The sequence below is a fragment of the Streptomyces sp. SUK 48 genome (assembly GCF_009650765.1).
GTDB lineage: Bacteria > Actinomycetota > Actinomycetes > Streptomycetales > Streptomycetaceae > Streptomyces.
The window spans coordinates 1-115,343 of record NZ_CP045740.1 but is presented as its reverse complement, the minus strand read 5'-3'; the positions used below and the strand labels follow the sequence as shown (position 1 = coordinate 115,343).

The 115,343-nt window shown below is 71.1% G+C and carries 87 protein-coding genes and 12 pseudogenes (1 of these 99 running past the window's edge); 46 read left to right on the top strand and 53 right to left on the bottom strand.

What is annotated here, in order from left to right; all coding sequences use genetic code 11:
* A protein-coding gene (locus GHR20_RS00470) for a collagenase (protein WP_153811771.1) crosses the window boundary here: on the top strand, positions 1–1,621 show its 3' portion. The gene continues 683 nt to the left of window position 1, outside the view; only the last 1,621 of its 2,304 coding nucleotides appear in the window; its start codon lies beyond the left edge, outside the window; its stop codon occupies positions 1,619–1,621.
* Positions 1,622–1,760: 139 nt separating this feature from the next.
* Here GHR20_RS00470 and GHR20_RS00465 read toward each other — a convergent pair whose 3' ends face one another.
* Together GHR20_RS00465 and GHR20_RS00460 are read right to left on the bottom strand one after the other, a co-directional pair.
* The gene (locus tag GHR20_RS00465) at positions 1,761–2,120 is read right to left on the bottom strand and encodes a hypothetical protein (protein ID WP_153815750.1); all 360 of its coding nucleotides are present in this window, start codon (positions 2,118–2,120) and stop codon (positions 1,761–1,763) included.
* A gap of 36 nt (positions 2,121–2,156) precedes the next feature.
* Positions 2,157–2,937, bottom strand: a pseudogene (locus GHR20_RS00460) (IS5 family transposase); the annotation flags it as partial.
* 87 nt (positions 2,938–3,024) lie between these two features.
* Here GHR20_RS00460 and GHR20_RS00455 point away from each other — a divergent pair.
* The 4 genes from GHR20_RS00455 to GHR20_RS00440 all read left to right on the top strand — a co-directional run bounded on the left by GHR20_RS00455 (position 3,025) and on the right by GHR20_RS00440 (position 14,999).
* Positions 3,025–3,303: a hypothetical protein gene (locus GHR20_RS00455; RefSeq protein WP_153811770.1), complete on the top strand. Its 279-nt coding sequence runs from the start codon at positions 3,025–3,027 to the stop codon at positions 3,301–3,303.
* Positions 3,304–3,545: 242 nt separating this feature from the next.
* Positions 3,546–7,826 carry a LamG-like jellyroll fold domain-containing protein gene (locus tag GHR20_RS00450; RefSeq protein WP_153811769.1) on the top strand — a complete coding sequence of 1,427 codons (4,281 nt, stop codon included), beginning with the start codon at positions 3,546–3,548 and terminating at the stop codon, positions 7,824–7,826.
* Between the two features lie 210 nt (positions 7,827–8,036).
* Positions 8,037–14,456: an RHS repeat-associated core domain-containing protein gene (locus GHR20_RS00445; protein ID WP_153811768.1), complete on the top strand. Its 6,420-nt coding sequence runs from the start codon at positions 8,037–8,039 to the stop codon at positions 14,454–14,456.
* Positions 14,457–14,540: 84 nt separating this feature from the next.
* Positions 14,541–14,999, top strand: a complete 459-nt coding sequence (locus GHR20_RS00440; protein WP_153811767.1) for a hypothetical protein — start codon at positions 14,541–14,543, stop codon at positions 14,997–14,999.
* Positions 15,000–15,334: 335 nt separating this feature from the next.
* On the opposite strand, the gene GHR20_RS00435 is transcribed toward GHR20_RS00440, so the two are convergent.
* Positions 15,335–15,694, bottom strand: a complete 360-nt coding sequence (locus GHR20_RS00435; RefSeq protein WP_153811766.1) for a hypothetical protein — start codon at positions 15,692–15,694, stop codon at positions 15,335–15,337.
* 63 nt (positions 15,695–15,757) lie between these two features.
* On the opposite strand from GHR20_RS00435, the pseudogene GHR20_RS00430 reads away from it, so the two are divergent.
* A pseudogene (locus GHR20_RS00430) lies at positions 15,758–16,519 on the top strand (IS5 family transposase).
* 53 nt (positions 16,520–16,572) lie between these two features.
* Here the strand turns inward: GHR20_RS00430 and GHR20_RS00425 are convergent.
* Both GHR20_RS00425 and GHR20_RS00420 read right to left on the bottom strand, forming a co-directional pair.
* Positions 16,573–17,535, bottom strand: a complete 963-nt coding sequence (locus GHR20_RS00425) for a LysR family transcriptional regulator (protein ID WP_153811765.1) — start codon at positions 17,533–17,535, stop codon at positions 16,573–16,575.
* Positions 17,536–18,128: 593 nt separating this feature from the next.
* A complete protein-coding gene (locus GHR20_RS00420; RefSeq protein ID WP_153811764.1) occupies positions 18,129–19,712 on the bottom strand; it encodes an aldehyde dehydrogenase (NADP(+)) in 1,584 nt (527 codons plus the stop codon).
* 114 nt (positions 19,713–19,826) lie between these two features.
* Between GHR20_RS00420 and GHR20_RS00415 the strand changes: the two genes are divergently transcribed.
* The 5 genes from GHR20_RS00415 to GHR20_RS00395 are packed head-to-tail and all read left to right on the top strand — an operon-like array spanning position 19,827 to position 24,612.
* Positions 19,827–20,993, top strand: coding sequence for an FAD-dependent oxidoreductase (locus tag GHR20_RS00415; protein WP_153811763.1), 1,167 nt, complete (start codon positions 19,827–19,829; stop codon positions 20,991–20,993).
* A complete protein-coding gene (locus tag GHR20_RS00410; protein ID WP_153811762.1) occupies positions 20,990–21,244 on the top strand; it encodes a (2Fe-2S)-binding protein in 255 nt (84 codons plus the stop codon). The genes GHR20_RS00415 and GHR20_RS00410 overlap by 4 nt, the downstream gene beginning before the upstream one ends.
* Entirely contained in the window at positions 21,237–22,655 is a 1,419-nt protein-coding gene (locus GHR20_RS00405; protein ID WP_153811761.1) for an FAD-dependent oxidoreductase, read from the top strand. Before GHR20_RS00410 ends, GHR20_RS00405 begins: the two co-directional genes overlap by 8 nt.
* A 56-nt stretch (positions 22,656–22,711) precedes the next feature.
* Complete coding sequence (locus GHR20_RS00400) at positions 22,712–23,608, top strand: dihydrodipicolinate synthase family protein (RefSeq protein ID WP_153811760.1); 897 nt, start codon at positions 22,712–22,714, stop codon at positions 23,606–23,608.
* A 2-nt stretch (positions 23,609–23,610) separates the two neighbouring features.
* Entirely contained in the window at positions 23,611–24,612 is a 1,002-nt protein-coding gene (locus GHR20_RS00395; protein ID WP_153811759.1) for a 4-hydroxyproline epimerase, read from the top strand.
* A gap of 11 nt (positions 24,613–24,623) precedes the next feature.
* Here GHR20_RS00395 and GHR20_RS37170 read toward each other — a convergent pair.
* A pseudogene (locus tag GHR20_RS37170) lies at positions 24,624–24,846 on the bottom strand (hypothetical protein); the annotation flags it as partial.
* 857 nt (positions 24,847–25,703) lie between these two features.
* Here GHR20_RS37170 and GHR20_RS36625 point away from each other — a divergent pair.
* Positions 25,704–26,876 carry a hypothetical protein gene (locus GHR20_RS36625; protein ID WP_194858757.1) on the top strand — a complete coding sequence of 391 codons (1,173 nt, stop codon included), beginning with the start codon at positions 25,704–25,706 and terminating at the stop codon, positions 26,874–26,876.
* Between the two features lie 242 nt (positions 26,877–27,118).
* Here the strand turns inward: GHR20_RS36625 and cas2e are convergent, their stop codons facing one another.
* The 3 genes and pseudogenes from cas2e to GHR20_RS00375 all read right to left on the bottom strand — a co-directional run.
* On the bottom strand, positions 27,119–27,436 hold the full coding sequence (gene cas2e / locus GHR20_RS00385; protein ID WP_153811758.1) for a type I-E CRISPR-associated endoribonuclease Cas2e: 318 nt from the start codon (positions 27,434–27,436) through the stop codon (positions 27,119–27,121).
* Positions 27,436–28,386 carry a type I-E CRISPR-associated endonuclease Cas1e gene (gene cas1e / locus GHR20_RS00380; RefSeq protein WP_153811757.1) on the bottom strand — a complete coding sequence of 317 codons (951 nt, stop codon included), beginning with the start codon at positions 28,384–28,386 and terminating at the stop codon, positions 27,436–27,438. Before cas1e ends, cas2e begins: the two co-directional genes overlap by 1 nt.
* A 46-nt stretch (positions 28,387–28,432) precedes the next feature.
* Positions 28,433–28,519, bottom strand: a pseudogene (locus GHR20_RS00375) (transposase); the annotation flags it as partial.
* A 146-nt stretch (positions 28,520–28,665) separates the two neighbouring features.
* Here GHR20_RS00375 and GHR20_RS00370 point away from each other — a divergent pair.
* The 6 genes and pseudogenes from GHR20_RS00370 to GHR20_RS38245 all read left to right on the top strand — a co-directional run.
* Positions 28,666–29,214: a hypothetical protein gene (locus GHR20_RS00370; protein WP_111581434.1), complete on the top strand. Its 549-nt coding sequence runs from the start codon at positions 28,666–28,668 to the stop codon at positions 29,212–29,214.
* Positions 29,211–30,425, top strand: a complete 1,215-nt coding sequence (locus GHR20_RS00365) for a histidine kinase (RefSeq protein WP_153811756.1) — start codon at positions 29,211–29,213, stop codon at positions 30,423–30,425. The genes GHR20_RS00370 and GHR20_RS00365 overlap by 4 nt, the downstream gene beginning before the upstream one ends.
* Positions 30,422–31,120, top strand: a complete 699-nt coding sequence (locus tag GHR20_RS00360; RefSeq protein WP_153811755.1) for a response regulator transcription factor — start codon at positions 30,422–30,424, stop codon at positions 31,118–31,120. Before GHR20_RS00365 ends, GHR20_RS00360 begins: the two co-directional genes overlap by 4 nt.
* A gap of 286 nt (positions 31,121–31,406) precedes the next feature.
* A complete protein-coding gene (locus GHR20_RS00355; RefSeq protein WP_153811754.1) occupies positions 31,407–32,255 on the top strand; it encodes an oxidoreductase in 849 nt (282 codons plus the stop codon).
* Positions 32,255–32,869: a TetR/AcrR family transcriptional regulator gene (locus tag GHR20_RS00350; RefSeq protein WP_153811753.1), complete on the top strand. Its 615-nt coding sequence runs from the start codon at positions 32,255–32,257 to the stop codon at positions 32,867–32,869. The genes GHR20_RS00355 and GHR20_RS00350 overlap by 1 nt, the downstream gene beginning before the upstream one ends.
* A gap of 160 nt (positions 32,870–33,029) precedes the next feature.
* A pseudogene (locus GHR20_RS38245) lies at positions 33,030–33,347 on the top strand (DUF4158 domain-containing protein); the annotation flags it as partial.
* Between the two features lie 9 nt (positions 33,348–33,356).
* Here GHR20_RS38245 and GHR20_RS00345 read toward each other — a convergent pair.
* Positions 33,357–33,854: a hypothetical protein gene (locus GHR20_RS00345; RefSeq protein WP_111581430.1), complete on the bottom strand. Its 498-nt coding sequence runs from the start codon at positions 33,852–33,854 to the stop codon at positions 33,357–33,359.
* Between the two features lie 197 nt (positions 33,855–34,051).
* Between GHR20_RS00345 and GHR20_RS00340 the strand changes: the two genes are divergently transcribed.
* Entirely contained in the window at positions 34,052–36,640 is a 2,589-nt protein-coding gene (locus GHR20_RS00340; RefSeq protein ID WP_153811752.1) for a tetratricopeptide repeat protein, read from the top strand.
* A 114-nt stretch (positions 36,641–36,754) separates the two neighbouring features.
* Here the strand turns inward: GHR20_RS00340 and GHR20_RS00335 are convergent.
* The 9 genes and pseudogenes from GHR20_RS00335 to GHR20_RS00290 all read right to left on the bottom strand — a co-directional run.
* Positions 36,755–37,807 (bottom strand): annotated as a pseudogene (locus GHR20_RS00335) (IS701 family transposase); the annotation flags it as partial.
* Positions 37,808–37,976: 169 nt separating this feature from the next.
* Positions 37,977–38,777: pseudogene (locus GHR20_RS00330) on the bottom strand (LLM class flavin-dependent oxidoreductase); the annotation flags it as partial.
* 82 nt (positions 38,778–38,859) lie between these two features.
* Positions 38,860–40,164, bottom strand: a complete 1,305-nt coding sequence (locus tag GHR20_RS00325) for an MFS transporter (RefSeq protein ID WP_111581420.1) — start codon at positions 40,162–40,164, stop codon at positions 38,860–38,862.
* Complete coding sequence (locus GHR20_RS00320) at positions 40,161–43,190, bottom strand: condensation domain-containing protein (protein ID WP_153811751.1); 3,030 nt, start codon at positions 43,188–43,190, stop codon at positions 40,161–40,163. Before GHR20_RS00320 ends, GHR20_RS00325 begins: the two co-directional genes overlap by 4 nt.
* A gap of 2 nt (positions 43,191–43,192) precedes the next feature.
* Positions 43,193–44,341: a MupA/Atu3671 family FMN-dependent luciferase-like monooxygenase gene (locus GHR20_RS00315; RefSeq protein ID WP_153811750.1), complete on the bottom strand. Its 1,149-nt coding sequence runs from the start codon at positions 44,339–44,341 to the stop codon at positions 43,193–43,195.
* Positions 44,338–47,343 carry a type I polyketide synthase gene (locus tag GHR20_RS00310; RefSeq protein ID WP_153811749.1) on the bottom strand — a complete coding sequence of 1,002 codons (3,006 nt, stop codon included), beginning with the start codon at positions 47,341–47,343 and terminating at the stop codon, positions 44,338–44,340. Before GHR20_RS00310 ends, GHR20_RS00315 begins: the two co-directional genes overlap by 4 nt.
* Before the next feature lie 25 nt (positions 47,344–47,368).
* On the bottom strand, positions 47,369–50,518 hold the full coding sequence (locus tag GHR20_RS00305) for a non-ribosomal peptide synthetase (RefSeq protein WP_153811748.1): 3,150 nt from the start codon (positions 50,516–50,518) through the stop codon (positions 47,369–47,371).
* A gap of 82 nt (positions 50,519–50,600) precedes the next feature.
* Positions 50,601–53,699 (bottom strand): amino acid adenylation domain-containing protein, encoded by a 3,099-nt coding sequence (locus GHR20_RS00295; RefSeq protein ID WP_153811746.1) that lies wholly within the window; start codon positions 53,697–53,699, stop codon positions 50,601–50,603.
* A 132-nt stretch (positions 53,700–53,831) separates the two neighbouring features.
* The gene (locus GHR20_RS00290) at positions 53,832–55,076 is read right to left on the bottom strand and encodes an ATP-grasp domain-containing protein (RefSeq protein ID WP_153811745.1); all 1,245 of its coding nucleotides are present in this window, start codon (positions 55,074–55,076) and stop codon (positions 53,832–53,834) included.
* A gap of 261 nt (positions 55,077–55,337) precedes the next feature.
* On the opposite strand from GHR20_RS00290, the gene GHR20_RS00285 reads away from it, so the two are divergent.
* The 9 genes and pseudogenes from GHR20_RS00285 to GHR20_RS00245 all read left to right on the top strand — a co-directional run.
* On the top strand, positions 55,338–55,586 hold the full coding sequence (locus tag GHR20_RS00285; protein WP_153811744.1) for an acyl carrier protein: 249 nt from the start codon (positions 55,338–55,340) through the stop codon (positions 55,584–55,586).
* Positions 55,587–55,656: 70 nt separating this feature from the next.
* Positions 55,657–56,394 carry an alpha/beta fold hydrolase gene (locus tag GHR20_RS00280; RefSeq protein WP_194858756.1) on the top strand — a complete coding sequence of 246 codons (738 nt, stop codon included), beginning with the start codon at positions 55,657–55,659 and terminating at the stop codon, positions 56,392–56,394.
* A gap of 32 nt (positions 56,395–56,426) precedes the next feature.
* Positions 56,427–58,034, top strand: coding sequence for an amino acid adenylation domain-containing protein (locus GHR20_RS00275; protein ID WP_153811742.1), 1,608 nt, complete (start codon positions 56,427–56,429; stop codon positions 58,032–58,034).
* Between the two features lie 58 nt (positions 58,035–58,092).
* Positions 58,093–59,241: a hypothetical protein gene (locus tag GHR20_RS00270; RefSeq protein WP_153811741.1), complete on the top strand. Its 1,149-nt coding sequence runs from the start codon at positions 58,093–58,095 to the stop codon at positions 59,239–59,241.
* Positions 59,238–59,882 (top strand): HAD-IA family hydrolase, encoded by a 645-nt coding sequence (locus tag GHR20_RS00265; protein ID WP_153811740.1) that lies wholly within the window; start codon positions 59,238–59,240, stop codon positions 59,880–59,882. Before GHR20_RS00270 ends, GHR20_RS00265 begins: the two co-directional genes overlap by 4 nt.
* Before the next feature lie 254 nt (positions 59,883–60,136).
* Positions 60,137–60,301, top strand: coding sequence for a hypothetical protein (locus tag GHR20_RS00260; RefSeq protein ID WP_153811739.1), 165 nt, complete (start codon positions 60,137–60,139; stop codon positions 60,299–60,301).
* A 178-nt stretch (positions 60,302–60,479) separates the two neighbouring features.
* On the top strand, positions 60,480–60,779 hold the full coding sequence (locus tag GHR20_RS00255; RefSeq protein WP_208446823.1) for a transposase: 300 nt from the start codon (positions 60,480–60,482) through the stop codon (positions 60,777–60,779).
* Positions 60,776–60,973 (top strand): hypothetical protein, encoded by a 198-nt coding sequence (locus GHR20_RS00250; RefSeq protein ID WP_153811737.1) that lies wholly within the window; start codon positions 60,776–60,778, stop codon positions 60,971–60,973. The genes GHR20_RS00255 and GHR20_RS00250 overlap by 4 nt, the downstream gene beginning before the upstream one ends.
* Before the next feature lie 52 nt (positions 60,974–61,025).
* Positions 61,026–61,366: pseudogene (locus GHR20_RS00245) on the top strand (ATP-binding protein); the annotation flags it as partial.
* 134 nt (positions 61,367–61,500) lie between these two features.
* Here the strand turns inward: GHR20_RS00245 and GHR20_RS00240 are convergent.
* The 7 genes and pseudogenes from GHR20_RS00240 to GHR20_RS00205 all read right to left on the bottom strand — a co-directional run bounded on the left by GHR20_RS00240 (position 61,501) and on the right by GHR20_RS00205 (position 70,986).
* Positions 61,501–62,024: pseudogene (locus GHR20_RS00240) on the bottom strand (GNAT family N-acetyltransferase).
* 113 nt (positions 62,025–62,137) lie between these two features.
* Positions 62,138–62,863 carry a GntR family transcriptional regulator gene (locus GHR20_RS00235; RefSeq protein ID WP_194858755.1) on the bottom strand — a complete coding sequence of 242 codons (726 nt, stop codon included), beginning with the start codon at positions 62,861–62,863 and terminating at the stop codon, positions 62,138–62,140.
* 108 nt (positions 62,864–62,971) lie between these two features.
* On the bottom strand, positions 62,972–64,411 hold the full coding sequence (locus GHR20_RS00230; RefSeq protein ID WP_153811735.1) for an aminopeptidase P family protein: 1,440 nt from the start codon (positions 64,409–64,411) through the stop codon (positions 62,972–62,974).
* A 124-nt stretch (positions 64,412–64,535) separates the two neighbouring features.
* Positions 64,536–65,978 carry an aminopeptidase P family protein gene (locus tag GHR20_RS00225; RefSeq protein WP_153811734.1) on the bottom strand — a complete coding sequence of 481 codons (1,443 nt, stop codon included), beginning with the start codon at positions 65,976–65,978 and terminating at the stop codon, positions 64,536–64,538.
* A 1,419-nt stretch (positions 65,979–67,397) separates the two neighbouring features.
* Positions 67,398–67,635 (bottom strand): annotated as a pseudogene (locus tag GHR20_RS00215) (ornithine decarboxylase); the annotation flags it as partial.
* A gap of 34 nt (positions 67,636–67,669) precedes the next feature.
* Positions 67,670–69,043, bottom strand: coding sequence for an NAD-dependent succinate-semialdehyde dehydrogenase (locus GHR20_RS00210; protein WP_153811732.1), 1,374 nt, complete (start codon positions 69,041–69,043; stop codon positions 67,670–67,672).
* A 371-nt stretch (positions 69,044–69,414) separates the two neighbouring features.
* Positions 69,415–70,986, bottom strand: coding sequence for a sensor histidine kinase (locus tag GHR20_RS00205; RefSeq protein ID WP_243877813.1), 1,572 nt, complete (start codon positions 70,984–70,986; stop codon positions 69,415–69,417).
* Between the two features lie 111 nt (positions 70,987–71,097).
* Here GHR20_RS00205 and GHR20_RS00200 point away from each other — a divergent pair, with 111 nt between their 5' ends.
* The 3 genes and pseudogenes from GHR20_RS00200 (at position 71,098) to GHR20_RS00190 (ending at position 73,509) form a co-directional block, all read left to right on the top strand.
* Complete coding sequence (locus GHR20_RS00200) at positions 71,098–71,883, top strand: response regulator (protein ID WP_181515992.1); 786 nt, start codon at positions 71,098–71,100, stop codon at positions 71,881–71,883.
* A 178-nt stretch (positions 71,884–72,061) separates the two neighbouring features.
* Complete coding sequence (locus tag GHR20_RS00195) at positions 72,062–72,358, top strand: STAS domain-containing protein (protein ID WP_243877811.1); 297 nt, start codon at positions 72,062–72,064, stop codon at positions 72,356–72,358.
* Positions 72,359–72,679: 321 nt separating this feature from the next.
* Positions 72,680–73,509 (top strand): annotated as a pseudogene (locus tag GHR20_RS00190) (IS5 family transposase).
* A gap of 189 nt (positions 73,510–73,698) precedes the next feature.
* Here the strand turns inward: GHR20_RS00190 and GHR20_RS00185 are convergent.
* From GHR20_RS00185 to GHR20_RS36615, 6 genes are all read right to left on the bottom strand, one after another.
* Complete coding sequence (locus GHR20_RS00185) at positions 73,699–74,589, bottom strand: NAD(P)-dependent oxidoreductase (protein WP_153811730.1); 891 nt, start codon at positions 74,587–74,589, stop codon at positions 73,699–73,701.
* Positions 74,590–74,874: 285 nt separating this feature from the next.
* Entirely contained in the window at positions 74,875–75,285 is a 411-nt protein-coding gene (locus tag GHR20_RS37035; protein ID WP_208446822.1) for a hypothetical protein, read from the bottom strand.
* A gap of 306 nt (positions 75,286–75,591) precedes the next feature.
* Complete coding sequence (locus tag GHR20_RS00175) at positions 75,592–76,422, bottom strand: ABC transporter ATP-binding protein (protein WP_153811729.1); 831 nt, start codon at positions 76,420–76,422, stop codon at positions 75,592–75,594.
* Positions 76,419–77,333: an ABC transporter ATP-binding protein gene (locus GHR20_RS00170; protein ID WP_153811728.1), complete on the bottom strand. Its 915-nt coding sequence runs from the start codon at positions 77,331–77,333 to the stop codon at positions 76,419–76,421. The genes GHR20_RS00175 and GHR20_RS00170 overlap by 4 nt, the downstream gene beginning before the upstream one ends.
* Complete coding sequence (locus tag GHR20_RS36620; protein ID WP_194858754.1) at positions 77,330–78,106, bottom strand: energy-coupling factor transporter transmembrane component T; 777 nt, start codon at positions 78,104–78,106, stop codon at positions 77,330–77,332. Before GHR20_RS36620 ends, GHR20_RS00170 begins: the two co-directional genes overlap by 4 nt.
* A gap of 5 nt (positions 78,107–78,111) precedes the next feature.
* Positions 78,112–78,852: a hypothetical protein gene (locus GHR20_RS36615; protein WP_194858753.1), complete on the bottom strand. Its 741-nt coding sequence runs from the start codon at positions 78,850–78,852 to the stop codon at positions 78,112–78,114.
* A gap of 361 nt (positions 78,853–79,213) precedes the next feature.
* Here GHR20_RS36615 and GHR20_RS00160 point away from each other — a divergent pair, with 361 nt between their 5' ends.
* The 8 genes from GHR20_RS00160 to GHR20_RS00130 are packed head-to-tail and all read left to right on the top strand — an operon-like array spanning position 79,214 to position 86,558.
* Positions 79,214–80,206, top strand: coding sequence for a thymidylate synthase (locus tag GHR20_RS00160; protein ID WP_111587183.1), 993 nt, complete (start codon positions 79,214–79,216; stop codon positions 80,204–80,206).
* Between the two features lie 23 nt (positions 80,207–80,229).
* Positions 80,230–81,252: a hypothetical protein gene (locus GHR20_RS00155; RefSeq protein WP_153811727.1), complete on the top strand. Its 1,023-nt coding sequence runs from the start codon at positions 80,230–80,232 to the stop codon at positions 81,250–81,252.
* Positions 81,228–82,094, top strand: coding sequence for a radical SAM protein (locus GHR20_RS00150; RefSeq protein ID WP_153811726.1), 867 nt, complete (start codon positions 81,228–81,230; stop codon positions 82,092–82,094). The genes GHR20_RS00155 and GHR20_RS00150 overlap by 25 nt, the downstream gene beginning before the upstream one ends.
* A gap of 23 nt (positions 82,095–82,117) precedes the next feature.
* Positions 82,118–82,813, top strand: a complete 696-nt coding sequence (locus GHR20_RS00145) for a hypothetical protein (RefSeq protein WP_153811725.1) — start codon at positions 82,118–82,120, stop codon at positions 82,811–82,813.
* Positions 82,810–83,622, top strand: a complete 813-nt coding sequence (locus GHR20_RS00140; protein WP_194858752.1) for an HAD hydrolase family protein — start codon at positions 82,810–82,812, stop codon at positions 83,620–83,622. Before GHR20_RS00145 ends, GHR20_RS00140 begins: the two co-directional genes overlap by 4 nt.
* Positions 83,619–84,170, top strand: a complete 552-nt coding sequence (locus tag GHR20_RS36610; RefSeq protein ID WP_111587186.1) for a hypothetical protein — start codon at positions 83,619–83,621, stop codon at positions 84,168–84,170. The genes GHR20_RS00140 and GHR20_RS36610 overlap by 4 nt, the downstream gene beginning before the upstream one ends.
* 50 nt (positions 84,171–84,220) lie before the next feature.
* Complete coding sequence (locus GHR20_RS00135) at positions 84,221–85,390, top strand: GNAT family N-acetyltransferase (RefSeq protein ID WP_194858751.1); 1,170 nt, start codon at positions 84,221–84,223, stop codon at positions 85,388–85,390.
* 49 nt (positions 85,391–85,439) lie between these two features.
* A complete protein-coding gene (locus GHR20_RS00130) occupies positions 85,440–86,558 on the top strand; it encodes a hypothetical protein (protein WP_153811722.1) in 1,119 nt (372 codons plus the stop codon).
* Between the two features lie 101 nt (positions 86,559–86,659).
* On the opposite strand, the gene GHR20_RS00125 is transcribed toward GHR20_RS00130, so the two are convergent.
* Positions 86,660–87,604, bottom strand: a complete 945-nt coding sequence (locus GHR20_RS00125) for a phytanoyl-CoA dioxygenase family protein (protein WP_243877802.1) — start codon at positions 87,602–87,604, stop codon at positions 86,660–86,662.
* A gap of 67 nt (positions 87,605–87,671) precedes the next feature.
* Here GHR20_RS00125 and GHR20_RS00120 point away from each other — a divergent pair, with 67 nt between their 5' ends.
* Positions 87,672–88,988, top strand: a complete 1,317-nt coding sequence (locus tag GHR20_RS00120; protein ID WP_194858750.1) for an MFS transporter — start codon at positions 87,672–87,674, stop codon at positions 88,986–88,988.
* A gap of 64 nt (positions 88,989–89,052) precedes the next feature.
* Positions 89,053–90,273 (top strand): ATP-grasp domain-containing protein, encoded by a 1,221-nt coding sequence (locus tag GHR20_RS00115; RefSeq protein WP_153811720.1) that lies wholly within the window; start codon positions 89,053–89,055, stop codon positions 90,271–90,273.
* 21 nt (positions 90,274–90,294) lie between these two features.
* Here GHR20_RS00115 and GHR20_RS00110 read toward each other — a convergent pair whose 3' ends face one another.
* From GHR20_RS00110 to GHR20_RS00100, 3 genes are all read right to left on the bottom strand, one after another.
* Positions 90,295–90,876, bottom strand: coding sequence for a GNAT family N-acetyltransferase (locus tag GHR20_RS00110; protein ID WP_243877801.1), 582 nt, complete (start codon positions 90,874–90,876; stop codon positions 90,295–90,297).
* Positions 90,877–90,950: 74 nt separating this feature from the next.
* Positions 90,951–91,115: a hypothetical protein gene (locus tag GHR20_RS00105; protein WP_153811719.1), complete on the bottom strand. Its 165-nt coding sequence runs from the start codon at positions 91,113–91,115 to the stop codon at positions 90,951–90,953.
* A 390-nt stretch (positions 91,116–91,505) separates the two neighbouring features.
* On the bottom strand, positions 91,506–92,108 hold the full coding sequence (locus tag GHR20_RS00100; RefSeq protein WP_153811718.1) for an XRE family transcriptional regulator: 603 nt from the start codon (positions 92,106–92,108) through the stop codon (positions 91,506–91,508).
* Positions 92,109–92,251: 143 nt separating this feature from the next.
* Between GHR20_RS00100 and GHR20_RS00095 the strand changes: the two genes are divergently transcribed.
* Together GHR20_RS00095 and GHR20_RS00090 are read left to right on the top strand one after the other, a co-directional pair.
* The gene (locus GHR20_RS00095) at positions 92,252–93,241 is read left to right on the top strand and encodes an alpha/beta hydrolase (protein ID WP_153811717.1); all 990 of its coding nucleotides are present in this window, start codon (positions 92,252–92,254) and stop codon (positions 93,239–93,241) included.
* A 169-nt stretch (positions 93,242–93,410) separates the two neighbouring features.
* Positions 93,411–93,747, top strand: a pseudogene (locus GHR20_RS00090) (allophanate hydrolase subunit 2 family protein); the annotation flags it as partial.
* 227 nt (positions 93,748–93,974) lie between these two features.
* Here GHR20_RS00090 and GHR20_RS00085 read toward each other — a convergent pair.
* Positions 93,975–95,621: an amidohydrolase gene (locus GHR20_RS00085; RefSeq protein ID WP_153811716.1), complete on the bottom strand. Its 1,647-nt coding sequence runs from the start codon at positions 95,619–95,621 to the stop codon at positions 93,975–93,977.
* Positions 95,622–95,700: 79 nt separating this feature from the next.
* On the bottom strand, positions 95,701–97,188 hold the full coding sequence (locus GHR20_RS00080; protein ID WP_153811715.1) for an APC family permease: 1,488 nt from the start codon (positions 97,186–97,188) through the stop codon (positions 95,701–95,703).
* Positions 97,189–97,381: 193 nt separating this feature from the next.
* Here GHR20_RS00080 and GHR20_RS00075 point away from each other — a divergent pair, with 193 nt between their 5' ends.
* Positions 97,382–98,029, top strand: a complete 648-nt coding sequence (locus tag GHR20_RS00075) for a TetR/AcrR family transcriptional regulator C-terminal domain-containing protein (RefSeq protein WP_153811714.1) — start codon at positions 97,382–97,384, stop codon at positions 98,027–98,029.
* Between the two features lie 453 nt (positions 98,030–98,482).
* Positions 98,483–99,094, top strand: a complete 612-nt coding sequence (locus GHR20_RS00070; protein ID WP_153811713.1) for a dihydrofolate reductase family protein — start codon at positions 98,483–98,485, stop codon at positions 99,092–99,094.
* Here the strand turns inward: GHR20_RS00070 and GHR20_RS37165 are convergent.
* The 14 genes from GHR20_RS37165 to GHR20_RS38055 form a co-directional block, all read right to left on the bottom strand.
* Positions 99,042–99,368, bottom strand: coding sequence for a rubredoxin (locus GHR20_RS37165; protein WP_243878272.1), 327 nt, complete (start codon positions 99,366–99,368; stop codon positions 99,042–99,044). The genes GHR20_RS00070 and GHR20_RS37165 overlap by 53 nt on opposite strands.
* A gap of 26 nt (positions 99,369–99,394) precedes the next feature.
* Complete coding sequence (locus GHR20_RS00060; protein ID WP_153811711.1) at positions 99,395–100,363, bottom strand: alpha/beta fold hydrolase; 969 nt, start codon at positions 100,361–100,363, stop codon at positions 99,395–99,397.
* Positions 100,360–101,463, bottom strand: a complete 1,104-nt coding sequence (locus GHR20_RS00055; protein WP_153811710.1) for a fatty acid desaturase — start codon at positions 101,461–101,463, stop codon at positions 100,360–100,362. The genes GHR20_RS00060 and GHR20_RS00055 overlap by 4 nt, the downstream gene beginning before the upstream one ends.
* Positions 101,464–101,497: 34 nt before the next feature.
* Positions 101,498–101,779, bottom strand: coding sequence for an acyl carrier protein (locus tag GHR20_RS00050; RefSeq protein WP_111587062.1), 282 nt, complete (start codon positions 101,777–101,779; stop codon positions 101,498–101,500).
* A gap of 721 nt (positions 101,780–102,500) precedes the next feature.
* Positions 102,501–103,442, bottom strand: a complete 942-nt coding sequence (locus GHR20_RS00045) for an acyl-CoA desaturase (RefSeq protein WP_153811709.1) — start codon at positions 103,440–103,442, stop codon at positions 102,501–102,503.
* Positions 103,443–103,445: 3 nt separating this feature from the next.
* Positions 103,446–104,435, bottom strand: a complete 990-nt coding sequence (locus GHR20_RS00040) for an acyl-CoA desaturase (protein ID WP_153811708.1) — start codon at positions 104,433–104,435, stop codon at positions 103,446–103,448.
* Positions 104,432–106,300, bottom strand: coding sequence for a fatty acyl-AMP ligase (locus GHR20_RS00035; protein ID WP_243877800.1), 1,869 nt, complete (start codon positions 106,298–106,300; stop codon positions 104,432–104,434). The genes GHR20_RS00040 and GHR20_RS00035 overlap by 4 nt, the downstream gene beginning before the upstream one ends.
* A gap of 107 nt (positions 106,301–106,407) precedes the next feature.
* Positions 106,408–107,202: a thioesterase family protein gene (locus tag GHR20_RS00030; protein ID WP_237520366.1), complete on the bottom strand. Its 795-nt coding sequence runs from the start codon at positions 107,200–107,202 to the stop codon at positions 106,408–106,410.
* Between the two features lie 349 nt (positions 107,203–107,551).
* Complete coding sequence (locus tag GHR20_RS00025) at positions 107,552–108,442, bottom strand: alpha/beta hydrolase (RefSeq protein WP_153811707.1); 891 nt, start codon at positions 108,440–108,442, stop codon at positions 107,552–107,554.
* A 133-nt stretch (positions 108,443–108,575) separates the two neighbouring features.
* Complete coding sequence (locus GHR20_RS00020; RefSeq protein ID WP_243877798.1) at positions 108,576–109,685, bottom strand: cytochrome P450; 1,110 nt, start codon at positions 109,683–109,685, stop codon at positions 108,576–108,578.
* 972 nt (positions 109,686–110,657) lie between these two features.
* Positions 110,658–111,008, bottom strand: a complete 351-nt coding sequence (locus GHR20_RS37160; RefSeq protein WP_243877797.1) for a hypothetical protein — start codon at positions 111,006–111,008, stop codon at positions 110,658–110,660.
* The gene (locus tag GHR20_RS37155; protein WP_243877795.1) at positions 110,978–111,337 is read right to left on the bottom strand and encodes a hypothetical protein; all 360 of its coding nucleotides are present in this window, start codon (positions 111,335–111,337) and stop codon (positions 110,978–110,980) included. The genes GHR20_RS37160 and GHR20_RS37155 overlap by 31 nt, the downstream gene beginning before the upstream one ends.
* A gap of 141 nt (positions 111,338–111,478) precedes the next feature.
* Positions 111,479–111,772: an MFS transporter gene (locus tag GHR20_RS38060; RefSeq protein ID WP_275549578.1), complete on the bottom strand. Its 294-nt coding sequence runs from the start codon at positions 111,770–111,772 to the stop codon at positions 111,479–111,481.
* Positions 111,742–112,128 carry an MFS transporter gene (locus GHR20_RS38055; protein ID WP_275549577.1) on the bottom strand — a complete coding sequence of 129 codons (387 nt, stop codon included), beginning with the start codon at positions 112,126–112,128 and terminating at the stop codon, positions 111,742–111,744. The genes GHR20_RS38060 and GHR20_RS38055 overlap by 31 nt, the downstream gene beginning before the upstream one ends.
* A 961-nt stretch (positions 112,129–113,089) precedes the next feature.
* Between GHR20_RS38055 and GHR20_RS38050 the strand changes: the two genes are divergently transcribed.
* On the top strand, positions 113,090–114,928 hold the full coding sequence (locus GHR20_RS38050; protein WP_275549576.1) for an NAD(P)/FAD-dependent oxidoreductase: 1,839 nt from the start codon (positions 113,090–113,092) through the stop codon (positions 114,926–114,928).
* A gap of 121 nt (positions 114,929–115,049) precedes the next feature.
* On the opposite strand, the gene GHR20_RS00005 is transcribed toward GHR20_RS38050, so the two are convergent.
* A partial coding sequence (locus tag GHR20_RS00005) for an SDR family oxidoreductase (RefSeq protein ID WP_153811706.1) occupies positions 115,050–115,343 on the bottom strand: 294 nt, incomplete at its 5' end.

Genomic DNA, 115,343 nt, shown 5'->3' with positions numbered 1-115,343 from the left:
CGACGTCAGCGCGGGCAACGGAGGCGTGCTGGAGCAGGCGTTCGTCCTCACCGACAGCGCGCAGGTGCAGGCCGACTACCTGGACGTCTACTCCCGGTATCTCAACGCCTACGACAGCGGCGCCTGGGACGCCGTCCCGGAAATGGACCGGGCGCTGAACGCGATCTACACGCCGCTGTGGCGCGGCCCGGGGCTCCCGGACTTCGTCACCGCGATCACCGCCGCCCCCGGCATCGCCGACACCCTCTACGACTTCACCCTCGACCACCGCGACCTGCTCGGCGGGGACAACGACGTCCTCGACTCCAACGCGGGGAACGACCTCGCCAACTTCATCCAGATCCCGGCCCTGCACAGCAAGATCCGCCCGCTCATCAAGGGTCTGCTGGACGGCTCGTCCATCACCGGTGCCACGGACAACCTGTGGGTGCACGTCGCGTACAGGGCCGGCATCGGAGATCCTGGCCAGTGCTCCTACTACGGGGTCTGTGACCTGACGAAGCAGCTCACCGCGGCCGCGCTGCCGATCAGTTACCCCTGTGGCAACTTCACCATCATGGCTCAGGCGCTCACAGCGACGGAGCAGACCGACGTCTGCACGAGCCTCACGCACGAGACGACGTTCTACCAGAACCAGGTCAAGACCGCCGTGCCGATCCCCGGTGAGTACTTCGACCTGAAGATGGTCATCTTCGGGAGCAAAACCGACTACGCGACGTACTCGTGGGCGATCTTCGGCAACGACACCGACAACGGCGGCGAGACGCTCACCGGCACACCCACCGACCCCGACAACATCGCCTACTCCATCCTTTACCAGTGGCCGGTCGACAACGGCTTCACGGCCAACGCGTGGAACCTCAACCACGAGTTCGCCCACATCCTTCAGTCCGTCTACGACATGAAGGGCGACTTCGGCACCCAGGTCACGGTGCCGGACGTCTGGTGGATAGAGGGCCAGGCAGAGTACGTCTCCTACACTTACCGCAACGTCACCGACGACGGCGCGATCACCGAGGCGGCCAAGCACACGTACAAGCTGAGCCAGCTGTTCCAGAACACCTACGCGATCGACGACGAGACGCGCACCTACCCGTGGGGCTACCTAGCCGTCCGATACATGACAGAGAAGCACCCGGACCGGATCCAGGCGATGCTGGCCAAGATGCGGACCGGGGACTACCAGGGCGCCTACGCCGTCTACAACAGCATCGGCACCGGCTACGACGCCGACTTCGACGCGTGGCTCGACACCCTGACCGGCGGGAGCGGCAACGGCGGCGGCTCGGTCACGGCATGCGCCGACTCCAACACCCAGGCCATGGACCGTAACTGCTACCGCTCCGGCCAGTCCAGGGTGGCGGGTGACACCGACTACTTCTGGATCTACCTGCCGGTCGGCACCACCACCCTGAAGGTCACCACCAGCGGCGGCAGCGGCAACGTCGACCTCTACTACGACCCGACGACATGGGCCGGCCCGTCCGCCTACACGAAGAAGTCCACCGGCTCCGGCACTACCGAGAACATCACCGTCACCAACACCGAGGCGGGATACCGGTACATCAGCCTCTACGCGGTGACCGACTTCAACGGCGTCACGCTCACCACCTCGTACTGAGCCTCCGTTCACCGACTGACCCGGGGCCGCGGCACGTCGACTCCGGTCGACGTGCCGCGGCCCCGGCGGTGCACCGGCCGCTCATCCCGTCGCTGCCTAACTGACCATTTCAGAATGAAAGGGGCAAGCCGAAAGGCTGTCAGTCCTCAAGGCGCTGAAGGATCTGTGTGAACTCGCCGTTCTCGATCAGCCCGGTGAGAACATGGGTCATGTTGCTGATGCCGGCGTCACGGACGATGAGCCTGTCCGAGCACCAGAAGTACCGGCTTGCGAAGGCTTCGCCGCCGGCGGTCCAGCGCTTCATGAGGATCTCGACCTGGGCGACGGTGATGATCGTCGCGCTCCACCGGGAACCGTCGTTGAGGTCCACGAAGACGTCGACGCTGTCCACGGACTCCAAGTCCTCGCCGGCATCCGGCAGGAACGCGGCCTCGAACTGCTCTGTGTGGACGCGGTACCAGGGTCCGTCCCAGTTGCCCAACGGTGTGCTGTGGCTCATCGGGCGAGTGTGCCGGGGCCGATTCGGCCTCCTCGTGGCCAGGCCGCGCCACTGCTTGAAGCGGTTGATGCACCGCTCGACGGTGTTGCGCTGCTTGTAGGCGTCCGCGTCGAAGCCGGGCGGGCGTCCGCCGTGGCGCCCGCGACGCAGACGGTGGCCGATCTGATCCGACGGCTGTGGGATGACCGCGCGGATCTGTCGACGGCGCAGGTGGCCGCGGATCGCGCGGGATGAGTAGGCACGGTCGGCCAGGACCATGACGGGGCGGGTGCGAGGCCGGCCAGGGCCTGTTCTCGGCACCCGGATGCGAGCCATGACCGTCTCGAAGGCGGGCGCATCACCGGCCTGGCCCGCTGTGACAACCAGAACCAGGGGCCGCGCTTGGCCGTCTGCGGCCAGATGGATCTTGGTGCTCAGCCCGCCGCGGGAGCGTCCAAGCGCGTGGTCGGCCAGCTCACTTCGGCCTTCAGCCCCCTTTTGAGTTCTCCGGCGGCGTGCTGGTGGGCTCGGACGACAGTGGAGTCGACCGACACGCTCCAGCCGATGTCATCGACGGCGTCCGCTGCCGCGAGCACGGCGGCAGAATCTTCTCCCACGTTCCGTCGACGGCCCATCTGATCAGCCGTTTGTGGGCGGTCTGGAACGAGCCGAGTTCGTCGGGCAGGTCCCGCCAGGGCGAGTTGGTGCGGTACTTCCACGCGATGGCCTCGAGCGTGCGGCGGTGGTCGGCCCACCGCCGTCCGCGAACCGGATCGGCCGGCATCAGCGGCTCGATCCGGTCCCACATCGCATCAGTGATCACTAATCGGACAGACACATCCGATCAACGAAGGCTGCGCGCACGACGCGGCGGAAGCGCTGGCGCTGGCCGCGCGCGCCAGACGACGGGGAAGGAGCGCAGCTGTTGGCGGGCAAGCGTGAGGAGAACCCTGCGGGGTCGTCGAACAACCTGCGCGGTGACGTGCTGCGCGTGCTCGGAGTGCTGAAGGTCGCGACGGTCGAACAGGTCCAGCAGATCTCAGCCCCGCACCTGAGTTACCGGCGCAGCGGCAAGCTGACCCCGTCGAAGCGGAAGCAGGCCTGCACCGCCTCGCACATGGGCGCGCTGTCCGATCTGCGCAAGTACGGCCTGGCGGAGAAGGCTCCCGGCGCGCCGGTCGGGGCCGAGCCAAACCCGGGGTGACTGTGCAGCGGCCACAGGGCTGACCGACCCGGCCCACACATCACGATGGTGCGTCACATCTACTGTCACACACGGCATATCGGGCTGCGGGATGCGGTAGTCCGGATAGAGCTCATTGACACGTTTGACCAGCCGACCAGATAGTGCTCTTCACATTATGAAAATTTCATGAGAGGTCTGGCGTGGCTGAAAGATATCGGGGGAGAATCGCCGTCGGTGCGATCTCCCTACTGGTCGGGGCCTTGCTCACGGGGCAGCTACCAGGGTCGTCCCTACCCGCCGCGTTCGCGCAGACCTCGGATCCGGCGACAACGCAGTCCCCCATCGCCGACGATCCCGCACCGGACACGCTTTCCCCCGGCGTCCGCGAGGCACAGGAACAGGCCCGGCGGGACGGGAAGCAAGTCGAAGTCGTCTCCGAACGCGGCGCGAACCGCGAGGTGTTCGCCAACCCGAGCGGCGCCCTCACCGAGATCACGCACATGGAACCGGTGCGCACCCGCCGGGCGGGCAAGTGGGTCGACATCGACACCAGCCTGCGGCGTCTGGACGGTGCGGGGATCGCGCCCATCGCCTCCGCCCTCGACGTGGTTTTCTCGGCGGGCGGCAACCGGGAGCCGCTGGTCAGGATGAACAAGGCGGGCCGGGAGCTGTCGCTGTCCTGGCCCGGGGCGCTGCCGTCGCCGGTGCTCGCCGGACCGTCGGTGACCTATCCGGACGTCTTCCCGGACGTGGACCTGCGGATGACCGCCGAGCCCGACGGCTTCTCCCAGGTCCTGGTCGTCAAGAGCGCCAAGGCCGCGGCCAACCCGACGCTCGCGGAGCTGAAACTGCCCATGACGGGCACAGGGCTGACCGTCCGATCCACGGACTCCGGGGGGATCGAGGCGGTCGACACCCAGGCGGGGGGCGTGGCCTTCGAGGCGGCGCAGCCCGTGATGTGGGACTCCCGTGAACCCGGTGACGGTAGGGCCGCGAGCACGACCGAAGCGAACGGGCCGACGACGGCCGCCGCCAAGTCCGCCCGGTCCATGAGTACCGCCGCGTCCGCGGTGCCGGCCGGGGACTCCGGCCCGGGCAACGCACCGTCCTCCGAGCTGTACGACGGCCCCGGCGACGGTTCGGCACGAGCCGATGTGCGTGTCTCCGTGACCGGCGACTCCCTGCACCTCACCCCGGACGCGGAGTTGCTCTCCGGTGAGGACACTCACTACCCCGTCTTCATCGACCCGTCGTGGTCCTCGCCGCGTGCGTCCTCCTACGCGATGGTCTCCCGGGCCTACCCCGACTCCGACTTCTACAAGTTCGACGGTGCCGACGACGCGGGACTGGGCTTCTGCCCGCCGAACTTCACCGGCCTCAAGTGCGCGACCAACGACGCCAAACGTCTCTTCTACAAGCTGCCCGTCACGAGCTTCGCGGGGAAGAGCATCACCAGCGCCGAGTTCGTCGTCCGCGAGACGTTCGCCTACAACTGCGTGAAGCAGCCGGTGGAGTTCTGGCGGACCAAGCCGCTCACCTCCACGACCACCTGGAACGACCAGAAGGCCACGGGCTACTGGATCGACCAGATGCCGACCGTGCTCGCGGCCAAGGGCGCGACGGCCTCCTGCCCTGACGGCGACCTCGAGTTCAACGCCAAGGACGCGGTGGTGTGGGCCGTCGCGAACAAGCAGACTTCTCTCACCTTCGGGCTGAAGGCAACGAACGAGAGCGCCGAGAGCCAATGGAAGCGGTTCTCGGGCAACGGCTTTCTGCGGGTCGAGTTCAACAACCCGCCGAGCCAGCCCAAGCAGTCGCAGCTGACCATGAGCCCCGGCGGCACCTGCACGCTGGCGCCCAAGGCGGTCAACGTCATCCCCAAGGCGACGGCCGTCCTGTCGGACCCCGACAAGGACCAGGTCTACGCGGAGTTCAAGGTCGAGTGGAACGCGGGCGACGGCTGGAAGGAACACTGGAACTCGGGCCGCATCGGTCCCAAGGCATCCGGACAGGCGTACACGATCACCCTCCCGTCGAACATCCCGCAGAACGTCACGGCAGCGTGGAGCGTACGTGCCTCGGACGGCAAGCTGTGGGGTCCCTGGAGCTACGCCGGTGACACCCAGACGGCTTGCTACCTGGCCTACGACTCCAAGCATCCGGCGGCGCCGTCCGTGATCTCCTCGCAGTACCCCGCGTCCCGTACCGACGACCCTCTCGACCCGTGGCTGGACGGGGTCGGCCGGTACGGCCGCTTCACCCTCGACTCGACCGCCTCGGACGTGACCAAGTACTGGTTCGGCCTGAACGCGGACCCGACCGCGGCCAACGAGCGCAAACCCGCGACCCCGGGCGGGCCCGTCACCATCGATGTGATGCCCACCCGTCCGGGACTCAACAACCTCTACGTGCAGGCATGGGACGCCAACAACAACGACAGCACGATCGCGAGCTACCAGTTCCGTGTGGCGACCGGCCAGCCCGAACGCGCCGCGTGGACTCTGGACGCCTCGGCCGGTTCGACGCAGGACACGGGCAGTGGCGGCTCCCGGCCTGTCCTCCTCGACGGGACCGCGGCACTCGGTGAACCGGGTGTCCACGGCACCGCCCTCACCCTGAACGGCGGCGCTGCCACGGACGGTTCCGCGGTCGCCGGCCCGCATCAGCTGGACACCGACGGCGACTTCACCGTCTCCACCTGGGTACGTCTGGACTCGGACTCCGCCACTGCCACCGCGGTCAGCGTAGACGGCACCACCCAGGCGGGCTTCTACCTCGGTTACCTCAAGGGCAGCGGAAGCTGGGCCCTGCGCGTACCCACCAAGGACGCGACGGGTGCGGACTTCAACGTCCAGCAAGTCCAGTCGTCCACCCCTGCGCAGGTCGGCACCTGGACACATCTCACAGCCGTCCGTGACGCGCGGGCCGGCAAGTACACCCTGTACGTCGACGGCGCTCTGGCCGGCTCGGCCCCCGTCACCAACACCTGGCACGCCGCCGCCAACCTCCAGTTCGGCCGCGCCAAGTACAACGGCGCCTACGGCGAGGCGTGGCAGGGCGCGATCGACGAGACCGCCGTCTACGACCGTCCGCTGAACGCGCAGGACGTCGGCCGGCTGGCCCAGCAGCAGCCCCTGACCACCGGCCGGCCGGCCAAGGCCGCCTGGGACTTCGACGACCCGGCCACCTCCCTGGTGGCCAAGGGTGCCAGCCAGGTGGACCCGCTGGTCCTCAAGGGCGAAGGCGGTGAGTTCGGCGCCGGCGGGAATGTCGGCGGCGCGCTGGACCTCAGCTCTCCCGCCAACGGCTACGCGAGCACCGCCAGGCCACACCTCGACACCCTGCGCAGTTTCTCGGTGTCGGCCTGGGCCAGACTGCCCAGGACGGAGCCGACCGGAGCGCAGATCATCGCGACCCAGGCCGGCAAGGAGCAGAGCGGCTTCGAGCTCTACTACTCCGCCTCATACCGCCGCTGGGTGTTCAACCGCTACAACTCCGACACTGCGGGCGTCGATCCGACCCGGGCCATGGCGAACCTCGGCAAGCCCGCCGCCGACCAGGTGTACCCCGGCGACAGCTGGCACCACCTCCTCGGCGTCTACGACGGCACGCTGAAGGAATTGCGTTTGTTCGTGGACGGCGGGCTCGTCTCCACGGTGCCGTTCGCACCAGCGCCCTGGGACGCCACCGGCCCGGTACAGGTCGGTGCCGGATCGTACGGCGGCAAGCCCGACGCGTTCTTCACGGGGCAGATCGACGACGTGCACCTGTACGACCGGGTGGTCTCCAAGGACGAGGCCGGCGACCTGTTCAAGCAGCACCCGCAGGTCAAGGGGCGATGGAAGTTCGACGCCACGACGGCCGGCACGCCGGCGACCAGCCCCGACGACAGCACCGGCAAGCGGCCCGCGCTCCTGGGCGCCCAGGCGAGCGTGCGACCGGGCGCCGGCTGGGTCGGCGCCGGCGGTCTGGTCCTGGACGGTGTGGACGACTACGCCGCCGCCGCGACGGTTCCCGTGAACACCAAGGAGAGCTTCACCGTGACCGCCTGGGTGAGCACGGCGGCACGCCCGCAGAAGAAGGTCACCGTCCTGTCGGCGGAAGGAGCCGTCAACAGCGCCTTCACCGTGCGGTACGCCCCCGACCCCGCAGACCCGCAGAACCAGGGCGGCTACGAGCTCGAACTCCCCACCACGGACACCTCGGCAGCGTCCCGGCCCGTGGTACGGCACTCGAGTTTCCAGTCGGACTTCGAGTGGGACCATCTGGCGGTCGTGTACGACTCCTTCGCCGACGAGGCGCGCCTGTACGTCAACGGACACCTGGAACAGGTGCTGGACGCCATGTCGTGGCGGTCCAACGTCCAGCCGTTCCAGGCGACCAAGCAGCTCCAGTTCGGCCGCAACAAGGAGAACGGCACAGCCGGCGAGTACTGGCCGGGCGTGATCGACGACGTGTGGCTGTTCTCCGGCGTGGCGAGTGAATCCCAGATCGCCAAACTCGGCAACGGCGAGTCCCTGGACACGGTCCCGGGCCCGTAGCCACCCGTCCGGAAGCGGCCGGCAGCACGTCCCCGTCGGCCCGTGGGCCCGTCAACGACCGAGCCCACGGGTCCTGGCCCTGCGATCAAACGGCGCCAGGCCACGCCCACCGTCATCCACACCTGCTGGCATCCACTCCCGGCAGCGTCCAGACCCATCGACCTCCTCGCGCACCGACATCCTCATCCACCGACGTAAGGAACCATCGGGTTGTCCAGACCCATACGGCCGCTGCGTGCGGCCCGTCTCCCTCGCTACACCGCCTTGGCGCTGGCCGCACTCATGGCCGGCTCGCTGTTCCAGGCCGATCCGGCGCTGGCCGCGTCGAAGCCCGGCGGCACCAGGCACACGGCACCCGTTGAGGCCGACCACCCGGTCCCCGGCACAGCGCTCAAGACCGAGCCGCGCAAGCGTGACGGACTGGCCTCCGGGCACCGCCGGGCGCCCCGCGCCGCCTGGCCGGCAGCCCGCACCGCGCAGGTCACCCTGCCGCCCACCACCTCCCGTACCGAGTCCGGCAAGAAGGTCCCGGGCACACCGTCCAAGGGTGCCGCCGCCACGCCCCTGCGTGTTCCGGGCATGCCCGTCCGGCTGCTGCCCGCACCAGCGGCGACCGCCCCGGCCAAGGCCGAGGTGCGGCTTCTGCCGCAGGACCGTGCACGCGGTCTCGGTCTCGACGGAGTCCTGCTTTCCGTCAGCGCCTCGGACCCGGCGCGTACGGACTCCGCCGCCCCCCGCGTCGGCGTCAGCCTGGACTACTCCGCATTCGGAGAGGCGTACGGCGGCGGCTACGGCGCCCGGCTGCATCTCGTCACCCTGCCCTCCTGCGCGCTGACCACGCCGAAGCTGCCCCGCTGCCGCAAGACCACTCCGGTGGCCGGCCGCAACGACGGTGAGAAGCGCACGGTCTCCGCCGACTCCGTCGCGCTGCGCCCCGCCGCGTCCCCCGTCGTGCTGGCCGCCGTCGCCGACGCCGGTAGCGGCTCCGCAGGCTCCGGCGACTACACGGCGACACCGCTGTCGTCGTCCGCCATGTGGCAGACCAGCCTTCAGACGGGCGACTTCTCCTGGTCCTACCCGCTGACCGCGCCGACCGTACCCGGGGGGCTGCTGCCCAAGCTGTCCCTCGGCTACTCTTCGGGCGCCGTGGACGGCCAGACCACCACCAGCAACAACCAGTCCTCCTGGGTCGGTTCCGGCTTCGACATGAACACCGGCTTCATCGAGCGGCGCTACAAGCCGTGCAGCGAGGACGGCAGCTGGAGCAAGGACGACGCCCCGGGCGACCAGTGCTGGGGGTACGACAACGCCACCATCAGCTTCAACGGCCGCGCGGGCGAACTGATCCCGGCGGGCAAGGACACCTGGTGGATCCGCAACGACGACGGCACCCGCGTGGAGAAGCTCACCGGCGCGGACCGGGCCAACGGCGACGACGACGGCGAGTACTGGAAGGTGACCACCACCGACGGCCTCCAGTACTTCTTCGGTTACAACCGCCTCCCCGGCTGGAGCGCGGGCAAGCCCGAGACCAAGTCCGCTTGGACGGTCCCCGTCTTCGGCAACGACACCGGCGAACCCTGCCACCAGGCCACCTTCGCCAAGTCCTGGTGCCAGCAGGCGTGGCGCTGGAACCTCGACTACGTCGTCGACCTCAACGGCAACGCCATGTCGTACTGGTACAGCCCGGAGACCAACTCCTACGGCCGCAACCGTGTTGCCGCCGACGACACGCTGTACGAGCGCGGCGGTGTCATCGACCACATCGAGTACGGCCAGCGCAGCGACACGCTGTTCACCGCCAAGGCCGTCGGCAAGGTCCGCTTCACCAACACCGAGCGGTGCATCGAGGCCACGGCCGCCGACTGCGCCGCCGCGGAGATCGAGAAGAACCCCGACCGCTGGGAGGACACTCCGTACTACCTGAACTGCAAGGCCGGCACCGACTGCGACAAGGGCCGGTTCGCCCCGTCCTTCTGGTCCCGCAAGCTGCTTTCCAAGGTCACCACCCAGATCCTGCAGCCCTCGGGCGGCTACGCCGACGCGGACGCCTGGACGTTCAGCCAGAAGTGGGGTGCCGCGGACATCGACCGCGCCCTGCTCCTGGACTCCGTCCAGCACACCGGTCTGTCCGCGAGCCCCTCGATCACCCTGCCCAAGGTGACCTTCGGTTACAAGCAGGCGCCCAACCGCCTGGACCGGCTCGGCGACGGTGTCGCGCCCTTCATCAAGTACCGGCTGTCCAACGTCTCCGACGAGTCGGGAGGGTCGATCGACGTCGCCTACTCGGCTCCCGAGTGCGACTTCGACGCGCTGCCCGCCCCGGAGACGAACACCACCCGCTGCTTCCCGCAGTACTGGCAGCCCGCCGGTGCGGCGGACCCGGTCCAGGAGTGGTTCAACAAGTACGTCGTCACCCAGGTCACCGCGACCGACCGCACCGGCGGCGGCGACGACATGGTCACCAAGTACTCCTATCTCGACGGCGCCGCCTGGCACTACGCCGATGACGACGGCCTGACCAAGGAGAAGTACCGGACTTGGTCGCAGTGGCACGGTTACGGCCGGGTCAAAGTACAGACCGGCGGCTGGGCCGGCATGCGTTCGCTGACCGAGCACTGGTTCCTGCGCGGCATGGACGGCGACCGCAAGAACGCCGCGGGCGGCAGCAAGTCCGTCACCGTCACCGACGGCGAGGGCGGCGACGTCGTCGACCACGAAGCCTTCCAGGGGGACGAACTCAAGACGGTCGAGTACACCGCGCCGGACGGCACGGTGGAGAGCAAGACCCTGAACACCCCGTGGCGCAAGGAGACCGCCAAACGTGTACGGGATTGGGGCACCGTCACTGCGAACCTGACCGGCACGTCGGCGACCCGCTCCTGGGCCCGCAAGCACGACGGCACTTGGCAGCAGACCTCCACCGCGACGACCTACGACGACGAGGGCCGGGTCATCACGGAGAGCGACCTCGGCGAGGCCGCGCCCGGTGACGAGCAGTGCACGACCACCACGTACGCCGACAACGCCACCAACTGGCTGCGCGCCCTGCCACAGCAGGTCGAGGTCCTCGACGTGGCATGCGGCACGGCCGTCACCTACCCCGCGCACCTCCTCTCCCGCAAGCGCAACACCTACGACTCCCTCGCCTTCGGGGCCGCGCCGACGCGGGGCCTGCTCACCAAGTCGGAGGAGCTGGTCGGTTACACCGGAACCACACCCCGGTACCGGTGGAAGAGCACCGGCTACGACGAGTTCGGACGGGCCCGGTCCACTTCCGACTCGTCCGGCGCGACCAGTACGACCGTCTTCACCGCGGCCACCACCACCAAGCCCGGCACGCTGAGCGTGACCGGCACCGAACTCGTCGCCGGCACCCCGTCCAGCGCTCAGTCCGTCGTGACGGAGTTCGACGGCGTCCGTTCGCTGCCCACCGCCACGATCGACGCCAACGGTAAGCGCAGCGACGCGGAGTTCGACGCGCTGGGTCGGCTCACCAAGGCATGGCTCGCCAACCGTCCCAAGGCTTCAAGCCCGACGCCCAGCCTGGAGTACGGCTACCAGATCAAGGAAGGTTCCATCGCCGCGGTCGTCGCCAAGAAGCTGCTGAACGACGGTAACCAGCAAGCGTCGTACATCCTCTACGACGGCTGGCTTCGGCCCCGGCAGTCGCAGTCCGCCGGACCCGACGGCGGACGCCTAATCGACGACACGTTCTACGACGAACGCGGTCTGGTGAAGCGGAAGTACGCGCCCTACTACGCCACCGGCGCACCCGCGGGCACGCTCTTCGGAGTGACCGAACAAGGTGCCGTGGACTCCCAGACGGTCAACGAGTACGACGGCCTGGGCCGCCAGACCGTCAGCAAGGCCCTCCGGGGCAACGGCGTGGGTATGGAGCTGTCCCGCACCACGACCACCCACAGCGCCGACCTGGTCACCGTCGACCCGCCGGTCGGCGCCACCCCGACCGCGACGGTGCTCGACGCGGCCGGCCAGATCACGGAGCTGCGCGAATTCCACGGCGCGTCGCCGACCGGCGCATTCGACAGCACGCTCTACGAGCACGACGCCAACGGGCACCTGACGAAGGTCACCAGCCCGGACAAGGCGACCCGTTCCTACACCTACGACCTGCTCGGACGTCAGCTCACCTCCACCGACCCCGACTCGGGCACCACCAGGACGACGTACGACGACGCCGACCGCGTCACCACGACCACGGACGTCGGCCGCGAGAAGACGCTCGCCTTCGTCTACGACCGGCTCGGCAGGCACACCGAGACCCGGGAGGACTCGGCCACGGGGCCGCTGCTGGCCTCCTGGACCTTCGACACCGTGCGCACGGGGTACCTGGGCAGCTCCACCCGTTACGTGGGCGGCGCCGGGGGTGCGAAGTACACGCAGACGATCAACGCGTACGACAACCTGTACCGGCCGCTGCGCACCACCGTGTCGATCCCGGCATCGGAATCCGGCCTCGGCAGCTCGGCAGGGGTGAGCTACCAGACCAACACCACCTACAACCTGGACGGGACGGTCAAGTCCGCCAGCTACCCGGCGGCGGGGAACCTGCCCGCCGAGGTCGTCGCGCCGACCTACGACGGTCTGCAGCGCGTGGTGAAGGCCGAAGGTCTCGGCACCTACGTCGGCAACGCCCGCTACAGCCTCACCGGGAAGCTGGAGGAGCTGGAGCTGGGCAGCGCGGGCAAGCGGGTCTGGATCAACAACACCTACGAGCCGGGCACCCAGCTGCTGTCCACCAGCCGGACCGAACGCGAGGGCGTTCCCGGGGTCGACCGTGCGGTCACCTACGCCTACGACGACGCGGGCAACGTCACCTCGGCCACCGACGCCTCGCGCCAGGGCACAGACCGGCAGTGCTTCCACTACGACTACCTCCAGCGGCTGACCGAGGCGTGGACCCCGGCCGGTGACTGCGCGAGCGACCCCGGCAAGGCCGCCCTCGGCGGACCCGCGCCGTACTGGCAGTCGTACACCTACACGACGGCCGGGAACCGTGACACCGACACCCGCCACGATCCCGCCGGGAAGACCGACGGGGACATCACCCGCACCTACCGCTACGACGAGAACGACAAGAACCAGCCGAACACCCTGACGTCGGTCTCCTCCAGCGGCGCCGTAACCGGAAAGGACACCTACACTTACGAGCCGGGCGGCGGCACCGAGTCCCTCACCCCGAGCGGTGGAACGAAGCAGTCGTTCGTCTGGGACTCCGAGGGCAACCTCGCCTCGGTCACCAAGGGCACCTCGGTCACCGAGTACCTGTACGACGCGGACGGCAAGCGGCTGATCAGCCGCGTCCCCGGTGTCAGTTCGACACTGTACCTGGGCGCGACCGAGATCACTTGGACCAAGTCGACCGGCAAGACGACCGCACGCCGGTACTACGACCTCGGCGGGGCGAGTGCCGTGCGCCAGGACGACGGCACGTTGTCGTTCGTGATCGGCGATCACCACGGCACCGGCGAACTCGCCGTCGACGCGGCGACCCAGGCCATGGTGCAGCGCCGCAACCTGCCCTTCGGCGGGACACGCGGCACGACGCCGCCGGCCGGGAACTGGCCGGGGAGGAAGGGCTTCATCGGCGGCACGCAGGACGCGACCGGCTTCACCCATCTCGGGTCCCGGGAGTACGACCCGGACACGGGCCGCTTCCTCAGCGCCGACGCGGTGGTCGACCCCTCGGACCCGCAGCAGCTGAACGGCTACGCCTACGGCCACAACAACCCGCTGCGCCGCAGCGACCCGACGGGCAATTACGACCCGGACATGATGGAGTACTGCCGGACCGCCCCGCCCGGGACCTGCGTGGGCGGAAGGGTCGTCCCCAAGCCATCGAAGCCGAAGAAGAACCCGAACCCGGGCATGCACAAGAAGCGTGCCTACATGCCTCCGGTGGAGAATCAGCGCCTCAAGGACATCATCGAGGAGCTGTACATCCGGCCGATGGTAGCCGATTCGGACGTGGTGGGCGACGGTAAGACGGCCACGGCGCTGATCGAGGAGATGAACGAGGGCAAGGGCTTCGGCGGCGACGGAACGAAATGGCACATCGAGAAGGCCGTCGCCAAGCTGGGCGGTCTGCGCGACCTGCTGGAGGACGACCGCAAGGCCAAGGAGGGCACTGGGAAAGGCATCCTCTCGGACGCCGACCGGAAGGTCGCGCTCAACGAGTCGAAGGAACTCTGGACCGCCCTCAACGCAGACGACGTCGCCGGGGCGGTGACGAAGAGGGTGCAGGCCAAGCCCGAGTTCGCGAAGACGGTGTCCAAACTCATCAAGACCGTCATCTCGGCGGAATCGATGAGCGAGGTCACCGGGCAGAAGTTCGCCGTGCCGGAGAACCTCCACCCCAAGGCACCGCAGCGGGCCGTGCCCTCCGGCGAAAGGATCAAGGGACGGGGCTTCGCCAAGGCGTTCGGGGTGGTGGGCGGAGCCCTCAGTGCAGCCCAGTACCCGGCGGACATCTACAACTACGGCGTCAAGGAAGCGACCAAGCAGCTCTCGGAGTCCCTGACGGACCCGCTGGACGTCGTGCCCGACGGCCAGGGCGCAGGCTGCGTCTTCTTCGGTGACTGCTACATAGTGACCCCGATGGCCTGACCCTCTGCCGAGGACGCCGCCGGTCGGGAAACCCACCCGGCCGGCGGCGCGGTATTTTGCTGCTCGCAACGAAGGAGTACGAACATGCAGGGAATCCCCTCCGGGGAACTGGTGGAGCGGCTGGTGCGGCTCCTGCCCGAAGTCGTCCCCCACGTCGACGAGGCAGCCCGGCGGCACGGCATGCGCGCGTCGCAGGTGACCCACTGGGACCAGGTCAACACCCACCCCGGGACCTTCCTGTCCGAGGTACTCGTCTACCCGCTGTTCAAGCCTCTGATGACGTCCGCCGACCCGAGCCCCGAACAGGAGGACTTCCTGGCGCGCTGTTTCGAGTTCATCGAGGGTCTGGAGGAGAGTCCCGGGGGCGAGCTGGTGGACACGGCCCACTTCACCTTCCTGGAGAACCTGCTGGAGAGCAGAGCGGTACTCGACCGTGCCTTCCGGTTCGCCCTGCCGAGGACCCGGATGGAGATGCTCTCCATGCTGAGGGGCTGGAACATCCCCGTGGACCCGGCGTGGGAGGACCCTGCGGACACTCCGTGACACCTGAGCACGACGGGAGCGGGACACCGCGGCCTGATGCCGCTCCGGGCCGGCGGCGAAGGGCGACGCGCCGTCCTGCGGTGACGAGACGCCTGTCGAAGGTACCCGGAGGCGTAGAAGCTGCTGTTTGCGCCGGCCGGAGCCTTGAGACGGGCGTTCCAGAACAAGGCGTTCCGAAAGAACTTCGCATATGGGCACAGAGCCTCTACGCGGCGGCCGGAGCGGAAGAACTCTTCCCGTGGTTCGTCGTCATGTTCGGCATCCCGATCCGTGGCCCTCGTGGTCATGCTGCTTAACTGATCATTTCAGTATGAGAGGGGCAAGCCGAGGGGCTGTCAGTCCTCAAGGCGCTGAAGGATCTGTGTGAACTCGCCGTTCTCGATCAGCCCGGTGAGAACTTGGGTCATGTTGCTGATGCCGGCGTCACGGACGATGAGCCCGTCCGAGCACCAGAAGTACCGGCTTGCGTAGGCTTCGCCGCCGGCGGTCCATCGCTTCATGAGGATCTCGACCTGGGCGACGGTGATGATCGTCGCGCTCCACCGGGAACCGTCGTTGAGGTCCACGAAGACGTCGACGCTGTCCACGGACTCCAAGTCCTCGCCGGCATCCGGCAGGAACGCGGCCTCGAACTGCTCTGTGTGGACGCGGTACCAGGGTCCGTCCCAGCTGCCCGATGGTGTGCTGTGGCTCATCGGGCGAGTGTGCCGGGGCCGATTCGGCCTCCTCAACCGCTTTGTTTCTGAGACGCTTCCGGCGTGAACAGCGATCTTGTGCCCGATGACCTGTGGGAGCGGACAGCCCCGCTGATTCCGGCCCGGCCGCCGCGGCGGCACCGGTTTCCCGGACGAAAGCCGGTCGACGACCGTACTGCGCTGGCTGGGATCGTGTACGTCCTGCGCAAGGGAGTGTCCTGGGCAGACGTCCCGTCCGAACGGATCGGCTGCTCCGGCGTCACCTGCCGGCGGCGGCTGCGGGACTGGACCGAGGCCGGGATATGGCACCGCTTGCATGAAGCCCTGCTCGTCGAGCTGCGACGTGTCGGCCTGCTGGACATGGACGACTGCGCGATCGACGGCTCGCACGTCAGGGCGCTCAAAGGGGGGTGCAAACCGGGCCATCCCCAGTCGACCGCAGCCGCCCCGGCAGCAAGCACCATGTGATCGTTGACCGGCACGGCACTCCACTCGCCGTCTCGCTGACCGGCGGCAACCGGCATGACGTCACGCAGCTCATCCCGCTGCTGGACGCAATTCCTCGCATCCGCGGCCGCCGTGGCCGTCCCCGCCACAAGCCGAAGCGTCTGTACGCCGACCGCGGCTACGACTTCCGCAAGCACCGCCGACTGCTGTTGGCCCGGGGCATCGTCCCGAAGATCGCCTGAAGTGGCGCTCCGCACGGCTCCGGCCTGGGCAAGACCCGCCGGGTCGTAGAGCCCACGTTCGCGTGGCTGCACCAGTTCCAACGTCTGCGCATCCGCTACGAGATACACGCAGACCTTCACCAAGGGTTCCCTCTAACTCGCCTGCGCCATCATCTGCTTGAGGCGGCTACGCACCGCATTCTGAAACGATCAGTAAGTACGCGGGGTGCGGTAGTGACGGGCGGCCCACCTCTGGAAGTGCGGTGCCCGGGCGATGAGTTCCTCGTAGGCGGCCAGGGCGGCGCCGAAGAGTGTCTCGACCACCTCGTCGGACACGCGCTCGCGATGCCACACCAGCACGTAGCGGCACCACAGGGGTGTGCCGGCCAGCGCTCTGACGACCACGCCCGGGATCGGCTTGCACGTCGCCTGGACGACGGAGATTCCCAGCCCGTCCGCGATCATCCGCTGCAACTGGTCTCTGTCGCCGAGGAACTCGTGCACCGTGGCGGGGGTGAAGCCGGCCGCCCGGAAGGCGTCGTAACAGACCCCGGGCCAGCCCGCACCGTCGTCGGGTGTCAGGAACCAGGCGTCGTCCGCCAGGTCGAGCAGCGACACGTCCAACCGTGCGCTCGCCGGGTGATCGGCGGGCAGGGCGACGAAGCTGGGCTCGGTGACGATGCCGCGCCGCACCACGGCCTCCGAGTGCCCCAACTCGCTTCCCGGGTAGTCGACCGCGACGCCGACGTCCAGCGTGCCGTCCTCGAGCAGCCCGACGATCTCGGCCGAGGAATACACACTGCTCACCTGCGTGGCCAGCGCCGGCAGGACGGTGCGCGTCCGTTGCAGAAGGCCCGGCAGAATGGGCGTGTTCGTCGCGGCGAGCCGCAGCACCCGGTCGGTCCCGGGCCGTTCTGCGGTGGACCGCCGCCCGATCGCGCCGGCCAGCGCCACTATCTCGCGCGCTTGCACCACCACTTCGACCCCGAAGCGTGTCGGTGTCACCCCCGAACTGCCCCGGACGAACAGGTCTGCGCCCATCAGCCGCTCGATGCGCTTCAGCTGGCTGCTGACCGCCGGCTGCGAGCACCCCAGGACCGTGGCCGTCCTGCCAAGGCTCATCGTGTCGGCGATCGTGCACAGAATCCGCAGGTGTCGGAGCTCGAGTTCCATCAGCACCCGTTCCAGATCTCTGAGGAGTACACCGATTTTACCGCCGGCCAGGGCTTTGAGAGCGTCCGCCGCAGGCGTTCAGGGTCTCCCCGCGGTCAACCTCCGAAGACGGTGAAAGCCCCGGTCCGCGTGGGCCGCTCGTGCGGTGCCCGGTTCGCAAGGTGGCCCGGTGGGCGATCGCATGGGGCTTGCGCCGCGAGTGCCCGACCGCACCCGGAACTCCCCGCTCTCGCCGGCCGGTGTCCAGGCCGCCGTCCCTGACCACGCGGAGTCCACGCCCCGCACACGGCCTGGTCCGGACCGTGTTCGGCCGCTGAGGCCATGCGGCCCGAGGCCGTGCCCCGGCGGCCGCGCGGACCAGCGGACGAAGGGACCCGGCCGCTCGGGGAGCTGCCCGCATCCTGACCGCGGGGGCGGCGGGGCGGCGCGGCTGTTATCCGTACAACTGCGGCTTTCCCGGCTGGTCGGTGACGTCCCGGCCCGGCTTCGGATGCCCGGCGGAGGGCCGGCCCCGAAAGGCGCCGGGAAAGGCAGCCTCGGTCGGCTGCACAGCACCCCGCGGTCCGCGACGTGGAACGCGAGTCCGGTGGGCCTCACCTCGGTCGCGGCTCGAGCACGCCGTCCACGAGCCGGGTGACTCCCATGGGGTTGTCCGTGCGCAGTTCCGCGGGCAGGAGGGCGTCGGGGAAGGACTGGTAGCAGACGGGACGGAGCCAGCGCTCGACCGCGAGGCTCCCGACACTGGTCGTACCGGGTGAGGAAGTGGCGGGCCAGGGGCCGCCGTGCACCATGGCGTGGCAGACCTCGACTCCGGTCGGCCAGCCGCCCCACAGGACGCGCCCGGCCCGCTCCTCCAGGACCGGCAGGATGCGCCGGGCGGTCATCAGGTCGGCGTCGGTCCCGTGCAGGGTGGCCGTCAGCTGTCCCTCGACGCGCTCGAGCACGGTGAGGAGTTCGTCGGTCCCCGACCATCGTACGACGAGCCCCGCGGCGCCGAAGACCTCGCCGGAGAGGTGCTCATGGGCCAGGTAGGTGGCCGCGTCGCACTCGAGGACCACGGGGCCCGGCGCGCAGGAGCCCTCGCCGGGCACCCCCTGTGCCACGACGAAGACGCCCTCGGTGGCCGCCCACCGCGCCGATCCCTTGACGCATGCCTCCGCGATGCCCGGGGTGAGCATGGTCCGTCCCGGGATGCCGGTCACGGCCCCGGCCACCGCCGCACGGAAGGCATCGCCCGCGGCGCCCTCCGGCAGCAGCAGGAGGCCCGGGTTCGTGCAGAACTGCCCCGCCCCGTCGGTCAGTGACCCGACGTACGCGGTGGCGAGCGGGACGGGGTCGGCCAGGGCGCCGTCGAGGACGATCACGGGATTGACCGCCGACATCTCCGCGTGGACGGGAATGGGCACGGGTCGGCTGTTCGACGCCTCGACCAGTGCCAGTCCGCCGGCCCGGGAGCCGGTGAACCCGACGGCCGCGATTCGCGGGTCCCGCACCAGGGTCTGGCCGACCGCGGTGCCGCGGCCGACGAGCAGCGAGAAGACACCAGCGGGCGTACCGGTGCGCGCGGCGGCAGCCGTGACGGCACGGGCGACCAGTTCGCACGTGCCCGGGTGAGCCGGATGTGCCTTGACGATGACCGGGCAGCCGGCGGCGAGAGCTGACGCGGTGTCACCACCGGCGGCGGAGAAGGCCAGCGGGAAGTTGCTCGCGCCGAAGACGGCGACGGGCCCGACGGGGATCTTGCGCAGGCGCAGGTCGGCCCGGGGGAGCGGCCGGCGCTCGGGCATCGCGGGGTCGATACGGACACCGAGCGCGTCCCCGCTGCGGACGAGAGCGGCGAACATACGCAACTGCCCGCAGGTGCGCGCGCGTTCGCCCGTCAAGCGGTCGAGCGGCAGCCCGGACTCGCTCGCGGCGAGACGCGGGAGTTCATCGCCCAGTGCCTCGATCTCCTTTGCGCAGGCGTCGAGGAACGCGGCCCGGCGGTGTGCGGGCAGGGCCCGGTAGTCGCGCGCGGCCGCGGCGGCCAGTTCCGCCGCCTGTGCCACATCCGCGGGAGAGGCGTCCCGCAACCGCGGGCCTCGGGACTCGCCCGTCGTCGCCACTACGCCGTACCACGCCTCGCCGGTGCCGGGAATGTCACGGCCGGCCACGATCGAGTTTCCGGTCAGGTTCACTGCTCACCCTCACCCACGTCTCAACAAGGTCTCGCCGTGAATCCGGCGTTGTCTTCGTCTCGAGCAGGTGTATAGCCTACGTAATGTCATGTGACATTGCACAGAGGGGAGTTGGTGACCCTGAAAGTCGTCGTCGTGGGCGCGGGCGTCGTCGGCGCCGCGTGCGCCTTCCACACCGCCTCGGCGGGCATGGACGTCACGGTCGTCGACCGCAGCCCCGTCGGCGCCGGGACGACAAGCCGCGGTGAGGGCAACGTGCTTCTCTCCGACAAGGCACCCGGCCCCGAACTGGACCTGGCGCGGGCGAGCCGCAGGCTGTGGGACGAGGCGGGTGAGGAGCTCGGGCCGGAGTCGTTCGAGCTCGAACCCAAGGGCGGCCTGGTCGTCGCGAGCACCACCGAAGGGCTCGCGGCGCTCCGGGAGTTCGCCGCGCGGCAGGAAGCGGCCGGCGTCCGCATCGAACCGGTCGATCATGTGCGGGACATCGAACCTCACCTGGCACCCGGGATTCCCGGCGGCGTCCGCTACCCGCAGGACGCCCAGGTGCAGCCGGTCCTGGCGGCTGCCGCGCTGCTGCGGGGCGCCGTGCGGTACGGCGCACGTTTCCACACGGGTGCGGTCGTCGGCGCGGTGACCGGCAGGGACGGCCGGCTCGACGGCGTCCGGACGGCGGCCGGCGATGTCGTGCCCGCCGACGCGGTCGTCAACGCCGCCGGGACCTGGGGAGGTGAGATCGGCCGCCGGCTCGGCGCGCCCGTAGAGGTGCTGCCACGCCGTGGCTTCGTCCTGGTGACCGAGCCGCTGCCGCCGATGGTCCGGCACAAGGTCTACTCGGCCGACTACGTCGCCAACGTCGCCTCGTCCGACGCGGGACTGGAGACCTCGTGCGTCGTGGAGGGCACGCCCAGCGGCACGATCCTCATCGGTGCCAGCCGGGAACGCGTCGGCTTCGACGCGACGATGAACACCGCAGTGGTCGCCAGGCTCGCGGCACAGGCATGCCGGCTCTTTCCGTTCCTGAGCGAAATCCACCTGATCCGCGCCTACCGCGGCTTCAGACCCTACTGTCCGGACCACCTGCCGGTCATCGGCCCCGATCCGCGCGTGCCGGGGGTCGTCCACGCGTGCGGTCATGAGGGGGCGGGTGTCGGTCTCGCGCCCGCGACCGGCGCGCTCGTGACCGCCCACCTGCTCGGCCGTCCCTGGCGCGGCGTCGACCCGGCCGCGCACACCGGCCTGCTGCCCGACCGCTTGTTCGCCTCCGGAGGTCTACCAGAGTGAGCGAGATCATCGTCGACGGAGTGCCCCTGCCGTTCGTCGAGGGACAGACCGTCGCCGCGGCCCTCGTGGCCGCGGGCCGGGTCGCCTGGCGCACCACCCGCGTCCGGCACCGCCCGCGCGGCGTCTTCTGCGGCATCGGCGTCTGCTTCGACTGCCTGGTGAGCATCGAGGGAGCCGGCGGTCAGCGCGCCTGCCTGGTGCTGGCGGTCGCGGGTATGACCGTCACCACCGGGGAGCATGGCGATGAGTGAGCCGGCAGACCTCGTCGTCGTGGGCGCGGGACCGGCCGGCATGGCCGCGGCCGTCACGGCTGTGGCCGGCGGGCTGTGCGTCGTGCTGGTGGACTCCGGCCCCGCCGTCGGCGGCCAGTTCTGGCGCCACCCGCCCGAGCACGCGCGAGCGGCGATCCCGACCGGGGATCTGCACCATGGGCTGCGCGAGTACCGGGCCCTGTGCGAGGAGTTGGCGGCGGGCCGGGCGGCCGGCCGGCTCGACCTGCGTCTGGTGCATCACGTGTGGTCGGCCGTCCGCGACGAGAAGGATTTCGCGGTCCACGCGGTCGACCGGAGGGAAGCACCACGGGAGAGGGCGGTGGTCCTGCGCGCGCCGAGGCTCCTCGTCGCGACCGGGGCCTACGACCGTCAACTGCCCTTCCCCGGATGGGACCTGCCGGGCGTCCTCACCATCGGTGGCCTCCAGGCACTGCTCAAGGGCGGCGGCGTAGCGGCCGGGAGCCGGGTGGCGCTGGGCGGTACCGGTCCCTTCCTGCTGCCGGTGGCCGCCGCCCTCGCGGCGCGCGGGGTCGAGGTGGTCGCGGTGTGCGAGGCTGCTGACCCACGTGCGTGGCTGCGGCACCCGGGCGCACTGCTGCGCAACCCCGGCAAGTGGGCCGAGGGGGCCAGGTATGCCGCCGTGCTCGCTCGCCAGCGCGTCCCGGTCAGCCCGCGCACTGCGATCACCGGCGCCGAGGGCGGCGAGCGCGTGAGGTCGGTCCGGATCACCTCGCTGGCCTCGGACGGCAGCCCGCGTCCGGGCACGGAGCGACGGATCGAGGCGGATGCCGTCGGCGTGGGCTGGGGTTTCGTACCGCAACTCGACCTGCTCATTCCCTTCGGCTGCGCACTGACGGAGTCGGCGGACGGCAACGCGGTCGTCGCCGTCGACGAGGGGCAGCGCACCACCGTTCCCGGTCTCTACGCCGCGGGGGAGTCGTGCGGTGTGGGCGGGGCGCCCCTCGCGGTGGCCGAGGGTCGCCTTGCCGCGGAGTCGGTTCTCGCCGACTCGGGCGCCGCGCCGGTGCTGGGCAGGAAGCGCCTGGTCAGGGGGCGCGCCACGGTGGCGAGGCAGCGTGCCTTCGCCCGGGCGATGAGTCTTGCCCACCCGCTCCCCGCGGCTTGGTCCTCGTGGCTGACCGACGAGACCGTCGTGTGCCGCTGCGAGGAGGTGACCGCGGGCGCGGTCCGGGCGGCTGGTGTCGACGGCGGCGCGTACGACCACCGGCAGGTCAAGCAGTTGACCCGAGCCGGCATGGGCTGGTGCCAGGGGCGGATGTGCGGACCGGCCGTGCACTGTCTCACGGCACAGGAACGGCCCTACGTGCCCGCGGAACGGCTCATCGCGACACCCGTCAGCCTCGGTTCGCTCGCCGAACCCGATGAATGACCGTCGAAACGGGACGGACCACGGTGAGAACCAGCGAAGACCGACAAGGAGTGCTCATGACCGAGACCCGTAAGCCCTGGCACGGCGTCATCGTCGCGACCAGCCTGCCGTTCAACGACGACCTCACGGTCGACTTCGGCGCCTATGCGGACGGCGTCGCCTGGCTCGCCGAGAGGGGGCTGCACGGCGTCGCGCCGAACGGGTCGCTGGGCGAATACCAAACACTGACGGACGAGGAGCGCGACCGCGTCGTCGAGACGGCCGTCGCCAACGCCCCCGAGGGCTTCACCGTGATGCCCGGCGTCGGCGCCTACGGCGGTGTGGAGGCCCGGCGGCATGCCCGGTTCGCCAAGGACGCGGGCTGCCAGGCGATCATGTGCCTGCCGCCCAATTCCTACCGCGCCGACGACCGTGCGATCCTCGAGCACTTCGAGCTGGTGGCCTCGGCCGGCCTGCCCGTCACGGCGTACAACAACCCCATCGACACCAAGGTCGACCTGCGCCCGGAGCTGCTGGCCACGTTGCACGCCGAGGGGCTCATCGTCGGCGTCAAGGAGTTCTCCGGCGACGTGCGGCGCTGCTATGAGATCTCCGAACTCGCGCCCGGACTCGACCTCGTGATCGGTAGCGACGACACTCTCCTCGAGGTCGGCCTCGCCGGCGCCAAGGGGTGGGTCGCCGGTTATCCGCAGGTGTTCCCCGAGTCCTGCCTCGCGCTGTACTACGCCTCGGTCGCCGGCGACCTCGCGACGGCGCTGCCGCTCTACCGACAGATGCATCCGGTTCTGCGGTGGGACAGCAAGACGGAGTTCGTCCAGGCCATCAAGCTGGGCCAGGAGATGATCGGCCGCCCCGGTGGTGTCTGCCGCCCGCCCCGGCAGCCGCTCAGCCCGGACACGGAGGCCGTCGCCCGCGCCGCCACCCAGGCGCTCATCGACGCCGGGGTGAGGTGACCATGCGCTCGACCGTCTGCTACCACGCCGTCGACTCCCACACCGAGGGGATGCCGACCCGCGTGATCACGGGGGGTGTGGGCGTCCTTCCCGGGGCGACGATGTCCGAGAGGCGCCGGCGGTTCCTTGCGGAACGCGACCACCTGCGCACCCTGCTCATGTGCGAGCCGCGCGGGCACGCGTCGATGTCCGGTGCCATCCTGCAGCCACCGACGCGGCCTGACGCCGACTTCGGCGTGCTCTTCATCGAGGTCTCCGGCTGTCTGCCGATGTGCGGACACGGGACCATCGGCGTCGCGACGGTCCTCGTGGAGACCGGAATGGTCGAGGTCGTCGAGCCGGAGACCCTGGTACGGCTCGACACACCGGCGGGGCTGGTCACGGCCCGGGTACGGGTTCGCGACGGCCGCGCCGAGTCGGTGGCCCTGGAGAACGTCGCGTCGTACTGCCACGCCCTCGACCAGGTGGTCGACGTCCCGGGCTATGGGGCGGTGCGCTACGACATCGCGTACGGCGGCAACTTCTACGCCTTCGTCCGGACCGAGGACCTCGGGATCACCTTCGACCGGGCGGAGAAGCAGCGGCTGCTCGACGCCGGACTGGCCGTCATGGACGCGATCAACGAGCACAAGCCGGTGGCCCATCCGGAGAATCCGGAGATCAACGTGTGCCACCATGTCTACCTGGAGGCCCCCGGGTCGACCGCACAGCACTCCCGGCACGCCATGGCCATCCACCCCGGATGGTTCGACCGGTCGCCCTGCGGCACGGGCACCAGCGCCCGGATGGCGCAGCTGCATGCGCGCGGACAGCTGCCGGTCGGCCAGGAGTTCGTCAACGAGTCGTTCATCGGGTCCAGATTCGTCGGGCGCGTTCTGCAGGAGACGACCGTCGGGGACCGGCCGGCCATCCGGCCGTCCGTCACCGGCCGCGCCTGGATCACGGGGACCGCCCAGTACCTGCTCGACCCGTCGGATCCCTACCCCGCCGGCTTCACCCTCTGAACACGGACGCCGGGCGGTCTGCCTCCGGCCTGTCACGCGCCGCAGGCGGTTGGCCTTCTGACCGGCCCGTTGGCCTTCCCGAGCGCCCCGCTCGCGCGAGGCCCGGCGGATCGCCCGTGACGCGTACGCCTTGTCCGCGATGGATGACCGCATCAGGTCGTCTCGGGACCGACCGAGCGCCTGGTGAGCGGCCCCAACTTCCGGATCTTCCAGTTAATTCCCTGACCGCGCACCGTTGATCACATGCCGGTGATGCCTCCCACGGCCGGCGGAGCTGGCGACGCTGCCGCGCCTCATCGATGCGTTGTTCGGGCCGGGCTGGGCGCCGGAGGACAAGGAGCCGACGCCGCCGGGGCTGCTGGCCGGTCGCAGGGGCAAGGGAGCGGCGACCGACCGGCTCGGACTGCTGCTGATGGTGCTGAACACGCGGGCGTCGGGCTGGCTGCAGCTGTGCGGCGGCTCGGTGAAGAAGCGCGAGGGGCGCGGTGCGGCGACGCTGGCCCGGCTGCTGGGCTGCTCTCCCTCGGGGGCTCGGAAGGTGCTGGTGCAGCTGACGGAGGCCGGTGTCGTCGCACGGCACCGCAAGGCGACGGCGACGCGGATGAACGGCCGGGGCAAGGTCATGCCGCTGCCCGTGGCTCGCGCGTGCGGCCGCGCCCTGGCCCCTGTGGAGGCTGTTTCGCAGCCCGGCACCGTGTCTTCGGCGCGTCCCGATGGTGCGTGCGGATCGGGAGCGTCCCGATGGTGCACAGCTCCACACAGACCACGCGTCTATGGTTACTCCAGTAGTTCCTCCGCGGCTTGATTGTAGTTTTTCCGGCGAAGGCCATGGGGCTGAAGGTCGTCGTCCGGAGCGCGTGTGCGCGGGCGAGGACCAGCCCGTCGACGACGAGACCAACGCTGCCGAGACCGGGTCGACGGTGGCGCAGGACGGCCCGCTGCGCGGGGAAAAGCCGAAGAAGTTCCCGGCCGATGAGCGGGATGGGCAGCGTGCTGCCGGGGCTGGTGCTGGTGGCCGGCCGACGGCTACGGGCTGGGAAAAGGCGCGGCAGAAGCGGAGGGTGAGCCTTCCGGCTCGTCCTGCTCTGCAGATGGCGCTGGGGCCGGTCGCGGGGCTGTGGGCGCAGCTCTCCGGCTGGCAGCAGGACCAGGTCAAGGTGGCCGCGGAGGTGGAGATCAGGCGGCTGGAGAGCCTGTTGGAGCATCCGGGCGGCGGGCCGCGGCTGCTGGCCGACCGGCTCACCCACCGGCTGGAGGAAACCGGCGGCGAGGCGATGGTCACCGGCCCGTATGGGTGGCTGATCCGCAAGGGCCTGGTGCAGCGCCAGGCGTGCACAGACCGGCGCTGCGACGACGGGATCCGTCTCGACACCGGCGGCGAGTGCGAGATGTGCGGCAACGTGGTGCACATCCGGCGGGCCCGGCGGGTGAAGATCGCCGCGCAGGTCGACCGGGAACTGCCCGGCCTGGCCGCCGGCGAGCGCCGCCGGGTCCTCGAGGAGCGGCTTCGGGAGCAAGTGGCCATTGAGGCGGAGGACCTCGCGTGGCGGCAGGAGCGGGCCCGCGCGGAGCAGGCCCGCCGTGATGCGGCCCGTGCCGCTGCCCGGGAACGGGTGGAACGTGAGCGCCAGGAAGCGGCGGCCGCCGATGCGGTGCGCCAGGCCCTGCCGTGCGAGGACTGCGGGCGGCAGTGGTCGGCCGGGCTGTGCGAGGTGTGCGACCACCGCCGTCAGACCGAGACGCTGATCGGTGAGGCCGGGCTCCTCGCGGCGGCCGGGTCCGCCGACCTAGCCGACCCGGGCAGCGTCGCGGCCGTCACCTCCGAGGCCCGGGTGGCCATCGACAGCAGCATCGCCGCCGCATGGCATGAGTTCCTGCAGATCACCGACGTGGCCGCCCTCGAGGCCGACCCGGGGGTTGCGAGGGACGCGTACGCGTTCACCGCGTTCGAGACCGCGCGGCAGGTCGTCCAGGAGTTCCAGGACACCGCGCTGGCGGAGCTGGGCCGGACGGAGGCGGCCGAAGTCGAGGCCCGGCGGGAGTTCAAGGCTGAGCAGGGCCGTCCCTGGTTCCAGCACAACCCGACCGGCGCGGACGCCGTCGCCGCCACGACGAAGGCCGCCGACGCGGCCCGGGAGCGCGTGGCCAGATACCTGCTGGCGACGCGACTGGAGAAGCTTCGCGAGCAGACCGCCGCCCGCACCGACACGGCCGCGGCCGCGCCGTGGACGACAGGCTGCCGACACTCCTCGTGCGCCCGCTGACGGCGCAGCCACCGGGGCTGTATTCGGCGTGAGAACTAAACCGAGCCGGGGTCTCGCTGGTTCTGCTCCCGGTTCGGAACATCCCCGCGTCGGCGGGGAGGACCTCCACGTGCGGCCGGTGTCATGCGGCACGAGCGGAACATCCCCGCGTCGGCGGGGAGGACGCACCAGGCCCAAGCACGGCACACCTCTTGCACGGAACACCCCCGCGGCGGCGGGGAGGACGCTTCCTGACCTGCGTCTTAAGAACGATTTTGCATTTCCTTTGCGGTTGCTGCGGCTCCCATCCGTATCAGGGTGAGACCGTCGAAGTCCTCGGGGACGCGGCGTTGTGTTCCGGCGGTACGGACCGAGTAGCCCTGTTCGGTTGGTGCGGGGTGGACGAAGACGGCAGCTCCGTCGCCCACGGTTTCGGTGACGGCCTGCCAGAGTTGGTCACGGACGCGTGCGGAGACGCTGCCGACGAAGATGCCGGCGACGACTTCGCTGGTCCATCGGCTGAGGGCGCCGCGTAGGTGGTCGGGAACGGCGGTGGTGGCGATGACGATCATGGAGGGCATCAGGTGTTTCCTGAACCGTAGTTGACGCCGGCCGGGAGAACGCCGGCTTTGGGGTCCCAGAGGTGGACCATCTGGACGTCGTGTTTCTCCTGCGGCTCATCGTCGTCTGTGTGCACGTCGATGCTGTTCATGTCGCGCGGTGTGAGGAGGGTCTGGACGTCTCGGACGATGCGGGGCAGGAGTTTGAGGAGGCGGAGGTTTTCGCGGAAGCGGCGGCGGGCGTCTTGTTCGGGGTTGTCGGAGTTGTGGAGGGCGAAGGCCAGGGGGAGGGCTGTCTCGGCCTTGTAGAGATCGGCGATGTCGTAGACGAAGGCGTGTTGGGTGCCGGCGTGGACGAAGCCGAGGGCTGGGGAGAGGCCGAGGGCGAGAAGGGCCGCGTGGACGATGCCGTAGAGGCAGGTGTTGGCGGCGGACAGGGCCAGGTTGACGGGGACTTGGGTGTCCCATTGGTCGGGGCGGTAGTTGCGGCGGAAGCGGCCGATGCCGTGTTGTTGGGCGAGGATCTTGTAGAAGGCTTTCATGCGTTGGCCTTCGAGTCCGCGTAGTTGCTCGAGGGTGACGGTCTTGGGGAGTTCGGTGTCGTTGAAGCGCATGCCGTACATGCGTACGGCGACGTCGAGGCGTTGTTGCGGGTCGGACCAGCAGGCGACCTGTTGTTCGAGCCAGTGGGTGGTGAGGGAGTCGGGGAGGATGCCGGCGTAGGCGCGGACGCCGCCCGCCCCGACACTCACGACGCTGGTGCCGTGGCGGGCCAGGGTGTTCAGGGCGGGGGTGGTGATGGAGACGCCCGGGCCGAGAAGGAGGCAGGACAGGGCGGCGGTGGGGATGTAGACGAGGTCGGTGTGTTCGGCGTCGGCTTGGATCTGGGCGCAGACGCCGGTGTCGTCCTGTACGACGCGCACCATGTCGAGGTAGAGGAACGACAGTGAGTCGGCGATCCTCGGGAGCATGGCGAGGGTCGGGGAGGGCTTGGAGTTGTTCGAGGGTCCGGCGTCAGGTGCCGTCGCGCTGCCATCGGCGGAACAGCCCGTACATCGTCTCCCATGGCCCTGACCGCGCGGGCAGGTTGCGCCACGGGACGCCTGCAGCGTGCTGCTCTTCCACCTCGTCGTTGCGCTGGAACGACTGCTGCTCCTGTGAGTCCGGGAGATCACCGGTCGGCTGGTCTCCACCCAAAGTTCCACCCGTGGGTCCAGGCGCTTAAAGGACCGTGCCAGCAGGCTTGCAGCATGACAACAACCGACTGGATCACCGACATCGCCCTCCTCCTCGTCGTCTTCCGGCAGTTGAGGGAGGGCCGCCTTGACGCCAAGTCGTACGTGATCCCGCTGGGGATCGTGGCTTTCGTCGCGCACAGCTATCTGAACAGCGTGCCCACGGCCGGCAACGACCTGGTGCTGATTGGCGCGCTCGTCGCCGTCGGCGCGGCCCTCGGGATCGCGGGCGGCGTCTACACCCGTATACGCAAGGTCGGCGCGCATCTCTTCATCAAGGCTGGCGCGGTCTCCGCGACCCTGTGGGTGCTGGGCATGGGGGCGCGGATGGGGTTCCAGCTGTGGGTCGACCACGGCGGCGCCGACGACGTGGCCCGTTTCAGCCTGGCCCACCAGATCACCACGGGGGACGCGTGGGTGGCCGCGTTCGTACTGATGGCACTCACCGAGGTGGTCACGCGGCTGGGCACCATATTCCTCCGCGGCCGCATGATCACCCGGGAGCAGCGGCCGCCGGCGGTGGACGGACGCTCCGCGGCGGTCGCCGCGGACCGGACGGTATGAGTACCGGTTATCGTCGCGCCGTGTCCGCTTCCGACAATCCACCAGCCCCCGGTCCCACATCCGAAGGGGAGACCGGTCCTCGGATCGTGCTCCGGCACGACGTCTCTCTCCAGTGGGCAGTCACCCTGCTGATCATCGCCATCGCGGTCTTCACCGTCCGGCCGGTGGGTGTCGGCGGCCGCGGCCTGGCCGTGGTCGCCCTGTTGGTGGTCAACTCCGTCGCCCTGACGGCCAGACATCTGCCACCCGCCTTCCCACGCCGGGCCGCGCTGGTCTGGCTGGCCGCCGGTGTCGTGGCGTGCGCCGGCCTACTGGAGGTGAGCAACAGGGGCTCCGGCTACCTCTTCGCCTACTTCCTCGTCGGCCACGCCGGCTACCGCCTCGCCCTCAAGCCAGCCCTGGCGGTCGCGGCCCTGTCCAGTCTGCTGTGCGGTGCTGTCTTCTATTTCTATGTCGGCCCCGATCACCAGGTGCTGACCTGGACCTTCGGCCTCAGCACAGGTATCCCGGTGGTGGCCGGAATCCTGGGCCGCAGCAGGCAGCAGGCAGTGGAGGCGAGACTTCAGGCTGCCGAGTCCGCCGAGCGGGCCGCGCGGGCCGAGGCGCGGACGGCCGTGCTCACCGAACGCGGCCGCATCGCCCGCGACGTCCACGATGTGCTGGCGCACTCGCTGGCCGGGATCAACATGCACCTGGAGCTGGCGGACGCCTTGATCGACACCGGTGACCTGGAGAAGGTCCGCGTGGCGCACAACAAGGCGCAGAGCCTTGTCAGGGAGAGCCTGGAGCAGGCCCAGTGGACTGTGCACGCGCTGCGCGAGGACTCCCTTCCGCTGCTCGAGAGTTTGACCGCCATGATCGAGTCGTGTGGCCACCGCGAGGTGCTCACCGTCACCGGGTCCGTCCGGGAGCTGTCGGCACAGGTCACCCAGAACGTGCTGCGCATCGCGCAGGAGGCGCTGACCAACACGGCCCGGCACGCTCCTGGGGCCGAGCTCGCCGTGGAGCTGGCGTTCGACGCCGCCTCGACCAGGCTTGCCGTCCGCAACGGGCCTGCGACCGGTGAGGCGGCCGCAGGGGCCGGCAGCGGTATGGGGCTGATAGGAATGCGTGAACGCGTCGCCCTGCTGGGCGGCACCCTCACCGCGGGTCCGCTCACCGAGGGACCGGACCGGGGCGGCTGGCAGGTGGAGGCAGTGATCCGAGGATGACGACGAACGGACCGGCCCAGGAGCCGCGGAACCCGCAGGATCCGCTGACCGAGCGCCCGTTGAAGGTGATCGTCGCCGACGACCAGGCCAGCGTCCGAGAGCCCCTGGCCGCGGTGCTCGGCATGACCGAGGACATCGACGTCGTGGCCGCCGCCGCGGACGGTACCGAGGTGCTGGCCGCCGTGGCCGCCACACCGGTCGACGTCGTCCTGATGGACCTGCGCATGCCGGTGATGGACGGTACCGAGGCCACCCGCCGGCTGAGCGAGGAGTACCCGGGAACGGCCGTGGTCGTGCTGACCACCTTCGCCGACGACGACTCGATCCTGGCCGCCCTGAGCGCCGGCGCCCGCGGCTATCTGACGAAGAACGCGGGGCGGCAGGACATCGTCCGCGCGATCCGGGTCGCCGCTGCGGGACAGTCCGTACTCGACTACGAGGTGCAAAACCGCCTTCTGGCCACCGTCCGCACGCGCCCGTCGGCCGACGCACAGCCGCTTCCCCGCGATCTCACCCGCCGCGAACGCGAGGTGCTCACCCTTATCGGCCAGGGCCTGCCCAACCGGGCCATCGCCGAGAAACTCTTCATCAGCGAGGCCACGGTCAAGACCCACATCAACAACCTGTTCGCCAAGGCGGGCATCCAGGACCGGGCCGACGCCGTCCGCCGCGCCATCGCGGCCGGTCTGGCGTGACCCGGCCCCGGCCGGGCGGTCAGGCCGTCCCGTCAATCAGCGCCGAGCGTCGGCTACGGGAGTTGACGCGGTTCTCGTCCCTGCGGTGATCGCGGTGCGGTTCTGGCTGACGGGCTGGCTGCCGGGCCCTGGGGCCGTTCGGGCGGTGCCAGGGCACGCGGTGACTTTGAGCGCTCCGCCCCGTGAGCACTACCAGAGTCTACACAGTGACGGTAAAAATCGACACTGTGTAGACTTTCTGATGGGGGAGCGGTCCGGCTCCTCGCGCGACCTCTGTGGAGGAACAGTGCAAAAGCAGAACTGGCTCGTCACCGGCGTCAGCACGGGCCTCGGACGTGCCTTCGCCGAGGCCGCCCTGACCGCAGGCCATACCGTCGTCGGCACCGTCCGCTCCGAGGAGGACCTGCGGGCCTTCGAAGAACTCAGGCCCGGTAACGCTCACGGTCGCCTGCTGGACGTGACGGACGACGACGCCGTCCCCGACGTTGTCGCGGAGGTGGAGCAGAGCGTCGGCCCTTTGGATGTCGTCGTCGCCAACGCCGGCTACGGCCTGGAGGGAACCTTCGAGGAAACCCCGCTGGCCGAGGTGGGGCGGCAGTTCGAGGTCAACGTGTTCGGGACGGTGTCCACGCTGCGGGCGGCACTGCCCCGCATGCGCCGACGTCGCCGCGGACATCTGATGGCCGTCACCTCCATGGGCGGGCTCACGGCCGTGCCCGGCATGTCCGCCTACTGTGGCAGCAAGTTCGCCCTGGAAGGCATCCTCGAGGCGCTGGGCAAGGAAGTCGCGCAGTTCGGTATCCACGTGACGGCGATCGAGCCCGGATCCTTCCGTACCGACTGGGCCGGGCGGTCCATGACACGCGCAGCGCGGGCCGTCGACGACTACGACGAGCTGTTCACTCCCATCCGCGAAGCGCGGCAGAAGGCCAGCGGCAACCAGCTGGGCAATCCAGCCAGAGCCGGGGACGCCCTCGTGCACATCACTTCGGTCCAGCGCCCGCCGGCCCACCTCGTCCTGGGCTCGGACGCGCTGCGACTGGTCACCGCCGCCCGCACGGCCGTGGACGAGGACATCCGCGCATGGGAGGCACTCTCCCGTACGACCGACTTCGCCGACGGCGCGCAGCTCTGATGCCCGGCCACTACCCCGCGCGGAGCCGTCGCGCCGGCGAACGCAAGGGCGACCTCCGGGAGCGGGCCATCCTCGACACCTGCGAGGCCCTGCTGGCGCACAAGGGCTACGACGCCATGACCATCGGCGACATCGCCCAGGGCGCCGGCATCACCCGCGGCGCGCTGTACTTCTACTACGGTTCCAAGCAAGAAGTGGTCACGGCACTGGTGGCCCGGACCGTCGAGCACCTGTGGGAGCGGTCGAGGGCAACCGCGGAGGCCGACGAGCCGCGCCGGGCCATCGCGGCAGCCATGCAGCGCACGGTCGAGTTGTGGAATGAGCACGGCCTGGTCATGCGCACGGCGATCGACCTGTCGTTGTCCGTGCCGGAGATCGGCGAGCTGTGGAACCACACGGCTGACCTGTTCATCGCCGCTATCACCGCCGTCCTGGAACGCGCTGGCATCCAGACCGGCACCGCACCGGACCAGGCCCCGGCGATGGCACGCACCCTGTGCTGGATGATCGAACGGACCTTTTACCACGCCTCACAGGAAGCCCGCGAGAAGCTCCAAGATGCCTCGGCGACATGCGAACACATCTGGCTGACCAGCGCCGGTCTGACCACTTGAGGTATCCGCCATGGACGCGGTGAGCCGCGGAACCATGAAGTTCCGGTCGGGCCTCGCCCAGTGAAATGGACACCTCTTCGCGTCGTTATGCGATGAGGGTGCTGGTGGCCAGATGCCAGCTCGAGGCGGGTCGGCTCCTCGGCGAACTTCCTGTAAGCAAGAGGACGCGGAGTGGTCTCGGCGGTTTCGCATGTTCCTGCACGGGCGGGCGTGGACGCACGCCGGGGGCCGTTGGCGCTGTTCAACCAGGCGGTGGGCTGGCTGCGCCGTCAACGGGGGCTGCTGCCGGGGGTGAGCGTGCTGGCGGAGAAGGAGCGGCTGAGGCGTTGCCGCAGCTTAAGAAGGTGGCGCGCACGCTCGCGCGGCGGCGAAGGTGCTGTTCGAGGAGCTGGAGCTGGTCGAGGAGCACAGCGCGGACCTGGACGTGGCCGCGCTGTGGGCGGCGGTGGAGGACGTCGCCCCACACGCCGCCGTGATGAGACAGGGATCAGCCGTAGACCTGGACCCTACTGCCCTGCGCTCCGACGATGTAGACGAGGTTGCCGCTCGGGTCGTACTCCCAGTAGCCCGCCTGAACGATGTAGGTGCCGTTGTGGACCCCGATGTCCTTGGTGTTGAACTGGATCGACCCGTCATCCTGGTTCGAGCTCAGCCATTTGGTACCGAGGCACCCGAAGTCCGCCACCTGGGTGGTGGTGTTGTCGGCGTTGAGCTGCAGCAGTTGGGCGCAGGGGAAGATGTTGACGTGGTTCGGGTTCTTGTAGTTGATCTTCCCGGAGACGCCCGTGCCGTGGTCTCCCACGCTGCACGGCAACTCGCTGATCCCGTAGGTCTCGTTGGCGTAGCCCTTGTCCCGGCAGCCGCCGTCACTGGTGTTGGCCGACGCGCTGGAGGCCGTGGTGACGCCGGTGGCCAGCAGCGTGCCGAGAATGGCAAGCGCGGCGGCGGCTCGCTTCGCGCCGGACGGGCCAAGGATCTTCTCCATGATGCCTCTCTCCTGTGGGTGCAACTGGATTCAATGAGTCTGGGCTGGCCCGAGCCGACGACTCGTCCGGGCCTGCCGTGGACAATGTCCAGGCTGGCCGGAACGGTTGGACACAGTCACGCTTCCCACACGAACCCACTCAGTCCACTCTTAGACTCGCACCGTCATCAACACGGCTGGACGACGCGGGGGGCGTAGTGGTCGAGCAGCGGGGCAAGATGCCGGATCCGAGTCAGGCGACTGATCTGGCCGAGTTCGTCGGCCTGCTAGGCGAATTGCGCGCCTGGGCGGGGTCGCCGTCCTACCGGACGCTGGCCAAGCGGGTCGGAGCAGCGGTGCGGCCGGCACGCGTCGTGTCGCCGTTCACGGTCACGGACGTCTTCAAGGTCGGTCGGCGTCGCCTGGACCTGGACCTGGTCGTGGGAATCGTCCGGGCGCAGGGGGCGGAGGAGCCTGCCGTTGATCTTTGGCGCACAGCATGCATCAAGGTCCACGGACTGGCCAGGACCGGCGGACCGGTCGGGGTCTTCGGTCAACTACCCACGGACCTGGCAACGTTCACCGGGCGCCAAGTGGAACTCACGCGCCTGATCGCGGCCGCGGCGCAGGATCACGACCGCGCCGGTGCCAACACGGTCGTTATCTCCGCGGTCGAGGGCATGGCCGGGGTGGGCAAGACCCAGCTCGCGATCCACGCCGCCCACATATTGGTACGCACCGGGCACTTCACCGACGTGCAGCTGTATGTGAACCTGCGCGGTTTCGACCCCGAGTTCCCGCCCGCGGACCCGTCCGCGGTGTTGGAGGCGTTCCTGCGGCAGCTGGGAGTAGCCGCGCAGCAGATCCCCGAGAGCCGGGATGAGCGGGCGGCGATGTACCGCGACCGAATGCGGGACCGTCGTGCCGTGGTGCTGCTCGACAACGCCGCTACCGAGGACCAGGTCCGCGACCTCATCCCAGCCGGGCCCGCGTGCCTGGTCCTGATCACCAGCCGCCGCACTCTGGCCGGACTCGACGGTGCCACCCCGCACCTGATCGACACCTTCACCGACACCGAAGCACTCGACCTGCTCACCCGGATCGCCGGACACGAACGTGTGGCCGCCGAACCCGAAGCCGCCGCACGCGTCATCGACTACTGCGACCGCCTCCCGCTCGCCCTGGCGCTGACCGCCGCCCGGCTGCGCTCCCGGCCCGCCTGGAGCCTGGCCGAACTCGCCGACCGGATGCGGGCCAGGCGTCTGGAGGCGATCAGCGCCGGCGGCCGCGCCATACGCCCAGTGTTCGACGCCTCCTACCAGGCGCTCCCGGACAAGGCGCAGCAAGTGTTCCGACTCATCGGCCTTCACCCCGGTCCGGACTTCAGCGCGGCAGCGACGGCCGCATTGGCGGGCATCACCGCCGACGAGGTCTCCGAGGTACTGGAACTGCTCTTGGACGAACACCTGCTCCAGCAAAAACGCAGCGGGCGCTACGAGCTCCACGACTTGCTGCGCGCCTACGCCAATGAGCAGGCCGACATCATTGACCCTGACCAGGACCGCAGCGCCGCAGTGCACCGGATGCTGGATCACTACGTGCATACCGCGCACGAGGCCGCCCGGCTAGTGGAACGGGGCCGGGACTCGCTAGACCTGCCTCCGCCGCAACCGGGGGTCTGCCTGGAGAACTTCGCCGATCACGAGCGGGCACTGGCCTGGTTCGCCACCGAACAGACCGTGCTTCTCAGCGCCGTGGGCTACGCCACCGCCACCGGTTTCGACGCCCACACCTGGCAACTGGCCCACGCCCTCGCCACCTACCTCGACCGGGGCGGGAACTGGCACGACCTTGCCGCAGTCGGCAACACCGCAATAGACGCCGCCGACCGGCTGGCCGACCCCCTCGGGAAAGCCATCGCGCACGCTATCGTCGCCCGCGCCCGCCTCCGCCGTGGCGACTATGACGACGCCCGGCATCACCTACGCCACGCCCTCGAACTGTTCGGCCGGATTGGTGACCTGGCTGGGCGAGCTGGCACGTACCTGGAACTCGCCCGAGTGAAGGCATGGCAGAACCCTCCTGCCATTGCCGAAGGACTTACGCTCGCCCGTCGAGCCCGCGCCCTCTACCAGTCCTGTGGACACAAGTTGGGGCAGGCCCAGACCCTCACCGCTATCGGCTGGTCGCACGCGCGCCTCGGCGACTACGCAAAGGCATTGACCTGCTGCCGACAGGCTCTGCCAGTCCTGGAAGAATTCGACGACCGTGAACGGCAAGCCCATGCCTGGGACAGCATTGCCTACGCCCACAGCCACCTGGGTCAGCACTCCCAGGCCGTCACCTGCTACAAAGTCGCCCTTGACCTGTGCCGCGAACTCGGCGACCGCCCCCTGGAAGCAGACATCCTTAGTCGCTTCGGCGACGCCCACCATGCCGCGCACTGCCCCGACGCAGCCCATGACGCCTGGCAGGGTGCTCTGAACATTCTCACCCAACTCGATCACCCCTACGTCAACCAGATCCGCGGCAAGCTCGCTCTGCACGGTGACGGGCCGAAAATCTCGGACAAGGAACGTGTCAGAGGGCGGTATGAGCTTGACGTCCAACCTCGCTCGACCGCTATGCGTCGACGTCACCGACACCGCGCTCCAGGCCGTACAACTCATGGGCACGAAGGCCGTTCCGCAGAGGTCCGGCGGCGCCCGGCTCGCCGCCCTGCAGACCGGGCTAGTACTGCAACGGTGCTTTTCCTGATGGTTGGGCAGGTTCGGGTGGTGTGTGGCCGCGTCGTTGGTAGTGGCTGATCCGGGCTTGGTGTTGTCGTCGGCGGCGCCAGCGGGACCAGTGCAGGATGTGGTCGAGCGGGTCTGGTCGGCGGTGGGTGAGGCGGTGGATTAGGCGCCTGAGTTCGGGAAGGCTCAGCGGGACGAGGTCAGAGGATCCGTTTCTGCTTTCCCCGCATCGAGCTCGCGGGCCCGCAGGACGGTCAGGCAGGCGTGGATGGCCATGGCCAGGGTTATGTGGCGGTGCCAGCCGGGATAGCGGCGGACCTGGTAGTCGTCGAGACCGCATTCCTGTTTCGCGGTCTGGAAGCACTCCTCGACCGCCCACCGGCTGCCGGCAACATGAATGAGCTGGTCAAGTATGGTGTCGGCGGGGCAGTAGGCGATGTAGTAGGAGATCTCCTCGGGCCTGCGGACGCTTCGGCGTGCGATCACCCAGTGCCTGCGGTCTTCCCGGTGCCAGGGCCGGACCTCCACCCGTGCCCAGTCGAACACGCGGGGCCCGTGAGACCCGTTCCCGCAGGACCGGCGCTTCCACTTCTGCCGCGGCAGCCCGTGGAACAGGTCATGAACGGGATGGTCCATGGCCCAGCGGGTGACGACGGTGTCGTGCCGGGTGGTGGCCATGACGTGGAAGACGTCCGCCCGTTCCAGCTCGGTCCGCCAGCTCTTGGAATAGCCGTAACCGGCGTCCGCGGTCACCCACCCGAACGGGATCTTCCCCTGGATCGCCCTGCGGACCATCGCCCGGGCCATCGCCACCTTCGTCTCGAAGGCGACCTCGTCGTCGATGCCGGCCCGCCTGCACCGTTCCCGGTCGTCCGTCCAGGACGTCGGCAGATAAAGGCTCCGGTCGATGAGGGTGCGGCCGCGGTCGGTGGCATAGGCGAGGAAGACCCCGACCTGGCAGTTCTCCGTCCGTCCCGCGGTTCCGGAGTACTGCCGCTGGACGCCGGCCGAACGGTCTCCCTTCTTCAGGAAACCGGTGTCGTCGACGATCAGTACCGCATCCCGGTCCCCGAGATGTTCCACGACGTACTCACGCACGTCGTCCAGGACCTCGTCCGCATCCCAGTCGATCCTGTTCAGCAGCCGGTGGATCCGGTCGGGTCCCGCATGGCCCGCCTCCTCCGCCAGCGTCCAGCCGTTCTTCCGCTCCAGCGGTGCGATGAGTCCCCGCATATACGAGGTTGTTCGTCGCTTTCTGCCCGCCTTCGGTGACGGCTGCTCCGCCGCCCTCCGGGAAGTGGGCGCGCAGGCGGTCCACCGCGTCCAGGTGCGACTCGCGGACGACGTAGCGGGTGATCCCCCAGCGGCGCCGGTGCTCGTCCAGCGCGGCCGTGATCTCCCGTGCCGTGCCGACCCATGCGTAGGGCGAGGCGAGCACGTCGGCCGGGGAGCAGTTCAGCTGCCCGGCGATGCGGTGGGCCGCAGCCTCGGCGTCGTCGGTGATCTCCACCATCTGTACCAGTGCTTCGCGCGCCGGGGCGGTGGACCGGCCGGCGGCGCCCTGCTCGATCAGGTCGATCTGGCGGTCGATGTCCTCGGGGTTCCAGCGCGCCTCGTGCGTGTGGCCGTCGGGCAGGTTGCGGCCCAGCCCGCTCAGGCCCACGACGTCCGCGTGTGCCCCCGCCCAGCGCAGCAGCGTGCTGTTGCCGCCCCCGAAAGTGAACGGCACATCGCCTCGGACCGGGCGCGGCCCGGTGAGACGGGCCTCACGGGCGCGCGCCTCGGGGCCGTCGAGGGTGACGGTCTCGCCCGCGAGGAGTGCGCGGCAGGCTTCGGCCACGACCTGGAAGCGCCGGACGCGCCCGGCCACGTCCGGCCGCTGCCCGCCCAGCATCTCCCACTCGGCCGGGGTGTGCCCCGCGCCCAGGGCCAGGCGCGCGCGTCCGCCGGAGACGAGATCCAGGGTCGCGACGTCCGACGCCAGCAGCAGCGGCTCGCGCACCCCCGCGTGGGAGACGTAGGAGCCCACGCCGAGGCGTTCGGTGACCGCCGCCGCGGCGGCCAGCGCGACGAAGGGGGAGGCGGCGGTGCCCGGGTGGTCGGCCCCGAGCAGCGCGTCGTACCCCCCTGCTTCCGCGCGCCGGGCCAGCGCGGTCCAGGAGGCGGCGTCTCGCGGCTGGGCCTGTACGGAAACGATCGGTGACTGCATGTCAGGAGGCTAGGGTGAGGACCCGCCGGGCGGTGGTCTTTGCGCGTGTGGCGAAACCGTGCCGCCCGGCTCGGGCGCGGCGTCAGCCCGTCGTCGCCGCGTCCTCGGAGAGCCGTGTACCTGCCTCCGCCGGCCCGGCGAGGCCCCGCAGCGGGCGGTTCCTGACCACGTAGCAGATGAGCAGCACGTACAGACCGCCGAACAACCCGAGGGTGGGGCGCAGGCCGATGTTCTGCGCGAGCCAGCCCGTGGCGAAGATGCCGACCGGCGCGGCGGCGAAGGCCATGGCCATCACCGCACCCCAGACCCGGCCCAGCGCGTCCGGCGGGGTGGAGCGCTCCACCACGCCGGTGACGAGGGGGTTGACCGGTCCGCTGGCCAGCCCGATGGCGAAGGTGATCGCCACCATGATCCACAGCCCGGGTTCGGCGACCATGGCCAGCCGGGCGGCGCAGATCAGCGCGAAGCAGCCCACGAAGGTCGCCCACCGGTTGGCCAGCAGCCTGCGGCTCGCCGGGGCGTAGGCGAACGATCCGACGACCGCGCCGATGCCGTTGGCCGCCAGTAGCAGCCCCACCGCCCGCTCGCCGCCCAGCAGTTCACGGCTGTAGACCGGCAGCACCACCGGGGTCAGCGCGTCGTCCAGGAAGTTGGTGCACACCACCACGCTGATGATGGCCGCCAGTACCGGGGTGCGCAGGATGTAGCGCGCGCCCTCGGTGACCTCCCGTAGCAGGCCCGGACGGGTCCCGGCAGGCTCCGCCACGTCGCCCGGCTCCGCCTTCTGGGTCCGCGAGGCAGGCTCCCCGCCCGGCACCGCCATGATCAGCAGGGCCGAGGCAAGGAACGTGCCCGCGTCCACGTAGAGCACGGCGGTCGGACCGGTCAGGCCCGCCATCAGCGCGGCGAGCGGCGGGCCGACCACGAAAGCCACCCGCTGGGCCGAGGCGAACAGCGAGTTGGCGGTCTCCGAGCGCACCTGCCCGCGGGCGGTCACCCGGGGCAGCAGCGCCAGCCGGGCCGCCGCACCCGGCGCGTCGGCGAGGGTGCGCAGGAACAGCAGCGCCATCAGCGCCGGCAGCGCCAGACCGACCGTGCCGTGCAGCAACGGCACCGCGGCCATGCACGCCCCGGCGGCCAGATCGGCGACCACGCTGGTGCGCTTCGGGCCGACCCGGTCGGCGATCACGCCCCCGGCGAGGCCGGCCACGATCATCGGTAGCGCGTTGGCGAACCCCGCCGCGCCCGCCTCGGTGGCGCTGGACGAGATCTGGAGCACGTAGAGCGGCACCGCGACCAAGGTCATGGTGTTGCCGATCCAGGACAGGTAGTTCGCCGTCACCAGCGCGGTGAGGGGGCGCCTGTCACGAGTGGTCGTCGATGTCATGCGGAGGGGCTCTTCTTCTCTCGGGTCAGCTCGGCGAGCATGCGGTTCACCTCGTGCAGGGACATGCCCGCCGTCGAGGGCGGCTGGGCCCCGTGCTGCCCGGTCAGCCGAGTGAACTCCTCGGCGGCACTGGCCGCAGCGGCCCGCACGGCCGTCCCGTCGACGGCCTCCGGGTCGAACTTCCAGGTGAACACAGCTTCCTCGCCGTCGGTTTCGAAGAGGACGGCGACGGCGTGGTAGCGCGAGGCGTCGTCGTTCCCCGAAGGGCCGACCTGCTCGCCGACGGTGAACAACCGCCCGCTGTCCGCGCCCGCGAGCAACGTGCCCAGGTAGTTGAAGGACAGCTCGGCCCGTCCCCATCCGGCGGCCTCGCGGCGCACCTCGGGATCGGCGGACCAGCGCAGCGCCAGATAGCCCTTGCCACCGTCCGGTACGGCGTCCAGAGCGCGGCCCACCTGCGCCAGGTGGCTGCCGGGGTCGTCGGCGAAGGGGAGGCGCAGCGGGTGGCTGGTGGCGTAGAAGCCCACGGCACGGCCCGGATCCCAGCCGTCCGCGAGCGGCAGCTCCCGCCCGGGGGCGATGAGATCGAGGACGACGTCCCGGCCGCCGAACCAGGGCCGGGTGGCCCTGGCGACGGCCGTCAGCGCCGCGGCCGGCCGGTCCGCGGCGTCGGCGCCCGGCGGTATCGCCGCGAGCACCCGGTACGCCGTCTCGCCGCCGATCCGGTCCGGCCCGCCGGTGCGGCAGCCCAGGGGAGCGGCACCCGCCAATTGGTATCGCCAGTAGTCGCGTTGGTCTCGCACGTCGTGGTCGCGCCACGAGGCCGCGTACACCGACGGGTGCCGGGCTTCGGCGGCCGGCCTGGCCCCGTGGTAGGCCCGGTCGAGGTCGTCCACCAGGATCTGCCAGGACAGGCCGTCCACGACCAGGTGGTGTGCGGTCAGGACGATCCGGTCGGGCTCGCCGGGGATCAGGGAGGCCGCGAACAGCGGTCCCTCGCGCAGGTCGAAGGCGGCGCGGTGGGCGGCCGCGACCCGGGCCGGATCGGCACCCGGCGCCTCGACGCGCCACAGTCGGCGGTCCGTGGCGTCCGCACGCCAGCCGATGTCCGTGCGCCCGAACGCCGAGCACAGGCCGGGGTGGGCGGCCGCCACCCGTTTGACGACCACGGCCAGCCACTCGGGGTCCAGCGGCCGGGCGGCGGTGAGCACCAGGCTGTGCGCCCACAGCTCCGGGTGCGGAAGACCGCCTTCCAGCAGATCCTCCTGCTCGGGGCTGACCGCCCCCTCCGCCGGTTCGGCACCGCCTCGGACAGCGGCCGAATCCGTTTGGACCAGGGCCAGTTGACCGCGCATGGTGGGGGCGCGGAACAGTTGCCGGGCGGTGAGGGCGAAACCGGCCCCGCGCAGCGCGTGGGCCAGCCGGACCGCCGTCAGGGACGTACCGCCGCACTCGAAGAAGTTGTCGTCCGGGCCCGGCTCGGTGCCCAGCACCTCCCGCCAGACCGCCGCGATCCGGCGCAGCTCGCCCGGGTCCACCGGAGCGGGGGCCGCGGGCGCCGCCGCGGCGGTCCGCGCAGGGGTGGGCGCGGGAGCCGCGGCACGGGCGCGCAACGGTTCGTCCGGCCGCTCCACGAAGACCCGTACCAGTTCCAGGAGACGTCCGACGAGCCGGTCGACGGTGGCGTCCGTGAACAGCTCGGTGCGGTACTCGAACCGCCCGTACATCCGGTCACCCGCCCGCCACCAGCCGACCGTGATGTCCATCGGTGACACGCCGTCCTCGACCTCGATGCCGTGCACCTCGGCGTCGGGCAGCCGGACCACGGTGTCGTCGAAGTCCAGCACGAGGTGCATGGTCTGCAACAGGGGGTACCGGTCGAGGCTCCGCTCGGGCGACACCGCGTCGACGATCTCGCTGAAGGGCACTTCACGATGGTCGGCGACGGCGGCCGAGGCATGCCGCACCACGTGCAGGATCTGCGTCGGCGTCGGGTCGGCGGGCAGCCTGGCGCGCAGCGGGACATTGGTCAGCAGGAAGCCGATCAGATCATGGGTCTCGGGCCGGCCGCGGGTCGCGCTCGGCAGGCCGACGACGATGTCACGCGACCCGGTCTCCTCGTGCACCAGGCCCACGTAGACGGCCAGCAGCGCGTCGGACAGGGTCAGCCGTGCGGAGCGGCACATCGCCAGGAAGGCGGCGCTGAGCCCGTCGTCGAGCCGGAAGTAGTGGTGCTTGCCCTCGTGCCCTCGGCTCTCCGGGGGCGCGTCGTAGGGCAGCGGCAGATGCGCCGGCACGCCCTCCAGGTGGGCGCGCCAGAAGTCGCGGTGCGTCCGGCGGCGGTCACCGGTGAAGTACCGCCGCTGCCAGACGGCGAAGTCGCCGTACTGCACGGGAAGTTCGGGGACCCGGGCGGGACGGTGCTCGCGGGCCGCGCGGTAGTGCTCCAGGAGTTCCCGGTTGAGGCGGACGAACGACCACTGGTCGGTCACCGAGTGGTGCATCGTCTCGATCACCTGGTACTCGTCGTCCGCGGCGCGCACCACGACCACCCGCAGCAGTCCGCCGGCGGCGAGGTCGAACGGCCGCCGCACCAGCGAGCGCACGGTCTGTGCGACGGCGTCCGGCTCGGCCCGCAGGTCGAGGAACTCGACCGGCGTCGCGAACTCCTCACTCACCCGCAGCACTGGCAGGCCGTCGCGGACCTCCACGTGGGAGCGCAGCAGTTCGTGGCGGCGCACCAGCGCGGTGACGGCCGCCCGGAACGCCTCCTCGTCGAAGGCGCCCTTGAACCGCAGCCCGGTGCTGATGTTGTACGTGTGCCGGCCGGGATCGAGCTGGTCGAGGATCCAGATGCGCTCCTGGTCCAGGCCCAGCGGAAAGACGGAGCGGTCGCCGGAGCGCCGGGTGAGGTCCGGCTCGGCGGCCGGGCCCTCCTCCCCGTGCCGCAGTCGGCGCTGGAGGGCCGCCCGCTGCTCGGGCGTCAGGCGGGCCAGCCGGTCGGCGACGGTGCGCGGTCGAGTCACGGTCACTGGCTCCTGACGGCGTCGGCAGCGGTGGGTCGGTCGGCCGGCAGCAGCTCGGCCAGCCGGGGCAGGCCGGCCAGCACGTCCCCGGCCGGCAGCCCGAAGTCGACGAGGCAGCCCACCTCGTCGGCGCCCGCCTCGGCGAGCCGGGCCAGCACCCGGGCGGCCTTGGCCGGTGTGCCCAGGAGCGAGGGGCCTGCCAGGTAGTCCTGGAAGGCGGCCTCCAGCAGGACGGGTTCGTCGCCGCCGCCGCCGGTCTGCGCCCGGTAGGAGGACAGGTAGTCGTGCAGCGCGGGCCGCAGTCTGTCCTCCACGTCGGGCTCGTCGCTGACGTGCGCGTGGGTCATCACCACGACGTCACCGTCCCCGGCGTGCCCGGCGTCCCGCCAGGCGGCCCGGTACCGGGCCACGTTCTCCCTCAACTGGGGCAGGGTCTGGCCGAGCAGCGCAGTCATCACGCCGTACCCGGCGGTGCCTGCGGCCCGGAAGGTCTCCGGGTGCCCGGCCGCGGTGATCCACACCGGCAGTTCGGGCTGCACCGGGCGCGGCTGGGTGAGCACCTGTGCCGTCGTGCCCGCGGTGCCGGGGAAGGCCAGCTCCTCGCCCGCCCACAGCCGCCGCACCTGTTCGACGGTGCGCATCAGCGTCTTCTTGCGCTCGTCGTACGGTTCCCGGGCCAGCACGAAGTCGTCCGGGTGCCAGCCGCTCGCGAAGGAGACGCCCACCCGGCCGCCGGAGATGTTGTCCACCACCGCCCACTCCTCGGCGACGCGGACCGGATGGTGCAGCGGTGCGGCGACGCTGCCGGCCCGCAGCCGCAGCCGCCGGGTCACGGCCGCCGCCGCGGCGGCGAGGACGGAGGGGTTGGGGTGCGAGCCGCCGAAGTCCACGAAGTGCCGCTCCGGGAACCACGCGGCGTGGAATCCCCGCTCGTCGGCGAACTCGCAGGCCCGCAGCATCATGGCGTAGTAGTCGGGGGCCGCGAGCGCGCGGGCCTGAGGGAAGAAGTACAGGCTGAGCCGGACCCGCGGCACCGCGTCCGGCGGCCCGTCGGCGGCCGGGTCCTGTCGGGCGCGTTCGCGCAGCCGCAGCCGCAGGGCCGCGCGCTGCTCGGGGGTCAGCTGTCCGAGTCGTTCGCCGATGTCGCTCACGCCTGTCCCTCCTCTTTTTCGCCCTGCCCCTCGATCTCGGCCAGCAGCTCCAGCAGTTCGGCGTCGTCGCGTTCGCTGAGGATCTCGTCCACCCGTGCCGCGAAGTCGCCGAACGTGGAATGCTCGTACAGGTCCTGAAGACGCACCTCGACCAGCAACTGGTCGTTGACGACGGAGATCAGCTGCGCCGCCTGGAGGGAAGTGCCGCCCAGTTCGAAGAAGTTGTCCTGCGGGCGGATCGCCGGGCCGCCGAACGACTCCTGCCACAGGGCGGCCAGCAGGGACCGCGTCTCCGCGTCGTCGGGCACGTCGCCGGCACCCGGCTCCTCCTGCCCCGAGCGGGCCGGCACCGTCTCGGGGACACCCGTCGCGGCCGTCCCCTCTGAGGGCGCGCCCCCCGAGGCCGCATCCTGCTCGGGCGTGCCGTCCGGACCGGCGGCCGGCCAGTGGCGGGTGTCGGCGAACGCGATCCCGGGCACCCGGGCCGGGGCGGCCGGCCGGGCGACGAGGTCGTCGGTCGCGCAGCCCGCCGTCCACGCGGCGCCGAGCGCGGCCAGGTGCACCGTCGCCTCGTCGCGGGCCCCGTCGCCGAGGAGTTCGGCGATGACGGGACGGTGCTCCGCGCCCCGGGTGGCGCGCCGCAGCTGCGAGGCGAACGTCCGGCCCGGCCCGGCCTCCAGCACCACGTGGGGTGCCGCGTCGAGCAGCACCTGCACCCCTTGGGCGAAGCGGACGGTGGTGCCCAGCTGACGGCCCCAGTAGGCCGGGTCGGTGGCCTGCGCCGCGTCCAGTGGCACCCCGGTGACGTTGGACAGCACCAGCAAGCGCGGTGCGTGCAGGGAGAGGCTGCCCACCACCTCGGTGAACGCCTCGGCGGCCTCGGCCATGGACCGGGAGTGGAAGGCGTGCGCGGTGGCCAGCCGGCGCACCTTCACCCCCGCGGCGGCGCAGCGGCGTTCCACCTCCGCCACGTGCTCCGCCGCCCCGCCGAGGACCACGGTGTCGGGCGAGTTCACCGCGCAGACGTCCACCGGCAGCCCGGCCGCCAGCTCCCGCGCCGTGTCCTCCCCGGTCAGCACGGCGGCCATCGCACCGGCCGGCGCGCGGCTCATCAGCCGGCCGCGTTCGACCACCGCCCGCGCCCCGTCCGCCTCGGAGAACACGCCCGCCCAGGTGGCGGCGACCAGTTCCCCGACGCTGTGGCCGAGGAGGACCGACGGGGTGACACCGTGCCGCCGCAGACCGTGCAGCAGGGCGAGTTCCACGCTGAACAGCAGCGGCTGGACGACATCGGTGCGCAGCCAGCGCGGATCGTCGTCCGGCCAGGTCCAGCAGCCCTCCAGGTCCGGCCCTCCACACGCGCGGACGAGGGCCCGGGTACCGGCCCACTCCCGGGCGAAGGCATCGTCGGCCGCGAGCAGTCCGCGCCCGGTACCGGCCAGGGCCACCCCCTGGCCCGGCAGGAGCACGGCCACGGCCGGCTCGGGCAGCGCCTTCGCCTGGACCGACGCCGACTCCAGCGCGTCCGCCAGCGCGGCGCGCGCCGTTACCTCGTCCGCCGCCTCGATCGGGCAGGCCCAGCGGTATGGCAGTCGCCGCCGACCGTGCCAGAGCGTGCCGAGGACGTCGTTCACCGGCCGGGTGCCCTGGCGCACCGCGGCGGCGAGCCCGGCCGCGGTGCGCCTCAGCGCGTCCGGGCTCGCGGCGGAGAGCACCGCGGGTCCGCGTCCGGGCGGGCCCGCGGGCGGCTCCGGCGGCCCTGCGGCGACGGCCGGTTCGGCGAGGATGACATGGGCGTTGGTGCCGCCCAGCCCGAAGGAGCTGACCGCCGCGTACCGGGTGCGGCCGTCGGGCCAGGGCATCGCCTCGCGCGGCAGGTGGAAGCGGTCCGCGCCCAGCGGCGCGTCGGGGCCGTCCCCGGGTTGTGCGGGGATCGGCGGGATCACCCCGTGCTGGACGGCGAGCACCGCCTTGATCAGACCGACCACGCCCGCAGCGGTGTCCGTGTGCCCGATGCCGGCCTTCACCGCGCCGAGCGCGCACGGCTCCGCCGCGTCGCCGTACGCCTGGGCCAGCGCCGCCAGTTCGACCTGGTCGCCGAGTTCGGTCGCGGTGCCGTGCGTCTCGATGAAGCCGATGTCCGCAGGTTTGCGCCCGGCTACCGCCAGTGCCTCCTCCAGCACCGCCGCCTGGCCCCGGGGGCTGGGCGCGACGAGGCTCATCCGGTCGGCGCCGTCGTTGTTGACCGCGCTGCCCAGCAGCACTGCCCGGGCACCGCGCCCGGCCTCCTCAGCCCGGCGCAGCACCACTACCCCGGCACCGCTGGCGGGCACGGTGCCCCGGCTGTCCCGGGTGAAGGGCCGGCAGCGGCCGTCGGGGGACAGCACGTCGCCCTCCTGGTAGGTGTAGCCCGCGCCCGGCGGCAGTTGGACGGTGACCCCGCCCGCGATCGCGAGGTCGCACTCGTAGGTGAGCAGGCTGCGCAGGGCCACGTGGACGGCGACCAGTGAGGTGGAGCAGGCGGTCTGCAAGGTGAGCGCCGGGCCGGTGAGGCCCAGCCGGAACGCGAGGGAGGTCGCCAGGTAGTCCTTGTCGTTGCCGAGGGAGATCTGCTGGCGGCCCGCGGCCCGTACCAGCGTGGGGTCGGCGTCGACATAGTGGTGCCGGTAGCCGCTGTCACCGCAGCCCAGAAAGACTCCCACCCGGCCCGGGTCGCGCTCGGTGTCGACGCCCGCGTCCTCCAGGGCCTGCCAGGCGACCTCGGTGATGACCCGCTGCTGGGGGTCGGTCACCGCGGCCTGGGTCGGGCTCATGCCGAACAGCTCCGCGTCGAACCGGTCGACGCGGTCGATCCCGCCGACGCCCAGGGTGCCGTTGGGCAGCACCCCCGGCAGTGCCACGTGCCCGCGGGCCACGTCGGCCCAGAAGGTGTCCGGGTCGGCGGCTCCGGGCACTCGGAGGGCCACTCCGATCACCGCCACCGCGTTCTCGGGTGCGTGCATCTGCGTCCGCCTCGATTCCTGGTACCTAGAGGGTCGATGAGGGCCGCCGGCCGGTGCGCCAGCCGCTGAGGGCGCGGGAGCGGTCGCGGCCCCGGGCCGCGCCTTGCGCCGCGGGCCCGTCGGCGACGGCGGCACCGTCGAGGTGTGCCGCGAGGGCGCGTACGGTGGTGTGACGGAACAACTCGGCCGCCGTGAGCCGGGGATGGGCGGTGCGCAGCGCCGCCAGCACCCGCAGCACCCCGTGGGAAGTCCCGCCGAGCTCGAAGAAGGTCGCGTCGTGGTCCTGGACGGGACGGCCGAGGACTGTCTCCCACTCCTGGCACAGGCGCGCCGCCGTGGCCCCGTCCGCCGGGGGCGGCCCGGCGGGCGCGGTCGGCCGCCGGTCGGCCGCCCAGCGCGCCAGGGTGTCGCGGTCGAGTTTGCCGTTGGGTAGTTGCGGCAGCGCGGGGACGCGCAGCCATGCGCCGGGGACCGCGGCCGCGGGGAGCCATGCCTCGGCGTGGGCGCGCAGCTCCCGCAGCGGGTCGGGGGCCGCCGGGCGGGGCGGTCCGTCCGCCGCGACGCCGTCCGCCAGGAACGCCACCAGGTGGGTGGAGTCGGCGTTCGGGGCCACGGCGACCTCTGGCGCGCCGGCCGCGTGCAGGGTGGCCTCCACCTCCTCCACCTCGATCCGCTGGCCGAGGATCTTGCACTGTCCGTCCCGGCGGCCGAGGAACCGCAGCCCCTCCGGGCCGTCGAGGACGACCAGGTCCCCGGTGTCATAGCCGCACCCGCGGCCTCCGCCGAGCGCCACGAACCGCTCGGCGGTCAGCTCCGGGCGGTGCCAGTACCCCTCGGCGACTCCCAGGCCGCCGATGACCAGCCGGCCGGGGCAGCCCGGGGGCAGCCGCCGACCCAGCCTGTCCAGCACCTGGCAGGACTCGCCCGGCAGCGGCAGCCCGATCCGGACGGCGGCGCCCCGGGCGACCCGCCAGGTGGTGGACCACACGGTGGTCTCGGTGGGGCCGTAGCAGTTGACGACAGGCCCCGGGACGGTCGCCGCCAACTCCTCCGCCAGATCGCGAGCGAGGGGCTCGCCGCCCACCAGCAGGGCGCCCAGCTGGCCCAGCAGGGCGCGGCCGGCCGGGTCGGCGAGCAGCAGCCGGGCGATGGTGGGCGTGCACTGGTACAGCGCCCCGGCCGGCACGTCCTGCTCGGCCGCCTGCCGGTGCCCGGTCACCAGGACGGTGCGGCCCCGGGTGAGCGGCCACAGCAGTTCCAGGACGCTGATGTCGAAGGACAGGCTGGTGCCCGCAACGGTCAACGGCGCCCCGGGCAGGGCCCGGTCGCACGCGTCGAAGAGCGCGGTCAGCCGGGCGTGTCCCACCACGACGCCCTTGGGCCGGCCGGTCGAGCCGGAAGTGTGCAGGATGTACGCGCGCCCGGCCGGGTCCGCCGGCGCCGCATCGCTCTCCTCGCCGTCCGCCGGTACGGCGGCCCCGACGTCGGCCATGTCCAGGGGCAGGACGCCGAACGTGTCCCGCAGCGCCCCCGGCAGGGCCCGGTCGCCCAGGACGACGGCCGGGGCGGTGTCCGCCACGATGAACCGCAGCCGGTCGGCCGGGTATTCGGGATCCAGTGGCACGTACACCGCGCCCGCCCGCCAGACGGCGAGCACGGCCACCACCAGGTCCGTGCCCCGCGGCAGGCAGATGCCCACCCGGTCTCCGGGCCGCACCCCCCGCCCGGTGAGCGCGTGGGCCACCGCGCGCGACCGCCGCTCCAGGGCGGCGTAGGAGAGCGCCCGGGCCCCGTCGGTGACGGCGGTGGCCTCCGGGGTCGTACGGGCGTGCCGCAGGACGAGTTCGTGCACCGGCCGCGGGTCGGGGTCCAGCGGGGCGCCCTCCAGGACGGTCAGTTCGGCCTCCTCCGTCTCGCCGAGGAGGTCGACGGCGGCGAGCGGGCGCGCCGGGTCCTCGGTGAGCCGCTCCAGGAGACGGGCCACGTGGTCCACGGTGTTGCGGGCCCGCTCCGGCGGCAACGCGTCCTCTCGGTGGACGAGTTCCAGCCGCATTCCGCCGCCGGGCAGATGGCGCAGGGCCAGGCAGCAGTCGTACTCCGCCTCCCCGGTGTCCGTCTCGCCGACCGTCCAGCGCAGCCCGCCCGCCTCGACCGCCGGCACCGGGACGGTCTCGGTGCACAGGATCTGGGCGAGCGGCTTGCGGCCGGGCTCCCGTACGGCGCGCACGCCGGACAGGATCTCCTCGAAGGGCAGTTCGGCGTGGTCGAGCGCGTCGAACAGGGCGTCCATGGTTCGGTCCACCACCGTCGAGGTGTCCGCCCCGGCCAGGTCGAGGCGGACCGGGACGGTGTTCTGGAGACAGTCGATGCGCTGGTCGCCGCCGTCCCTGCGGCCGCTCACCGGGACCGCGAGGACGACGTCGTCCCGGTCCAGGTACCAGGCCGTCACCGCGCCCACCGCGCCGAGGAACTGGACGAACGGACTGGCACCGGTGGTCCGCGCGCGGTGCCGCAGCCGGTCGCGGAGCGCGGCCGGCAGATCCCGGACGACGGTCCGCTTGCGCCGGTCGGCCGCGGGCCGCGCCCAGGGCAGTTCCGTCCGCTGCGGGCAGCCCTCCAGGTACCGCCGCCAGAAGGCGCGCAGTCGTTCCCCGTCCGCCCGTGGCGCGGACTCGTCGTCGTCCCGGGCGTCGGCGGCCGGTGCGGTCGTGGCGGGGTCGGCGTAGGCGCAGGTGAGCGCCGACAGCAGCAGGGCCGTGGAGTCGTCGTCGAAGACCGCGTGGTGCACGGCGATCAGACAGTGGGTGCGCCGCGGGCCGACCAGCGCCCTGATTCGGCACAACGGGCCGCCGCCGTGTTCGAACGGTACCGCCAGCGCCGCGGACTCCGCCGCCACCAGCGCGTCCGGGTCCGGCGTCGTCCGGATCACCATGTCCACGGCCTCGGGGTCGTGCACCCGCCGACGCAGCCCCCCGGGGTCGAGGTGCAGCGAGGTGCGCAGCGCCGGATGGGCCGTGACCACCGCGCGCAGCGCGTCCCGGAGCCGCCCGGGATCGGCCGTACCTTCCGCGGTGATCCGCTTGACGAGGGTGCGGGCGGCGCCGCCGTCCTGCTGGTCCAGCAGGTAGAACCGCAGCTGTCCGGGGGTGGCCGGGCGGGTGTCGAGGCGGCTCATCCGGTGTTCTCCGGACGTGCGCCGGCCCTGACGCGCAGCAGTTCCGTCATGGCCGCCGGGGTGGCATGGCGGATGACCTCTTTCAGGGCGAGTTCCGGCAGTCCGGCGCCGCGCAGCGCCGTTTTGAGCCGCAGCGCGAGCAGGGAGGTGCCGCCGAGGTCGAAGAAGTTGTCGTCCGGGGCCACGGGTACGTCCAGCACGTCGCGCCAAGCCCCGACGACCCGGTCGAGGACGTCACCGGACGCGTCCGGGGAGCCGGCAGGGCCGACCGGGGTGTCCGCGTCCGGCTCGGGGCGGGCAGCCTCGCGGTGTCGAGCTTGCCGTTGGCGGTGACCGGAAGGGTAGTGAGCGCGGTGACGGTCTGCGGGACCATGTACTCGGGCAGCCGGGCCGCCGCCCGCCGGAGCAGCCCCTCGGTGGAGCCCCCGGGCGTGAGCACCACATAGGCGTCGAGCCGGGCCTCGGTGGTGCCGGCACCGTGCACGACGACCGCCGCGGACGTGACCGACGGGTCCCGCAGCAGAACGTCGCGGAGCTCGCCGAGTTCGATGCGGAAGCCGCGCACCTTCACCTGGTCGTCCAGCCGCCCCAGGTGTTCCAGCTCCCCGCCGGGCAGCAGCCGGCCCTGGTCGCCGCTGCGGTAGAGCCGTTCCCCCGGCACCCGCGGATGGCGGTCGGTGGTGAAGCGTTCGGCCGTCAGCTCGGGACGGTCGAGATAGCCGAGCGCGACCCCCGCCCCGCCCACATGCAGTTCTCCCGCGACGCCGGGCGCCACCGGACGGCCGCGCACGTCCAGGACGTATATCTCCCAGCCGGGCAGCGGACGGCCGACGACCCGGCTGCCGGTACGGGTGTCCTCGGGGGTGACCGTGTGGGTGGTGCTGTGCACGGTCGTCTCGGTGATGCCGTACATGTTCTCCACACGCACCCCCGGATAACGCGCGAACCAGGGCGACAGGGTGCGTGTGTCCAGCGGTTCGCCACCGAAGACCACCAGACGCACCGACAGGCGGCCCCGCGCCAGCCGGTCGGTGGAGAGCAACAGCCCGAACGCGGTCGGTGTCTGGCTGAGGACGGTCACCTCCTCGTCCTCCAGCAATTGGTGGAACTCCTCCGGATTGCGCGAGACCGCCCGCGGCACGACCACCAGCCGGCCGCCGGTGAGCAGACAGACCCAGATCTCCCAGGCGGAGAAGTCGAAGGCGAACGAGTGGAACAGCGACCACACGTCGTCCGGGCCGAGGCCGAAGTCGTCGCGCGTCGCGTTCAGCAGAGAGGTCACGTTGCGGTGTGTCACCAGCACGCCCTTGGGCCGGCCGGTGGACCCGGAGGTGTGGATGGCGTAGCAGGGCAGATCCGGGTCGACGGCGGGCAGCGGCCGGGCCGGGTCCCGTGGCCGGGTGTGCACCGGCAGCCAGTCGATGTGCTCCGGCAGGTCCGCCGGGCGGGAGTCCGCGTCGCCGACCACGACCCGCACGTCCGCGTCGCCGATCACGAGGGCCAGCCGCGCCTCGGGGTAGGAGGGGTCCAGCGGCACGTACGCCGCTCCGGTCTTCAGCACGCCCAGCAGGGCGACGACCAGGTCGCAGGAGCGTTCCATGCGCACGCCCACCCGGTCCCCAGCCCGCACCCCGGCCTCCGCCAGCGCGCGGGCCACCGTGCTGGAACCCTCCTCGACCTCGGCGTAACGCAGCGCGGTCCGACCGTCGTTGACGGCGATGCGGTCGGGCGACAGCCCGGCGCGCCGGGTGAACAGCGCGGGTACGGAGAGTTCTTCGGGCGCGAGAGGGGCGCCGCGCCCGGCGTCCAGGACGCGCTGCCGGTCCGCCTCGTCGAGGACGGTCACCGAGGCCAGGCGCGCATCGGGCCGCTCGGCGAACTCGCGCAGTACCGCGACGAGCTGGCGGGTGAACAGCGCCGCCTGGTCGGCCGAGAACCACCGGTGGCGGAACTGGAGCAGCCCCCGTGTGGCGCCCTCGGCCGCCAGGTCGACGTAGACGAGCAGGGGGAACTTCGCGGCGCCCGCGAACGGGTGGGGGAGCGGCCGCGCGGTGAGCCCCGGCAGACGCAGCGGCGGCGGGGTCCACAGGGGGGCGACCGCGGCGGTCAGTGAACCGGCTCCCAGTGGGTGGCCGGTGGGCAGCACGTCGAAGAGCGGCAGGTCCGCGTCTCGGTAGGCGGCGAGGCACTGGCGGTGGCAGGTACGTAGGAAACCGGCCACGGTGCCGTCCTCCGCCAGGCGCACCGGAACGGGAACGGTGTTACTGAAGTAGCCGATGGTGTGCCGCTGCGCGGCCGGCCTGCGGGTGACGAAACTGCCGACCAGCGAGGCGTCCGTGCCGCCGTTGCGCGCGAGCACCAGCCCCGCCGCGGCGGTCAGCGCCGAGTAGCGGGAGATGCCCAGGCCGCGCGCGGTGCCGGCCAGTTTCCGCCATACGTCCTCCGGAACGGTGAACGGCAGCTGGCCGCCGTCAGCGTCGGCCGCGTCGCCGTCGCCGCACCCCCAGCCCGGCGCGGAGCCGAGCGGGAGGGCGGACAGATCGGCGCGGCGGGCGGCCGCCCGGCCGGCCCCGCGCCGGGCGGCCCCGGCCGCGGCCGTCGCCCAGCCCGGATAGTCGCCCGGGGACCGTGTGGTGTCGCCCGTGAGCACCTCGGCGACGGCCGTCTCCATCGCCTGGTCGTCGACGACGAGGTGACTGGCGGTCAGTACCAGATCGGCGCTGCCGTGCCGGCGGCGCAGCAGCGCCCCGCGCATCAGCGGTCCGTTCCGGGTGTCGATCGGGCGCAGGCACTCCGCAAGGCGCCGGGCCGCGCCGTCGTCGTCCGCCGCGGACGGCGGGAGGATCTCGTCCCGCCACTCCGGGGCGGTGTCCGACCGGGCCATGCCGAGGGCCGGGCCGTCGTCGACGAGGCGCGAGGACAAGGCCGGATGCCTGCGCACGAGGGCACGGAACCGCTCCGCGAGCAGCTCGCCGTCGAACATGCCGGTCAGGTGGTAGGCGGCGACCACCGTGTGCAGGCCCGGCCGTTCGGCCAAGGCGTCGGCGAGGTGGACGCCGACCTGGTTGGGTGCGAGCGGCCAGCCGGCCCCGGCTGGACGGGCGGCACCCGCCGGGTCGCTGCCGTCGATTGCGCCGTCGTCCGGGCCCGGCCCCACGAACCCGCCACTGCGGTCGATCACGGCTTGCCTCCAGTCGGTGCGTGTCCTGCTGGTGAGGGGCTGGGCCGCGGCGCGGAACGCCGGCCGGCCGCCCGGGGCCGGCCGGTACGGCTGTGTCCACCGTCCCGTGGGCGCGGCCCCGCGGGGACCGGCTCACTCATAGTCGATCCAGTCCATGGCCTCGATCGCGGCCACCGTCTCGGCAAGCGCCGCCGGATCGGGAGCGGACCCGCTGAGTGCGGCCACGTTGCCGGCCGCGCCGATCCGCCAGTCGACCGGCGCGCCCGGTTCGACCAGCGGCACCACCCGGTTCACGTACGGCAGCCGGCGCAGCCCGGTCAGGTCGCGCATCGCCTTGACGCGGGTGGCCCCCACGGGCGGCACGATCAGATAGTGGAAGACGGCGGGGCCGCGCCCCACCGGGTCGGGGGTGGTGTACGGGCGTCCCAGCGCCGCCTTGACGGCGATGTCGGCCGGCACGCTGCTGCCCGCGCGCACGCCGAGGTCGTCCACCCAGGCGCCCAGGCGGCCGTTGACCTCGATGATCCGCGGGCCGTCGGGGGTCAGCTTGATCTCGACGTCGGCCACCCCGTGCACACCGAGGGCGCCGACCGCGCCGCACGCCAGGTCGGCCACCTCCCGGACCAGGTCGTCCGGCACCACCGACTGCCCGCCGTACGCGCCGCGTTCCCGGAAGGGCTCGGCGAGCGCGAACTTGCTGCTGACGAAGACCGGGCGCACGTCGTCGCCGCGGGCGACGCAGTCCACCGCCATGTAGTCGCCCCAGGGGGCCTCGACCGGCATGCCGACCAGCAACTCCTCCAGGACGAGCGCGGTTTCGGCGGGCCCGCCGAAACCGCCGAGCGCCGCCGCGACCACCGCGCGGCACTCGTCCGCCGTGGCGACGGCGGTGGTGTTGCGGCTCGACGCGCCGACGACCGGTTTGACGATCGCGGGCAGTCCCACCCGCGCGATGGCCGCGTCCACCTGGTCGGTGGCGGTCACGGTGCAGAACCGCACGGTGTCCAGGCCCACTTCGGCGAACCGCTCGCGCTGGCGGTCCTTATCGGTGACCGCCTCCCGCAGGGCGGGGGAGTGATAGGGCAGACCGAGCGCGGCGGCCAGCCGGACCGTGTCTGCGATACGGAATTCGCTGAACGTGATGATTCCGGCGGGGTTCAGCCCGCGTAATTCATCGACGACCGACGCTTCGGTACGGCCCGCCGTGTTCACCACCCGGCCCAGTCTGCCGAGAAGTGGAATCATCTGCTGTGCGTGTGCCGAGTCCGTGGCCACGAACGCGATTTCGCAGTCATTGTCGCGGGCGACCTGGGAAAGACGGAGCGGCGCGAGACTTCCGACGTCGTAGACGGCGAGGAGTACCGGTGAATCGCTCAAGTGGGTGGTCCTTCCCAAGTGATCGACATGAGAGGCGGCAGAAGCATAGTCACTGACCAGGGCCCCGACAATGATCGATTTTCAGCCATCGCTTTCCGGGCGATTTCTCCGGGCATTGTGGAGTGAGCTGCGTCACATCACCTGACGGAAGGTTTCGCCACATGCGGCGCCGACCAATTTCCTAGCGTTGACAGTCCAATCCCGTCCGTGGGTCCGCGTCGGTCTCGGAATCGTCGTGCGTTTGATGAGGTGAGGAGTCAGATGAACCAGATTCCCGGTACGGAAAACGGTGCGGACCGTATTGCGGCGTTGTGGGCAGAAGTTCTCGGAACGGGTTCCGATCCGAATCTGGGTTTTCTGGAGAACGGCGGGGATTCTTTCGGGGCCCTCACTCTCTCCACCAGGATCCACGAGGAGACGGGCGTCGAGATAGATTTCCTCGACATCCTGGAAAGCGAGAACGTCCGCGCAGTGCGCGACCTTGTGCGCTCTGCGGCCGAATCGTCCTGACGCAATCGGATGGTGGGCCCCGAATCGGATGGTGGGCCCCGAAAATGAGAATCGCGATCGGAGGAAACACGTGTCCGCTCCGCGTGTCGCGGAAGAGACGGCCTACTCTGAACCGGCCGCTCCCCGGCCCCTGCGGATGATGTGCGTCCCCTACGCGGGGGCGGGCGCCGGCGTGTACCGGGGACTGCGGCCGGGACCCGGCGCCGACCTTGACGTGGTACGGGTCCAACTCCCCGGGCGGGAGGAGGAGTTCACGGCGCCGTTCCACCGTACGGTCCGGGCGGCTGCCGAAGACGTCGCCGGCCGGGTCGCCGGGCACGCCGACGGCGCCCCCTACGTCCTCTTCGGGCACAGCCTCGGCGCCCTCCTCGCCTACGAGGCGACCCGTCACCTGCTGGAGACCGGGGGTGCCCCGCCCCGGCACCTGGTGGTCAGCGGCTCGGTGAGCCCCCGGCGCCGCCGCCCCGAGAAGCTGTCCGACGATCCGGCGCTGGCCGTCGCCCAGTTGCGCGAGCTGACCGGGCAGCCGGAAGCCTTCGCCGACCCTGAGATCCGTGACCTGCTGCTGCCCGCCCTGCGCGCCGACACCGCGATGTCCGAGGGCTACCGCCCGCAGCCGCACCGTCCGCTGTCGGTCCCGCTCATGGCCCTTCGCGGCACCTTGGACGTCTCCGTCCCGGTCGCCGACTGGCGGGACTGGGCGGCCTACACCTCGGCGGGCTTCCAGAGCGTCGAGTTCCCCGGCGGCCACATGTACCTCACCGAATCCTGGCCCGCCGTGCTGCGCGCCGTCGCGGAGCTGGTGTGACGACTCCCGGTACGCAACGAAAGGAGCCGCCCGTGGCAGCGGCCGCCCCCGCGACCCTTCATGAGCTGTTCGCCCGTTCCGCCGCACGTCATCCGGACCGCACCGCGCTGGAAGTGGACGGCCGGACATTCAGCTACGCGGAACTGGACCGCCTGTCGGACCGGCTGGCCGGACGGATCCTGTGTCGGGCCGGCCGCCGCCCCGCACGAGTGGGGCTACTGGCCGTCCGCAGCCTCACGGCCTACGCGGGCTATCTGGCCGCGCTGCAACTGGGCGCGGCGGCGGTGCCGATCAACCCCGCGCACCCGCCCGCCCGGCAGCTGGCGATCGTCAAGGACTGCACCCCCGACCTTGTCGTCGGCGCGTCCTCGGGCACGCGGAACGGCACCCGGGCGCGGCCCGACCTCGGCGTGCCCTGGCTGCTCGTCGACGAGATGTCGCTGACGGAACCGGCCGACGGCACCGGCGCGGCAAAGAGCGACGACGGCGGGGACCGGCCGGGCGAAAAGGTCGCCGCGCCGCCACGGCCGGACGACATCGCCTACATCCTGTACACCTCGGGCTCCACCGGTGCGCCGCGCGGTGTGCCCGTCCGGCACGCGAACATCGTGCCGTTCATCGGCTGGGCTGTCGACGCCTGCGGTTTCGGCCCGCAGGACCGCACCTCCCAGAACGTCGAGTTCTCCTTCGACGTGGCCGTCTACGAGATGTTCGTGACCTGGGCGGCCGGCGGTGCACTGGTCGTGCCCCGCGCCAACGACGTGCTGCGGCCCTCCCGGTTCGTCAACGAGCACCGGATCACCCACTGGTTCTGCGTGCCGTCTCTCGGCAGCCTCGCCGAGCGCACCGGCGCGCTCGCCCCTGGCTCGATGCCCACCCTGACCAAGGTCATGCTGGGCGGCGAACGCCTCACCGCCGAACAGGCGCGGCAGTGGGCCGAGGCCGCGCCCAACGCCGCACTGCACAACATGTACGGGCCGACCGAGGTGAGCGTCGTCTGCGTGCACAAGGGCCTCGGGAGCGTCGGCCGGCTCGTGCCCGCCGGCTCCAACGGGACGATGCCCATCGGCGAGGTACTGCCGCACCTGGAGAGCGTCGTGCTCGGGGAGGACGGACAGCCCGCCCCGACCGGCGAGTTGTGTCTGCGCGGGCCCCAGCGGTTCGCCGGCTACCTTGACCCGGCCCACAACGAGGGGCGGTTCCTGCGCCGCCGGCCCGGGGCGGCGGCGCTCGCCCTGCCGGCGGGGGAGACGCCCCGCGACACGGACTGGTACCGCACCGGCGACCTGGTCCGCGCCGAGGGCGACGGACTGGTCTTCCTCGGCAGGCTGGACGACCAGGTGAAGGTGCGCGGTCATCGCATCGAAGTGGGTGAGGTGGAGGCGCAGTTGGCGTGCCACCCCGCGGTCCGGGAGGCCGTCGTGGTCGCCCACCACGCCGGGGCGGAGGCGACGCTGGTCGCCCACTACACGGGCACCGTCACCCCGCCCGCCGAACTCACCGGCTTCCTCCGCGAGCGGCTCCCGCGCTACATGCTGCCGAGCCGCTTCCTGCACCGGGAGTCGTTCCCGCTGAACACCAACGGCAAGACCGACCGCCGCTCGCTGCCGGCCCCGGCCCCCGGACAGACACCGCACTGAGCTGCGCGCCCGGCCGGGGCGCGCGCCCACCACCACGTCGACCCGCTGCGGAGGAGACATGTCAGGCATCACGACCGGTGAGATACCGAAGATCCTCCTCATCGGTTCCGGTGACCTCACCACACGGTTGGGTCATCTGCTGGCGAGCGCGGAACCGGAGACCCGGCTCGTCCTCGCGAGCCGCTCGGCGGAGCGCGCCACGCGCTTCGCGAACCTGACCAAGCTGGCGGCTGCCAACCTCGGCCGGATACGCGAGGTCGAGGCAGTGGCCATGGACATGGCCGACGTGGACCGCACCGCGGAGCAACTGAGGCGCATCCGGCCGACGATCATCTTCATGGGCGCCTCCATCCAGGCCGCCCGCGCCATCATGGACCTGCCGGAGGACCTGTTCCGACGGCTTGACGAGGCACAGCTCGGCCCCTGGCTGCCGATGCACCTCACGCTCGTGCACGAGCTGATGCAGGCCGTACGCCTCGCGGAGTCGAGGGCCGTCGTCGTCAACTCCGCCTACCCCGACACGGTCGGCCCCGCCCTCGCGGCCCTCGACCTGGCGCCCGACGTCGGGATCGGCAACATCGGCAACATCGTGCCCGGTATCACCTGGGCGGCCGCCGAGGAACTGGGCGTCTCCCCGGCCGAGGTCGAGGTAAAGGCCGTGGGACACCACTACTTCAGCCACCACGTGCACCGGTTCGGCGAGGCCCGCGGCATCCCGCACCTGCTCGATATCCGCGTCGCGGGGACGCCGGCCACGGTCGACGCCGACGCGATGTACGCCCGGCTGGCCGGCGGCCTGCGGCGCCAGGGTGGCAAGGAGGGTCAGCAGCTGACGGCCACCTCCGCCGCGCGCCTCCTGCTCGCGCTGCTGTCCCGCACGGAGCACACCCTGCACGCGCCCGCCCCCGGCGGCATGACCGGGGGCTACCCGGTCCGGGTGTCGCGCGACGGCGTACGGCTCGACCTGCCGCCCGGCATCACCCCCTCGGCGGCCCAGGCCGTCAACCGGCGCTGCCAGCTCCTGGACGGGATCGAGCGCGTGAACGCCAACGGAGCGGTCCAGTTCACCGAGGAACGCATGGCGGTGATGCGGGAGATGCTGGGCTACCACTGCACCGAGCTGAAGGTCGTCGATGCCCGCTCCGCGGCGACCGAACTGGCCGGGCGCTACGACGCCTTCCTGCGCCGGCACGGACTGGGCGTATGACCGCGCGCACCGTGCTCTTCGACCTCGACGGCGTGCTCGTGGACAGCCAGGACGCCGAGGTACTGGCTCTGCTGGAGTTCGCCGGGACCGTGCATGCCCGGGTCCCGGCCGAGGGCTTCGCCGAGAGGGTCGCGGGCCGCCGGATGAGCGAGTCGGTCGCGATCGTCGGGCAGTACACGGACGCCCCGTTGCCAAACGACGCGGTGGAGCGGGTCAGGGAGATCGCCGAGCGGTACCTGGCGACCCGGTTGCGCGCCACTCCTGGGATGGCGGCGGCCCTGCGGGAGATCACGGCCCCCGTGTACGTGGTGTCCAACTCCCCGCTCGGCATGATCGAGGACCGCCTGCGCCGCACCGGCCTCGCCGGCTTCTTCACCGGCCCCCACTTCTCGGCGTACGAACTGGGCACGTGGAAGCCGGACCCAGGTCTCTACCGGCAGGCGGTACGGACGCTGGGGGTGGACCCCGAGACCGTGGTCGCGGTCGAGGACAGCGAGGTCGGCGTGCGCTCCGCCCACGACGCGGGCCTGCGCGTCCACTGGTACCGGCCCGACCGGCCGGAGGAGAGCCGGTGCTCGGGGCGCGTCCGGGTCCTCGGGGACATGAGGGCACTGCCCGGACTGCTCGCGGCGCGGGTGTGACCGGGCCGCCCGCGCAAAATCCGCGTCCCCTGTTTCCGCGGCTCCGGCGGCACAGGGACGGACGGCCACGGCTGTCACAGGCCGGGGCCGAGGGCGTCCAGGCCGGCGCCGTCCTCTCGGTGCGGCTATCCCCAGTTCATGCCCAGCGCTGCGAGTGCGACGAGTCGTTCGGCGGCGAGTCTGTCCCACCGCTGCTCGGTGTTGGAGATCCGTCCCCCAGCCGGACGGCTACCGGCGCTGCTCCGTCGTCGACGGTGATCTCTTCGCTGTGGTCCCGCCTGGCGGTGCAGCAGCACCCCGCCCTCGCCCTGCTGGGCCGTCGCCTCGGTCGTGTCCCGCAGGTGGTCGAAGAACACCGCCCGGTCCGCGGCCGCCAGCTGCGGCGCGGCGGCGACCGGGCCGCGCCGGGGTCTGGGTAACCGTCCGGGTGAGCGCCGGCGGGATGGTGCCGTTCAGCGTCCAGGCCAGCATGTGAGCGGTGTCCCGGGTGTGCACCCACCCGGCTGGCGGGTGCAAGCCGCCGACGGGCCTTGGCCCTTGATCTTGGACACACGAGACACTGGATCCTGAGGATCTGAGGACGGACATCTCGTGGTCATGAAGAACTATCCGCCGCAGTTCAAGGCAGACGCGGTCGCGCTGTACCAGTCGCGGCCCGAGGCGACGATCCGGCAGGTCGCTGCCGATCTGGGAATCAACCCCGAGACCTTGCGGAACTGGGTCCGGGCAGCCGGCGCGAGCCGGCCGCGGGGACGCCGGGCAGAGGCACCGGCCGAGCCGCCGACACCGCTGGAGGCCGAGAACGCCGCTCTGCGCCAGAAGGTCCGCGAACTGGAGGAAGAACGCGAGATCCTGCGCAAGGCAGCGAAGTATTTCGCCGGGGAGACGCGCTGGTGAACCGCTTCCAGTTCGTCGCCGACCACCACCACCGCCGCTACGGGGTGAAGCGGCTGTGCACGATCCTGGGCATCGCCCGCTCCAGCTTCTACTACCGGCGCCGGACGGCCGCGGACCGGGCCGCCTGGCAGGCGGCCGACGCCCACCTCGCCATCCGGATACGAGCCGTGCACCACGAATGGGGCGGCACCTAAGGCGTTCCCAGGATCACCGCCGAACTCCGCGACGGCGGCGAGCGAGTCAACCGAGCTGGTCGAGGCCGCCGACGAGAAGCAGCTCACCAAGACCATCGCCCGCCACGGCCGCGTCGATCTTTTGTGCATCGACGAGTTGGGATACATGGAACTGGACTGGCACGGCGCCGAGTTGCTGTTCCAGGTCCTGACCGAGCGCGAGGAGAAGAACAGCGTCGCCATCGCCTCCAACGAGTCCTTCGGCGGCTGGACGAAGACCGTCACTGCCCCCGGCTCTGCGCGGCCATCGTCGACCGCCTGACCTTCAACGGCGCGATCATCGAGACCGGCACCGACTCCTACCGGCTCGCCTCCACCCGGGCCCGGGTGGAGGAACCCGCCAAGGCCGGCTGACACCTGCAGGCCCCACCTCAACGGCGCGCCGCCCTCACGGGCGGCGCGCCGTCCTATCCCATCTTTCAACCCCGCTTGATCTCCTCGCGCTCACCCGGCTTCATAGCGATGAGCGGACACTGCCGAGCACGACCTCAGTCGGACAACGCGACCGGGGACCACATGCCGAACCACTGCTCGGCGCCCCAATCCTCATACCGTTGCACCTCGGTGAACCCCAGCTTCGCCGCGAGGCGCATCGAGCGTTCGTTGGCGGTCTGGGTGGTGAGCACCACCGGCTCGCCGGGCAGCGCTTCGGCACACCAGTCGACTGCCGCCGCGCACGCCTCCGTGGCATACCCGTGTCCCCACGCCTGCGGTAGGAACATGTAGCCGAGCTCGACCTCCGAGGCCCCGGGGCGGACGTGAACCGGATGCTCCGGGTCGCGCCGCTCAAGCGCGACGATCCCGATCATCGCCCCGTCGAGATCGACCACGAAGAGGCCAGGGCGCCGCTTGGGTGTCTCGGGCACCGCACGCTCGAACTCGTCGCGCTGTCGGGGGCCACCGATATAGGTGCCTACCTCGGGCGACGTGAACAACTCGATGACCGCCGCACGGTCTCGGGCTCCCGGAGCACGAGCCTCTCGGTCCTCTCGGTCTTGATCGGGGCAGGCATCCCGGGCCATGGTGCGTACAGCGTCGGCCAGGCGGAATCTCCGGCGGTGCTTCCTGTCGTCACCGTCCTCGTCGGAACGGTCGCCGAACAGGTTCAGACGCTGATCAGGAACGTCAGCGCCCGGCAGCACAGGAGCTGTCCGCCCCCACGCCGCATCCGTCAGACCGGGCGGCCTCCGCTCGGCCGTCTGCCCACAGAGTGCGGACATGCGCCAGATGCCGGCGCATGCAGTCTTCCGCGTCCTGGCCCCGGCCGGCTACCAGCAGGTCGAGGAGTTCGACGTGCTCCTGGGCGGAGGCGACGAGGCGTCCGGTCTCGTTCAGGCTGCCCAGTCCGAACAGGCGTGAGCGCTTGCGCAGGTCCGCCACCACCTGCACGAGGTGGTGGTTGCCGGCCAGGGCCAGCAGCGCGAGGTGAAACCGATGATCGGCTTCCAGGTACTTGAGGACGTCATGATTCTCGGCCGCCGTGACGATCTGCTCCGCCAGCGGACGCAGACCATCCAGTTGCTCGGCGCTCGCCGTCGCGGCGACCCGGCCCACGGTGGGGACCTCGATCAGGGTCCGGATCTCGGTGAACTCGTCGAGATCCCGCTCGGTCATCTGCGTGACCCTGAAGCCCTTGTTGCGCACCGCTTCGACCAGGCCCTCCCTGGCCAGGTCCAGCATCGCTTCGCGCACCGGGGTTGCGGAGACGCCCAGTTCCGACGCCAGGGTGGGAGCGGAGTAGATGACGCCCGGACGGAGTTCGCCCGCGATGAGGGCGGCCCGGAGCGCGTCGGCGACCTGATCGCGGAGATGAGTCTGGACGGAGATCATCCGCGATTCGAGATGAGGCATCTGCGCTCCTCTGTGTGCCCAGCCCAGTGATCTCCCAATATACAATGTCACGTTGCTCTGGAATCGGACGCGTCCGAGTGGCCGCCGAAAGAGCGCCCGGCCTGCCGATCAGCGCAGGGACGCCATCCAGGTCTCGACATCGTCCGCGCTGCGCGGCAGACCGGACGACAGGCACACGGCCCCGTCCGCCGTCACGACGAAGTCGTCCTCGACGCGCACCCCGATGCCGCGCAAGGTCTCGGGAACGGTGAGGTCGTCGGGCTGGAAGTACAGTCCGGGTTCGACGGTGAGGACGTGACCGGCTTCGAGCACACCGTCCGCATACGCTTCGCTGCGAGCACCGGCACAGTCGTGGCAGTCCAGCCCCAGCATGTGGCCCGAGCCGCACACGGTGTACCGGCGGTACAGCTCGGACGGGGAGGCGGAAGCCGTCCTGCCGTGCGGTCTGAGACCCCACGCGTCGAGTCCCTCGGCGATGACCCGCATGGCGGCGTCGTGGAAGTCACCGTACGGTGCGCCGGGCCGCAGCGCGGCGATACCCGCCGACTGGGCCGCGAACACCAGGTCGTAGACGCGGCGCTGGACATCGGTGAAGCGTCCGCTGACCGGTAGCGTCCGGGTGACGTCCCCGGTGTAGAAGGAGTCGGCCTCGACGCCCGCGTCCAGCAGCAACAGGTCCCCGTCCCGCACGGGGCCGTCGTTGCGCATCCAGTGCAGGACGCAGGCGTGTGCGCCGGCCGCCGCGATGGTCTCGAAGCCCAGGCCGTGGCCCCCGAGCCGGGCGCGCCGGTTGAACGTGCCCTCGATCCAGCGCTCTCCCCGTGCGAGACGTGTGGCGTGGCGCAGTTCACCGACGACGTCGTGGAAGCCGGTGACGGTGCAGTCGACGGCCGCGCCGAGCTCGGCTCTCTCCCAGTCGTCCTTGACCAGCCGGAGTTCGGAGAGGAAGAAGGCCAGTTCGGCGTCGGACCGGGGGGCCGGCGGCACCAGCGCGTCGATGTACGTGTCCTCGCCGCGCAGTACACGGGTCGCGACGTTTCTGCCGAGAGCCCGCTCCAGATCGTCGCGGGCGCGGACCTCGACGCCGAGTGCGTCCGAGGTCTGCGACAGGGTGCGGCGGCGGCCGATCCAGAACTCGCCGTGCCGACGGTCGCGGTGGAACTCCGCGTCCTGCTCACCGCGCGGTGACCGCGGCCGGGTGAACATGGTCACCGAATGGCCGTTCCCGGTCGGTTCGAAGACCAGGACGCTGTCGGGGACCGCCGACGTACCCTGCTCGGCGGTGAGATGGACGAATGCCGAGTGCGGCCGGAACGGGTAGTCGAAGTCGTTGCTCCTGACCTTCAGGCCGCCCGACGGGACGACGACCCGTTCACCGGGGAACCGCTCCGACACCGCCGAGCGCCGTTTCGCCGCCCACGCCGCTCCCGGCACGGTCGGCAGACGCAGATCAGTTTCCGCCCATCCTGACCGGAAGGGCCCGGCTACCGCCGCCGGTCCCTCACGATGATCGCTGTCCGTGCCGCGCACGTTGCCCTGGTCTTCCATGGATTCCCTCACGTGTCGGGGTCCTGCGCCCGGTGGCGTGGACCGGGCCACCGGTCAACCCACCTCGGTAAAGTGGCCACCCGCGGCCGTTCGCAACCCCCTGGAGTGGGCGCGGACGGAGGTCTCAGCCGCGGATCCGGGCCATCCACGCCTCCACCTCCTCCGCCTGGCGCGGCAGGCCGGCCGAGAGGTTCTCGTTGCCCTTCTCGGTCACCAGGATGTCGTCCTCGATCCGTACGCCGATGCCGCGATACCGCTCGGGAACGGTCAGGTCGTCCGACTGGAAGTAGAGGCCCGGCTCGACGGTGAGCACCATGCCCGGTTCCAGCGTGCCGTCCACGTACGTCTGCGTCCGGGCCTTGGCGCAGTCGTGGACGTCCAGGCCGAGCATGTGCCCGGTGCCTGCCAGGGTCCAACGGCGGTGCAGCCCGAGCCCGTACGCCTCCTGCGCCGACCGGTTCCCGAACAGGCCCCAGGCGGCCAGGTGTTCGGCCAACACCTGCTGGGCGGCCTCGTGGAAGTCCCGGTACGCGGCACCGGGCTTGACCGCGGCGATGCCGGCCTCCTGCGCCGCGTACACCGCCCGGTAGACCTCGCGCTGCACCGGGGTGAAACGGCCGTCGACGGGCAGGGTGCGGGTGACGTCGGCGGTGTAGAGGTCGCGGGTCTCCACTCCGGCGTCGAGCAGCAGGAGATCCCCGGGCGAAGCGGCGCCGTCGTTGCGCACCCAGTGCAGGGTCGTGGCATGAGATCCGGCCGCGCAGACCGATGCGTAGCCGACGTCATTGCCCTCGATCCGCGCGCGCGTCCAGAACGTGCCCTCGATGAGCCGCTCCGGAGTAGGTGTGGTGGCGCCGAGCGCGCGGACGACGTCCTCGAAGCCCAGTGCGGTCGCCGCACAGGCGAAACGCAGGTCGGCGATCTCGAAATCGTCCTTGACCAGGCGCAGCTCGGAGAGGAACGCCCGGAATTCGGCATCGCCCTCGGCGCTCACCTTGCTCGCGAGAGCGTCCTCGACGCCCGTGTCGTGACCGCGCAGCAGGCGAACGGGGCCGGTGACCGCGCCGAGCCGGCCGGCCAACGTGTGGACGTCGCGGCACAGCAGGCCGAGCCGCTGCTCGTTCTCGGCGAGACTGTTGCGGCGCCCGTCCCAGAGCTCACCGTGGTAGTCGAGCCAGAACTCGCCGTCGCCGCGGTCGGAACGGGGGAGCAGATAGACGGCCGCCCGGTGTCCGCCGGACTCGTCGGGTTCCATCACCAGCACGGCATCCCGCGACTGGTCGCCGCTCAGGTAGACGTAGTCCGAGGCGGGCCTGAACGGATAGGCCGTGTCGTTCGCGCGCACCTTCGACCGGCCGGCCGGGACCACCAGCGTTTCACCGGGAAAGCGAGCGGACAGCGCCTTTCTACGGCGGGCGGTGTGCACCGCCTGCGCGATCGGTTCGACATCGCGGCGCTCGGTGTCGGCCCAGCCCCGCTTCATGTTCTCGGCGAGTTCGATACTCACTTCGCGGTACAAACCGTTCTTGCGGTGCCTGTTCTCGTCGGTCTCCGTCGTCACCGTCATCTCCTGTACCGATTCGGTTCTGGAAATTCCTCGCTGCCTGTCGCGTCGACCGGAGACTGCCAAATCACTTCGCCGGTAACAGCTTCGAGAACATTCGTCCTCCCCAGGGCGTTCACCGCCCAGCCCTCGCCTCGCTGTCAGGCATGCTGTCTCTCCTTGGAATCGCGGCCGCTCCGTCAGCGGCCGGCTGGCGCAGTTCCTGAAGCGCATGAGGACTTTGTGGCGTACGCGCCGAGGCGGTGGGAAAGTCGTCGAGGACGGGAAGCCCCACGTTGCCGGAGCAGCGGTGCCAGGGTGAGCCTTCCACGGCCGGCTCCGCGAGGACAACGGGCTGGGGCATAAGACAACGCGCGGACCAGGCATAACGTTTCGACACGGGGCACCGGCGCGCGCCGGAGGGGACGCCGGTACGCCCCGGAGTCAACGGTCTCTCGTTATGTACACAGACACTTCCGGACCGATCACGGGTACGCGCGCGTGGATGAACGATGAGCTGAGGATGATCCTCTGGAGTGGACACCCTGACAATGGATCTTGATGGTCCAGGGAGGGGGACGTAAGTCTCCGTATCCGGAGGAGTTCACGAAAGACGCTGTCGAGCTCTACCGCGCCGCGGCCGGGAAGCGGACGTACTCGGCGGTGGCCGCGGATCTCGGGATCATGGCGGAGTCCCTGCGGACGTGGGTCCGCAAGGACGACTCGCAGGCCGTGCCTGGACGCCGTGAGGCGGGCGGAAGCGAGGCGGAGGAGATGGCCCGGCTGCGGGCGGAGAATGCCTGGCCGCTGAAGCAGAGAAGGAATGGCAGTTGCAGCGTGAGTCCTGCGCCGGGCAGCCGCCTATTTCGTCCGGGAGGTGAAGTGACCCCTCACCGCTGGGACTTCATCTCCGAGAACCGCGCCAGTCTCGGCGTCAAGCGGATCTGCCGTGCGCTCGGAGTCTCCCGCTCCGGCTACGACCGGCACGTAGCCGCCGCGCAGGCCCGCGCCAGGCGCCAGGCCGAGGAGAAACGGACCGTGGGCGAGATCCGTGCCACGCCGACCACTGGATGTGCCAGACCCTCGACCTGGACTACGACATCGTCCTCGACCTCGACATCGCCTTCGCCCGCCGCCCCACCTGGCCCGTCCAGCCACGGGTCCGTCATCCGCAGGCTCTGCGCGAAGCGGTGGAGCGCCTCGAAGTCGAGGTTCCATCACCCGGACCAGGCACTGGCCGATCAGCTGGAGGAGTTCTCCGCCAGCTGCTGAGCCGCTCCGGGAGACCCCGCGCATCCCAGGAGCCTGCGCATCCCATGGTGCTGCCCTTCCTGAGGAAAGGGCAGCACCATGTACCCGTGATTTATATGGGGGTTGACACTCGTCGGGCTTGCTCCGGCGGTATCGATGTGCCCCGGGGCAGATCTCGACGCACATCGGACGTCAGGGGTTCCCGGTGCTGACCCGGATCATGCTGACATCCGTGTCCGGCGGCGTCGAGGACGACCATCCCGGCCTCCACGCCGCGCAGGACGTCCTCGGTGAGTCGCTCACCGGGTAGCACCGCCGGGATGCCGGGCGGGTAAGGGGTGAGCGTCTCGGTGCTGACGCGGCCGGCTGCCTTCTGCCAGGGCACCTGCTCGACCCGGCCGAAGAAAGCGCCGCGGGGCAGCCTGACCTGGCCCGAAAGGGAAGGGGGCCGGGCGCGCGATCAGTCAGCGGACGACGCGGACGAGCTTGTGGTTGGCGAACTCCTCCATCCCGAAACGTCCCAGTTCACGGCCGAAGCCAGACCGCTTGACCCCGCCGAAGGGCAGCTCGGCGGCGGTGCCGGCCGGTCCGCCGACGAAGACCATGCCGGTCTGGAGCCGGTGGGCCACCCGCTCGGCCTGCTCGGCGTCGTCGGTCTGCACCGAGGCGCTCAGCCCGTAGGGGGAATGGTTGGCGAAGTCGACGGCCTCGTCCTCGGAGCCGACCTTGAACAGCAGCGCGACGGGGCCGAACAGCTCCTCCTGGTAGGCCCGCATGTCCGGGGTGATGCCCGCCAGCACCGTCGGCTCGTACCAGGCGCCCGGGCGGTCGATGCGCCGACCGCCGGCCAGCACGGTCGCCCCCTTGGACACGGCGTCCTGGACCTGCTCGTCCAGCGTCTGCGCGGCCTTGTCCGAGGAGAGCGGGCCCATGAAGGTATCGGGGTCGGTGGGATCGCCGGGAACGATCGCACGGACCGCCTCGGTGTACTGCTGGGCGAAGGTGTCGTAGTGCTCGTCCAGAGCGATGATCCGCTTGGCGGCGTTGCACGCCTGGCCGGCGTTGGCCATCCGGCCCATCAAGGTGTTTTTCACCACCCGGGACATGTCCGAGACGCCGAGAATGAGGTAGGGGTCGGAGCCGCCCAGTTCCAGCACGACCTTCTTGAGGTTCCGGCCGGCGATCTCGGCCACCGCCGCTCCGGCCCGCTCGGAGCCGGTGAGAGAGACACCCTGGACACGCTCGTCCCCGATCAGATCCGCCACCTGGTCGTTGGTGGCGAAAATATTGACGTACGCGCCCTTGGGCAGCCCCGCGTCCAGGAACAGCCGCTCCATCTCCAGGGCGGACTCCGGGCACTGCGGCGCGTGCTTGAGCAGTACGGCGTTGCCGAGCATCAGATTCGGCGCGGCGAAGCGGGCCACCTGGTAGTAGGGGAAGTTCCACGGCATGATCCCCAGCAGCGTGCCCACCGCCTCCTTGCGAACGACGGCCCGCCCGCCGGAGGCGACGTCCAGCTCCTCCTCCTTCAGAAAGTCCTCGCCGTGATCGGCGTAGTACCGGTAGATCGAGACGACCGTGCCGATCTCGCCGAGGGCCTGCTTGACCGGCTTGCCCATCTCCCGGGTGATGACCGCGGCGAGCTGCTCCCTGCGCTCCTCGTACAGGTCGGCCACCCGGTGCAGCACGGCCGCGCGCTCGGACGGTTCACGGGTGGCCCACGCGCGCTGCGCGCTGTCGGCGGACTCCAGCGCCGCACGGAGGTCGGCGTCGGTCGCGGTGGGGTACTCCCGCACGGTCTCACCGGTCGCGGGGTTGACGATTCGGTACTTCTCCATGGCGTGTGACGTCCTCTCGTTGGCCGGCCCGCCCCGGTCTGCTCCGTCCGGGTCACTTGGTCCGGAAAACCGCAGGCGGATGCGATGCAGCCGTACGTTTTCGGATGGTATGGACGACCGCCTACCCGTCGAACGGACCGGGACACCCGGACCTGCCCGTCTCCTCTGGTCTATCCGAGGTCTGGCCCGGGCGCCCGTCGAGCGGCGCGGCCGACCGGCGTCTCCGTTCCCCAGAGGGACCGTCGTACAGAGGAGTGCGAGGTGACGGTGCGCCTGCTGAAGGCGGACGAGCGATCGGCCGCGCCGTGGAAGACGTAGCTGCTTGCTCCGGGCCACGTTGCTTCGTCACGCCTGGCCGGAGGCGGGGCTGTCTACGGTTGGCGGGTGGGTTCGGCGGCGGGGAGTGTGAAGGAGATGCGGGTCCCGGGCCCGTCGGCGGGTTCGAGGGTGATGGTGCCGCCGTGGTGTTCGACGACCTTCTTGCACATGGCGAGGCCGATACCGCTTCCGGGGTAGCGGTCCTTGGTGTGCAGACGCTGGAAGATGACGAAGACGCGGTCGGCGTATTCGGGCTCGATCCCGATGCCGTTGTCGGTGACGGTGAAGCGCAGCAGTGTGTCTTCGCGGCTCACGCCGATGTGTATGACGGGGGCGCGGTCGGGGTCGCGGAATTTCACGGCGTTGGAGAGCAGGTTCTGCCAGAGCATGCCGAGTTGGGTGCTGCTTCCGGTGACGGTGGGCAGGTCGTCGCGGGTGACGCGGGCGCCGGCTTCCTCGATGGAGACGCTGAGGGTGTCGAGGGTGGTGTCGACGAGGGCGTCGAGGTCGACGGGCTCGCTGTCGTGGGGGAAGCGGCCGATCCGGGAGAAGGCGAGGAGGTCGTTGATGAGGACCTGCATGCGGTTGGCGCCGTCGACGGCGTAGTTGATGTACTGGTCGGCGCGGGCGTCGAGGTGGCCGGCGTAGCGGCGTTGGAGCATCTGCGTGAAGGTGGAGACCTTGCGCAGGGGTTCTTGCAGGTCGTGGGAGGCGATGTAGGCGAACTGCTCCAGTTCCTCGTTGGACCGCTTGAGATCGGCGGCCTGTTCGTCCAGGAGTCGGCGCTGGCGCTCGCTGGTGGTGAGTTCGTCGGCCAGACGGCGGCGCATCGACTCGATGTCCGCTCCGAGGTGGCGAAGATCCGCCGGTCCCCTCACGGTGATGTGGTGGGCGAAGTCGCCGCGGGTGACGTGCCCGGCGTCCTCGCTGAGGCGGGCGAGCGGGGTGGTGACACCACGACGCAGACCTTCGAAGACGGCCGTGACCATCAGCACGATCACCAGCGCGATGGCGGTGAAGATCCAGTTCCGCAGCCGTTGCGCGGCCATGAGATCGTCCACGGCGTCGGCACGCGCCTGACGGAAGTGATCCTGCTGGGCCGTCATCGCCTCCCTGAGGTGGTCGAAGGCGGCCTTGCCCTCGGCAGCCCGGTCCGTGGCCAGCCGTACGGGAGCGCCCGGCGGAGCACTGGACACCGGGGTGGCCACGCGCTGCTGCCACGTCCGCGCCCGGTCGAGAACGGTCGCCAGGTCGGCCAGGCCGCCTGCGTTGCCGGCCAGGAGATGACGGAGCTTGTCGACGGCCGTCTTCTCGTCGGCCAGTCCCTGCCGGTAGGGCTCCAGGAACTGCGTCCGCCCGGTCATGCCGTATCCGCGGATGCCCGTCTCCTGGTTGACCAGCGCGATCTCCAGACGCACGGAGTTCGTCAACGAGGGGGAGCGGGTGTCGACCAGTTCGTCGGTGATCGACGTCGCACGGGCTATCGCCCAGACGCCCAGAGCACTGAGGAGGACCAGCACGAGAAGGGCCGTGCCCATTCCGGCGCGCAGCCAGTGGCGGGTCGTCCAGTGCGCTGGGGCCCCCTCGCGGCCGGCCGTCTTCTGGCGTGCCTGACCTGCGGTCATCCTCGGTACTCCTTGCTCAGAGGCCGCTCTGGTACGTCCGCGGCGGACACACTTTACTGCCATGACAACGACAGTTGTCATGGGGCGGAAAGTGGTCATACAGTGAGCCGCATGCCAGGCATCCACTTCTCACTACGGATGACCGACGATGAGATCGCGGCGATCACGACTCGCGAGGTCGACGAACTCGTGACGCACCTCGTGTCGGAAATGTGCGTGCTCCAGCGCGGCCCCGTGGAGTACACCCGTGAGCAGGCGACTGCCCTGGCGCACCTCCACCTGCTCACTCACCTGAAGCGGGCAGTGGACGAGCTGGAAGCGGAAGCGGCGCACTGGGCCGCCGACGCCGGAGCCGGCTACCCCCAGATCGGCCGCGCCTCCAACATGACCCGCCAGGGCGCCCGCCGCCGCTGGCCAGGACTGCTCGACCAGCAACCTCGCCCGCCCCGAAACCGGGAGTACCCGATGATGACCGCCCCTGCCCGCCCCTACGACGTCCTGCTGGTGGAGGACGACGAGGCCGACGCTCTCCTCATCGAGGACGCCCTACTGGCCCGCGGCGCCCGCAACCTCACCCAGGTCCACGACGGCGTCGCCGGCCTCGCCTACCTCCGCGACCCGGCCAACCCCCGCCCCGACCTGATCGTCCTCGACCTCAACATGCCCCGCATGAACGGCCGCGAGCTGCTCACCGTCATCAAGGACGACGCGGGCCTGCGCACCATCCCGGTCGTCGTCCTCACCACCTCCTCCGCCCCGGACGACGTGTCCAGCGCCTACCAGAAGCACGCCAACGCCTACGTCACCAAGCCGGTCAACCTCGACGACTTCGAACGCGCGGTCCAGAGCATCGATGCCTTCTACCTGGAGACCGTCACCCGCCTCCCGCGCACCTGACACCTCCGGTCCCGGGGAACCCGCCGTCCCAACAAGACCGAACGGCCGGAATGCACGACCACCCGGTGCTGTACATGCCTTCGGTCTCAACGCCCTCCTCCGTCTGCGCCGGCCCATTCGGGCCCGCGCCGGCGTCCTCGCGCTGGTCATCGCCCCCGCCTCCTCCATGACCGGGGGCGTGCGCGTCCTGAGCGTGAGCGGCGAGATGGACCACCACACCGGTGACACACTGCGTGAGGCCCTGGGAGCCTGCACGACCGACCCACCGCGGGTCGTGGCGGACCTCCACCGGGTCTCGTTCATGGGCTCCAGCGGCATCAACATCCTGATCAGTGCCCACCGTGCTCTCACCGAGGCAGGCGGCTGGCTCCGCCTGGCAGCGCTGTCGGCACCCGTCTTGCGCACGGTGCAGATCGTCGGCCTGGACACGGTCATCGACTGCCACCCCACCCTGGACCAGGCTCTGCACCTGTGACGCCAGCCGGACCGAGCCGCCTCCACCGCAGGCCGCGCCCGCCGAGCCCGGTGTACGCATCCGGGAGGCCGCCCCGCCCGGGTACCGACGGACGTCGGTCATGAACCAGGCCGTCGTGCCTCCAAGCTGGGTGGACCCGTCGATCGCGGAGGCGGTGGAGCGGCAGTCGGTGCGGGCGTTGAGGCTGTGAGGCTTATCCGAACTGGAGGGGGCGGCGGCCGTACGACCAGCCGGCCCTGATTGATCGGGCAGGCCCCGCACCGAGCGCCTCCGCTCGGCAGTGTCTTCAAATGATCACTGCTGAGGGATCATGGTGTGGTGATACGTCGCCATGAACTGTCTGATGCCGAGTGGGAGTTCGTCCGGCCGTTGCTGCCCGAGTCGTTGCGGGGGCGGAAGCGGCTGGACGACCGCAGGGTCCTGAACGGGATCGTGTGGAAGTTCCGCACCGGTGTCGCCTGGCGGGATGTGCCCGAGCGCTATGGTCCGTGGGCCACGCTGCACACACGGTTTCGCAGGTGGGCGGCGGACGGGACGTTCGACCGGATGCTGCAGGCCGCACAGGCGAAGGCGGACGCGGCGGGAGACGTCGAGTGGCTGGTGTCGGTCGATTCCACGGTCGTCCGCGCTCATCAGCATGCGGCCGGAGCCCGAAAAGGGGGCTCCGCGACCCAGCCCTCGGCCGGTCCAGAGGCGGCCTGACCAGCAAGATCCACCTGGCCTGCGACGGCAGAGGCCGCCCGCTCGCCTTCGTCCTCACGGGCGGCAACACCAACGACTGCACCCGGTTCATCACCGTGATGGAAGCGATCCGGGTGCCCCGCCCGGGACCGGGGCGACCCCGCGTCCGGCCTGATCACGTCCTGGGCGACAAGGGCTACAGCTCAAGAGCCATCCGCAGCTGGCTCCGCCGCCACGGCATCCCGCACACGATCCCCGAGCGGGCCGACCAGGTCGGCAACCGGGCCCGGCGCGGCAGCCGCGGAGGCCGCCCGCCGACCTTCGACCGCGAGACCTACAAGCACCGCAACGTCGTGGAACGCTGCTTCAACCGCCTCAAGCAGTGGCGAGGCATCGCCACCCGCTACGACAAGACCGCCCAGTCCTATCAAGCGGCCGTCACCCTCGCATCACTCCTGATGTGGGCGTGACATTTGACGACAGAACCTAGGCCTCGATGAGGACGAGTCCGAAAGCCTCCAGACCTCTGGTGGTGAAAACGAAGGCGTCGAAGTTCAGCAGGCCGGGGTCCTTCCGATCATCATGGTCAGCGGGAAGCCCTGACGGGGTGGGACGTTCTCCCAGCCCGACACCCACCCGGACGCGCACCGACTCGATACTCACTCGCCGCTGGGGTCCTGGGCGGCCGACCACGCCGCGTACGAGGCGGAGAGCGATGCGATGACATCGCTCTTCTGCGGCTTCCAGTCCAGAGGAACCGTGGCAGCGGAGGTGTCGATGATCTCGGACCGGTCGAACACCCTGTACAGGGGCTTCTCGTCCTTGATCGAACGGCAGGCGACGGCGTCGGTGCTCCCGGCGACACGAGCGGCGGCTTCCACGACCGAGTACACGGCCGTGGGCTGGGAGTCCGCCAGCAGACAGGTGCGCCCTTCGTGTGCACCTGGCGAGCGCAGGACTGCCACGAATGCCTGGGCGAGGTCATCGACGTGTATCCAGGACCACACCTTGTCGAGCCGTCCCCGATGCACTGGCCCGGTGGACCGGGCTTCCCGGAACCAATCTCCGACAATCGAACTGCGTGCGTCGCCGCCATGCACCATCCCTGGCCGCAGAACGGTGTACGGCAGTCCTGTGTCTTGTAGTTCGGCTTCCAGCCGCGCGCGGACGTTACCGGCGTCGACGGGAGTTTGTGACGTCAACGTCGCGTTTGTGTGCTCCCCGTAGATCGAGCAGCCGCTGGTATACACCAGGTGCCGTCGGCCTCCTGCGTCGGCGAGAGCACCGAACAGGGCGCGGTCGCCGCCCATGTGGTCGTCCGGGTCGTACGCCGTGTGAACTACCGCCTCCGCGTCGCCAAGGATCTCGTTCAACGTCGCGCGATCGGCAAGAGCACCTCGTATCGGCCGGACATCCGAATTCGCCAGCATCTTCGCCCTGCGCGAATCCGGGTCTCGAGTCAGGGCAGCGACCTGGTGCCCCTCGGCGGCCAGAGCAGTTGCAGTGGCATACCCGATGTAACCGGTGGCCCCTGTGATCAATATGCGCATGTCAGGATGTTACGCCGAACGATGTGATGGGGTGTCATGGAAGCGACGACCTCTCCGACGTTGGTACCGCGTCTTTCACTGCGCGGCCGACGCCCCAGCGGCTCGGACACGCCTGTGAGTAACCCTGGCTGTTCGATCTGGTCGGGTCGGCGTTACCCGAGACTCGAGCCGGGCATTCCGCCACGGAGTGGTGGTATTGGCGGCGCCGGTGATGGCGGTGCTGGTGGACGGAAGCTGCGCGATGTCCGGGAGAAGCCCGCGAAAGACCGCAGGGGAGGAATATGTTCACCAGGCATCGCGCGGGCGTACGGGCAGAGCCGCGCGCCACAGTTCGGTGCGGGGCAGGAACGGATCGAAATGGACTCGGCCCCGGAGCCCGAGTTCGATGGCCCGCTGTTCCAGATGCTCCCGTAGGGGTCCTTTGCCGATCACCCCCTCGACGCGGCCGGCGACCAGGACCCGGAACGCGCCCGCGCGGCGGAGCGTGAGTGGCTCACGCGTCTCGCGGACAACCCGGCCTGCGCGCCGGCCCCGTTCGGCGGGAGGGACGACGGCGAGGGGCGCCACCGCCTCCAGTACCGCTCGGTGGCGGCGTACGACGATCTCGACCGCGTCGCCCGGCGGCATCGGGTCAGCCCGGAGACCGCCATGCTCGCCGCGCTGGCCCACGATGTCGCCGCCCGTACCGGCGAACACCGGTTCCTCGCCTCGGTGGTGGTCTCCAACGCTGGATCGTCGGGACCAAGTACGGGCGCGGCCTGTTCAGGATCGGCCTCAGCGACGGCAAGGTCCGGTGGCGGCGGCGTCTCGACCGCCGCGGCACCCGCCCCGTCTACGCCGACGGGGTCGTCCACCTCGGCACGCGCGCCGGTACGGTAATCGCGCTGAACGCCGAGACCGGCCGCAGACCTCACCGGCCACGGCGGGGGGACACGGTTCTGAGCGTACGGAACGGAAGCGGGCGACCGCCCGGGTGCGCCCGCGTCGCCGCGCGGACGGTGGTCACCCGCCCGGCGGAACCGGCGCGGGGCCGGCCTCGGCGGGCAGGCGCTCCAGGAAGCCCGCCACGGTCGTCACCGGTCCCGCCCAGCCCAGTCGGCGGCCGAGCCGTGTCATCTGGGGCAGTTCCAGGCTCTCGTCCGCCGTGTCGGCGACATGCGCCGGCCAGTCGACGACCGGGCCGTCCCAGGCGACCCGGCCGTTCGCCAGGACGATCACGCGGTCGAAGTGCTCCACGCAGAAGTCCATGTCATGGGTGATGGCGAGGACGGTCCGGCCGTCGGCGGCCAGGCTGTCGACCAGGTTCCCCAGCAGGACGATCGAGGCGTGGTCCTGACCGGTCGTCGGCTCGTCGAGGACGACGACCGGGGTGTCCATGGCCAGGACCGAGGCGAGGGCGACCCGCTTGCGTTCGCCGAGCGACAAGTGATGGGGGTGGGTGTCGCGGGCCGCCGTGAGGCCCGTCCGCCGCAGGGCCGACTCGACCAGCTCCGCGCGGCGCGCGGCCGGGAAGCGGAGGTTGCGCGGCCCGAACCCCACCTCCTTGACGACGCTCGCCGCGTGCAATTGGTCGTCCGGGTTCTGGAAGACGAATCCCACGGTGCGGGCGAGTTCGGCGATGCCGAGCCCGTCGGTCGGCCGGCCGTCGATCTCGATGGTTCCGGAAGCCGGACGCTCTATGCCGACGAGGTGCCGTGCGAGGGTGCTCTTGCCCGCGCCGTTGGCGCCGACGATCGCCACCCGTTCACCGGCCCCGACACCGAAGGACACCCCGTCCAGGGCCGTGGTGCCGTTGGGGTAGCGGAACGTCAGGGAATCGATCCGTATGATCATCGCCGGTCTCCTCGGTCTCCTCGGTCTCCTCGGTCTCCTCGGTCTCCTCGGTCTCCTCGGTAGAGGCGGCCCGCCGTCTCGCCGAATCCCTCGGCGGCGGCGTCGAGGGTCACCGGAAGCGGCTCGCGGTCCGGCCAGAGCCGCCGGGCCGCGGCCCGGCGCGCGGCCACCGTGTAGCGCAGGGGTGAGACCCCCCATTCCTCCAGCCGTTCGTCCGCCAGTACCTCACCGGGCGGGCCCTGCGCCACGATCGCTCCCCGGTCGAGGACCAGGACGCGGTCGGCGGCGCGGGCCAGGCGTTCCATGCGGTGTTCGATCAGCAGCACGGTCACGCCCTGCTCCTTGAGGGTGCCGAGCGCGTCGAAGACCAGCGCGTTCCCGGCCGCGTCGAGCTGCGAGGTCGGTTCGTCGAGCACCATGACGGTCGGCCGCATGACCAGGATCGACCCGATGGCCAGCAATTGCTGCTGGCCGCCCGACAGTTCGTACGGCGACCGGTCGCGCACCCCGGTGAGTCCGAGGTCCTCCAGTACGGGGTCGATCCGGGCCGCCATCTCGTCCCGCGGGACGCCGAGATTCTCCAGGCCGAAGGCGATCTCCTCGCGTACGGAGAAGCGGGCGCCGGATATCTGGTTGAACGGATTCTGCATGACCAGCCCGACCTCGCCGACCAGTCCGGACAGCGGTGTTTCGGCCAGATCCCGGCCGTTGACCCGGACCACTCCCTCCGCCGTACCGCCGGTGAGATGGGGAACGGTGCCGCTCACCACTCCGGCCAGGGTGCTCTTGCCCGCGCCGCCGCCGCCCACCACCGCGCACAGTTCGCGCGGGGCGACCTCGAAGGCGACATCGGTGAGGGCCGGCCGGGAGCCGGTGGGGTAGGTGAAGGAGAAACCCTTGACTTCGATCAACGCAGTACTCCCCAGACGTTCACGGTGACCGCGAGCGCGGCGCAGAGCAGCATCGCGGCGCGGAGGCAGCGCTGTACCCCGCTGTCGGGGACCTCCGTGAGGCTCGTGGGACGGCGGGTGGCGCCAAAGCCCCGGGTCTCCATGGCGGCGGCCCGTTCACCCACGTCGGTGAAGGCGCCGAGAATCAGCGGGCCCATCAGCGGTACCAGCGCCCGCGCCCGGCCGCGCAGCCCGTGGATCACCTGGCCGCGTGCCTGCTGGGCATGGAGGATGCGCGTGGCGCGGCGGTTGAGCGCCGGCACGATCTGAAGCGCCGCCGACACGATGTAGATGAGGCTCGGCGACACGTTGCGTTCGCTCAGGGCGCTCATGAACGCGCCGGCGTGGGTGGTGAGGAGCAGAAGGAAGAACCCGCTCATCAGCACCAGGATGTGCAGCGCCGTCTGCAGGGCGAAGGAGACGCCCTCGCTCTTCAGCTCCAGCGGGCCGAGCCGGGCGATGACCTCGTGGGCGCCGGGAAGAAAGAATCCCTGGATCACGAACAGGACCACGGCCACCGGAACCCAGAACGTGGCGAGCAGGAGGAGGAATCGGCGTAATACTCGCGCGCCGATCGCGACCGGAAGGAGGAGGGCGGCGAAGAGCAGCAAGGGCCACCGGTAATCCACCACGGCGAAAGCGCAGACGGTCACGGTGACGGCGAAGGCGAGTTTCGTCAGGGGATTGAGCCGGTGAATCCCGGAAACGCCGTCCGCGCGGGCGGCGTCCCGCACGGCGTTCACGCCGCCCTCACCAACTCGGCACGCGGCGCAAGGACATGCCGCTCCCGGACGAACGGGAAGCGGTACAGGAATCCCGGTGGCAGGCCCTTGAGAATGGCCATCGCGAGCACCACCGTCAGCGCCTTGTCGAGCGGATCGGCCACCAGCCCTTGCAGGGTGGCCGCCTTGAGCATGCCGTTTCCGAACGCCTGGAAGGTCGCGATGAGCGCGGACTGGCCCACCGATCCGCTGGCGTTGCCGAAGACGAAGGCGGTGATGGGGGCCGAGATGACGCCCGCCACCACTCCGATCAAGCCACCGGCGAGCACCGCGGTGGGCAGCCGCCGGAACATCCCGGCGCGGGCCAGCACGCCCGCGGTGAAGCCGATCATGGCCGCCGTCACGGCGTACGGCAGGGCGCCGGGAGTGATCGTCATGCCCACGATGACACTGGCCAGCGCCCCGGTGGCGGCCCCGGCGGCAGGCCCCGCGACCACTCCCACCAGCACGGTGCCGATGGAGTCCAGTTGCAGGGGAAGGCCGCTGAAATAGACGATCTTGCCCATCACGATGTTCACCGTGATGGCCACGGGTAACAGAGCCACGGTGGTGGGAGGCAGCCGGGCCACCGCGCCGGAGACGATCAGCAGGGCGCCGAGCGTGTAACCCACCAGCGCCAGCAGCGCGATCGGGCCACCCACGCCGTGCTTCGAGGTGGGGTGGACGGCGATGAGCCCCGCGTAGGTCACGAGCACCACGCCGGTGCCCCAGCCGATGCGCCATCGTTCGTTCAGCCATGGCGGGGCGGAGCGATTGAAACCAGCCATTGTTTGACCTCATTCCACCGGCAGCCAGGTAATTACCGGAAATTCAAGCGCGCACACTAGCAGGGCCTCTCCAATGCGTGTCAACGCTCGGTGACTTTACCGATTCCTGGGCAACCGGGGAGCCGACCGGGGGCTGTAACTGCCCTCTCCAGGGGGTTGGTTGACAATGATCGGGTGCCTGGTGTGGGATCGCTCGGGTAGCTGGCCAACCGGTCACGATGGTTTGTCCGGGTTGACGTGAGGTGAACTCTTCGCCATCTCTCGGACAGCTCTCAGAATTAAGGAACGTGGCATGGATGTTTTCCGTTCTTTTGCCGATGCCTATACGTCCGGCCTCCAGGCGGTCCTCGACGAGGGAAGCGACATCGCCTCGGTCCGCGACCCGCTCTCCAAGGCATCCGACTTCGGCCGCAACGACCGTCCCTACCGCGAAGTCATCGCCCACCGCAGCACGGTCGAGGACCCGACGTCCTGTCTCGCCGTCACCCCGCACCTGCCGGTGAACCTCTCCTACTGCTTCGGTCTCCTCGCCTGGTCGCTCGACGGGCGCAACGACGTGGAGACCCCCGCGTACTACCGCCGGGGCGCCCACGAGTATTCGGACGACCAGCACACCCTCAGCGGCGCCTTCGGCCACCGGCTCATCACGGCCAACGGCAACCAGCTGGAGGAGGTCGTCGGCCGCATCGAGCGCGACCCCGCCCACCGCCGCGCCTTCGCCCTGGTCCTGGAGCCGCAGGACAACTTCCGTCAGTCGCGGGAATACCCCTGCGCCGTGGGCGTGCACCTCTTCCTGCGGGACGGGGCTCTCGTCTGGCTCACCGTGATGCGTGCCCAGCAGGCGCTGACCGTCCTGCCGTACGACGCCTTCCTGTTCATGGGCATGCAGCAGTACGCCGCCGGTCTGCTCGGCGTACCCGCCGGCCGGTACATCCACCAGGCCGGCACGTTCCACTTCTACGAGAACGAGACGGCGCTCGCCCGGAAGATCACGGACGACCCGGCGGTCCCCGCCTCCCTGCCCGCCTTCCCCACCACCCCGGAGGGCGCCCGCGAGGCGGCGCGGGAACTCGTCGAGCTCGAATCCCAACTCCGTCAGGCGGCCTTGGCCAAGGACACCGCCGCGGTCGACAAGATAGCCGCGACGCCGGCCGTCACCGACTACGCGGACGTGGCCCGCGCCTGTCTGGCCACCCACGCCTACCGCAAGCTCGGCGACACCACCTCCCTGGTGACCAGCCGCGCGGCCGAACCCGCCGTGGCCGAGCTGATCTCTTCGATCTGATCACCGGAATCGCAGGCCCCCACGTGATACTGACGGTTCGTACCCCCCTGGAACTGCGATGTCCCGACTCCACCGCCCGGCAGGAGCTGGCCGACCGCCTCTCCCGCCGCCGCGAGCTCTTCGAGCGGGCCGCTGACCCCACCCCCCACCCGGTCCGGGACCCCTACCTCTTCCCGATCATGGCCGCCCTGGTCCCCGTCGCCACCAGCCGCGGCGGCGAGGTCGCCTACCCTGGCGACCCCATGTGCCTCTACTCGGCGCTCTCCCTCACCGTCGAGCGGTCCGTCGCACGCCTGGAGCGAGGGCTCCCCGAACAGCCGTCCCTGGACGACGTGGCCGCCGACTGGGGTCGCTACCCGGACGACGCCTACCGCCTCGCCGAGGACGGACCCCGCTCCGTGCTCGTGGCGGACAGCCGTACCACCGACGGCCATGTCTTCGACCCGCGCATCTGGGACGACGTGGCCCGCACGGCGTTCATCACCGAACTCCGGGCACTGCGCCCCAGGGTGCTGCTGCTCAGCTCGGTGTCGGCCGGCCACCGCTATGCGCTGGAGATGGCCGAACTGGCCAAGGAGCACGCCCCCGGCTGCCTGGTGATCGTCGGCGGCAGACACGCCGACGAGACCGTCCGCTACCAGGACGCCACCGGCACGGCCGACCTGTCCTGGAGCAGCACCGTGGAAGTCATCCGCGACGGCCGCGCCCGGCCCGTGGTCGACTTCGTGGTCGCGGGGGACGGATCCCCCCTCCTCGACCTGCTGTTACGCGCGGTCGCACTGGTCATGACCCCCGAATCAGGCACCACCTCCGTCGAGGAGGTCCTCGACGCCCTCGATCTCGTCGCCGCCCACGACGGGACGATCAAGGGGGCCGGCAACATCGTCGGCCTCACGGCGGACGAGGCCGTGCTCGTCCCCGTGCGGGGTGAGCGCATCGACGCGTCGCAACTCCCCTCGCCGTACCAGGCATTCTCCGTGCGAGCCCGGTTCGGGATCTTCACCCGCGCGGGCAGCTCCCCGTGGGCAGCCGGACCGCCCATGTGATGACACTGGACGCCTGCCCCTTCAAGTGCACCTTCTGCTCCGAGAGCATCCAGGTCTCCAAGCGACCCACACGCTTCGCGGTGTCCGAGACCGAGCACGTCGCCCAGCGCATCGAGCAACTGGTCGACTGGGGAACGGAAGCCGCCTTCTTCGACGACCCCGTCTTCTGGGGCGGCAACTGGAAGGCCATCACCGACTTCTGCCACGACCTGGCACGCCTGCGCGCCCGCAATCCGCAGTCACGGTCGTTCGAGTGGGGCGCACAGCTCACCGTGGACGTCGTCCTCAACCGTGCCAAGGCGCAGGAGGTCCACGAGGCCCTCGACCTCATGCGGGAGAACGGCTGCACCTACGTCTACATCGGCATCGAGAGCATGGCCCAGCAGGTCATGCGCAACGTCGGCAAGAACCTGCTGCGCCGCAACCCCGAGGCATGGGTGAGCAAGGTACGGGAAGCCCTGAGCACCATCAGGGACCACGGGATCCGCGTCGGCAGCTCCGTCCTGTTCGGACTCGACGGCGAGAACCGCGACTCCATCGAGGAGACGATCGAGGAGATAGGCCGGCTCATCGACGACGGACTGCTCGTCATGGCCAGCCCCAACATCCTCACCTACCACCCCGGCACCGCCATCACCGCGGCACACGGGCAGGACCGGCTCGACTACCACTCGCGCAAGGACAACCGGCCGCCCTACACGTACTTCGAAGAGGCGTACCCCGAAGTGGTCTCCCGGCTCCTGGACGAGGACGACATCTGGTTCATCCACGAGGTCTCGGCCAAGCGCTGGGGCAGCACCCGCAACAGCGCCGCCGAGTCGGCGACCCCCGTAGGCGCATGACGCCCACCAGCGGAAGGATTCCCTTGAAAGACCATGTGCTGGACGTCGACGAGAAGAGCTACTGGGGGCCGTACTACTCGTACTTCCCCGCGCTCGCCCGCTACATCCCGCTGGGCGAGTACGCCCGCCGGGTCCGCCCGAGGGCCTGCGTGCTCGGCGCCTCGGACGGCAAGTTCGCCCTTCCCCTGCTCCGCGCCGGCTGGGAGGTCGTCGGTGTCGAGACCGACGCGCTCTTCCTGAACGGGGGCGAGTTCGACCTGGTCGACGGCCACCACGAGGTCGTCGGCCTCCGGCAGCGGCTTGCCTCCGAGGGCCTCACCGACGACTGCGTCATCGTTGAGCAGGACTACATGACCCTCCCGGCCTCGGGCGACTTCCAGCTGGTGATGGGCAGCGGCCTGTGGTCGATGCCCCCCAACCGGGCGCACACCCTGGAAGCGCTCATCCACCACGCGATGGACATGGTCGCCCCGGGCGGCATCTTCTTCGGCGAGTACCTGATCGGGCTCAACGACGAGGAGCGCCGGTGCGGTTACTACCCGCCCAGGGAGGGGATGGACACCATCGTCGACCGTCCCGGCTGGCAGCTCTTCGAGAACGCCGACCTCGGCATCCGCGGCGAGAGCCACCTCGGCTACGAAGAATGGCACTACCACCGATACGCCGCCGCCATCGTGCACCGCATGCCGCTGCCCACCACCCCCGAACCGGCCCCGTGACCTCCACGGACCTCGCACGGACCGGCGGGCGCCCCCAGCTTCCCGGGGGCGCCCGCCCGGCGGTCGTCGTCTCGGACCTGGACGGCACCCTCCTGAACGCGGACCACGAGGTCGGCGAGCGCACCGCCCAGGCCCTCACCGCGGCCGTGGCGGCCGGCGTGCATCTGGTCCTCGCCACCGCCCGGCCCGCCTGGTCCGCCCGGCAGGTGCTGCTGCCGCTGCGCGGCCTGGGCGCGTCCCTCGTCTCCTCGAACGGCGCCGTCACCGGCGATCTGGACGACCCCCGGCCGCGGCGGGTCCGCGCCATGGCACCGGCCCGGGTGCGCGAGGCGCTCACCCTCCTCGGCCCGGTGCCCTGGGCTCTGGACCGCCCCTCCGGGCGGCTGCTCGGACCCGACTGGCCGGACGTCCTCAGCAGCGGGGGAGCCGACGCGCCCCGGGTCGGCCAGGTGCCGGACGACGAGGACGTCCTCTGCCTCATGGCCCTGCGCGCCGACCCGCCCCCGCCCGCCCTCCTCGCACCCGCCGGTCTCGGCTGGACCTCCTCGGACGCCGGACTGGTCGAGGTCTCGGCGCCGGGGGCCGACAAACGGTCGGCCGTCTCATGGCTCCTCGGCACCCGGGGTCTCGACTGGAGCGCCGTCGTCGCCTTCGGCGACGCGCCCAACGACCTGAGCCTGCTGCGCGCGGCCGCCAGGGGGGTGGCCATGGCCAACGCCGTTTCTGACGTACGGTCTTCGGCGACGGAACTGACGGCCTCCCACGACGAGGACGGGGTGGCCATGTGGGTGGAGAGGAACCTGCTGTGAGTGAAGAGAACCCTTCCGGCGGCCCACCGGCGGGGAAGATATGGATAGTCGGCGGCCCGGGCTGCGGCAAGTCGACCCTCGCCGGACTGCTGACGGGGTCCGAGGCGCCCCCGGTCTGCCTGGACGCCCTGTTCTGGGGACCCGAGTGGACACCGGTGCCGGAGGAGGAGTTCCTCGCCGAGGTCGGCAAGGCACTCGAGGGCGAACGCTGGGTGGTGGACGGCCAGTTCCCCGCCGCCGTCGCGGCCTACGCGCACACCGCCGACTGCGTGGTCTGGGTCGACCCGCCGCTGCGCCTGGCCTGGCCCAGGCTGCTGCGCCGCACCCTGCGCCGCTGGATACGCCGGGAGAGGCTCTGGGGCGGTACCCGGGAAACCCTGTGGACCGTCGTCGGCCCCCGCTCGATCCTCTGGTACGCCCTCAAGGTGCGGGCGGACCAACAGCGCGCCAACCAGGAGCTGTTCGCACGCCTGGCGAGATCCGGCGTGCGCCTCGTCCGGTTCCGCGGCGGCGACGTACGCGACCTCGTCGGCCGGATCCCCCGGTGATCCTCTCCAGGCCGATGCACCAACCCTTTTGTCAATGTCGGGAGTTACCCATGGATGTCCGCACCTACGACACAGTCGGCGCGCTGCCCGGCGCCGACTGGGACTCTCTCACGTCCGGGTCCACCATCTACTCGACCGCGGGCTTCCAGGGCGTACGTGAGGAAGAGCTTCCGTCCGGGGCACGGGCCCGGCGCGTCACGGCCCATGACGCCCAGGGCGCCATGGCGGCAGGGCTCGAGGTCTACGCGTTCGCCCGGCCCCCGCACGCGCTCTACACGCCGGCCGATCTGCTCGCCGGACTCGTCGACGAGGAGCGCCACGCGGCGGTCGCCTCGCGGCCCCTGGCGATCGGGGCGGGCTGGTCCGAGTTCCGGGGCCAGGTCGTCCACCACCCGGACGCCGGGCCCGAGCGGCGGGCGGCGGCCGTCGAGGCCCTGACGGCCGAGGCCCTGGCCTTCGCCGAGAAGGCGGAGGCGTCCGTCCTCGCCTACTACTACCTTCCCCGCGAGGACGCGCTCGATCTCGCCCGAGCCCACGAGGATGCCGTCGTCCTCTTCCACGACGTGGAGACGGTGCTCCCGGTCGGCCTCTGGGACGACCTGGAGGACTACTACGCGTGGCTCCCCGCGAAACGGCGCCCCCGTGCCCGCCGTGAGGTGCGCACCTTCCGCGAGAGTGGGCGCACCGTGCGCGAGGTGGCGCTGCCCGAGGTCGTGGAGCGCATCGCCCCCCTCAACAGCGCGCTGATGCGCAAGCACGGCCATGACTACGGGGTCGCCAAGGCGGCGGAGGTCTACGGCAGGCAGGGACGGCACCTGGGGGAGCGCAGCACCCTGCTGCTGGCCGAGGAGGGCGAGAACCCCGTCGGCTTCGCCCTGCGCTACCGCCACCAGGACATGCTGTACGCCCGGGTGGCCGGTTTCGACTACGGCTACGAGAACAAGGCGGACTACTTCAACCTGGTCGTCTACCACCCCATCGCGCAGGGGACGGGCCGGTCCACCCGGGCCATCCACCTCGGACTCGGCACCTTCGAGGCCAAGCTGAGCCGGGGTGCCCAGCCGGTGCCCCTGTACACGGTGCTCGTGGGCGTGGACCGGCCCCTCGGGGCCGACCCGGACGCCGTGCGGGAACGCAACCGCGAGGAGACCGAGGCGTTCGGGGCCGCGTACGCGCGGCACGTGGTGGGCGGCGTCGACACGAAGGACTGGCAGCTGTGAAAACGCGTACCGCGCCGCGGACCGGACGATGCGCGAGGAGGCCCCGGCCATGACCGAGACCAGGCATCTGACATCGATCGGCGAGATCGCACGCGACACCTGGGACTCCCTGGTGCCCGCCTCCTGCTTCTACCAGAGCCACGGCTGGCTCGCCGGGCAGGAGCGCCCCGACTTCGCCGCGGCCACCTACACCGTGGTGTCCTCGGACGGCAGGCTGCTCGCCGCCACGCCGTCCTACGACTTCCCCGCGAGGAACGCCCCGCCCCTTCCGCCGGTCGCCGCCGACCGTGCGGTCCTGCGCGTCGGCACCCGCACCGGCTACCACAACGAATTCCTGCTCGCCGGAGCGGAGGCGGAACGGCGGGTCGCCCTGGCCGAGTTGGTCGAGGGCCTGGCGGAGCACGCCGCCCGGCTCGGCCGCGACGCCCTCCTCTTCGACTTCCTCACCACCGACAGCCTGCGGTCGCTCGCCGCTCTGTTCCCGGTCCGGGCACAGCTGCGCAGCGCCGAGGCCGTGATCCACAACGAGGAGGGCACCTTCGAGTCGTACCGCCGACTGCTCGGACACAACGTCCGCAAACGTGACTACGAGGTGCGCAAGTTCGAACAGGCCGGGCTCTCGCTTGCGACGGCACCCCTGTCGGAGTGCGTGGACGAACTGGCGCCGCTGATCGGCCAGACCATGGACCGGTACGACGCGTCCCTGGACCTGGCGGAGATCCGGGCGTTCCTCAAGGTCCAGGCCGAGCACCTCGACGGCCTCAGCACGGTCTTCCGTGTCGTCGACGAGGAGGGCGGTCTGGTCGGCGGGCATGTCGCCTTCGCCTGGCGGGAGATGCTCTACGCCCGGGTGGCCGGGTTCGACTACACCCGGACCCGGGGCGCCTACGAGTACTTCAACGCCGTGTACTACGGCCCGCTGCGGCACATGGAGCGGCGCCGACTCGACACCCTGCATCTGGGCCTGTCGGCGGTGGAGGCCAAGGTCAGGCGCGGGGCGCGGCTCCATCCGGTCTGGGCGGCGGTGCTGCCGCTGCCGCTGGTCCGGGGCGCGGGACTGACCCGCGACACCGCCGCCGACCAGGCCCTCGCCGACTCGCTGCGGGCCGAGGCCGGCGGCGGAATGGACGAGGAGGAGTGGGAGCTCGGCCGGATCACCCCGCTGTGACCCGTACGACGGACTTCCCGGGGTGACGCGCTGCCGACCGGTACGGCACCCCGGGCGAGCCTCGGCCCCCGGGACCCGCGCGGGTCCCGGGGCCGGAGCCCTCATCCCCCGGCGGGCCAGAGGGTGGGGCAGAACTCCGGGTCCGCGTAGTCCGGTTCGCCGGACGGGGTCCGCCGTACCAGGACGTCGTGCTTGTACGGCTGCTGGCGGCCGTCGGAGTCCCGGTAGTGCCGGTAGGCGTTGGACCCGTCCTGGAGGTGGAACGAGATCGCGCGGCGGGGGCGCGGACTGCGGTTGGGCCCGCTGCCGTGGTACAGGAGGCAGTGGTGGAAGGTCATATGACCCCGCGGTATGTGCACGGGCACCCGTTCGACGGTGGCGCCGTTGCGCTCCGCGTCCCCCTCCAGCAGGTAGTCGCGGGCCACGTCGGCGGGATCGCCGGCCGGTCGCTCGGCGCCGTGACGCCGTTCCCACCGATGGCTTCCCGGCACCATCGTGATGGTGCCCGCCTCTTCCGTGCAGTCATGGAAAGGGATGAAGGCGGTCAGCATGTTGTCGGAGGAGCAGGTGGGCCAGAAGTATTTGTCGAAATGCCAGGAGACAATGTTCGACGTTTCTTCCGGGGCCGCCGGCTTGTAAATGAGAGTCGCCTGGAAGGTGCGTATCTCCGGAGTTCTCGCCAATCGCGCGGCCACGGCCGCTACGAGGGGTTTACGGAGAATTCCGGCGATGGTCTCGTCCCGGTAATGAATGTAGTCGCTGTTGCGCTGGATCTCGCCGTCGGCGGCGGACCAGTCGGCCAGCCGGTCCGGTCGAACAGGTAGCTCGCGACCCCTTTGACCTGCGTAGAAGCGCTCGCTGGCCTCGGTCAGAGCTTCGGTCTCCGCGTCGCTGAGCAGCTTCTGCGAAAGATACCAGCCGGTTTTCTCGTAGCGCAGGACATCCTCGTCCGACGGCAGCAGCTTTAATTCTTCCTCTGTCAATACCGAATATTCCGACACCGTATCCTCGTCTCTCTGGACGTCTGTCGAACCGTCGGTCCGCAACGCACTCTAGCGTATGGGTGAGGCGTGTGCTAGGTTCATTTTCAAATTGGTGCGATCGAAGGACGAGATGGCGATCCTAGACGACGAAATCCGAGTTCTCCTCAAGAAGAACAGGGATTTCCGAAACGTATGGACAGGGGAGTCCGCCGCCCACTTCGGGGCCCAGCTGACCAACTTCCTGCTCCCGCTGGTCGCGGTGACCGCCCTGCACGCTAGCGGTACCGAGGTGGGCCTCATCTCCGCCGTGCAGTTCGTCCCGGTCGTCCTGCTGTCGCTGGTCGCCGGGATGGTGGTCGACCGCTACCCGCCCCGCCGTACGCTGGTGCTCACCAGCCTGGTCCGGGGCGCCGCGCTGGGGCTCCTCGGCCTCGCCCAGGCCGCCGGGGGGCTGACGGCCACCCAGGTCGTGGCGGCCGCCGCGGTCATCGGCACGGCCACCGTCTTCTACGAGGTGGCCTACCAGTCCATCCTCCCCAAGATCGTCCCGATGGACGCCATCTCCTCGGCCAACGGACTGCACCAGGCCACCTACTCCATCAGTCAGCTCGCCGGCCCCTCGGCGGCGGGCTTCCTGGTGGGAAGGACGGGGCTCTCGCCCACCTGCGCCGTCACCGCCGCGCTCTTCGCGGGCGCGGCCTTCAGCGGATCACTCCTCCGCGGCGTCAAGGCCCCCGGGGTGCCGCGGCAGTCGGCACTGCGCTCGATCGGATCGGGGCTGCGGTACACCTGGTCCCTGCGGCCCCTGCGCGACCTGTGCACCCAGGCGGGCCTGTCCAACCTGCACGAGCAGTGCTTCCTGACCGTCTTCCTGATCTTCGCCGTCCGCGAGCTGGGCCTCGACGGCACCACCATCGGCGTGGCCATCGGCATCGGCAGCGTCGGCGCGCTGGTCGGCTCGCTGGTGGCCGCTCGCATCGGCGCCCGGTTCACCGTGGGCAGGGCGCTCACCTGGGGCGTGGTCCTGGCCGCCGTGGGCCTGCTCCTCGTCCCCGCCGTCGCGGTCTTCGACCTCGGTACCGTCGTCCTGGTGACCCTCTTCGCCCTCGCCTTCGTCGTGAACGGCTTCGGGGTGGCGCTCTTCAACGTCTTCGCGGTGAGCCTGCGCCAGACCATCCCGCCGGAGGACCAGTTGGGCGCGGTCACGGCGAGCTACCGGCTGGTGGCCCTCGGGACGCTGCCGCTCGGTGCCTTCGCCGGTGGGGCGCTGGCCGACGCGCTGGGGCCCGGCCGGGCCATCTGGATCGTCGGGGCCTCGTACCTGTGCGTCTCCTTCTGGCTGATGTTCTCGCCGCTGCGTTCCGCCACCACCCTCGAACAGGCCCGTGTGCTGGGTGAGGGGCCGCGGACCGCGGACACCGCCGGTGAGCGGCCCTCCACCTCCTGACCGGCCGCCTGCCCGCCCCGCATCACCTCCCGCCCCTTTGCCCGGACCCAGAGAGAGAAACGACGTGGCTGTTGAGCGAGATGTCCTGATCTACTCCAAGCGCTTCGAGGGCGGCGTACGCCTCGTCTCGCGCATGCTCTCGGACATAGGACGCCGCCCCGTCCTGGTCTCCGACGAGCCGGAGGACGTCAACCGCGATCACTGCGCGGCCCACATCGTCGTCGACTGGGAGCAGGCGAGCCTGGCGGAGCTGGTGGCGGCGGTCGACGCGGCGGGCGTGGAGCCGACCGCCGTCGTCAACTTCGTCGACTCGCTGATCTCCTGGCAGGTGCGCACGGCGCGGCACTACGGGCTGCCGGGCGGGGAGCGCGGCCGGGAGGTCCTGCTGAGCAAGGCGCGGGTGCGGGCGGCCATGACGGACCGGGGCCTGTCCTCGCTCCCGTTCGTCGCGGGAACCGTCGCCGCCCTGGATGTCGAGGCGGTCACCGCGTACCCCGTCATCGTCAAGCCCGATCAGGACTCGGGTGGTTCACGGCTCGTCCGCCGCGCCGAGAACGCCGTGGAACTCCGCTCCCGCCTCAAGGACCTGGCCGACATCATGGGCCCGGACACGGACGCCATCGTGGAGGAGTACATCGACGGCGTCGAGTTCTCGGTCGACGGTCCGGTGCTGGAGGGCCTGTTCCACCCGCTCTTCGAGGTCGAGAAGACCGAGCACGACAACCAGCGGCACCACGACGCGGGACTCCTCATCTCGCCCCCGCCCTCCGCGCACGTCCGGCAGGCCGTGCGCGATCTCTCGGAGCGGATCGGGACCCTCTGCGCCTCTCTCGGCCTGGAGGGCAGCTGGTTCCATGTCGAAGGGCGGGCGCGCGCGGACGGCAGCTGTGAGCTGGTCGAGATCAACCCGCGTCCCGGTGGCCGGATGTACCGGGCGGCCACCCAGCGGACCTGCGGGGTCGACCCCATCGACATGTCGGTCCGCATGGCGCTCGGCGAGCGGCTGGACGACGCCCTGGCGGGGGCGACGCGCGGCGGCGCCGAGCTGCTGGCCATGCTCCCCTTCGAGGCCGACCGGGTCGGCACCCTGGTGAGTGCCACCCCCGTCGAGGAGCTCAAGCGGATTCCCGGAGTGGTGGACGGCTATCTGTTCGACAACTTCCGGGTGGTGACGATGGAGCGGGAGAACTTCTTCGCCGAGGCCATGATCATCGCGGACGGCGTCGCCGATCTCCATGAGATCGCCGAACAGGTCCGCTCGGTCTTCACCTTCACCTTCGAGTGACCCGCGACGGCGGCATCAGGCTCATGGCCCGGACGGGGCCCGCCGCTCCCCGCTGGGGGCGACGGGCGCGGCATAGCAGTGCACCGTCACCGTCTCGGTGGGGCCCCAGCGCTGGTCGACGGTGTCCAGCAAGGTCCACCCCAGCCGTTCGTACAGGGCCACGGCCGAGGTGTCGGACGTCAGCACGTCCAGCACCGGATGGCGCCGTCGCCGCCGGGCCTCGCCCGCGGCCCGCTCCATCAGCAGGGCGCCGACCCCCCGGCCGCGCAGCGTAGGGGCCACGAACAGCCGGCTGATCACGGCGGTCGCCTCGACGGGCGTCCCGGCCCGGCGGCTCCACAGGCCCGGCGCCCGGTCCTCCACCCCGCCCTCGGACAGGCCGACATGACCGACGATCCGACCCTCCAGCTCGGCCACCCAGGCGGCGAACAGGGCGGGCCGGGCCAGCCAGTCACCGGGACGCTCGGGCCAGTTCTCCGGGTAGCCGTCCCGCTGGTGCACCTCGGCCAGCAGCTCCACGCAGGCGTCGAGATCCGCGTCCTCGCGCTGCCGTACACCGCAGCCGGAAGCCTCTTCCGTCAGGGGCCGTACCGGTTGTTCCACCCCAGAATGAAACCACGGCGGGACCGCTCTCGCGTGGCGGCGACGAACCGGGGCCGAACCCGGAGCCGACCCGCTCACGCGCCTTTCGTCAGCGGCGTCCTCGGCCGCGGCTGAGCCAGTGCCAACCGGGGTTTGCGCGCGGCCCAGTGGTGGACGGCCGTCGTCATCGCCTGGGCCGGGTCCCGTACGGGGTGCGTCGGGGTGAAGGGGGTGGTCATGCTGGTGTAGCTCTGGAACATGGCCAGGAGTTTGACCGCCTCGCTCTGGAAGGGGGAGAGGTAGCGGTCGGCGAGGGGGCGCCACCGGCGGGGCGCCGTGCGTGGCGCGGAAGGTGTTCAGTGCCGTGCAGGTCACGTCGATGAGCGTGGCGAGGCGCAGGCTCGCGGAGCCGGCGGCCACGATCTCGGTGCGGGCGGGGGGCGGACGATCGTCAGGGGGCCGGGGTGCTCCTCGCGCACCACCTCCTCGCACCGGATGGGTGTCCCGGCCGGCGAGGGCGAGGACCGCGCGCAGCGGTTCCACGTTGGCGGCCGGCGTCTCCGCACGGGTCATCGTCCACCGGGTGGAGGCAGTACGCACACCTCAGAACTTGGACCAGAACCACGACTCGTGAACCAAGCCACCGGCTGTCACCGGTTCCTCGACGACCAGACGCGCGGCCGTAGGCGCTCGCCCTGGGGTCCGAACATGATCAGGTACTCGACCGGGCCGCCGGGGCCGGCGTTCGCCACCCCATGCGGGGTGCGGGTGTCGAACTCGGCGACGTCGCCGGGGGCCAGGACGAGGTCCTCGACGCCGAGGGCGAGCCAGAGCCGCCCGTACAGGACGCACAGCCACTCGTGGCCGTCGTGGGAGACCTGGCGGGGCCGCGCGGGCGGCTTATCGAGGGCGGGCAGGACGTGCTTGTGGGCGTGCAGGCCGCCGACGTACCGGGTCAGCGGCAGCACCGCCTTGTCGTCGCCGAAGCTCAGCGGCGCCGCAGCACGCGGCTCGGCCCCGGCGCCGGGCGCGGTACCGGCCAGCTCGTCCAGGGAGACGCCGTATTCCTTCGACAGGTGCAGCAGCACCTCCAGGGTGGGCTTGCGCCGGCCGGTCTCGATCCGGGACAGCGTGCTGGTCGAGAGGCCGGTCGCGCAGCTGACACCGGCGAGCGTCGCGCCATAGTGCTCGCGCGCGGCCCGCAGCCGGGACCCCATCGCGGCCAGCGTGCCGTCCACGTCGTCGACTGCCACCTTTCCCGCTCCTTCTTGTCGATAGTGCCGCTCCATCGCTCTGTGCTGCGAGTTTGCCAGAATGGCAAGGCTGATCGCCTCGGGCGGGTGCCGCGTCGCATGATCGAGGACAGCCGCGCCCACCGCGAACCGAGGAGAAGCCCATGCAGCCCGAGCCGGCCACCGCGTTCCGTCACCGCACCGTCGAGGCCCCGGCCGGACGCCTCCACCTGGTCGAGCAGGGCACCGGCCCGCTGGTCCTGCTCGTGCACGGCTTCCCCGAGTCCTGGTACTCCTGGCGCCATCAGCTCCCGGCCCTCGCCGCGGCCGGCTACCGGGCGGCGGCGATCGACGTACGCGGCTACGGCCGCTCCTCCAAGCCGGAGGCGACGGAGTCCTACCGGATACTCGACCTGGTGGAGGACAACATCGCCGTCGTGCGCGCCCTCGGCGAGGAGAGCGCGGTGATCGTCGGCCACGACTGGGGCTCCAACATCGCCGCCACCTCCGCCCTGCTGCACCCCGAGGTCTTCCGCGCCGTCGGCCTGCTGAGCGTCCCCTACGCGCCGCCCGGCGGTCCCCGCCCCACCGACGTCTTCGGCCGGATCGGCGGCTCCGAGCAGGAGTTCTACGTCTCCTACTTCCAGGAGCCCGGCCGCGCCGAGGCGGAGATCGAGCCCGACGTCCGGGGCTGGCTCGCGGGCTTCTACGCAGCCATGTCCGCCGACACCATGCCGGCCGGGAGCGAGCCCGACCCGCACTTCGTCACCCGCGGCGACGGCCGACTGCGCGACCGCTTCCCCGCAGGGATTCTCCCGGCCTGGCTGAGCGAGACCGACCTCGACGTCTACGCCGGGGAGTTCGAGCGCACCGGCCTGACCGGCGCCCTCAACCGCTACCGCAACATGGACCGCGACTGGGAAGACCTCGCCCCTCACCGCGGAGCCCCCATCAAACAGCCGTCCCTGTTCGCCGGCGGCGCGCTGGACGCGTCCACCACCTGGATGGCCGACGCCATCGACGCCTACCCCACCACCCTCCCCGCCCTGTCCGCCTCCTCCCTCCTGGACGGCTGCGGCCACTGGATCCAGCAGGAACGCCCCCACGAGGTCAACAGCCTGCTGACCGACTGGCTCGCCACCCTCCAGGACTGAACCAGGCGGGCCGTCCGGGCACCTTGAGAGGGGGTGCCTTCCGGGAGAGGGGGTGCCTTCCGGGTGACCGCGCCGAGGGCGCGTATGGCGGTCTGCTCGGTGACGCCGAACAGTCGCACCACACGTACTCCACCACACCAGTGACAACAAGCGTGCCTACGTGACGGCTATCGTGCCCCCGCGCCCCGGGCCTCGCGCCGACTGGTTCGCCGCGGGCGCGCTGTGCGCCCTCTTCTCGGCGACGTACCGCGTCTCCCCGCACAGCAACCGCGTCGGCCCGCGCACCGAGGGGCCCCGCCGGCGCGGGCGAGGCCCGGTGAACTGCCCACCGAGGGCATGGTGCTCGGGTCGGTGCAGGTCCCCCCCGGACGGGCGCCCGGTCGTCTTCCCCGAACGACCATCCGACGACCGGCGGGTATCCGGTGATCGGGGTCGTCACGGAACTCGGCCTGGCAGCGGCCGCCCAGGCCCATGCCGGGACACCGGTGCGGTTCACGCCGGGGTGACGGACCGCGCCCCGGCCCGGCGTGGACACCCGGCGCGGGCACGTCGGACTGTGTGACGGAATGCCGTACCACTGCCGCGTCACCGCGCGTTCGCAGGCGAAGCCCTCGGCTGCCGCGAGCCCGTGCCGTGGTCCGGAACCTGCGTCGTCGGGCGGAGGCCCCGGACCACGGTAGTGCGTCGACCGCAGCCGAAGACTGCGGCTTCCGTCGCACCACGGACGCCTGACTCAGCCGAACACCTGGCGCCCGCCCACGAAGGTCTGCTCCACCCGCGTCGCACCGATTTCCTCGGGCGGCCCGGCGAACGGATCACGGTCGAGTACGACCAGGTCCGCCAGGTACCCCTCGGCGACCGTGCCCGTCTCGTGGTCGAGGTGGTTCACGTAGGCGCTGCCGGCCGTGTACGCGGTCAGCGCGTCGTGCAGCCCGATGCGCTCCCCGGGCAGGAAGACCGGCGTGTCCGCGGGCGCTTCCGGTACCACCCGGTTCACCGCCACGTGGATGCCCTGGAGCGGATCGGGGCTGCTCACCGGCCAGTCGCTGCCCGCCGCGAGCGTCGCCCCCGACCGCAGAAGCGCCCCGAACGGGTACTGCCACGACGCCCGCTCCGCGCCCAGGAACGGGATGGTCAACTCGTCCATCTGCGGCTCGTGCGCCGCCCACAGCGGCTGGAGGTTGGCCGTCGCGCCCAGCTCACGGAACCGGCCGATGTCGTCCGGGTGTACCACTTGGAGATGGGCCAGGTGCGGCCGGGTGTCCGTACGGCCGTTGGCCCGCCGGGCCGCCTCCACCGCGTCCAGCGCCTCCCGCACCGCGCGGTCGCCCAGCGCGTGGAAGTGCACCTGGAAACCATGGGCGTCCAGCTCGGTGACGTAGGTCTTCAGGTCCTCCGGCGGCACGAAGCTGATCCCGCTGTTGTCGGACACGCACCCGCAGCCGTCCAGGTACGGGCCGAGCAGCGCCGCCGTGCCGTTCTCGGCGACCCCGTCCTGCATGATCTTCACAGTCGTCGAGCGGAGCCGGCCCCGGGTGCCCGCCGCGCGCCGGGCCAGCAACTCCTCGATCTGCTCGGTGCCGTGCGCGCGGTCCCACCACAGCGCGCCGACGACCCGCGCGGTGAGGGATCCGTCCTCCGCGCAGGCCAGGTACGCGTCGGTGGGATCGGTGAGGTTGGCGTGTTCGCCGAGGAGGGCGTCCTGCCAGGCGGTGATGCCGAGCGAGTGCAGCAGTTGCTGGGCGCGCAGCAGCCCGGCCACCCGCTCCTCGCGGGTGACCCGGGGGACCAGACGGCCCACCAGGTTGGCGGCTCCCTCCTGGAGCATGCCCGTCGGCGTGCCGTCCGGGTGCCGCTCGATCCGCCCGTCGGGCGGGTCGAGGGTACGGGCGTCGAGTCCCGCCCGCTCCAGGGCGCGGGAGTTGACCCAGGCGCCGTGGTGGTCGCGGTTGACCAGATAGACCGGCCGGTCGGACACGAGGTCGTCCATCTCGGCCGCCGTCGGCAGGCCGCCGGGGAACGCCTCCATCGCCCAGCCGCCACCGGTGATCCACTCGGCGTCGGCGTGCCTCCGGGCGTACGCGGCGATCCGCTCCCGGTACTCGGCCCGGGTCACCGCCCCGCTCAGGTCGCACTGGCCCATTTCCAGGCCGCCGCCGACGGGGTGCGCGTGCGCGTCCTGGAAGCCCGGCACCAGCAGCCGGCCGGCCAGGTCCACGATCTCGGTGCGCGGACCGATCAGCTCGTGCACCTCGTCGTGCCCGACGGCGACGACCCGCTCTCCGCGCACAGCCACGGTGGTCGCCCGGGACCGGGCCGGCGAGCCGGTGTGGACCGGACCGCCGGTGAAGACCAGGTCAGCGGTAGTGGTGTCGGACATGAGGACAGCTCCAAGTGTCGGGTCGGTAAGGCTCTTACGGACGCAGTCGGTGTCCCGGCTGCTACGGGTTCTACGGGCGTCAGGAAGCTTCGGTCGCGGCCAGCGGGACCGCTTCGGAGCCGACATCGGCGCTGTGTCCGGCGACGAAGTACGGCGAGCGGCGGTGGTACTTGGCGACGGCCGCCATGACGAGCCCCGACAGCACGATCGCGGCGGGCACCGACAGCATGAACCAGCCGTTGTCCGGGCTGAGCTCGAAGTGGCCGCTCATCGTCGCGTAGTCCCGGCCGAGGTAGCAGCCGATGCCCAGCAGCGCGAGCCCGCTCACTCCGGGCGCGACGACCGCCCGCAGCGCCTCGCGGGGCGCCGTGCGCAGCATGCCTCGGAAGCGCACCGCGCAGGCGAGCGCGGTCAGGCCGTAGTACAGGGCGACCACGAGGCCGATCGAGTTCACGGCCGCGAGGATCATCTCGTTCAGCTTGGGGATGGCGAGCGCCAGCAGCGCCACGGCCGCAGAGATCGACGTGACGAGGACGGTGCCGACCGCCGGGGAGCCGTAGCGCGGGCTGACCCGCGTCCACACCTGGCCCATCGTGCGGTCCCGGCCCATCGCCAGCAGCCCGCGCGCCGTCGGGATCACGCTGGACTGCAGTGACGCCACTGCCGAGAACAGCAGTGCCAGCAGCGGCAGGCTCGCCCAAGGCTCGTCCGCGAGCTTCACGCCGAGGTAGGTGAGCGCCTGCGGTCCCTGCTCCAGGAGCTCGGGCAGCGACATCTCGCGCTGGAAGGCCACGGACCCGTACAGGAACAGCGCCAGCATGGTGAACAGCGCGATGAATCCGCCGCGGCCCGCGTCCCGTACGTCGTGGGTCTCCTCGGTGACGCTGAACGCCGCGTCCCAGCCCCAGAAGAAGAACACCGCGAGGACCAGGCCCTGGGCGAAGCCGGTGCCGTCGTGCACGGCGAACGGGTTCAGCCACGACCAGGAGAAAGCGTGCGCGCCGGTGGCCATCGCCCAGCCGCAGTAGCCGAGCAGCACCGCGTACTCGAAGACCAGCAGCCACGCCTGGAGCCGGGTCGCCTTGCGCACCCCGGTGACGGCGGTGACCGTGACGGCCGCCAGCACCACCAGGCCGACCAGGGTGGACAGCGCCGTCGAGTTCGGGTCGAGGCGCAGCCCGCCGGCCGAGTGCAGCCGGGCCTTGTTCGCGAACTGGAGGACCACCGAACCGGTCACCGCGCTCGTGTACGCCATGAAGATCAGGGTGCCGACCAGCGTGACCCAGCCGGTGAGGAAGCCGAGCCAGGGACCGAGCGAGCGACCGACCCAGACGTAGCCGCTGCCCATGTTCCGCTCGTGCCGGTTGAGCCGGGCGTACGCCGTCGCGATGCCGAGGATCGGGACGAACGCCACCAGCAGGACCGCCGGCGCCTGAAGGCCCACGGTCGCGGCGAGCGAGCCCATGCCGATGCCGATACTCGTGGTGGCGGCCGTGCTGGAGGCCGCGATGGCGATGCCGTCGACGACGCCCAGGGAACGCCGCAGGACGGGGGGTTCACTTCTCATGGGCAGACTCCTGGAGCCGGAGAACGGGAGGTGCGGGGGGAGGCTGCGATCAAACCGGCCTTGTCAACATTGCGTCAATGGTGTTGACATAAGGCGTCCACGGAACGGTTCAGAGCCGAGAGAAGGGGCGCGCACAGTGACGAATGGGCGGATTCCGGCGGAGCGGCGACGGCGCAGACCGACCAGGTCGGGGGTGCTGCTGTCCGAGGACGTGATCGTCGACTGCGCGCTGCGGCTCGTCGGGCAGCACGGCCCGGACGCGCTGAGCGTGCGGCGGCTGGGCGCCGCGCTCGGCTGCGATCCGAGCGCGTTGTACCGGTACTTCCACAACACCGACGATCTGCTGCTGTCCGTCGCCGACCGGATCATCGGCGACGCGATGGCCGGGTTCCAGCCCGACCGCATGCCGTGGCGGGACGCGCTGCGCGAGATGGCGCTGCGGATCCACCGCGGCTACCGGGAGCAGCCGCGGGTGGCCGCGCTCGCCGCGTACCGGGTGACGCGGCGGCCCCACGAGGTCAGGGCCGTGGACGCGGGGATCGGGCTGCTGCGCCGGGCCGGGTTCGGCGACGCCGACGCCGTACGCCACTATTCGGCGTTCGTCGACACCGTGCTGGGCCACGCGGCCCTCGACGCCGCCCACCTGGCGCTCCCGCCGGAGCGCCGCGAGGCCGACGACCGGGCCTGGACCGGCGCCTACGCCGAGCTGCCCGACACCGACCACCCGCACCTGGCCGCGGCGCGCGCGGAGTTGCCCCTGATGGCGGGCAGCTCGTTCGAGACGGCGCTGGAACTGCTCCTGAGCGCGCTGGGAGCGGCGGCGCCGGGGGGCACGCCCTGAGGCACCGTGGGGGACACCAGCCGGGCGGTGCACGGCGTCCGTCCGGAGCAGGAGGACTCGTATGCACGCAGTCTTCGGACACACCGGAACCGCCGGACTCGCCGCTCTGGTCGGCCGACCAGCTCGACCCGGCCCCGCCACGGCCCGACCAGGCCGCACATCTGACGGGCAGACCCACCCCGGCCTCATAAGCCGCGACCGGACGACCACGACTGATCCCGCCGTCAGTTCTTCCCTGGGATTGGTCGGCCTGGCGGCGATAACGGTCCCCGAGGCCCGGTCTCTGGCCCTCGGTGTGTGGGCGGCGAGGGTCCGTCCGATCACGCGGCAGCCAGAGCGTCGACGGCTACCGGATGTCGCGATGAGTTCGGCCGTCTCTGCCAGTCTGTGCATATGCCGTGTGGTCCGATGACCTCGCGACGACCCGCAACCGCTGCCTCCAGAGAGAAGCTGATGTCCGACACCACCTGCCACATGTCGATCTCTCTCGACGGCTTCGTCGCCGGAGCCGAGCAGAGCCGAGACCATCCGCTGGGCAAGCGCGGCCAAGAGCTGCACGGCTGGCACATCGGCGACCCGCGCGCGACCGAAGCCGACCGTAAGGCCACCAGTTGGCTGATGCGCCCGCGTGGTGCCTACGTCATGGGCCGGAACATGTTCGGGCCCATCCGAGGTGAGTGGAACGAGAGCTGGGACGGATGGTGGGGCCCCGAGCCCCCCTACCACGCCCCGGTCTTCGTGCTCACCCACTACGCCCACGAACCGATCGAGATGGCGGGAGGGACCACTTTCCACTTCGTCACCGAAGGCTTCGACGCCGCTTACGCGCAGGCGCTCGAGGCCGCCGATGGCAGGGGTGTGGACATCGCCGGCGGTGCTTCGACGGTTCGACAGGCACTCGACGCCGGCGTGATCGATGAGCTCACCCTCGACATCGCACCTGTCCTACTCGGCAGCGGCGAGCGCCTGTTCGACGGCGTCGAGACCTTCGACTTCGAGCCCGTCGAGGTGCTCAGCTCTCCGTTGACCACTCATATCCGCTACCGCAGACGAGACGCCGGATGAGCGGCAACCGGGCGTTCCCGTCCCGCAGTACCTGCTCCCGGTCGGCGTAGAAGTCGCGTATCTCCGGGTGCACCGGGGGAGTCACCGTTTTTCGGGTGTTGGTGGTGGTGGTGTGGGTGTTTTTAGAGTTGTTCCATGGTGAAGTCTTCTTTGGTGGCGCCGCAGGTGGGGCATTGCCAGGTGGGGGGATGTTTTCCCAGGGGGTGCCGGGGGGGATGCCTTCGTCGGGGAGGCCGAGGGTTTCGTAGTAGACCCAGCCGCAGAGGAGGCACATCCAGGTGCGTGTGCCGGGGGTGTTGTTCATGGTGTTCCTTTGTGGCGCGCGTGCGTGTGGGTGTGGGTGTGGGTGTGGGTGTGGGTGTTGGTGTGCGTCTGCGGGTGTGGGTTGGTGTGGGTGTGTGTGTGGGGGTGTGGGTGGGTGGTGGGTGGGGTGAGGTGTTGGGTGGTGAAGTGGGTGAGGTGGGTGGTGGTGGTGGGGGAGGTGAGGATGCTCATGTGGCCGCCGTTGGTGGCGGTGAGGCGGGCGTTTTTCAGGCCGGTTGTCACTGCTTGGGCGTCGGTGTAGGGGACGAGGGGGTCGCCCGGGTCGTGGAGGACGAGGGTGGGGAGGTCGAGTGGGGCGCCGAGTCCTACGAGGTCCCAGTGGGTGACGGGGACGCCGTTGCGGTGGTGGAGTTCCTGGCGGATCTGGTGGATGAGGGTGGGGGTGAGGTGGAGTCCGGCGCCGTCCCAGCGTTCGAGGACGTGGCCGAGGGTGGCGCATGGGGCGATCAGTACCGCGCATTGGGGTGGGTGGCCGGTGTGTGTGGCGAGGGCGCCGATCGCGGCGATGGCGCCGAGGGAGTGGGCGACTATCACGCGTACGTCGCCGAGGGTGTCGAGGACGGCGCCGACGGCGTGGGTGTACTGGGTCATGGTGGCCTGGTTGCCGGGGCGTGCGCCGTGGGCGGGTCCGTCGAACGCGGCGACGCGTAGTCCGTGGGCGCGTAGTGGGGGGACGAGGGAGTGCATGCTGCTGCTGTTGGCGGCCCATCCGTGGACGAGGAGCGCGCTGCCCTGGGTGGCGTTCTCGTTCCACAGGAACCCGTCGGTGACGTGGTCGTCGCCGTGGACGGTGAAGGGGACCGCGCCCAGGGGCAGGACGTCGTCGGGGTGCAGTCCGTAGGTGCGGGTGCTGGAGAACACGTCGGTGGCCCAGCGTGCCGCCAGGCGGGGTGTCAGCGCGGTCGCTGTGCGGTGGGCGTGGCGGCGTATCCACCGGCTGGTCACGGGGCGCTCTTCGTGGGCGAGGGCACGGTGGTGTTCGGTTCCACCTTGTTGCGCGCGAGGTCCGCGTAGTACCCGGACTCGGTGTCGTAGAAGTGCAGGTGGCGCACGATGTCCCACATCTGCCCGAACGAGAACCGGCGTTCGCGGACCATTCCCGGGTAGCGGGCCTTGAGTGTTTCCTGTGCTTTGGGCAGGTTGTAGTAGGGGATGACGGGGGCGACGTGGTGGGCGGTGTGGATGGAGATGTTGTGTGTCAGGAACAGCAGCCAGCGCGGGTACACGTAGTCGGTGGTGACCAGGAGCCGGCTGGCGTTGCGTGTCCAGTGCTCGGCGGTCAGGTAGGGGATGTCGCTGGCGCTGTGGTGCATCAGTGTGGTGGCGCTGAACCAGGCGTGGGTGGCGAGCCAGGGCGCGACGAAGTAGATCAGCAGTCCGGTGAAGCCGGTGAAGTAGACCAGCGCGGCGGCGTAGGGCACGGTCACCGCGGCGACGAACAGCATCGAGCGCCGTACCTCGCGTCGCTGGCCCGCTTTGGGGAAGAAGCCGGGGCGCAGGGCGGATTCGGCCCAGTAGTTGATGGTGCCGCCCCAGAACGCCCAGGTGCGCGTGGACACGTACACCGTCTTGTCCCACAGCGACATCCGTTCGAACATGCCGGCCGGTACGGGGCGCCAGTCGGTGTCGAATTCGAGGTGGTTGGTGCTGCTGTGGTGCATGTTGTGGACGTGCCGCCAGGCGTGGAAGGGGTAGATCAGCGGCAGCAGTGCTGTGTGCCCGATCGCGTAGTTGAACCTGCGTGAACGCGAGAACGAGCCGTGTCCGCAGTCGTGGGCGATGCAGTGCAGTCCCCAGCCGCCGAGTCCCGCCACGATCCACAGCGGGATCCACAGCAGCGGGCTCGGCGCGTACGCCACGCCCACGAGGGCGCCCGCGTAGAGCAGCCAGCTGACCGTGAACCCGATCAGGCCGCGGCTGACGCGCGGCTCGAAGTACTCCTTGGGTATCGCGCCCGCCAGGCGTTCCCCCTCCAGCTGCTCCGCCTGGCGCATGAAGGCCCGGAAGGTCTCCTGCGGTGCCGAGGGGAAGTCGAATGCACCCATGTCCTGTTCTCCTTCCTCTTCTTCTGCCCGGTGGCTAGAGCTTGAGTTCCGCGGCGAGGTGTTCGGTGAGCGCGTCGATGGACTGGTACTCGTAGAGCAGGCCGGGGGACAGGCGGCGTTCGATGACCTTCTCCAGGGCGCCGGAGACCTGCACGGCGACGCGTGAGTCCAGGCCGTAGGCTTCGAACGTCTTGGAGGTGTCGATGTCCTCGCGGGGTATCTCGACGTGGACGACGAGGTAGTCGACGAGCCACTGGCGCAACGCCTGTTCGGTCAGGGGCCCCTGGGGACGCTGGACCTTCTTGCGGTTGAACATGGATGTGCCCTTTCCTCTCTCACCTGCTGGGTGCGGCCCCCGGTTGCGGGGCCCGCGATGGTGCGTCTGCCGGGTGCGGCCCCCGTTTCTCGGGCCGCGGTGATGCGTCTGCCGGGTGCGGCCCCTGTGCTCGGGCCGCCGTGCTGGAGGCGCGGCCGCGGCCCTTGTTTCTCGGGCCCGCGTCCTCACCGTGTGCGGGTGCGGCCCTTGTTTCTCGGGCCGCGGTGGTGTGTCTGCCGGGTGCGGCCCCTGTGTTCGGGCCGCCGTGCTGGAGGTGCGGCCGCGGACCCGGTCCTGGGGCCGCGGTGGTGCGCCTGCTGGGTGCGGCCCCTGCCTCTCGGGCCCGCGGTCTCACCGTGTGCGGGTGCGGCCCTGGCCGTGGTCCGCGGTGGTTCACCTGCCGGGTGCGGCCCCGCCCCCCGGGGGGCGACGTCTCACCCGCTGGGTACGCCCCCCAGGGGGTCGCCGTGCTTCACGTACGGCTGCGGGTGCGGCCCCGGGTCTGGGGCCCGTGGTGTCCCGTGGGCGGCTGCGGGCCCGTTTCCCGGGCTTGCGGTGTCCGTGGGCGGGTGCGGGCCCGTTTCCCGGGCTGTGGTGTCCCGTCTGCCGGGTGCGGTTCCCGCGTGCGGGCTCCGCCGTCTCGTGCCCGGCCACGGCCCTGCCCCCCCTCGGGGGGCTGCCGTGTTCCGCCTGTGGGTGCGCCTGGGTGTGGTGCCGGGGCTCAGGCCGCGGTCTTGGCTTCCTGCCGGCGCCGGGTGATGGTCTCCTTGTCGGGTTCGCGCAGGTTCCATACGACACGCAGCCGGCCGAGTCCCATCAGCAGCCAGCCGCTGAGGTCGGGTTCCCACCAGGTGACGCCGTGCCGGTAGGAGCCGGGGAAGGCGTGGTGGTTGTTCTGGAGTCCCTCACCGAAGGTGAACACCGCGACCGGCCAGTTGTTGGCGCTGTGGTCCTCGTTGTCGAAGGGGCGTCCGCCGAAGGCGTGGCAGATCGAGCCCACGCACCAGGCCGCCTGGTTGGCGACGAAGATCCGGGCGAGGCCGCCGAAGACGAGGCCGCCGAGCAGTGCCATCGGGGTCCGTACGACCGCGAAGTCGATCACGGCCGGCAGGAGAAGGCCCAGCAGTACCCACTGCGGGTAGGTGCGGTTGAAGAACATCAGCCGCCGGCTGCGCAGCACGTCGGGGCCGAACACGGTGACCTTGCTGGCCTCGGGGCTGAGCATCCACGGCATGTGCGCGTACCACAGGCCGCGCATCCGGGCCTTGAACGCCCACCCGTGCAGGTTGGGGGAGTGGGGGTCGCCGTCCTGGTCGCTGAAGCGGTGGTGGCGGCGGTGGGTGATGACCCAGAACATCAGCGGGCCCTGCGCCCCCATCGACCCGGCGATCATCATGACCGCCTCGAAGGCGGGTGATGTCTTGAACGCCTTGTGGGCGAGGTAGCGGTGGAACCCCACCGTGATCCCGAACATGTGCACGAAGTACATGGCGGCGAACAGCCACAGATCCGTCGCGGTGAAGCGTCCTGTCCACAGCAGGTACCCGGCGGCCGCCGTACCGGCCAGCGGCAGGGTCATCGTGGTCAGGGCGGAGAACCGCTTGATCCGCAGGCTGACGGGGTCGAGCCGGACGACAGCGTTGGTTGCCGCGGTCGCGGACATCGTTCAGCTCCCTTCCTGTTGGTTCGGCATGGACCGTGTCCCGGGGCCCTGATCGGGGCGCATGCGGTCGGGGTAGCGGGCGTCGCGGATGAGTCCGACGGCGTCCAGGGCCCGGATGACCGCGCCTGTCGGGTCGATCTGGAGGAGGTTGTGCCGGTTGTGGGCCAGCGAGGGCCGTGCGTGGTGGTTGTTGTGCCAGGAGCCGCCCACCGAGATCGCCGCGAGGGGGGCGACGTTGCGGCTGGTGTCCCGGGTGCGGTAGGGCCGGGCGCCGACGGTGTGGCCGATCGAGTTCACCGCCCAGGTGACGTGGTCCAGCAGGAAGATCCGGGCCAGCCCGCCCCACAGCAGCCCGCCGGCCGCGCCGCGCGCCGTTCCCCCCGACAGGAGCCAGCCCGCGAGTGCCGGCAGCGCGAGCCCGGCCAGCACCCACACGAAGTAGTACTGGTTCAGGCGCATCACCAGCCGGTCGCGGACCATGTCGGGGGCCCGCCGGGCCCAGTCCTGGCGCTGGACGGTGAACAGCCAGCCCACGTGGCCGTGCCAGAACCCGCGCAGCCGCCCGGCCAGTCCCGGGCCGAGCGCCCGCGGTGAATGCGGGTCGCCGTCCTTGTCGGTGAAGGCGTGGTGCTGGCGGTGGATGGCGACCCAGAACACGACCGGTCCCTGTGCCGCCATGCTTCCCGCGATGCCCCACAAGGTGGTGACGACGGGGCCGGCCGCGAAGGAGCGGTGGGAGAAGAAGCGGTGGAATCCGCCCTCGACGCCCAGTGAGGTGATCGCGTACATCACCACCAGCAGCAGGGCGTCCGTCCAGGTGAATCCGTAGCGCACGGCGAAGACGACGGCGGCGGCGGTGCCCAGGGTGGGCACGCCCACGGTGATCCAGGCGAGCCTGCGCGCGCCCCGGTCCGCCCCCGCCTCCGCCGCGCCCGCTCCCGCGGCCGTGGCGCGTGCCGGCGCCCGGCCCGCTCCTGCCCGGGTGCCGCTCACGACACGCCCGCCGGAGTGCCCGCCGCCGCGCCCGCCGGTGCGCCGGACGCTGTGCCCGCCGGTGTTGTGGCGGGTGTGGCGGGTGTGTCGGCCGGTGTGCCCGCTGGTGTGGCGGCCGGTGTGCCCGCTGGTGTTGTGGCGGGTGTGTCGGCTGGTGGGGTGGTGGGGAATGCCTTGAGGGTGCCGTCCAGGTACGCGGTGCGGGTGTCGCGGCGGCGGACCTTGCCGCTGGTGGTCATCAGGACGGTTCCGGGCGGTCCGATGTGTATCCGGGCGGGCCGTACCCCGTGGTCCTCGGTCACCGCGGCGGTCACGCGTTCCAGGAGTTCCTTCTCGCGCAAGGCGAACTCCTTGGCGGTGCCGCGGAATTCGGCGACCAGGACGACCTCCTCCTCGTCGCGTGTCGTGCTGGGCACGGAGAACGCGGCGGTGCGGCGCAGGTCCTGGTGGCAGTGCAGCGCGGAGTGCTCGATGTCCTGGGGGTGCAGGTTGCGGCCGCTGATGACGATGAGGTCCTTGAGGCGTCCGGTGACGAACAGTTCCCCGTCGAGGAAGAAGCCGAGGTCCCCGGTGCGCAGGAACGCGGCGTCGCCGCTGTGGCCGGCGGGGCGGGCGCCGAAGGTGCTCGCGCTCAGTTCGGGGCGTCCCAGGTAGCCGGCGGCCACGCTGGCGCCGTGGACCCAGATCTCGCCGATCCCGCCGTCGGGCAGCGGGGTCAGGGTGTGCGGGTCGACGACGATCACCTCGTGGTTCTCGGCGATCACCCCGCAGCTGACCACCCGCACCGCGTCCGCCCCGCCCGGGTTCTGGGCGCGGCGTGCCCGCCCGCGTTCCAGGGCGTCCTTGTCGAGCCACTGGGTGCGGATGGTGTCGTCGGCCTCGGGTTTGCCGGAGACGAAGAGGGTGGCTTCGGCGAGGCCGTAGCACGGGATGAGGCTGCCGGCGTCGAAGCCGACGGGTGCGAACCGTTCCCGGAAGCGTTCCATGGTGTTGCCGGAGACGGGTTCGCTGCCGCAGAACACCTGCCGCAGCCGGCTCAGGTCGAGGGTGGCCCTCTCCTCGTCGCCGATGCTCTGCGCGCACAGGTCGAACGCGAAGTTCGGGCCGACGGAGATGGTGACCTTGTGGTCGGTGATGGCTTTGAGCCACCGGTAGGGGTCCTGCACGAAGTGGATGGGGGAGAGCATCACCAGGGGCCAGCCGCCGTGGACGGCCAGCATGATGGTGCCCATCAGTCCCATGTCGTGGTAGGGCGGGAGCCAGGAGCAGCCGACGCGGTCCTCCTCGTAACCCATGTGGGCGTCCAGGACCCGGCAGTTGCTGAGCAGGTTCTCGTGGGTCAGGACGATGCCCTTGGGGTCGCCGGTGGAGCCCGAGCTGTACTGGATCAGGGCTGGTTCCACCGCCCGCGGCGGCGTCCCGCCGCTGCCGGGGTGCTGGTAGAAGTCCGGCTCGGGGAAGATCCACTGCGGCGCTTCGGTGCCGGCGGTGAGCTGTTCGTGGAACTGTCCGCTCTGCCCGGCGAAGCGCGGGTCGGTCAGTACGGCCCGCGGCGCGCAGTCGTCGAGGACGGACAGGAACCGGGCGGTGGCGCGCCGCCCGAACGGCGGGAAGCAGGGTACGGCGGTGCAGCCGGCGCGCATGATGCCGAACAGGGCGGCGACGTAGTCGAGTCCGGGGTCCAGGGCGAGGATGATCCGGCCCTCGCTCAGGCCGCGCTCCTGGAGGCGGGCCGCGACGGCGGCGGCCTGGTCGGCGAGTTCGCGGTAGGTCCGGTCGATCGGGTGGTCGCCGGTCCCGTCGGGCAGGAAACGGAACGCGAGGCGGTCGGGGGTCTCCTGGGCGCGGTGCTCGAGGACGTGCACCAGCGAGGATCCGGCGGACGGTGGCAGCGGTCTCACAGGGATACGGCCTTTCATGTCGGTCTGCGGGCGGGACACGTGCGTGATCTCCGTTCGGACGCGAGGGCGCGTCACACGGCGCGGACCACCCGCAGCTGATGGGCGCTGCCCAGGTGCGTGCCCTGCACCGACCAGGCGTCCACCTGCTCGTCCACCCACCCGTCGGGCCCGGCGGCGCGGGTGGTGGCCCGCAGCAGGATCCACGGGGAGGCGGCGCCGGCGAGCCCCGGTGCGGGGCGCACGGTCAGCTCCACGGTCGGCACGACCGCGAGGGTGGACAGGATCGCCGCGTAGGAAGGGGCGAGCGCGTCCATCAGCAGCACGAAGCGCAGCACGTCGGGCGCCTCGTCGTCCTCCACCAGCCGTACCCACGCGATCAGTTCGGGCACCGGCCCGCCCGCGTACGGGCGGGCCGCGCCGACGGGGCGGATCTCCATGCTGGTGGCGATCGGCACGAACTGCGCCGGGATGGCGAACACGTCGCACTCCTCGGGCCCCGGCGCCGCGGGCGGCTCGGGGGCCACCGCCTGCCAGGAGCCCTCACCGCGGCGGGCGAACACCGCGGACGCCTCGATCGCCGGCCCCTTCTCGCTCTGCGCCAGGGCACGGACCACGCTCAGGGTCCGCCCGGCGCGCACCAGGGAACTGTCCACGGTGAAGCCGGGGTCGACGGGCCGGTCGAACCGGCCGGTGACGCTCTGCAGTTCGAGTCCGGGCGCGTGTTCGCGCATCGCGGAGGTCAGCAGGGCGAGGGCGAGACCGCCGTGGAAGCCGCCGAAGCCGCGCAGGTGCGCGTCCGCCCGCAGCCACCCGTTCACCGGTTTTCTCAGGAGGGCTCCCGGTGTCGCCCCGTCAGTGTTCAGCATGCGAAGACAGCGTCCCGTCCGAGTGGATGGAAGAAGAGAAAAAAAATGAGGGGAGGGGGTGCCGTACGGCCGCCCCCCGGACCCGCCCGGCTGTCTGCCCGCCCGCCCGGCCGCCCGTCCGTCCGGCTCTGTGCTGTCTGCCGGGCGGGGACGGGGGGTCGTTACGGGGGATGCCGTTCGGGGGGTGCCGTTCGGGCGGGCTGTACAGGAGCCCGCCCGGGCACGAGCCGGGCCTGAACCACCCCGGCCCGGCCCCCGGCCCGGCCCCCGGCTCGGGTCCGGCCGGGGGCCGGATCGGATCGGATCGGGTCGGGTCGGGGTCGGGGGGCGGGGTCGGGGCGGGGGTGGGTCAGCCGAAGAACGCGGTCAGTTCGGCCGCGACGGTCTCGGGCTGCTCCTCCACCATGTAGTTGCGGGTGTTCTTGACCTCGACGACGCGTACGTCGCTGCCGCAGGTGGGCAGGACGCGGTTCATGTAGTCGTAGAACCCGCCGTAGGCGAGACCGAGGACGGGCACGGACAGCTTGCCGTAGCCGTGGAAGTCGTCGATGTCCTGCTGGTACGCCTGGAACCATGCCTGGCTGGCGCGGATCGCCTCGGGTGTGTCGTAGCGCTGCGCGTACACCTCCCGGTCCTGCGGCAGCACGGCGTCGGGGTCGACCAGGCTCAGGCCGAGCATGTAGTCGACCATGAGGCGGTAGCGGCCGGCGAGTGCCTGTTCGGGGAAGCCGGGCACGATGTTGAAGGCGAGCCACCAGCGGTGCGGGCCCGGGTCCTCCGGCTTCGGCATCAGCCGGAAGCCCTGGTAACTGTCGTCGATGTGCGTGGTGTTGATGATCGCGACGCGGCGGGTGGCCGCCTCGTGGTTCGCGGCGTGGGCGAAGGCGACCATGGCACCGATGCCGTGCCCGGCGATGTTGATCCGCTCGTAGCCGAGGTGCTCGGCCAGGGCACGGATGTCGCCGGCCATGCTCTTCTTCTCGTAACCGGAATCGGGACGGCTGGAGCCGCCCATGCCGCGGATGTCGACCGCGACGACCCGGAAGCGCTCCGCGAGCGCCGGCATCACCTTGCGGTACTCCCACCAGGTCTCCGGCCAGCCCGGCAGCAGGAACAGCGGCTCGCCGCTCCCGCCGCTCACGTAGTGCAGCCGTACTCCGTTGACGTCGGCGTACTCGCTGGTGAAGCCGCCCTCGAGCGATGCCGCGAGTTCCTCGTCGGACGGTACGTTCGTGCCCATCGGTGTGCTCTCCCCCATCAGTGTGTTCTTCCTCGTCGCCGCGGTACGGGACGCGCCCGCCCTGCGGCGGGATGCCCCCCTGGTGGCTCACCCCCCTTCGGGGGCTCGTGCCCGCCCCCGGGAGGTGAGCCGGTCACCCGGCGGTGACCGGCAGCCGGCCGTGGCCGCGCTGGACGATCTGGTCGCGGAACGTCGCCGCCCCGGCGAGCTTCAGTGCGGGCAGCCGCCGCAGCAGCAGCGGTACGGCCGTCTCCGCGGACATCCGGGCCAGTGCCGCGCCCAGGCAGAAGTGGGCGCCGCCGCTGAAGGTGAGCGGGCTGTTGCCGGTGCGGGCGGGGTCGAAGACGCCCGGGTCGGTGAAGCGGCGCGGGTCGCGGTTGCCGGCGGCGATGAGCAGGGTCAGCGGCACGCCCTTGGCGACCTTGACGCCGAAGAAGTCCAGGTCGCGTGAGGCGACGCGGTTCAGGATCTGGGCGGCCGGCTCGAAACGCAGGGTCTCGTCGGTGAAGCCGGCCGCGAAGTCCGCCTCGGTGCGCAGCCGTTCACCCTCGGCGGGGTGCTCCAGGGCGAGGCGGACCATGTTGCTGAGCAGGTCCTGGGGTGCCTCGGTGGCGGCGACCAGCAGCAGCATGAGGTTGGCGACCAGCTCGGTCTCGCTCAGTTCCCCGCCCGCGTCACGGGCCGCGGTGAAGGCGCTGGTCAGGTCGGTGGTGGGCTGTGCCCGGCGGCGGGCGACCAGGTCGTGGAAGTAGCCGGCGAGGCGTTCCATCGCCGCGTCCCCGGCGGTGAGCTGGCCCATGTCGCGGATCGGTTCCAGGGCCAGCGTGATGTCGCCGACGTCGCCGCGGAAGGTGTCGTGGTCCTCGTCGGGGATGCCGAGGAGTTCCCCGATGACCCCGGCGGCCATCGGGAAGGAGAACTCCGCGACCAGGTCGACCTCCCGCCCGTCCGCGGCGAGGCGGGCGACCCGCTCGACGGCGCGGGCGGCCCGGCGTTCGACCAGGGGCCGCCACGCCTCCACACCGCGCGCGGAGAAGGCGCTGGAGAAGAACCGCCGGTAGCGCTCGTGGTCCGGGTCGTTGGAGAACAGCATGTTCTTCGTCAGCCAGGACCAGGAGGCGTGCTCGCGCCAGCCGGGCAGCCGTACGTCCTGGACGGCGGCGTCGGTCGACAGCAGGTCCGCCTCGCGCAGTGCCCGCGCGCATTCGGCATGGCCGGTGACGAAGAGGTGGGCGCCGCCCACGTCGACGACCGGTCCGTGGCCCGCATCTGCTCGTACAGGGGGTAGGGGTCCTGTTTGCCCTCGAAGGACAGCAGACGGCCCATCACGTCGATCGGGTCCGCCAGGGTTTTGGTGGGGCTCACTCTCACTCCGGGTATTCGACGGCAGCCGGGCATGCGGTGCGTGCGGTACGGGGGTGGTGTCCTTCAGAGCGGTACAGGGCGAGTTCGGTGAATACCGGTGGTGCGCGGTGCATCAGCGTGTCCGAGGCAGGTGATCCGGCCGGGCACGTGGTTCGCGGTGCTAATGGTGCAGAGCCCTAACTCCGAAGGGCTCTCTGTACTCGTTGTACGCCGTCGAGTTGGAATGTCCAACTCGATTGTTCGAGCGACAATAACAATCTTCGTCGCCCCCCGGCAATCCCCGCGATCAGCGGATACGCAAGAGTTACGCGCCGGTAAGGTCATGTCCGCCGGGAAGGCGTGTCGGCGGTGCCAACCGCCGCGCCGGGGCCGTGAACACGCGGACGGAATACGGCAGTCCGCCTCCGCGGGAAGCAAAGACACCGTTGTCGGCGCCCCGTTGCGGCATTACCGGTGTGGCGTACGTCATGTCTCCATGTGTCGAACGGATGTGACGGCGTGAATCCCCGGTGCGCTCCATGCGCCGAACGCGCCGCGCGAAAACGGAATTCGGTGCCGCGGTTCCCGGAAAAAGCTGACGGCCGGTCAGATCGGGTGATCTGACCGGCCGCCGGCCCCCTCGGCCCGGCCCCGTCGCGCCCGGCTCCTGTCGGGTGCGGTCCCAGCCGCGGTGCGGCTCCTGGCGTGGCGCGGTTCCTGGCGTGGCGCGGCTCTCGCCGGGCCCGGCCCGGGCCGGGGCGTCGGGGTCCGGGCCCGAGGGGGCCGGGCCGGGGCCGGGCGTCCTCACGCGCCGTCCGCGGCGCCTTGCTCGCCCCGGCGGGCGGCCCGAGGGGGCGGTGGCGGCGCGCCGTTACGCCCCGCCGGCGTCCCCGGCCGCCCGGCCGGCTCCTGCGTCCCGGCGGGTTGTGCGGGCGGGTGGGGCGGGGGTTTTGCCGACGGTGCCGACGAAGAGGCAGGCGATCGCGGCGGCCGCGGTGGCGCCCAGGGTCATCTCCCAGCCCCGGTCGAAGGCGTCCGCCGGGTGGGCGGCGCCGGAGCCCATGGTGGCCACCAGCAGGGAGATGCCGAGGACGGTGCCGGCCTGGCGGGCCATGGTGATGACGCCGGAGCCGGTGGAGAAGCTCTGCGGCGGCAGGCCGGAGACGCCGGCGCTGATCAGCGTGGGCAGGGTCAGGCCGACGCCGATGCCGGTGAGGAGCATGCGGGCAGCATCCCGCCCGCGTAGCCGGCGTCCGGCGAGAGCCGCACCAGCCACCAGGCGATGCCCGCGCCGAAGACGACGCACCCGGCGAAGGCGACCACGCTGGAGCCGAAGCGGTGGATGACCGGCCCGATGCTCATGGCCAGCGCCGGCGGCAGCAGCGTCCCGGGGAAGATCGCGAGCCCGGTCCGCACCGCCGACCAGTGCCACACGTCCTGGCACCACAGCACCGTCGACAGCAGCATGGCCGCGAAGGCGACGGCGAACAGCACGTTGGAGAACGAGGACGGGCTGAAACCGCGGAACTTGAACAGCGGCAGCGGCAGCACCGGCGAGCGTGGCGGGCGGAACGCACCGTGAACCAGACCAGCCCCAGCACCCCGAGCACCAGCGCGCCAGGAACTTCTCCGACGCCCAGCCCCAGTCGTCGCCCTTGACCAGGCCGAGCGCGACCAGGGCGATGGACACGGTCAGCACGGCGGCACCGAGCACGTCCGCCCGCGGCAGGTCCGGGAGGGAACCCGCGGCAGCACCCGCAGCCCGCCCAGCAGCGCGGCCACCCCGATCGGCACGTTCACCAGGAACACCCAGTGCCAGCTCAGATCGGTCAGCAGCCCGCCCAGCACCGGACCCAGCGCACTGGCCACACCGCTGATCGCCGTCCACCCGCGCACCGACGCGAGCCGCTTGTCCGGCGGAGCGGTCGCCAGCAGCAGACCCAGCGAGGAGGGGATCAGCATCGCCGCGCCGACCGCCTGCAGCACCCGCGCCCGACCAGGAACCAGATCCCCGGCGCCAGCGCGCACAGCACCGAGGAGAGCGTGAACAGCACGATGCCCGACAGATAGGCGGTCCGCGGGTTGACCCGGTCCGCGAGATTGCCCGCCGGCACCAGCAGCGCCGCGAACACCACCGCGTACGCGTTCAGCACCCACGACAGGGACGCCAGCGACGTCCCCGAGAACTGGTGCCCGATGTCCGGCAGCGCCACATTGACGATGAACACGTCCAGGTTGGCCATCGCCACCCCGGCGGCGATCACCGTGAAGACCACCCCGAGCCGCGGTCGTTCCTCCGGAGGACTGAGGGTGCCGGCGGTCCGGCCGTCAGGGAGGCTCATGTTCGTCCCATCTCAGTTTGGAATTCCAACTCACTTGCGCAGTGAAGCTAGCAACGAACGAACACGCGCGGCAACGCCCGCCGGTGCGCTGTGACGCGTTCCTCTTCCGGCACGTCAGACAGCCCCCGCCCGCACCATGACGACCCGTCAGGCGGCGCGGGGCGCCCTCGCGAACCCACCGGCACCCCCGCCCCTCCCGCCCCCTCCGCCGTCCCGCGGCGCCTGGGCGCTCGCCTATCCGGTCGCCGCCCCGGCCGTACGTGCGACAGGATCGGGCAGCACGGCAGCACGGCAGCACGGCAGCACGGCAGCACGGCAGCACGGCAGCACGGCGGCTGACGCCGGGCGCGGAGACGGGCGGAGAATGATGATCACGGCGACCCGGTCGCGGAGGTCACCTCCGTGTGCGGGGCCTGCGGCGGCGTATCGGTCCGGGACCTGGGCCAGTTCGTCGAGCGGGACCTGCTGCGCCGGGGCGTCGAGGCAGACGGCGATGGTGTCCAGCCCCGGCCCCAGGCCGCGCAGCGCCGGCACCCGGTAGGGGCGTACGAGGTCGTCCTCGGTGTACTCCCGGTGCCCGCCCGGGGTGCGCCGCGAGGGCTGAGCAGGCCGATGGTGTCCCAGTGGTGCGGCGTGCGCACGGTCAGTCCGCCGGCCGCGCGAGCCGGCCCACTCTCCAGGTCGCGGAAGTGGTCAGGGAGCCACGACGCGTCCTCACACCGCGCGAGGTTCAACCCCCGCCGGGGCGAGGCTCGCGGGACATCACCCCTGCTGCGCGAACGGGCCGCCCCTCTTCGGCCGCTTTGCGGCCGGCGCGGGTGTCGGCCCGTTGTCGGTGCTGTCGCCGGCCTGTCGGTGAACTGTCGACGCCCGCCCGGACAGTGGAGCCACCGGACACCGGCCCCGCGCCGGGCCCGGTCACCGCAGCGCCTGACGACACGACGGGAAGGACCCCCCTCTCATGACCACGGATGTCACCATCATCGGTGCCGGACTCGGCGGCCTCACCCTCGCCCGTGTCCTGCACCTGCACCGCATACCGGTCACCGTCTACGAGGCGGAACCCTCACCGGCCGCCCGCGCACAGGGCGGACTGCTCGACATCCACGACTACAACGGCCAGCTGGCCCTGGAGACAGCCGGTTTGACGGACGAGTTCCGGGCCGTCGTCCTGGAGGGCCGGCAGGCGATGCGGGTCCTGCGCACGGACGGGTCCGTCCTGTTCGAGCAGAGCGACGACGGCACCGGCACACGCCCCGAGGTGCAGCGCGGCGAACTGCGGCGGGTCCTCCTCGACTCGCTGCCGCCCGGCACCGTCCGCTGGGGCCGCAAGGTCACCCGCGCCCGCGCCCTGGGCGGGGGCCGCCACGAGGTGGCCTTCGCCGACGGCACGCGCGTGGACACACACCTGCTGGTCGGCGCGGACGGCGCCTGGTCCCGCGTCCCCCCCCTGCTCACCGCGGCCGTGCCCGCATACACCGGCAGGTCGGTCGTGGAGACCTACCTGTACGACGCCGCGACCCGCCACCCGGCCACCGCGAAGGCGGTCGGCGGCGGCTCGATGATCGTGCCCACACGGGGCCGGGAGATCTTCGCCCACCGGGAGCGCGACGACACCCTGCACGCCTACGTCGGCCTGACCCGCGATCAGGACTGGTTCGCCGCCGTCGACTTCACCGACCCCGCAGCGGCCGCCCGCGCGGATCGCGGCCGAGTTCTCCGGCTGGGCGCCGGAACTCACCGCGCTGATCACCGCCACCGACACCGCCCCGGCCCTGCGCCTCCTGCACGCCCTGCCGGCCGGCACCCGCTGGGACCGCGTCCCCGCGTGACCCTCCTCGGCGACGCCGCGCACCTCGCCGCTCCCAACGGCGAGGGCGCCAACCTGGCCATGCTCGACGGCGCCGAACTCGGCCGGGCGCTGGCCGCCCGCCCCGCCGACACGCAGGCCGCGCTCGCCGCCTACGAGCAGGCCATGTTCGAACGCGCCCGGGAGTCCGACCAGATCCTCGGCCTGGACCCCGGCGACCTCACGGCCGAGGACCTGGCCGCCGCGTTCACCCGCGAGTCCGCCCGCCACGAACAGCCTGACCCCCCGGGAGGCTCCGGTCCGGGCCGCGCGCCCGGACCGGAAACCGGACGGGGTGGGTGCGGGCCCGTCGAGTCCGTCGGGCGGGGGCCGGCGCGCAGGCCGCGGTCGAGTCCGGCCGGGGCCCGCATCTCCTCGGCGGTGAGGGTGAAGCCGAAGACGGCGAAGTCCTCGCGGACGCGGGCCGGGGCGGCCGGCTCGGGGAGGACGATGCTGCCCAGCCGGAGGTGCCGGCACAGGACGATCTGGCGGCGGGCGAGGGGCGGGGGCGGGGGGCCTCCCGCGCCCGGCGGCCAGGCCGCCGATGACCGGCTGCCCAGCACGGCGCCCTGCGCGAGTGGGGCTCCACGCCTCGGTGGCGGTCCCGTGCCGGGCGTGGAACGCGCGTGGCCCGGCCGCCGGAGGCCGGGGTGCAGCTCGATCTGGCCGGCGGCCGGGGCCGGCGCGGCGTCCTCCGGCAGCCTGCTCAGCCGGCCGGGCCGGAAGCTGGAGACACCGGCGGCGCGGATGCGGCCCGCATCGGCGAGGCTGGTGTGCCGAAGGCGCGCAGGGTGGCGTCGTAGCCCTGGTCGGAATTCCACTGCGAACGCGGGCAAGGTGCGGGCGCATCAGCGTGTCCGGGGTGCATCGGGGTGCGCGGCGGGGCGTGGGCCGCGCCACGGTCCCGGGGCTCGCGGCGGCTTCGCCGGGAACGGCGCGGCCGGCCGGTGACATCCCAGGGAGGACCGGGGACGGCCCGGGGAGGACCGGTGACGGCCCGGGGAGTACCGGGGACGGCCCGGGGGAGTCCCGGGGCGGACCGGGGGCGGGCCGGGGGAGTCCCGGGGGCGGCTCAGGGGAGGATCGAGTCGACGTAGCCGCCGTCGACACGCAGCGCGCCGCCGGTCGTCGCGGAGGCCAGCGGGGAGGCCAGGTAGACGACCATGTGGGCGATCTCCTCGGGCTCGATCAGACGCTGGATCAGGGACTGGGGCCGGTACCTGACCATGAACGCCCGCTGCGCCTCGTCCCAGGGCAGTTCGGTGCCGACGAGTTCGCGGACGAACTCCTCGACCCCGCCGGTGCGGGTGGGGCCGGCGATGACGGAGTTGACGGTGACACCGGTGCCCGCGGCGTCCTTGGCGAA

Bases quoted from the DNA above. Each gene is read 5' to 3' on its own strand.
- GHR20_RS00120 (WP_194858750.1), top strand. From the start codon at position 87,672: ATGGCGATCCTAGACGACGAAATCCGAGTTCTCCTCAAGAAGAACAGG.
- GHR20_RS00095 (WP_153811717.1), top strand. From the start codon at position 92,252: ATGCAGCCCGAGCCGGCCACCGCGTTCCGTCACCGCACCGTCGAGGCC.
- GHR20_RS38055 (WP_275549577.1), bottom strand. From the start codon at position 112,128: ATGAGCCTCCCTGACGGCCGGACCGCCGGCACCCTCAGTCCTCCGGAG.
- GHR20_RS00030 (WP_237520366.1), bottom strand. From the start codon at position 107,202: ATGCTGAACACTGACGGGGCGACACCGGGAGCCCTCCTGAGAAAACCG.
- GHR20_RS00130 (WP_153811722.1), top strand. From the start codon at position 85,440: ATGACCGAGACCAGGCATCTGACATCGATCGGCGAGATCGCACGCGAC.
- GHR20_RS00350 (WP_153811753.1), top strand. From the start codon at position 32,255: ATGCCCGGCCACTACCCCGCGCGGAGCCGTCGCGCCGGCGAACGCAAG.
- GHR20_RS38050 (WP_275549576.1), top strand. From the start codon at position 113,090: ATGACCACGGATGTCACCATCATCGGTGCCGGACTCGGCGGCCTCACC.
- GHR20_RS00080 (WP_153811715.1), bottom strand. From the start codon at position 97,188: ATGAGAAGTGAACCCCCCGTCCTGCGGCGTTCCCTGGGCGTCGTCGAC.
- GHR20_RS00310 (WP_153811749.1), bottom strand. From the start codon at position 47,343: ATGCACGCACCCGAGAACGCGGTGGCGGTGATCGGAGTGGCCCTCCGA.
- GHR20_RS00405 (WP_153811761.1), top strand. From the start codon at position 21,237: ATGAGTGAGCCGGCAGACCTCGTCGTCGTGGGCGCGGGACCGGCCGGC.
- GHR20_RS00210 (WP_153811732.1), bottom strand. From the start codon at position 69,043: ATGGAGAAGTACCGAATCGTCAACCCCGCGACCGGTGAGACCGTGCGG.
- GHR20_RS00070 (WP_153811713.1), top strand. From the start codon at position 98,483: ATGTCCGACACCACCTGCCACATGTCGATCTCTCTCGACGGCTTCGTC.
- GHR20_RS37160 (WP_243877797.1), bottom strand. From the start codon at position 111,008: ATGCTCCTCACCGGCATCGGCGTCGGCCTGACCCTGCCCACGCTGATC.
- cas1e (WP_153811757.1), bottom strand. From the start codon at position 28,386: ATGCTCCCGAGGATCGCCGACTCACTGTCGTTCCTCTACCTCGACATG.
- cas2e (WP_153811758.1), bottom strand. From the start codon at position 27,436: ATGCCCTCCATGATCGTCATCGCCACCACCGCCGTTCCCGACCACCTA.
- GHR20_RS00055 (WP_153811710.1), bottom strand. From the start codon at position 101,463: ATGGGTGCATTCGACTTCCCCTCGGCACCGCAGGAGACCTTCCGGGCC.
- GHR20_RS37165 (WP_243878272.1), bottom strand. From the start codon at position 99,368: ATGTGCCTCCTCTGCGGCTGGGTCTACTACGAAACCCTCGGCCTCCCC.
- GHR20_RS00205 (WP_243877813.1), bottom strand. From the start codon at position 70,986: ATGACCGCAGGTCAGGCACGCCAGAAGACGGCCGGCCGCGAGGGGGCC.
- GHR20_RS00175 (WP_153811729.1), bottom strand. From the start codon at position 76,422: ATGATCATACGGATCGATTCCCTGACGTTCCGCTACCCCAACGGCACC.
- GHR20_RS00225 (WP_153811734.1), bottom strand. From the start codon at position 65,978: ATGACGGTGACGACGGAGACCGACGAGAACAGGCACCGCAAGAACGGT.
- GHR20_RS00200 (WP_181515992.1), top strand. From the start codon at position 71,098: ATGCCAGGCATCCACTTCTCACTACGGATGACCGACGATGAGATCGCG.
- GHR20_RS00185 (WP_153811730.1), bottom strand. From the start codon at position 74,589: ATGCGCATATTGATCACAGGGGCCACCGGTTACATCGGGTATGCCACT.
- GHR20_RS00305 (WP_153811748.1), bottom strand. From the start codon at position 50,518: ATGAGCCGCCTCGACACCCGCCCGGCCACCCCCGGACAGCTGCGGTTC.
- GHR20_RS00230 (WP_153811735.1), bottom strand. From the start codon at position 64,411: ATGGAAGACCAGGGCAACGTGCGCGGCACGGACAGCGATCATCGTGAG.
- GHR20_RS00285 (WP_153811744.1), top strand. From the start codon at position 55,338: ATGAACCAGATTCCCGGTACGGAAAACGGTGCGGACCGTATTGCGGCG.
- GHR20_RS00440 (WP_153811767.1), top strand. From the start codon at position 14,541: ATGCAGGGAATCCCCTCCGGGGAACTGGTGGAGCGGCTGGTGCGGCTC.
- GHR20_RS00360 (WP_153811755.1), top strand. From the start codon at position 30,422: ATGACGACGAACGGACCGGCCCAGGAGCCGCGGAACCCGCAGGATCCG.
- GHR20_RS00345 (WP_111581430.1), bottom strand. From the start codon at position 33,854: ATGGAGAAGATCCTTGGCCCGTCCGGCGCGAAGCGAGCCGCCGCCGCG.
- GHR20_RS00085 (WP_153811716.1), bottom strand. From the start codon at position 95,621: ATGTCCGACACCACTACCGCTGACCTGGTCTTCACCGGCGGTCCGGTC.
- GHR20_RS00400 (WP_153811760.1), top strand. From the start codon at position 22,712: ATGACCGAGACCCGTAAGCCCTGGCACGGCGTCATCGTCGCGACCAGC.
- GHR20_RS00325 (WP_111581420.1), bottom strand. From the start codon at position 40,164: ATGACATCGACGACCACTCGTGACAGGCGCCCCCTCACCGCGCTGGTG.
- GHR20_RS00270 (WP_153811741.1), top strand. From the start codon at position 58,093: ATGTCAGGCATCACGACCGGTGAGATACCGAAGATCCTCCTCATCGGT.
- GHR20_RS00465 (WP_153815750.1), bottom strand. From the start codon at position 2,120: ATGAGCCACAGCACACCGTTGGGCAACTGGGACGGACCCTGGTACCGC.
- GHR20_RS00235 (WP_194858755.1), bottom strand. From the start codon at position 62,863: ATGCCTCATCTCGAATCGCGGATGATCTCCGTCCAGACTCATCTCCGC.
- GHR20_RS00160 (WP_111587183.1), top strand. From the start codon at position 79,214: ATGGATGTTTTCCGTTCTTTTGCCGATGCCTATACGTCCGGCCTCCAG.
- GHR20_RS00365 (WP_153811756.1), top strand. From the start codon at position 29,211: ATGAGTACCGGTTATCGTCGCGCCGTGTCCGCTTCCGACAATCCACCA.
- GHR20_RS00045 (WP_153811709.1), bottom strand. From the start codon at position 103,442: ATGTCCGCGACCGCGGCAACCAACGCTGTCGTCCGGCTCGACCCCGTC.
- GHR20_RS00025 (WP_153811707.1), bottom strand. From the start codon at position 108,442: ATGGGCACGAACGTACCGTCCGACGAGGAACTCGCGGCATCGCTCGAG.
- GHR20_RS00435 (WP_153811766.1), bottom strand. From the start codon at position 15,694: ATGAGCCACAGCACACCATCGGGCAGCTGGGACGGACCCTGGTACCGC.
- GHR20_RS00105 (WP_153811719.1), bottom strand. From the start codon at position 91,115: ATGTTCCAGAGCTACACCAGCATGACCACCCCCTTCACCCCGACGCAC.
- GHR20_RS00135 (WP_194858751.1), top strand. From the start codon at position 84,221: ATGGATGTCCGCACCTACGACACAGTCGGCGCGCTGCCCGGCGCCGAC.
- GHR20_RS00255 (WP_208446823.1), top strand. From the start codon at position 60,480: ATGAAGAACTATCCGCCGCAGTTCAAGGCAGACGCGGTCGCGCTGTAC.
- GHR20_RS00265 (WP_153811740.1), top strand. From the start codon at position 59,238: ATGACCGCGCGCACCGTGCTCTTCGACCTCGACGGCGTGCTCGTGGAC.
- GHR20_RS00425 (WP_153811765.1), bottom strand. From the start codon at position 17,535: ATGGAACTCGAGCTCCGACACCTGCGGATTCTGTGCACGATCGCCGAC.
- GHR20_RS00395 (WP_153811759.1), top strand. From the start codon at position 23,611: ATGCGCTCGACCGTCTGCTACCACGCCGTCGACTCCCACACCGAGGGG.
- GHR20_RS00050 (WP_111587062.1), bottom strand. From the start codon at position 101,779: ATGTTCAACCGCAAGAAGGTCCAGCGTCCCCAGGGGCCCCTGACCGAA.
- GHR20_RS00370 (WP_111581434.1), top strand. From the start codon at position 28,666: ATGACAACAACCGACTGGATCACCGACATCGCCCTCCTCCTCGTCGTC.
- GHR20_RS36625 (WP_194858757.1), top strand. From the start codon at position 25,704: ATGGCGCTGGGGCCGGTCGCGGGGCTGTGGGCGCAGCTCTCCGGCTGG.